Annotated in this window: 109 protein-coding genes and 4 pseudogenes; 48 read left to right on the top strand and 65 right to left on the bottom strand. The window is 64.0% G+C overall.

Annotated elements, in window-relative coordinates; translation table 11 throughout:
• Window positions 1–121 precede the first annotated feature (121 nt).
• The 4 genes from AC1DSF_RS24025 to AC1DSF_RS24010 are packed head-to-tail and all read right to left on the bottom strand — an operon-like array spanning window position 122 to window position 3,995.
• Window positions 122–739 (bottom strand): TorD/DmsD family molecular chaperone, encoded by a 618-nt coding sequence (locus tag AC1DSF_RS24025; RefSeq protein ID WP_478127925.1) that lies wholly within the window; start codon window positions 737–739, stop codon window positions 122–124.
• Window positions 736–2,814 carry a 4Fe-4S binding protein gene (locus tag AC1DSF_RS24020; RefSeq protein WP_478128030.1) on the bottom strand — a complete coding sequence of 693 codons (2,079 nt, stop codon included), beginning with the start codon at window positions 2,812–2,814 and terminating at the stop codon, window positions 736–738. The genes AC1DSF_RS24025 and AC1DSF_RS24020 overlap by 4 nt, the downstream gene beginning before the upstream one ends.
• Window positions 2,774–3,412 (bottom strand): DUF3306 domain-containing protein, encoded by a 639-nt coding sequence (locus tag AC1DSF_RS24015; protein ID WP_478127926.1) that lies wholly within the window; start codon window positions 3,410–3,412, stop codon window positions 2,774–2,776. Before AC1DSF_RS24015 ends, AC1DSF_RS24020 begins: the two co-directional genes overlap by 41 nt.
• Window positions 3,405–3,995 carry a DUF3305 domain-containing protein gene (locus AC1DSF_RS24010; protein WP_478127927.1) on the bottom strand — a complete coding sequence of 197 codons (591 nt, stop codon included), beginning with the start codon at window positions 3,993–3,995 and terminating at the stop codon, window positions 3,405–3,407. Before AC1DSF_RS24010 ends, AC1DSF_RS24015 begins: the two co-directional genes overlap by 8 nt.
• 217 nt (window positions 3,996–4,212) lie before the next feature.
• On the opposite strand from AC1DSF_RS24010, the gene AC1DSF_RS24005 reads away from it, so the two are divergent.
• Genes AC1DSF_RS24005 through AC1DSF_RS23995 form a run of 3 tightly spaced genes read left to right on the top strand, consistent with a single transcriptional unit; the run spans window position 4,213 to window position 9,907 of the window.
• Window positions 4,213–6,111, top strand: coding sequence for an NADH-ubiquinone oxidoreductase-F iron-sulfur binding region domain-containing protein (locus AC1DSF_RS24005; RefSeq protein WP_478127928.1), 1,899 nt, complete (start codon window positions 4,213–4,215; stop codon window positions 6,109–6,111).
• Window positions 6,108–8,993: a formate dehydrogenase subunit alpha gene (gene fdhF / locus AC1DSF_RS24000; RefSeq protein ID WP_478127929.1), complete on the top strand. Its 2,886-nt coding sequence runs from the start codon at window positions 6,108–6,110 to the stop codon at window positions 8,991–8,993. The genes AC1DSF_RS24005 and fdhF overlap by 4 nt, the downstream gene beginning before the upstream one ends.
• Window positions 8,990–9,907: a formate dehydrogenase accessory sulfurtransferase FdhD gene (locus AC1DSF_RS23995; protein WP_478127930.1), complete on the top strand. Its 918-nt coding sequence runs from the start codon at window positions 8,990–8,992 to the stop codon at window positions 9,905–9,907. Before fdhF ends, AC1DSF_RS23995 begins: the two co-directional genes overlap by 4 nt.
• Window positions 9,908–10,129: 222 nt before the next feature.
• Here AC1DSF_RS23995 and AC1DSF_RS23990 read toward each other — a convergent pair whose 3' ends face one another.
• Window positions 10,130–10,993, bottom strand: coding sequence for a LysR substrate-binding domain-containing protein (locus tag AC1DSF_RS23990; protein ID WP_478127931.1), 864 nt, complete (start codon window positions 10,991–10,993; stop codon window positions 10,130–10,132).
• Window positions 10,994–11,165: 172 nt separating this feature from the next.
• Between AC1DSF_RS23990 and phnD the strand changes: the two genes are divergently transcribed.
• From phnD to phnY, 6 genes are read left to right on the top strand one after another with little or no spacing between them, the layout of a single operon-like run.
• Window positions 11,166–12,047: a phosphonate ABC transporter substrate-binding protein gene (gene phnD, locus AC1DSF_RS23985; RefSeq protein ID WP_478127932.1), complete on the top strand. Its 882-nt coding sequence runs from the start codon at window positions 11,166–11,168 to the stop codon at window positions 12,045–12,047.
• The gene (gene phnC / locus AC1DSF_RS23980; RefSeq protein WP_478127933.1) at window positions 12,044–12,859 is read left to right on the top strand and encodes a phosphonate ABC transporter ATP-binding protein; all 816 of its coding nucleotides are present in this window, start codon (window positions 12,044–12,046) and stop codon (window positions 12,857–12,859) included. The genes phnD and phnC overlap by 4 nt, the downstream gene beginning before the upstream one ends.
• Before the next feature lie 2 nt (window positions 12,860–12,861).
• Window positions 12,862–13,677 (top strand): phosphonate ABC transporter, permease protein PhnE, encoded by an 816-nt coding sequence (gene phnE, locus AC1DSF_RS23975; RefSeq protein ID WP_478127934.1) that lies wholly within the window; start codon window positions 12,862–12,864, stop codon window positions 13,675–13,677.
• A complete protein-coding gene (phnA, locus tag AC1DSF_RS23970) occupies window positions 13,677–14,915 on the top strand; it encodes a phosphonoacetate hydrolase (protein WP_478183546.1) in 1,239 nt (412 codons plus the stop codon). Before phnE ends, phnA begins: the two co-directional genes overlap by 1 nt.
• 8 nt (window positions 14,916–14,923) lie before the next feature.
• Entirely contained in the window at window positions 14,924–16,021 is a 1,098-nt protein-coding gene (psrA, locus tag AC1DSF_RS23965) for an iron-containing alcohol dehydrogenase PsrA (protein WP_478183545.1), read from the top strand.
• Window positions 16,018–17,463 carry a phosphonoacetaldehyde dehydrogenase gene (gene phnY / locus AC1DSF_RS23960; protein WP_478183544.1) on the top strand — a complete coding sequence of 482 codons (1,446 nt, stop codon included), beginning with the start codon at window positions 16,018–16,020 and terminating at the stop codon, window positions 17,461–17,463. Before psrA ends, phnY begins: the two co-directional genes overlap by 4 nt.
• A gap of 5 nt (window positions 17,464–17,468) precedes the next feature.
• On the opposite strand, the gene AC1DSF_RS23955 is transcribed toward phnY, so the two are convergent.
• The 13 genes from AC1DSF_RS23955 to dctP all read right to left on the bottom strand — a co-directional run bounded on the left by AC1DSF_RS23955 (window position 17,469) and on the right by dctP (window position 30,319).
• On the bottom strand, window positions 17,469–18,923 hold the full coding sequence (locus AC1DSF_RS23955) for an amidase (RefSeq protein WP_478183543.1): 1,455 nt from the start codon (window positions 18,921–18,923) through the stop codon (window positions 17,469–17,471).
• The gene (locus tag AC1DSF_RS23950; protein ID WP_478183542.1) at window positions 18,887–20,308 is read right to left on the bottom strand and encodes an enolase C-terminal domain-like protein; all 1,422 of its coding nucleotides are present in this window, start codon (window positions 20,306–20,308) and stop codon (window positions 18,887–18,889) included. The genes AC1DSF_RS23955 and AC1DSF_RS23950 overlap by 37 nt, the downstream gene beginning before the upstream one ends.
• Before the next feature lie 59 nt (window positions 20,309–20,367).
• Window positions 20,368–21,237 (bottom strand): ABC transporter ATP-binding protein, encoded by an 870-nt coding sequence (locus tag AC1DSF_RS23945; RefSeq protein WP_478127940.1) that lies wholly within the window; start codon window positions 21,235–21,237, stop codon window positions 20,368–20,370.
• A 5-nt stretch (window positions 21,238–21,242) separates the two neighbouring features.
• On the bottom strand, window positions 21,243–22,280 hold the full coding sequence (locus AC1DSF_RS23940) for an ABC transporter substrate-binding protein (RefSeq protein WP_478183541.1): 1,038 nt from the start codon (window positions 22,278–22,280) through the stop codon (window positions 21,243–21,245).
• A gap of 51 nt (window positions 22,281–22,331) precedes the next feature.
• Window positions 22,332–23,102: an ABC transporter permease gene (locus AC1DSF_RS23935; protein WP_478127942.1), complete on the bottom strand. Its 771-nt coding sequence runs from the start codon at window positions 23,100–23,102 to the stop codon at window positions 22,332–22,334.
• Window positions 23,103–23,124: 22 nt separating this feature from the next.
• Window positions 23,125–24,183, bottom strand: a complete 1,059-nt coding sequence (locus tag AC1DSF_RS23930) for a dihydrodipicolinate synthase family protein (protein ID WP_478183540.1) — start codon at window positions 24,181–24,183, stop codon at window positions 23,125–23,127.
• Between the two features lie 4 nt (window positions 24,184–24,187).
• A complete protein-coding gene (locus AC1DSF_RS23925; RefSeq protein WP_478183539.1) occupies window positions 24,188–25,057 on the bottom strand; it encodes a GNAT family N-acetyltransferase in 870 nt (289 codons plus the stop codon).
• The gene (locus tag AC1DSF_RS23920; RefSeq protein ID WP_478127945.1) at window positions 25,044–26,123 is read right to left on the bottom strand and encodes an NAD-dependent epimerase/dehydratase family protein; all 1,080 of its coding nucleotides are present in this window, start codon (window positions 26,121–26,123) and stop codon (window positions 25,044–25,046) included. The genes AC1DSF_RS23925 and AC1DSF_RS23920 overlap by 14 nt, the downstream gene beginning before the upstream one ends.
• 128 nt (window positions 26,124–26,251) lie before the next feature.
• Window positions 26,252–26,902: a TetR/AcrR family transcriptional regulator gene (locus AC1DSF_RS23915; RefSeq protein WP_478144994.1), complete on the bottom strand. Its 651-nt coding sequence runs from the start codon at window positions 26,900–26,902 to the stop codon at window positions 26,252–26,254.
• Window positions 26,903–26,999: 97 nt separating this feature from the next.
• Entirely contained in the window at window positions 27,000–27,443 is a 444-nt protein-coding gene (gene aroQ, locus AC1DSF_RS23910) for a type II 3-dehydroquinate dehydratase (RefSeq protein ID WP_478183538.1), read from the bottom strand.
• 36 nt (window positions 27,444–27,479) lie between these two features.
• Window positions 27,480–28,778, bottom strand: coding sequence for a TRAP transporter large permease (locus AC1DSF_RS23905; protein ID WP_478127948.1), 1,299 nt, complete (start codon window positions 28,776–28,778; stop codon window positions 27,480–27,482).
• Window positions 28,775–29,287, bottom strand: coding sequence for a TRAP transporter small permease (locus tag AC1DSF_RS23900; RefSeq protein ID WP_478144992.1), 513 nt, complete (start codon window positions 29,285–29,287; stop codon window positions 28,775–28,777). Before AC1DSF_RS23900 ends, AC1DSF_RS23905 begins: the two co-directional genes overlap by 4 nt.
• Window positions 29,288–29,332: 45 nt before the next feature.
• The gene (gene dctP / locus AC1DSF_RS23895) at window positions 29,333–30,319 is read right to left on the bottom strand and encodes a TRAP transporter substrate-binding protein DctP (RefSeq protein WP_478183537.1); all 987 of its coding nucleotides are present in this window, start codon (window positions 30,317–30,319) and stop codon (window positions 29,333–29,335) included.
• 204 nt (window positions 30,320–30,523) lie between these two features.
• Between dctP and AC1DSF_RS23890 the strand changes: the two genes are divergently transcribed.
• From AC1DSF_RS23890 to dctA, 8 genes are all read left to right on the top strand, one after another.
• Window positions 30,524–31,207, top strand: coding sequence for a GntR family transcriptional regulator (locus tag AC1DSF_RS23890; RefSeq protein WP_478127951.1), 684 nt, complete (start codon window positions 30,524–30,526; stop codon window positions 31,205–31,207).
• A gap of 22 nt (window positions 31,208–31,229) precedes the next feature.
• The gene (locus tag AC1DSF_RS23885; RefSeq protein ID WP_478183536.1) at window positions 31,230–32,252 is read left to right on the top strand and encodes a Gfo/Idh/MocA family protein; all 1,023 of its coding nucleotides are present in this window, start codon (window positions 31,230–31,232) and stop codon (window positions 32,250–32,252) included.
• A 14-nt stretch (window positions 32,253–32,266) separates the two neighbouring features.
• Window positions 32,267–32,962, top strand: coding sequence for a hypothetical protein (locus AC1DSF_RS23880; RefSeq protein WP_478183535.1), 696 nt, complete (start codon window positions 32,267–32,269; stop codon window positions 32,960–32,962).
• A gap of 104 nt (window positions 32,963–33,066) precedes the next feature.
• Complete coding sequence (locus tag AC1DSF_RS23875) at window positions 33,067–33,927, top strand: HTD2 family dehydratase (RefSeq protein WP_478183534.1); 861 nt, start codon at window positions 33,067–33,069, stop codon at window positions 33,925–33,927.
• A gap of 33 nt (window positions 33,928–33,960) precedes the next feature.
• A complete protein-coding gene (locus AC1DSF_RS23870; RefSeq protein ID WP_478183533.1) occupies window positions 33,961–35,151 on the top strand; it encodes a CaiB/BaiF CoA transferase family protein in 1,191 nt (396 codons plus the stop codon).
• Between the two features lie 10 nt (window positions 35,152–35,161).
• Entirely contained in the window at window positions 35,162–35,992 is an 831-nt protein-coding gene (locus AC1DSF_RS23865; protein ID WP_478183532.1) for an HpcH/HpaI aldolase/citrate lyase family protein, read from the top strand.
• A gap of 42 nt (window positions 35,993–36,034) precedes the next feature.
• Complete coding sequence (locus tag AC1DSF_RS23860; protein ID WP_478127957.1) at window positions 36,035–37,381, top strand: class-II fumarase/aspartase family protein; 1,347 nt, start codon at window positions 36,035–36,037, stop codon at window positions 37,379–37,381.
• Window positions 37,382–37,460: 79 nt separating this feature from the next.
• Window positions 37,461–38,795, top strand: a complete 1,335-nt coding sequence (gene dctA / locus AC1DSF_RS23855; RefSeq protein ID WP_478127958.1) for a C4-dicarboxylate transporter DctA — start codon at window positions 37,461–37,463, stop codon at window positions 38,793–38,795.
• 38 nt (window positions 38,796–38,833) lie between these two features.
• On the opposite strand, the gene AC1DSF_RS23850 is transcribed toward dctA, so the two are convergent.
• Window positions 38,834–39,763: a LysR family transcriptional regulator gene (locus AC1DSF_RS23850; protein WP_478127959.1), complete on the bottom strand. Its 930-nt coding sequence runs from the start codon at window positions 39,761–39,763 to the stop codon at window positions 38,834–38,836.
• Window positions 39,764–39,884: 121 nt separating this feature from the next.
• Here AC1DSF_RS23850 and AC1DSF_RS23845 point away from each other — a divergent pair, with 121 nt between their 5' ends.
• Together AC1DSF_RS23845 and AC1DSF_RS23840 are read left to right on the top strand one after the other, a co-directional pair.
• Entirely contained in the window at window positions 39,885–40,856 is a 972-nt protein-coding gene (locus AC1DSF_RS23845) for a Bug family tripartite tricarboxylate transporter substrate binding protein (RefSeq protein WP_478127960.1), read from the top strand.
• 1 nt (window position 40,857) lies between these two features.
• Window positions 40,858–42,882, top strand: coding sequence for a 4-oxalomesaconate tautomerase (locus tag AC1DSF_RS23840; protein ID WP_478183531.1), 2,025 nt, complete (start codon window positions 40,858–40,860; stop codon window positions 42,880–42,882).
• Window positions 42,883–42,954: 72 nt separating this feature from the next.
• On the opposite strand, the gene AC1DSF_RS23835 is transcribed toward AC1DSF_RS23840, so the two are convergent.
• The 7 genes from AC1DSF_RS23835 to AC1DSF_RS23805 all read right to left on the bottom strand — a co-directional run bounded on the left by AC1DSF_RS23835 (window position 42,955) and on the right by AC1DSF_RS23805 (window position 49,509).
• Window positions 42,955–43,806 (bottom strand): SDR family NAD(P)-dependent oxidoreductase, encoded by an 852-nt coding sequence (locus AC1DSF_RS23835; protein WP_478144984.1) that lies wholly within the window; start codon window positions 43,804–43,806, stop codon window positions 42,955–42,957.
• Window positions 43,807–43,867: 61 nt separating this feature from the next.
• Window positions 43,868–44,392 carry a carboxymuconolactone decarboxylase family protein gene (locus tag AC1DSF_RS23830; protein ID WP_478183530.1) on the bottom strand — a complete coding sequence of 175 codons (525 nt, stop codon included), beginning with the start codon at window positions 44,390–44,392 and terminating at the stop codon, window positions 43,868–43,870.
• Window positions 44,393–44,501: 109 nt separating this feature from the next.
• Entirely contained in the window at window positions 44,502–45,503 is a 1,002-nt protein-coding gene (locus AC1DSF_RS23825; RefSeq protein ID WP_478183529.1) for a Bug family tripartite tricarboxylate transporter substrate binding protein, read from the bottom strand.
• Between the two features lie 110 nt (window positions 45,504–45,613).
• On the bottom strand, window positions 45,614–46,177 hold the full coding sequence (locus tag AC1DSF_RS23820) for a carboxymuconolactone decarboxylase family protein (protein WP_478144981.1): 564 nt from the start codon (window positions 46,175–46,177) through the stop codon (window positions 45,614–45,616).
• Between the two features lie 21 nt (window positions 46,178–46,198).
• Window positions 46,199–47,071: an SDR family NAD(P)-dependent oxidoreductase gene (locus AC1DSF_RS23815; protein WP_478183528.1), complete on the bottom strand. Its 873-nt coding sequence runs from the start codon at window positions 47,069–47,071 to the stop codon at window positions 46,199–46,201.
• A gap of 193 nt (window positions 47,072–47,264) precedes the next feature.
• Entirely contained in the window at window positions 47,265–48,323 is a 1,059-nt protein-coding gene (locus tag AC1DSF_RS23810; protein ID WP_478127967.1) for a LacI family DNA-binding transcriptional regulator, read from the bottom strand.
• 82 nt (window positions 48,324–48,405) lie between these two features.
• Window positions 48,406–49,509 (bottom strand): LacI family DNA-binding transcriptional regulator, encoded by a 1,104-nt coding sequence (locus AC1DSF_RS23805; RefSeq protein ID WP_478183527.1) that lies wholly within the window; start codon window positions 49,507–49,509, stop codon window positions 48,406–48,408.
• Between the two features lie 114 nt (window positions 49,510–49,623).
• Between AC1DSF_RS23805 and AC1DSF_RS23800 the strand changes: the two genes are divergently transcribed.
• Genes AC1DSF_RS23800 through AC1DSF_RS23790 form a run of 3 tightly spaced genes read left to right on the top strand, consistent with a single transcriptional unit; the run spans window position 49,624 to window position 52,195 of the window.
• Entirely contained in the window at window positions 49,624–50,595 is a 972-nt protein-coding gene (locus tag AC1DSF_RS23800; protein WP_478144978.1) for a Bug family tripartite tricarboxylate transporter substrate binding protein, read from the top strand.
• Window positions 50,596–50,609: 14 nt separating this feature from the next.
• Window positions 50,610–51,410 (top strand): HpcH/HpaI aldolase family protein, encoded by an 801-nt coding sequence (locus AC1DSF_RS23795; RefSeq protein ID WP_478183526.1) that lies wholly within the window; start codon window positions 50,610–50,612, stop codon window positions 51,408–51,410.
• Entirely contained in the window at window positions 51,407–52,195 is a 789-nt protein-coding gene (locus AC1DSF_RS23790) for a TSUP family transporter (RefSeq protein WP_478127971.1), read from the top strand. The genes AC1DSF_RS23795 and AC1DSF_RS23790 overlap by 4 nt, the downstream gene beginning before the upstream one ends.
• A 3-nt stretch (window positions 52,196–52,198) precedes the next feature.
• Here AC1DSF_RS23790 and AC1DSF_RS23785 read toward each other — a convergent pair whose 3' ends face one another.
• The 8 genes from AC1DSF_RS23785 to AC1DSF_RS23750 are packed head-to-tail and all read right to left on the bottom strand — an operon-like array spanning window position 52,199 to window position 60,011.
• Entirely contained in the window at window positions 52,199–53,248 is a 1,050-nt protein-coding gene (locus AC1DSF_RS23785) for a tagatose 1,6-diphosphate aldolase (RefSeq protein ID WP_478183525.1), read from the bottom strand.
• Window positions 53,249–53,254: 6 nt separating this feature from the next.
• Window positions 53,255–54,178: a PfkB family carbohydrate kinase gene (locus AC1DSF_RS23780; protein ID WP_478183524.1), complete on the bottom strand. Its 924-nt coding sequence runs from the start codon at window positions 54,176–54,178 to the stop codon at window positions 53,255–53,257.
• Between the two features lie 50 nt (window positions 54,179–54,228).
• Window positions 54,229–55,293: an ABC transporter ATP-binding protein gene (locus AC1DSF_RS23775; protein WP_478144976.1), complete on the bottom strand. Its 1,065-nt coding sequence runs from the start codon at window positions 55,291–55,293 to the stop codon at window positions 54,229–54,231.
• Between the two features lie 4 nt (window positions 55,294–55,297).
• The gene (locus AC1DSF_RS23770; protein ID WP_478127975.1) at window positions 55,298–56,284 is read right to left on the bottom strand and encodes an alcohol dehydrogenase catalytic domain-containing protein; all 987 of its coding nucleotides are present in this window, start codon (window positions 56,282–56,284) and stop codon (window positions 55,298–55,300) included.
• A gap of 10 nt (window positions 56,285–56,294) precedes the next feature.
• On the bottom strand, window positions 56,295–57,107 hold the full coding sequence (locus AC1DSF_RS23765; protein WP_478127976.1) for a carbohydrate ABC transporter permease: 813 nt from the start codon (window positions 57,105–57,107) through the stop codon (window positions 56,295–56,297).
• Between the two features lie 13 nt (window positions 57,108–57,120).
• Window positions 57,121–57,990, bottom strand: a complete 870-nt coding sequence (locus AC1DSF_RS23760; RefSeq protein ID WP_478127977.1) for a carbohydrate ABC transporter permease — start codon at window positions 57,988–57,990, stop codon at window positions 57,121–57,123.
• Window positions 57,991–57,999: 9 nt separating this feature from the next.
• Entirely contained in the window at window positions 58,000–58,731 is a 732-nt protein-coding gene (locus AC1DSF_RS23755; protein WP_478183523.1) for an SDR family NAD(P)-dependent oxidoreductase, read from the bottom strand.
• Window positions 58,731–60,011: an ABC transporter substrate-binding protein gene (locus AC1DSF_RS23750; protein ID WP_478127979.1), complete on the bottom strand. Its 1,281-nt coding sequence runs from the start codon at window positions 60,009–60,011 to the stop codon at window positions 58,731–58,733. Before AC1DSF_RS23750 ends, AC1DSF_RS23755 begins: the two co-directional genes overlap by 1 nt.
• Window positions 60,012–60,174: 163 nt before the next feature.
• Between AC1DSF_RS23750 and AC1DSF_RS23745 the strand changes: the two genes are divergently transcribed.
• Entirely contained in the window at window positions 60,175–61,203 is a 1,029-nt protein-coding gene (locus tag AC1DSF_RS23745) for a LacI family DNA-binding transcriptional regulator (protein ID WP_478127980.1), read from the top strand.
• Here AC1DSF_RS23745 and AC1DSF_RS23740 read toward each other — a convergent pair.
• On the bottom strand, window positions 61,200–61,577 hold the full coding sequence (locus tag AC1DSF_RS23740) for a hypothetical protein (RefSeq protein WP_478127981.1): 378 nt from the start codon (window positions 61,575–61,577) through the stop codon (window positions 61,200–61,202). The genes AC1DSF_RS23745 and AC1DSF_RS23740 overlap by 4 nt on opposite strands.
• Window positions 61,578–61,805: 228 nt before the next feature.
• On the opposite strand from AC1DSF_RS23740, the gene AC1DSF_RS23735 reads away from it, so the two are divergent.
• A complete protein-coding gene (locus AC1DSF_RS23735) occupies window positions 61,806–62,897 on the top strand; it encodes a mandelate racemase/muconate lactonizing enzyme family protein (protein WP_478127982.1) in 1,092 nt (363 codons plus the stop codon).
• A 15-nt stretch (window positions 62,898–62,912) separates the two neighbouring features.
• On the opposite strand, the gene AC1DSF_RS23730 is transcribed toward AC1DSF_RS23735, so the two are convergent.
• Complete coding sequence (locus AC1DSF_RS23730) at window positions 62,913–64,445, bottom strand: tripartite tricarboxylate transporter permease (protein WP_478128031.1); 1,533 nt, start codon at window positions 64,443–64,445, stop codon at window positions 62,913–62,915.
• Window positions 64,446–64,447: 2 nt separating this feature from the next.
• On the bottom strand, window positions 64,448–64,867 hold the full coding sequence (locus tag AC1DSF_RS23725; RefSeq protein ID WP_478127983.1) for a tripartite tricarboxylate transporter TctB family protein: 420 nt from the start codon (window positions 64,865–64,867) through the stop codon (window positions 64,448–64,450).
• A 266-nt stretch (window positions 64,868–65,133) separates the two neighbouring features.
• Between AC1DSF_RS23725 and AC1DSF_RS23720 the strand changes: the two genes are divergently transcribed.
• Both AC1DSF_RS23720 and AC1DSF_RS23715 read left to right on the top strand, forming a co-directional pair.
• On the top strand, window positions 65,134–65,424 hold the full coding sequence (locus tag AC1DSF_RS23720; RefSeq protein WP_478127984.1) for a DUF1330 domain-containing protein: 291 nt from the start codon (window positions 65,134–65,136) through the stop codon (window positions 65,422–65,424).
• A 2-nt stretch (window positions 65,425–65,426) separates the two neighbouring features.
• Complete coding sequence (locus AC1DSF_RS23715; protein WP_478183522.1) at window positions 65,427–65,681, top strand: DUF1272 domain-containing protein; 255 nt, start codon at window positions 65,427–65,429, stop codon at window positions 65,679–65,681.
• Window positions 65,682–65,720: 39 nt separating this feature from the next.
• On the opposite strand, the gene AC1DSF_RS23710 is transcribed toward AC1DSF_RS23715, so the two are convergent.
• From AC1DSF_RS23710 to AC1DSF_RS23700, 3 genes are read right to left on the bottom strand one after another with little or no spacing between them, the layout of a single operon-like run.
• Entirely contained in the window at window positions 65,721–66,434 is a 714-nt protein-coding gene (locus tag AC1DSF_RS23710; RefSeq protein ID WP_478127986.1) for a TSUP family transporter, read from the bottom strand.
• Window positions 66,431–67,873, bottom strand: coding sequence for an amidohydrolase family protein (locus tag AC1DSF_RS23705; RefSeq protein ID WP_478183521.1), 1,443 nt, complete (start codon window positions 67,871–67,873; stop codon window positions 66,431–66,433). The genes AC1DSF_RS23710 and AC1DSF_RS23705 overlap by 4 nt, the downstream gene beginning before the upstream one ends.
• Window positions 67,870–69,228, bottom strand: a complete 1,359-nt coding sequence (locus AC1DSF_RS23700; protein ID WP_478127988.1) for a uracil-xanthine permease family protein — start codon at window positions 69,226–69,228, stop codon at window positions 67,870–67,872. Before AC1DSF_RS23700 ends, AC1DSF_RS23705 begins: the two co-directional genes overlap by 4 nt.
• Window positions 69,229–69,374: 146 nt before the next feature.
• On the opposite strand from AC1DSF_RS23700, the gene AC1DSF_RS23695 reads away from it, so the two are divergent.
• On the top strand, window positions 69,375–70,403 hold the full coding sequence (locus AC1DSF_RS23695) for a LacI family DNA-binding transcriptional regulator (protein ID WP_478127989.1): 1,029 nt from the start codon (window positions 69,375–69,377) through the stop codon (window positions 70,401–70,403).
• A gap of 30 nt (window positions 70,404–70,433) precedes the next feature.
• Here the strand turns inward: AC1DSF_RS23695 and AC1DSF_RS23690 are convergent, their stop codons facing one another.
• Window positions 70,434–71,147, bottom strand: a complete 714-nt coding sequence (locus AC1DSF_RS23690) for a sugar transferase (RefSeq protein ID WP_478127990.1) — start codon at window positions 71,145–71,147, stop codon at window positions 70,434–70,436.
• Window positions 71,148–71,172: 25 nt separating this feature from the next.
• Window positions 71,173–71,487, bottom strand: a complete 315-nt coding sequence (locus tag AC1DSF_RS23685; RefSeq protein ID WP_478127991.1) for a hypothetical protein — start codon at window positions 71,485–71,487, stop codon at window positions 71,173–71,175.
• Between the two features lie 317 nt (window positions 71,488–71,804).
• Between AC1DSF_RS23685 and AC1DSF_RS23680 the strand changes: the two genes are divergently transcribed.
• Window positions 71,805–72,920: an OmpA family protein gene (locus AC1DSF_RS23680; RefSeq protein ID WP_478127992.1), complete on the top strand. Its 1,116-nt coding sequence runs from the start codon at window positions 71,805–71,807 to the stop codon at window positions 72,918–72,920.
• Between the two features lie 49 nt (window positions 72,921–72,969).
• Here the strand turns inward: AC1DSF_RS23680 and AC1DSF_RS23675 are convergent, their stop codons facing one another.
• Both AC1DSF_RS23675 and AC1DSF_RS23670 read right to left on the bottom strand, forming a co-directional pair.
• A complete protein-coding gene (locus AC1DSF_RS23675; protein ID WP_478127993.1) occupies window positions 72,970–73,989 on the bottom strand; it encodes a chemotaxis protein CheB in 1,020 nt (339 codons plus the stop codon).
• Window positions 73,990–74,109: 120 nt separating this feature from the next.
• Window positions 74,110–75,099 (bottom strand): helix-hairpin-helix domain-containing protein, encoded by a 990-nt coding sequence (locus AC1DSF_RS23670; protein WP_478127994.1) that lies wholly within the window; start codon window positions 75,097–75,099, stop codon window positions 74,110–74,112.
• Between the two features lie 155 nt (window positions 75,100–75,254).
• Between AC1DSF_RS23670 and AC1DSF_RS23665 the strand changes: the two genes are divergently transcribed.
• Together AC1DSF_RS23665 and AC1DSF_RS23660 are read left to right on the top strand one after the other, a co-directional pair.
• A complete protein-coding gene (locus AC1DSF_RS23665) occupies window positions 75,255–75,707 on the top strand; it encodes an SET domain-containing protein (RefSeq protein WP_478127995.1) in 453 nt (150 codons plus the stop codon).
• A 145-nt stretch (window positions 75,708–75,852) separates the two neighbouring features.
• Entirely contained in the window at window positions 75,853–76,212 is a 360-nt protein-coding gene (locus tag AC1DSF_RS23660) for a hypothetical protein (RefSeq protein WP_478127996.1), read from the top strand.
• Window positions 76,213–76,228: 16 nt separating this feature from the next.
• Here AC1DSF_RS23660 and AC1DSF_RS23655 read toward each other — a convergent pair whose 3' ends face one another.
• Complete coding sequence (locus AC1DSF_RS23655) at window positions 76,229–77,302, bottom strand: tartrate dehydrogenase (protein WP_478127997.1); 1,074 nt, start codon at window positions 77,300–77,302, stop codon at window positions 76,229–76,231.
• Between the two features lie 102 nt (window positions 77,303–77,404).
• A complete protein-coding gene (locus AC1DSF_RS23650) occupies window positions 77,405–78,340 on the bottom strand; it encodes a LysR substrate-binding domain-containing protein (RefSeq protein ID WP_478127998.1) in 936 nt (311 codons plus the stop codon).
• Between the two features lie 157 nt (window positions 78,341–78,497).
• Here AC1DSF_RS23650 and AC1DSF_RS23645 point away from each other — a divergent pair, with 157 nt between their 5' ends.
• The 10 genes and pseudogenes from AC1DSF_RS23645 to trhA all read left to right on the top strand — a co-directional run.
• Window positions 78,498–79,499 (top strand): Bug family tripartite tricarboxylate transporter substrate binding protein, encoded by a 1,002-nt coding sequence (locus AC1DSF_RS23645; RefSeq protein WP_478127999.1) that lies wholly within the window; start codon window positions 78,498–78,500, stop codon window positions 79,497–79,499.
• A gap of 347 nt (window positions 79,500–79,846) precedes the next feature.
• Window positions 79,847–81,034 carry a ShlB/FhaC/HecB family hemolysin secretion/activation protein gene (locus AC1DSF_RS23640; protein WP_478128000.1) on the top strand — a complete coding sequence of 396 codons (1,188 nt, stop codon included), beginning with the start codon at window positions 79,847–79,849 and terminating at the stop codon, window positions 81,032–81,034.
• Window positions 81,035–81,096: 62 nt separating this feature from the next.
• Window positions 81,097–82,656 carry a hypothetical protein gene (locus tag AC1DSF_RS23635; protein WP_478128001.1) on the top strand — a complete coding sequence of 520 codons (1,560 nt, stop codon included), beginning with the start codon at window positions 81,097–81,099 and terminating at the stop codon, window positions 82,654–82,656.
• Between the two features lie 553 nt (window positions 82,657–83,209).
• Window positions 83,210–83,404, top strand: a complete 195-nt coding sequence (locus AC1DSF_RS23630; protein WP_478183520.1) for a hypothetical protein — start codon at window positions 83,210–83,212, stop codon at window positions 83,402–83,404.
• Window positions 83,401–83,787: a hypothetical protein gene (locus AC1DSF_RS23625; protein ID WP_478183519.1), complete on the top strand. Its 387-nt coding sequence runs from the start codon at window positions 83,401–83,403 to the stop codon at window positions 83,785–83,787. The genes AC1DSF_RS23630 and AC1DSF_RS23625 overlap by 4 nt, the downstream gene beginning before the upstream one ends.
• 91 nt (window positions 83,788–83,878) lie before the next feature.
• Window positions 83,879–84,355, top strand: coding sequence for a hypothetical protein (locus AC1DSF_RS23620; protein WP_478128003.1), 477 nt, complete (start codon window positions 83,879–83,881; stop codon window positions 84,353–84,355).
• Window positions 84,356–84,474: 119 nt separating this feature from the next.
• Window positions 84,475–85,050 carry a class I SAM-dependent methyltransferase gene (locus AC1DSF_RS23615; protein ID WP_478128004.1) on the top strand — a complete coding sequence of 192 codons (576 nt, stop codon included), beginning with the start codon at window positions 84,475–84,477 and terminating at the stop codon, window positions 85,048–85,050.
• A gap of 144 nt (window positions 85,051–85,194) precedes the next feature.
• Window positions 85,195–85,776 carry a hypothetical protein gene (locus AC1DSF_RS23610; RefSeq protein WP_478144960.1) on the top strand — a complete coding sequence of 194 codons (582 nt, stop codon included), beginning with the start codon at window positions 85,195–85,197 and terminating at the stop codon, window positions 85,774–85,776.
• A gap of 60 nt (window positions 85,777–85,836) precedes the next feature.
• Window positions 85,837–86,919 (top strand): RDD family protein, encoded by a 1,083-nt coding sequence (locus AC1DSF_RS23605; protein WP_478144959.1) that lies wholly within the window; start codon window positions 85,837–85,839, stop codon window positions 86,917–86,919.
• 83 nt (window positions 86,920–87,002) lie between these two features.
• Window positions 87,003–87,407 (top strand): annotated as a pseudogene (gene trhA / locus AC1DSF_RS23600) (PAQR family membrane homeostasis protein TrhA); the annotation flags it as partial.
• A 40-nt stretch (window positions 87,408–87,447) separates the two neighbouring features.
• On the opposite strand, the gene AC1DSF_RS23595 reads toward trhA, so the two are convergent.
• The gene (locus AC1DSF_RS23595) at window positions 87,448–87,612 is read right to left on the bottom strand and encodes a hemolysin III family protein (RefSeq protein WP_478128007.1); all 165 of its coding nucleotides are present in this window, start codon (window positions 87,610–87,612) and stop codon (window positions 87,448–87,450) included.
• Between the two features lie 36 nt (window positions 87,613–87,648).
• Window positions 87,649–88,543 (bottom strand): annotated as a pseudogene (locus AC1DSF_RS23590) (IS3 family transposase).
• Between the two features lie 17 nt (window positions 88,544–88,560).
• Here AC1DSF_RS23590 and AC1DSF_RS23585 point away from each other — a divergent pair.
• On the top strand, window positions 88,561–89,100 hold the full coding sequence (locus tag AC1DSF_RS23585; RefSeq protein ID WP_478183518.1) for a hypothetical protein: 540 nt from the start codon (window positions 88,561–88,563) through the stop codon (window positions 89,098–89,100).
• Between the two features lie 4 nt (window positions 89,101–89,104).
• Here the strand turns inward: AC1DSF_RS23585 and AC1DSF_RS23580 are convergent, their stop codons facing one another.
• A complete protein-coding gene (locus AC1DSF_RS23580) occupies window positions 89,105–90,595 on the bottom strand; it encodes a hydroxysqualene dehydroxylase (protein WP_478128009.1) in 1,491 nt (496 codons plus the stop codon).
• 234 nt (window positions 90,596–90,829) lie between these two features.
• Here AC1DSF_RS23580 and AC1DSF_RS23575 point away from each other — a divergent pair, with 234 nt between their 5' ends.
• Window positions 90,830–91,738: an NAD(P)/FAD-dependent oxidoreductase gene (locus AC1DSF_RS23575; protein ID WP_478128010.1), complete on the top strand. Its 909-nt coding sequence runs from the start codon at window positions 90,830–90,832 to the stop codon at window positions 91,736–91,738.
• A gap of 28 nt (window positions 91,739–91,766) precedes the next feature.
• Here AC1DSF_RS23575 and AC1DSF_RS23570 read toward each other — a convergent pair whose 3' ends face one another.
• From AC1DSF_RS23570 to AC1DSF_RS23560, 3 genes are read right to left on the bottom strand one after another with little or no spacing between them, the layout of a single operon-like run.
• The gene (locus AC1DSF_RS23570) at window positions 91,767–92,579 is read right to left on the bottom strand and encodes an ABC transporter permease (RefSeq protein ID WP_478128011.1); all 813 of its coding nucleotides are present in this window, start codon (window positions 92,577–92,579) and stop codon (window positions 91,767–91,769) included.
• Window positions 92,576–93,412, bottom strand: coding sequence for an ABC transporter permease (locus AC1DSF_RS23565; protein WP_478128012.1), 837 nt, complete (start codon window positions 93,410–93,412; stop codon window positions 92,576–92,578). The genes AC1DSF_RS23570 and AC1DSF_RS23565 overlap by 4 nt, the downstream gene beginning before the upstream one ends.
• Before the next feature lie 5 nt (window positions 93,413–93,417).
• Window positions 93,418–94,275, bottom strand: a complete 858-nt coding sequence (locus AC1DSF_RS23560) for an ABC transporter ATP-binding protein (protein ID WP_478128013.1) — start codon at window positions 94,273–94,275, stop codon at window positions 93,418–93,420.
• Between the two features lie 137 nt (window positions 94,276–94,412).
• On the opposite strand from AC1DSF_RS23560, the gene AC1DSF_RS23555 reads away from it, so the two are divergent.
• On the top strand, window positions 94,413–95,288 hold the full coding sequence (locus tag AC1DSF_RS23555) for an alpha/beta hydrolase (RefSeq protein ID WP_478128014.1): 876 nt from the start codon (window positions 94,413–94,415) through the stop codon (window positions 95,286–95,288).
• Window positions 95,289–95,336: 48 nt separating this feature from the next.
• Here AC1DSF_RS23555 and AC1DSF_RS23550 read toward each other — a convergent pair whose 3' ends face one another.
• The 5 genes from AC1DSF_RS23550 to AC1DSF_RS23530 all read right to left on the bottom strand — a co-directional run bounded on the left by AC1DSF_RS23550 (window position 95,337) and on the right by AC1DSF_RS23530 (window position 100,352).
• Window positions 95,337–95,930: a DJ-1/PfpI family protein gene (locus tag AC1DSF_RS23550; protein ID WP_478128015.1), complete on the bottom strand. Its 594-nt coding sequence runs from the start codon at window positions 95,928–95,930 to the stop codon at window positions 95,337–95,339.
• 28 nt (window positions 95,931–95,958) lie between these two features.
• A complete protein-coding gene (locus AC1DSF_RS23545) occupies window positions 95,959–96,912 on the bottom strand; it encodes a substrate-binding domain-containing protein (RefSeq protein WP_478128016.1) in 954 nt (317 codons plus the stop codon).
• 100 nt (window positions 96,913–97,012) lie between these two features.
• On the bottom strand, window positions 97,013–98,008 hold the full coding sequence (locus tag AC1DSF_RS23540; RefSeq protein ID WP_478128017.1) for an ABC transporter permease: 996 nt from the start codon (window positions 98,006–98,008) through the stop codon (window positions 97,013–97,015).
• A complete protein-coding gene (locus AC1DSF_RS23535) occupies window positions 98,005–99,636 on the bottom strand; it encodes a sugar ABC transporter ATP-binding protein (RefSeq protein WP_478128018.1) in 1,632 nt (543 codons plus the stop codon). The genes AC1DSF_RS23540 and AC1DSF_RS23535 overlap by 4 nt, the downstream gene beginning before the upstream one ends.
• An 11-nt stretch (window positions 99,637–99,647) precedes the next feature.
• Window positions 99,648–100,352 (bottom strand): GntR family transcriptional regulator, encoded by a 705-nt coding sequence (locus AC1DSF_RS23530; RefSeq protein ID WP_478128019.1) that lies wholly within the window; start codon window positions 100,350–100,352, stop codon window positions 99,648–99,650.
• Between the two features lie 129 nt (window positions 100,353–100,481).
• Between AC1DSF_RS23530 and AC1DSF_RS23525 the strand changes: the two genes are divergently transcribed.
• Both AC1DSF_RS23525 and AC1DSF_RS23520 read left to right on the top strand, forming a co-directional pair.
• Window positions 100,482–101,705, top strand: coding sequence for an iron-containing alcohol dehydrogenase (locus AC1DSF_RS23525; protein ID WP_478128020.1), 1,224 nt, complete (start codon window positions 100,482–100,484; stop codon window positions 101,703–101,705).
• Window positions 101,706–101,750: 45 nt separating this feature from the next.
• Window positions 101,751–103,223, top strand: coding sequence for an NAD-dependent succinate-semialdehyde dehydrogenase (locus AC1DSF_RS23520; protein WP_478128021.1), 1,473 nt, complete (start codon window positions 101,751–101,753; stop codon window positions 103,221–103,223).
• A 27-nt stretch (window positions 103,224–103,250) separates the two neighbouring features.
• Here AC1DSF_RS23520 and AC1DSF_RS23515 read toward each other — a convergent pair whose 3' ends face one another.
• Window positions 103,251–103,541: a hypothetical protein gene (locus tag AC1DSF_RS23515; protein WP_478128022.1), complete on the bottom strand. Its 291-nt coding sequence runs from the start codon at window positions 103,539–103,541 to the stop codon at window positions 103,251–103,253.
• Between the two features lie 397 nt (window positions 103,542–103,938).
• On the opposite strand from AC1DSF_RS23515, the gene AC1DSF_RS23510 reads away from it, so the two are divergent.
• Window positions 103,939–105,825 (top strand): hypothetical protein, encoded by a 1,887-nt coding sequence (locus AC1DSF_RS23510; protein ID WP_478183517.1) that lies wholly within the window; start codon window positions 103,939–103,941, stop codon window positions 105,823–105,825.
• 10 nt (window positions 105,826–105,835) lie between these two features.
• On the opposite strand, the gene AC1DSF_RS23505 is transcribed toward AC1DSF_RS23510, so the two are convergent.
• Window positions 105,836–106,744, bottom strand: coding sequence for an FkbM family methyltransferase (locus AC1DSF_RS23505; protein ID WP_478183516.1), 909 nt, complete (start codon window positions 106,742–106,744; stop codon window positions 105,836–105,838).
• Between the two features lie 186 nt (window positions 106,745–106,930).
• Between AC1DSF_RS23505 and AC1DSF_RS23500 the strand changes: the two genes are divergently transcribed.
• A complete protein-coding gene (locus AC1DSF_RS23500; protein ID WP_478183515.1) occupies window positions 106,931–107,281 on the top strand; it encodes a VOC family protein in 351 nt (116 codons plus the stop codon).
• Between the two features lie 234 nt (window positions 107,282–107,515).
• On the opposite strand, the gene imm45 is transcribed toward AC1DSF_RS23500, so the two are convergent.
• The 5 genes and pseudogenes from imm45 to AC1DSF_RS23475 all read right to left on the bottom strand — a co-directional run bounded on the left by imm45 (window position 107,516) and on the right by AC1DSF_RS23475 (window position 109,367).
• On the bottom strand, window positions 107,516–107,764 hold the full coding sequence (imm45, locus tag AC1DSF_RS23495; RefSeq protein WP_478183555.1) for an Imm45 family immunity protein: 249 nt from the start codon (window positions 107,762–107,764) through the stop codon (window positions 107,516–107,518).
• Between the two features lie 14 nt (window positions 107,765–107,778).
• Window positions 107,779–108,051 (bottom strand): colicin immunity domain-containing protein, encoded by a 273-nt coding sequence (locus AC1DSF_RS23490; protein WP_478183514.1) that lies wholly within the window; start codon window positions 108,049–108,051, stop codon window positions 107,779–107,781.
• A gap of 66 nt (window positions 108,052–108,117) precedes the next feature.
• A pseudogene (locus tag AC1DSF_RS23485) lies at window positions 108,118–108,318 on the bottom strand (hypothetical protein); the annotation flags it as partial.
• Window positions 108,319–108,421: 103 nt separating this feature from the next.
• Window positions 108,422–108,838: a hypothetical protein gene (locus AC1DSF_RS23480; RefSeq protein ID WP_478183513.1), complete on the bottom strand. Its 417-nt coding sequence runs from the start codon at window positions 108,836–108,838 to the stop codon at window positions 108,422–108,424.
• Between the two features lie 127 nt (window positions 108,839–108,965).
• Window positions 108,966–109,367: a hypothetical protein gene (locus tag AC1DSF_RS23475; protein WP_478183512.1), complete on the bottom strand. Its 402-nt coding sequence runs from the start codon at window positions 109,365–109,367 to the stop codon at window positions 108,966–108,968.
• A 152-nt stretch (window positions 109,368–109,519) separates the two neighbouring features.
• Between AC1DSF_RS23475 and AC1DSF_RS23470 the strand changes: the two are divergent.
• Window positions 109,520–109,669, top strand: a pseudogene (locus AC1DSF_RS23470) (DNA/RNA non-specific endonuclease); the annotation flags it as partial.
• Here the strand turns inward: AC1DSF_RS23470 and AC1DSF_RS23465 are convergent.
• The coding region (locus tag AC1DSF_RS23465) for a DUF637 domain-containing protein (protein WP_478183511.1) at window positions 109,626–111,497 on the bottom strand (1,872 nt) is incomplete at its 5' end. The pseudogene AC1DSF_RS23470 and the gene AC1DSF_RS23465 overlap by 44 nt on opposite strands.

Here is a 111,497-nt window from a genome sequence, read left to right as displayed (position 1 = left end):
ACTCCAGGAATGGCTAGAGTTAACGAGACGTCGAATCCGCTACTTGTCCTGAAATGCTAGTCCAGGCCGCATCCGTGGGCAACCGCGTATTCCGCTAGCTCCGGTTCAGCACGACCTTGTTTCAGGCCAGCATGTCAAAAGCCTGCGTCTCCACTTCCGCGAACGCGCGCGTGAAGGCAGCGAGCGCCGCGTAGAACCGCGCCTTCGGATGCTGAGACACCGTCTCGCACAAGGCCGGCAGCCACGGCTGGATGTGCTTTGCGAACACGGCCTGCTGCTGGGTCAGGTTCGCGACCTCGACGTCGTCCCCGGCGATCAGGTAGCGCATCACTTCGAACAGGCAGGCGATATGGTCTTCAGTTTCGGAGATGGTCTCGGCACGCGTGAGGCCCAGCCGATCAAGATCGTTGCGCAGCTGCACGAGTGGCTTGTCGTTGAGGAAGCCACTCAGGTAGTGCGAGCCGAAAAGGTCGATCTCGGGCTTGCCGAGGCCGCCGAAGAGCGCGTCGTATTCGTCGTGCGCGGCGGCGGCGCTGGTGTCGCTCGCGATGCCCACGAGTCGGCGCCACGGTTCTTCGAGAAAGGCACCCGCGACAGGCGCTTCCGTTGGTGCAACCCGGAAGGCATCGAGCAGCTCGGCGTCCGGTGGCGCATACCAGAGCCGCGCCAGCAGGCCGTAGAGCTCGGCGCGTGCGATCTCCTCGTCCAGTGCCGAGGACGTGGGAAGCTGGTGGCTCATAAAGGCGCGATCTTCACTTCGTCGGTGGCGCTGTAGATGTCGATGACCCGACAGTCGCTGCACATCTTGAGGCGCTCGATCGCTTCGCCCTGGAACATCGCGTGGCCAGCCAGTCTGCCGAGCATGGCCTCGATCGCCTTTTGCGTGCCGAAGGGCTTGCCGCAGCGGATGCAAGCCCAAGGCTTTGCCTCGTTCAGAAGGACCGACTGCTTGCGCTCGGGCGAAGCCAGCAAGCGTGGCACGAGCGAGATCGCGTCCTCGGGACAGGTCGTCGCGCACAGGCCGCACTGAACGCAGTTCTTCTCGATGAAGCGCAGCTGTGGCGCACTCTGGCTGTCCTGCAATGCGCCGGCAGGACAGGCGCTGACGCAGGCGAGGCAAAGGGTGCACTTTTCCTTGTCGACCGCGACGGCGCCAAGCGGAGAGCCCGCGGGCAGCGCGACCGCCAACGATGCTTCGGCCTGCGCTGCCAAGGCGGGCGCTGCGTTCATCAGGTGATCGAGCGCCATCTCGAGCCGGTTGCGCTTGTCGGCTCCTGCCGTGAAACGGGCCGCGATGGCGGGCACGCGCTGCGCCGTCGTGCTCAAACCCGCAAGCGCGGCATCCAGCACGGCCGTCGAGTTCGTCTCGACCACGTGAAAATGCGTGCCGGAGTAGCCCAGGCCCCGCAACAGCGCCTGTGCGATTTCCATCTGCTTCTTGAGCGCCGTCACGTACTGTGGCGCTTCTTCGCCGGTGCTCAGCGCAATCACCTGAGAGGCGCCAAAAGCGATGGCACCGAGCCAAAGGTCGACGCCCGTGCTCGCCACATGGAAGAGGCCAACCGGAATCACCCGCGCCGGCAGGCCCTGCGCCTTGCCAAGTTGCGCCTGCCTTCCGAGCTGTTCGACCAGCGCCTGGCCGCCCTCCTGGCTGTGCAGCAGCAGTGCCGCATCGCGGCCGCCCGACGCGCCATAGGTCGCCAGCAGCGTGCGCAGCTTGAGCCCTTGGTCGGACGCACGTGGATAGGTGTACCCCAGCGCACCCGTGGGGCACACGGTGGTGCAGGCGCCGCACCCGATGCACAGGTTCGGGTTGACCACGATGCGCTGCCGGTCCTTCTCGCTGCTGATGGCATGGGCCGAGCACACTTCGACGCAGGCGTTGCAGCCGACCACCTCGTTGCGGCTGTGCGCGCAAAGACTCTGCCGGTAATCGAAGAACTTCGGCTTTTCGAACTCCCCGACCATCTCGCGCAGGCGCAGCAGCGTCTGCAGGCCTTCGGCATGCGCGACTCCGCCTGGCAGGTGAAAGTAGCCCTGCGGCGGCGCGTGCCAGTCGATGCGCGGCTCAGTGCCGAGATCGAGCACCAGGTCGAAGGCCGCGTCGAGCACCTGCGGCTCGCGACTGAAATCGATCGCACCAGCGACGGTGCAGGCGCGCTCGCAATCCCGGTGCGATGTGCACTTGGCGTTGTCGACCTGGTAGTCCAGCCCGATCGCCTGTTCCGGGCAGGCGGCAACGCAGGCGTTGCAGCGGGTGCACAGGTCGAGGTCGATCGCGTTGTCGCGCGTCCAGCGAAGCGTGAACGCGCCGAGCCAGCCCGTGAGCGAGTCGATATGCCCTGCGATCACGGGCCAACGGCGTTCCTGCGCGCCGCCAAGTACGCCGGGACCCTGCGCCAGGAGAGTCACTTCGAGCGTGTCGCCGACCAGCGTTGCAGCGCGCTCGGCCGCATCGAGTGCGCCGATGATCAGCAGCCGCCCTTGGCTCGTGTAGCCCACGGTCGCGACGGGCTCGGGCTCAGGCAGCGCGGCCGCTGCCAGCAGCGCCGCGATCTTGGGCATTGCATGTTTCGCGTCGCGGCTCCAGCCGCCGGTTTCGCGAATGTTGACGAAGCGGATCGGCGAGACAGCGTCGGGCGTGCTCGTGGCGAGTTCGCCGAACAGCCGCTTTTCCTGGGTGCAGGCGACCACCACGTCGTCGCCGGACTGGATCGCGCGCTGGAAGGACGCTGCTTCGCGGCGGCACAGCGCCGAGTGCAAGGGAAGCGTTTCAGCCAGCGCCGTTCCGAGGGTTTTGGCCTCGAGTGGCATCGTCTGGTTGCAGTCGCAGATCAGCGTGGTCGTCATCGCTCTCTTGGCTGGCCGGCTGCGCTTCGGCAACCGGCGGGCTTGGAATTTCACCGGAATCCTGAGACTGTGCCACGTCCTCCTCCTCCGTGGTCCTAGGGGGTTCCGCGGGGGGCGGCTCGCGCACTTCGTCGAAAAGCTTCAGGAAGCTGGCGCTCGCCATTTGGCGCAGGACGCTGTCGGGCAGCGGCGTGGGCTTCGAATAGTCGTCGACGTAGGTGTCGAGGCCGTCCATTGTGTTGAAGTGGGGATCGGAGAAAAGCTTTTTGAAGGCCGCATTCCTGACCTCGGGCGCGACCTCTTTGGCCACGAAGGGCCTGTAGTCCGATTCGACACCCAGCCCCTGCACATCCACGAGGGTGAGCGCCGGTGTCGCCGGAGGTTTTTCTCCTTCGGCTTCGGGCCCGGAGGCTGGGGCGGAAGCGGCCGGCGCACTCGCAGCCGCTGTCGCCGGAACAGGCGCCAGCGCGGGCACCGGCACGGGTGCTTCTTCCGGTGCTGTCTTTCCGACCCGCATCTCCTGCTTGCGCCGCGACCATCGCCCCATGAAGCCTTCAGACATCGCCAGCCCCCCGTCCGCGCCTCTTTTCAGTGGTCACGCTCGCGGCATTGCCGAAGCGGTCCACCAGCGGCCGGAAGCTCTCGGGCCGCCGACGGCGCTTGGGCTCGATCACGTAGTGCGCGTCGACGAACGCGCGCAGCCAGTCGATCACCTCCGGCGGCGCCGGCACCTGCTCGACCGTTTCCTGCGCGTCCAGCCAGCGACCGGCTTCGTAGTAGCTCAAGGTCACGACGACCGGGCGGGGGATTGGCTCAGGGCCGAGCGTCGCCTCCTCGTCCATGCGCCAGAGAACGAACCAACACGGGGCCGGCGCGGTGGCGTTCAGATGGTAGCCCTCGGCTTCGTCCCGAAACAGTTCGACCTTGAAGCCGGGGTGCAGCCAATGCTGCTCGCCACTTTCGCAGTGCAGCATGCGCGGCTCGGTGCCGAAACCCGGCTCGTCGGGCATCACGCGCTCGAGGCGCCAGCGCCACTGCTGCCAGCGGCTAGAGGGGCCATGCAGGCGCTCGCGGCGCATGACGACGGCCACGTCGAGCGTTGGGCGACCGGCGCCATCGGGCGCTGGAGTTCCGGACGAGGGCATGAAGTGAACAATAGCCGATGCCGATGGTTGCCGTCATTCATTCCTTGAATCGGCCTATTGCGCAATCGTATTTGACCCAGCGGGCGCGCTCGACGACAGTCCGCACCACGCAAAAAGGGCATCGCATGCCCAGGCATCGACAGCGAACGTATCACTGTCAGCCTGGGCTTGAGCCATCGATAACAATCAAGCCGATACAGCAGGAACGACCCACCCTATGAATCACCCAGGTCAGCGCAACGAGGTCAAGGCGGTGGCAATCGCGTCGGCCGAAGATCTTCGCCAGCGCATTCGCAGCAAGAGCAAGCTCAAAGGCCGTCAGCCCGATGAGGTTTCGATTGCCGAAGTCCGCGCCCTCATCGGCGAGCGCCCCGCGGAAGGCCATCGGCGCGACTTGCTGATCGAGAACCTGCACAAGATCAACGACGCTTGGCGGGGCCTGCAAGAGCGGCACATGGTGGCCCTGGCCAAGGAGATGAACATCCCGATGGCCGAGGTCTACGAAGTGGCAACCTTCTATCACCACTTCGATGTCATTCGAGCCGGCGACCAGGCCGCGACATTGACCGTGCGTGTGTGCGACAGCCTGGCGTGCGAGCTGGGCGGTGCGCAGGACTTGCTGGCAAGGCTGCCTTCAATCCTTGGCAGCGAAGTGCGTGTGATTGCCGCGCCTTGCATCGGTCGGTGCGAGCAGGCGCCCGCCGTCGCGGTGCATCAGACGGCTGTGCCACTGGCGACTGTGGAAAAGGTCGCGCAGGCTGTCGAGGTGGAACGCAAGAGGTCCGCCGCAGACATGCCCGCACGCCCTGGACACTCTTCTCCGATGCCTTTCGACATCGCGTCCTTCGCTGAAAAGAGCGTTTCGCCTCCAGTCGCCCAAGTCGAAGCGACACCCCCGGCGACCGGCTACGCAAGCTACCGTGCGAACGGCGGCTATGCGCTCGCGGCAGCAGTCGCCAGCGGAACGAAGGCGCACGAGTCCATCATCAAGGCCATGGAAGATTCGGGCCTGCGCGGCCTCGGCGGCGCGGGCTTTCCGGCGGGCCGCAAATGGCGCATCGTCCGCGACCAGCCGGCACCGCGACTGATGGCAGTGAACATCGACGAAGGCGAGCCGGGCACCTTCAAGGACCGAACCTATCTCGAGCGCGACCCCCACCGCTTTCTCGAAGGCCTGGTGGTTGCGGCGCAGGTGGTGGGCACCGACGTTTGCTACGTGTACCTGCGCGACGAATACCACGACTGCCGCGCGCTGCTGCAGTCCGAGCTGGACAAGCTCTATGCGGACCCGCCCTGCGCGCTGCCGCGGATCGAGCTTCGGCGCGGCGCTGGCGCCTACATCTGCGGCGAGGAGTCCGCGATGATCGAAAGCATCGAAGGCAAGCGCGGAGAGCCTCGCATGCGGCCTCCTTACATCGCGCAGGTCGGCCTTTTCGGTCGGCCGACGCTGGAGCACAACTTCGAAACGCTCTACTGGGTGCGCGACATCGTGGAGAAGGGGCCGCAGTGGTTTTCGGGCTTCGGCCGCAACGGACGCAAGGGACTGCGATCGTTCAGCGTGAGCGGCCGTGTCGCGGAGCCCGGCGTCAAGCTGGCTCCCGCAGGCATCACGGTGCGCGAGCTGATCGACGAATACTGCGGCGGCATGTTGCCCGGCCATGAGTTCTATGCGTACCTGCCGGGCGGTGCTTCGGGCGGCATCCTGCCGGCCTCGATGGGCGACGTGCCGCTTGACTTCGACACCCTGCAGCCGCACGGCTGCTTCATCGGTTCGGCCGCGGTCATGGTCCTCGGCCACCAGGACAAGGCGCGTGACGCGGCACTGAACGTCATGCGCTTCTTCGAGCATGAAAGCTGCGGCCAATGCACGCCGTGCCGCGTCGGTACAGGCAAGGCCGCGGCCCTGATGCAGGCGCCCGTCTGGGACAACGTCACGCTCGAAGATCTGAGCCAGGTCATGGGCGATGCATCCATCTGCGGCCTGGGCCAGGCGGCGCCGAATCCGATCCGCTGCGTGCAGAAATACTTCCCGCAGGAAGTCGGCGAAAAGGGCACGCCGCCCTTCGTTCCGCCACTGAAGAACCCCGCGGCAACCGAACAAGGGAAAGCAGCATGAACGCCCCGGCACGCATCGCGGAATTGACGCCGCAAACCGTGGAGTTCCGACTCGACGGCCAGACCATCCAGGCCTTCGAAGGCGAAACGATCCTCGCCGCAGGCGCCCGGCACGGCATCGACATCCCGCGCCTCTGCTTCAAGGACGGCTACCGGCCTGACGGCAATTGCCGGGCTTGTGTGGTCGAGGTCAAGGGCGAGCGCACGCTCGCGCCGAGCTGCTGTCGCAACGTCACGGCCGGCATGGAAGTGCAATCGACCAGCGAACGCGCACTCAAGAGCCAGAAGATGGTCGTGGAGATGCTGCTGTCCGACATGCCCGACCAAGGCTACAAGTGGGTCGGCGACGATGAATCGCAGCAGCACGGCGAACTCAGCGCCTGGGCCAGCAAGCTGGGAATCCAGGTGCGCCCCGAACTCAGGGCCCTGAGGCGGGAGCAGCCGGCGTCGGACGTCAGCCATCCCGCGATGGCGGTGAACCTGGACGCCTGCATCCAGTGCAATCGCTGCGTGCGTGCATGCCGCGAAGAGCAGGTCAACGACGTGATCGGCTATGCCATGCGCGGCGAAGCGAGCAAGATCGTGTTCGACCTGGACGACCCGATGGGGGCGAGCACGTGCGTGGCTTGCGGGGAATGCGTTCAAGCCTGCCCGACCGGCGCGCTGATGCCCAAGTCGCACATCGGGCCGCAGGCGGTGGACCGCAAGGTCGATTCGGTCTGCCCATTCTGCGGCGTTGGCTGCCTCATCACCTACAACGTCAAGGACGAGAAGATCGTCAGCGTCGATGGCCGCGACGGCCCGGCCAACCACAGCCGCCTGTGCGTCAAGGGTCGCTTCGGCTATGACTACGTCGACCACCCGCAGCGCCTCACCAAGCCGCTGATTCGCAAGCCCGGCTTCCCCAAGGACGAAACGGACGCACCGCGGCCCGGCCACTGGAGCGAAGCCTTTCGGGAAGCAAGCTGGGAAGAAGCGCTCGCCTACACATCGGGCGAACTGGTGCGGCTGCGCGACACGCATGGCAAGAAGTCGCTGGCCGGTTTCGGCTCGGCCAAGGGCAGCAACGAAGAGGCATACCTTTTCCAGAAGCTGGTCCGCACCGGTTTCGGCAGCAACAATGTGGACCACTGCACGCGCCTATGCCATGCATCGAGCGTCGCGGCATTGCTGGAGGGCGTGGGCTCGGGCGCGGTGAGCAATCAGGTCAACGATATCGAGCACTCGGACATGGTGATCGTGATCGGGTCGAATCCGACGGCCAATCATCCGGTCGCCGCGACCTGGATGAAGAACGCGGCGAAACGGGGCACGAAGATCGTCCTCGCCGATCCACGCATCACCGACATCGGCAAGCACGCATGGCGCACGCTGCAGTTCAAGGCCGACACCGATGTCGCCATGCTGAACGCGCTGATCCACGTGATCATCGAAGAGGGCCTGACGGACGAGCAGTTCGTTCGCGAGCGCGCGAACAACTTCGAAGCGCTGCGCGAGAACGTCAAGGGATACAGCCCTGAGGCGATGGAGCCCATCTGCGGCATTCCTGCGCAGACTTTGCGCGAAGTGGCTCGCGAGTTTGCCAAGGCCAAGGGTGCCATGATCTTGTGGGGCATGGGCATCAGCCAGCACGTGCATGGCACCGACAACGCGCGCTGCCTGATCGCGCTGGTCACCGTTGCGGGGCAGATCGGCAAGCCGGGCTCCGGCTTGCACCCTTTGCGCGGACAGAACAACGTGCAGGGCGCCAGCGATGCCGGCCTGATCCCGATGATGTTCCCCAACTACCAGCGCGTCGACAACGCCGGCGCGCATGCGTGGTTCGAGGATTTCTGGGGCATGAAGCTCGACGAGAAGCCGGGCTACACCGTCGTCGAAATCATGCACAAGGCATTGGCGCCCGACAGCGATCCCCACAAGATCCGCGGCATGTACATCATGGGTGAGAACCCCGCGATGAGCGACCCCGACCTGAACCACGCGCGGCATGCATTGGCCTCGCTGGAGCACCTGGTGGTGCAGGACATCTTCATGACCGAAACCGCCTGGCTGGCCGACGTGGTGCTGCCCGCAACCGCCTGGCCCGAGAAGACCGGCACCGTGAGCAATACCGACCGCATGGTGCAGCTTGGCAAGCGCGCGCTGAACGCGCCGGGCGAAGCGAAGCCGGACCTGTGGATCATCCAGCAGATCGCGAAGCGCATGGGCCTCACATGGGACTACCCGGGCGAAGAGAGCGGCGTGGCTGCCGTGTATGAAGAAATGCGCCAAGCCATGCATGCGGCCATCAACGGCATCACGTGGGAGCGGCTGCAGCGCGAATCGAGCGTGACCTATCCGTGCCTTTCCGCGGAGGACCCGGGGTCGCCCACGGTGTTCATCGAGAACTTCCCGACAGCGGATGGCCGCGTGACGCTCGTGCCGGCGGACATCATTCCGGCCGATGAGCGTCCGGACGCCGAATATCCATTCGTTCTGATCACGGGCCGTCAGCTGGAGCACTGGCATACGGGCAGCATGACCCGCCGCGCGACAGTGCTCGATGCGCTGGAGCCGATGGCCACCGCGTCCATGAATGGCAGTGACCTGGCTGCCATGGACCTGGCACCGGGCGACGTCATCACCGTGCAGTCGCGCCGCGGCGAGGTGGCGATCCACATCCGCCGCGATGACGGCACGCCGCACGGCGCGGTCTTCATGCCCTTTGCCTACTACGAAGCGGCGGCCAACCTGATGACCAATGCGGCGCTGGACCCCTTCGGCAAGATTCCGGAGTTCAAGTATTGCGCGGTGCGCATCCAGCGCGGCGGCGAGCCGAAACCGGCGGCAGGCTACGGCACGGGATCGATCAACCCGAGGACGAACGAGCCCGTGCTCCCATGACCGATCAGCAATGCGCGTCGGCCGGCGAACTCGACGAACTCGAGGCCGAGGACGAAGCGCCCTCGGCCTTCGAAGCCGTCTCGCTTCCGAGGCAGGCAGACGCGCCTCGCATGAGCCAGGCGAGCGCCGCGCTGCTGCGCCGCATCGAGATCGTCGACCAGCACGGTGAGCATCGCCCGATTCATATTCCGGCCGAGCGGCCGTTGACGGTCTTCGTCGACAAGCGCGAACTCGTGACGTTGATGACCTTGGGCGCGTCGCCGGAGTTGCTGGTGCTCGGCTACCTGCTCAATCAGAACCTCATAGAGCGTGCGAGCCAAGTCGAGAGCATCCACGTCGACTGGGAGGTTGGCGCGGCGGCCGTCAAAACGCATGCGGGCGTCAAGGACCTCGGCAAGAAGACCGCGCGACGGGTCGTGACGACAGGGTGTGGGCAAGGCACCGTCTTCGGCGATGCAATGTCGCAGATCGATGCGGTGCGCTTGCCGACCGCGGAAACGGCACGCATCGCCCAGGGCACGTTGCTGCGCATCCTGGAGCTGATGCGATCGCGGAACAGCGTGCATCGGCAGGCGGGTTCGGTGCATGGCTGTGCGCTTTTTCATGGAAGCGACATGCTGGTCTTTGTCGAGGACGTGGGACGTCACAACGCGATCGACACCATCGCCGGGTGGATGGCCATCCACGGCATTTCCGGCGGTGACAAGACCTTCTACACGACCGGTCGCCTGACGAGCGAGATGGTCATGAAGTCGGCCCATATGGGTGTGCCGATCATCGTTTCGCGCAATGGCGTCACGGCCATGGGGCACGAACTGGCAGAAAAGCTGGGCATGACGCTTTTCGGGCGTGCGGCCAATCGCCACTTTCTTTGCTATGTCGGGTCTGAGAGGTTCGATGCCGAACGGATGTAGGCCGGCCGGGACCCTGGCCTTCTACTGAGGCAATACCGGAAGCCGCCGCGCGACGTCCAGGATCTGCTCGCGCTAGGCCGACCGTGAACCGCCGCGCGAAGTGGTTCGCGTGCAGAACGAGATCATTGCCGCGTTGTGCAACGCGCATTCCCATCGGTCGCTCGGGCTCGACAGGGTTGCGCTGCAGCGTCCAGAGATGGACGCGATGGGGAGCGCTGATGCTCAGGCGTCCTTGCCGATGACTTCGTAGAAGGCGCGGACCATCCGCGTATCACGCCGCTCGGCAAGGCACATCACGTGAGCGAACGTGCGCACCTGCGCATCGCTGATGCGCACTGCGTGCAGGCCAGGACCGGGCACGTACTCGACTTCCGACACGGCCGCGATGCCAAGGCCCTGCAGCACCGCCTCGCGGATGATCTCGCGGCTCGCTACCTCCATCACCACCTCGGTCTCCACGCGCGCCGTACGCAGCGCGGACTCGATGGCCTTGCGGGTCGTCGAACCCTGCTCGCGCAGGATGAGCCGCTCGCCTTGCAACTCCGCGGTACGAATGCTGCGCCGATGCGCAAAGCGGTGCTCGGCGTTGCAGAAGATCACCACCGGGTGCTCGGAATAGGGGGCCGATACGAAGCGCCGGTCCTTGAGTGCCTGTGCCAGCACGCCGACGTCCGCGGAATAGTTGAGCAGCCGGTCCATCACGTCCTGCGAATTGCCGGTGCTCACCGACACCTTCACGCCGGGGTATTGCTGATTGAACGCAACGAGCATTCGCGTCACATGCGACGGCCCTACGGCCGCCACGCGCAGGTGCCCGCTGCGCAGTTCGCCCGACTCGCGCAGCAACTGCACGGCCTCACTCTCGAGGCTGAAGATCTGGCGGGAGAGGTGCAGCAATCGCTCGCCCATCTCCGTGAGCCGCACGGGTCGACCCGTGCGATGGAACAGTTCAACTTTGTAGAGCGCCTCAAGCTGGCCGACCTGCGTCGTCACGGTCGGTTGGCTGACGTGCAGGCTCTGCGCCGCACCCGTGAAGCTGCCGGTGACGGCCACCGCGTGAAATGAGCGCAATTGTGTCAGCCGCATGAATCCAGCCTTGGTGTTATCCCGGCCGAACTATAGGTTCAGTCAATACATAGGTCAAAAAACTTGAATTGGCTGAATGTGGTGCAAGCGCCGAAAGTGCGGCCATGCGTCACGGATTCGTCATGTGGCGCTACAACAGTGACGGTTCCTCAGTTCCGCATCGGAGACCTCGATGAAATTCACGCGTCGTTCCCTTCTTGCCTGTGCACCTGCCGTGCTGGGCGCTCCCCTTGTCGGTTTGGGTTCAAGCCCCGCGCAAGCCGCCAACGTGCTCACGGTGGGCCTCATCCCTTCCGAAGACTCTCGCGCCATGATCGCAAACAGCCAGGCCATGATGGACATGCTGTCGAAGGCGCTGGGCATGCCGGTCAAGCCCTTCGTGGCCGCCGACTACAACGGCGTCATCGAAGCGCTGCGCTCCAAGCGGCTGGACGTCGCCTACCTGGGCCCGTTCTCGTACGTGATGGGCACGACCGTGGCGCCGATCGAGGCATTTGCGGTCGCCGAGACCAAGAAGGCCGGCCGGACTTCGTATCACTCCTTGATCGTGGCTCGCAAGGACAGCGGCATCAAGACGATCGCCGACCTCAAGGGCAAGACTTTCGCCTTCGTCGATCCGACCTCGACCTCGGGCCACCTGTTCCCGAAGGCGGGGCTGATGAAGGCGGGCTTCAATCCCGACAGCGACTTCGGTCGCGTCATCTTCTCGGGCTCGCACGATTCCAATGCCGTGGCCGTGCAGAACAAGAAGGTCGACGCGGTGGCGATCGCGGACCGCATCCTGGACGCCGCCATCGCGAAGGGGCTCGCCAACCGCGAAGACCTTGTGGTGGTGTGGACCTCCGATCCGATCCCCGAATCGCCGACCGTCTGGCGCAAGGACCTCGACCCCGAACTGAAGAAGCGCGTGCAGGCAGCCTTCCTCGAAGTGAAAGACATTCCGTGGTCGGACCAGGGAATGCTCAACGGCTTTCATCCCACCAACGACAAGGCTTACGACGTCATCCGCGAGACTGCCAGCATTCTCCACCTCGACCTGAAGGCAATGAAGTGATCGAGATTCGTGGCCTCACGAAGCGCTACGGCGCTTTCGATGCTCTCAAGAGCGTCGACCTCGACGTGAAACCGGGCGAATTCCTGGTGGTGCTCGGACCTTCGGGCGCGGGCAAGTCGACCCTGCTGCGCTGCATCAACCGGCTCGTCGAGCCAAGCAGCGGTGACGTTCGCATCGACGGCAAGCTCGTCAAGTCCGACGCCGCCAGTCTGCGCCGGCTTCGCTGCCAGGTGGCGATGATCTTCCAGCACTACAACGTGGTGCCTCGCCTCTCGGTGCAGAAGAACGTGCTGACGGGCCGGCTCGGCGCGGTGCCTTCGGTGCTGTCATGGCTCCAGATCTTTCCGCGCAAGGACGTGGAGATCGCGCTCGAATGCCTGCGCCGCGTGGAACTGGAGGACAAGGCGGAACTCCGCACGGACACGCTCTCCGGCGGCCAGAAACAGCGGGTGGGCATTGCGCGCGCGCTGGCGCAGCAGCCGAAGATCATCCTCGCCGACGAGCCCGTTGCCAGCCTCGATCCCAAGACGTCGCGAACGGTGCTCAACTACCTCAAGCAGGCCAGCCGCGAACTGGGCATCTCGGTGGTGTGCAACCTCCACCAGATCGACTATGCCAAGGAGTTTGGCGAGCGCATCCTGGGTGTTTCCGGCGGCCGCATCGTGTTCGAGGGCGGACCGGAACAGCTCACGGGGGATGTCCTGCACCGCATCTATCCGGGCCTTGACGAGAGCGAGTCACGCAACGCGGCGGCGCTCGCGGCGTCGGCACCTGAACCCGTACTGCGCCACCTGGCGCTGGAGGAGGCCTGATCATGCATGTCGGTTCCTACACCTTCCTCGTGTCGCGGCCTGGCGGCAGTCTCGGCTGGGCGCCTCGCATCACAACCGGCGTGGCCATGATGGCCGTGCTCTGGTGGGCGGCCCTGGGCGCGCAGGTCAGCTTCGGCGAACTGGCCAAGGGCTTGCCCTGGATCGGTGACTTCCTCTCGCGCATGCTGCCGCCCAACTGGGCGTTCGTCGAAAAGCTGATCACCCCCGCCATCGAAACGGTGCAGATTGCACTCTGGGGAACGCTGCTGGCCGTGATCCTGGCAGTGCCGGTGTGCTTCTTCGCGGCGCGCAATCTCACGCCGAACGCGGTGGTCTACCAGATCACGCGGCAGGTGTTCAACGTCACGCGCGGCGTCAACGAGATCATCCTGGCGCTCGTGTTCGTGGCCGCGGTCGGGCTGGGTCCGTTCCCGGGCGTGTTGGCCTTGGCCGTTCACGGCGCGGGCATGCTGGGCAAGTTCTTTGCCGAATCCATCGAGGAAATCGATCAGGGGCCCATCGAGGCACTGCGCTCGACGGGCGCAGGGCCGATCCAGACCATCGTCTTTGGCGTGCTGCCACAAGTCGTCACGGCCTGGATCGCAGTGATCCTCTACCGATTCGAAACCAACCTTCGCCAGGCGACCGTCCTGGGCATGGTCGGCGCGGGCGGCATCGGTTTCGAGCTCGTGGGCAGCATGAAGCTGTTTCAGTACCGGGACACGGCCACTTGCATCATCGTGATCATCGCCATGGTGATGGTCGCGGACTACGTCTCCACGCGTCTGCGCGCCTGGATCCAGAAAGGAACCCACTGATGAACTCGCAAGCGGAAGCAATTCAGGTCAACGGGCGGCATTACGCCAAGCCGAGCGCGCCGGTGGTGGTGGTCTGTGTCGATGGCTGCGAGCCCGACTACATCACCCAGGCCATCCAGGCTGGCTCTGCGCCTTACCTGCAGCGCATGCTGGCGCAGGGGAGTTCGCTGATCGGCGATTGCGTGGTGCCGAGCTTCACCAACCCGAACAACGTGTCGATCGTGACGGGCGTGCCTCCGTCGGTCCATGGCATCTGCGGCAATTACTTCTATGACGTCGAAGCGGACCGCGAAGTCATGATGAACGACCCCACCTACCTGCGCGCCCCCACGCTGCTGGCGGCCTTCGGCAAAGCGGGTGCACTGGTGGCGGCAGTGACGGCGAAGGACAAGCTGCGCACGTTGCTGGGCCACGGCCTGAAGGGCATCTGCTTTTCGGCGGAGAAGGCGGACCAGGCCACGATGGCCGACTGCGGCATCGACAAGGTGCTCGAGCTGGTGGGCAGGCCCGTTCCGTCGGTCTACAGCGCCGATCTCAGCGAGTTCGTCTTTGCGGCGGGCGTGCGGCTGCTGGAGACCCGGCGCCCGGACCTGATGTATCTGTCGACCACCGACTATGTGCAGCACAAGTGCGCCCCGGGCACGCCCGAAGCAAATGCCTTCTACGCCATGATGGACGGCTACCTCGCAAGGCTCGATGCCCTGGGCGCCATCATCGGCCTCACCGCCGACCATGGCATGAGCCCCAAGACGGACGCCGCGGGCAATCCTCGCGTGCTCTACCTCCAGCAGGAACTGGACGCGCAACTCGGCAGTGGCACCACTCGCGTGATCCTGCCCATCACGGACCCCTACGTCGTTCACCACGGCGCCCTGGGTTCGTTTGCGACGGTGTACGTCAACAGCAACGCGCGCGAAGGCGTGCAGGATCTCCTGGCCGCGCTCCCTGGCGTCGAACTGGTGGTGATGCGGGAAGAGGCGGTCAGCCGCTTCGAGCTGGCGGCGGACCGCATCGGCGACCTGGTCGTCATCGGCGATCACCTCACCGTGCTCGGCACGAGTGCCGCCAAGCACGACTTGAGCGGCCTGACGGTGCCCTTGCGTTCCCATGGCGGCATCTCCGAGCAGAAGGTTCCCTTGCTGTTCAACCGGCCCGTTCGGGGCGTGGCATCGCATCGTCGTCTTCGCAACTTCGATGTGTTCGATCTGGCCCTGAATCACACCACCGACTTGAGCTGAACCTTTCCATGTCCAACGAATACTTCAATCCCGTGCGCAGCGTGTACGGGGTAGGGGCCCTGTCGTCCCTGCCGAAGCTGCTGGAGGGCCGCAAGGCCGTCGTCGTGACCTTTCCGGAAGCGCGCCAGCTCGGGCTGGTAGCACGTCTTGAACAGCTGCTCGGAACGGCGCTCGCCGGCGTGATCGACAACGTGCAGCCCAACCCCGACGTCGCCGAGTTGCGCCCGCTCTATGACGCCTTCTGGCGCGACCCTGATAGTGCGGAAGTGCTGGTTGCCGTGGGCGGCGGCAGCGCGATCGACACCGCCAAAGCGCTCATGGTCGGCACGGCCAGTCATCGCTTCGACGAACTGGTCGCGGCGCTCGCGGCAGGCAAGAGCGTCACCCCCGCGCACGTGAAGACGCTGATTGCCGTGCCCACGACCGCCGGCACCGGCAGCGAAGTCACTCCATGGGCCACGGTGTGGGACCGCGGAGCCGGCAAGAAGTACTCGTTGCATCTGCCCGAGACCTGGCCCGACGTCGCGCTGATCGACCCTGCGCTGATGCTGTCCTTGCCGGCGCCGGTGACGTTGCAAAGCGGTCTGGACGCGCTCTCGCATGCACTGGAATCGATCTGGAACGTGAATGCGAATCCGCTTTCGGACACCTTTGCCGTGGCGGCCGTGCATGACGTCTTCGATGCCTTGCCGCGGCTGATGGAGAGGCTGGATGACGTCGAGCTGCGCGGACGCATGGCGCTCGCCGCGCTCAAGGCCGGCATGGCGTTCTCCAACACACGCACGGCTCTGGCGCATTCGATCTCCTACGAGATGACCTTGCGCTACGGCGTCCCGCACGGCATTGCCTGTTCATTCCCGCTGCCGATGGTGCTCGAGCGCGCCATCGGCCGCGATGCCGGACGCGATGCGGTACTCCAACGCGCCTTGGGCCCTCTCGACGATGCACCGCAACGTCTCGCGACATTCATCGAGCGGCTGGGCGTGAAGACCCGCTTTGCCGACTACGGTGTGACGGACGAACAGGCCGAGCAAATGGTCGCCTTCGCACTGAATGGTGCGCGAGGCAAGAATTTCATCGGCACAGCCATGGAGGAGACAGCATGAACGCCGTCCTGGAAAGCATCGAGTTTCGCGCCGAAGCCCTGCGCATCGGCGGTGAAAGGGTACGCACCAGCCGAGCGATCGACGTGCGCAACCCGTTCAACGGCGAACGCGTAGGCACTGCGCCGATGGCAAGCCTGGAGGACGTGCGCCGCGCGTTCGACATTGCGCATGCCTATGTGCCCACTCTCACGCGCTACGAGCGGTCCGCAATCCTCAATCGCGCCGCTTCGCTCTTGCGCGAACGAACCGAGCAGGCGTCCGATCTCATCACGGCCGAATCGGGCCTGTCGAAGAAGGACAGCATCTACGAGATCGGCCGTGTGGCCGACGTGCTGAACTTCGGCGCCAATGAGGCGTTGCGCGACGATGGGCAGGTGTTCTCGTGCGACCTCACGCCGCACGGCAAGAAGCGCAAGGTGATCACCACGCGCGAACCGCTGCTGGGCGTGATCACCGCCATCACACCTTTCAACCATCCGATGAACCAGGTCGCGCACAAGGTGGTGCCCGCCGTGGCCACCAACAACCGCATGGTGCTCAAGCCATCGGAGAAGGTGCCGCTGTCGGCCTACTACTTCGCCGACCTGCTCTACGAGGCGGGGCTGCCCCCCGAGATGCTGCAGGTGGTGACGGGCGATCCGCGGGAGATTGCCGACGAGCTTCTCACTCATCGGCACGTGGACCTTGTCACCTTCACCGGCGGCGTTCCCATCGGCAAATACATTGCCGCCAAGGCCGGCTACCGGCGCATGGTGCTCGAACTCGGCGGCAACGATCCCTTGATCGTCATGGACGACGCCGATCTGGACAGGGCGAGCGATCTCGCTGTGCAGGGCTCGTACAAGAATTCGGGTCAGCGCTGCACCGCCGTCAAGCGCATGCTGGTGCACGAGAAAGTCGCCGCCGCCTTCACCGACCTCGTCGTCGAGAAGTCGCGGGCCTGGAGGTACGGCGACCCCATGGATCGGGACAACGACATGGGAACCGTGATCGACGAGCCTGCAGCGCAGCGCTTCGAGCAACTCGTGAACGAGGCAGTGTCGCAAGGCGCTCGACTGCTCGTGGGCAACAAGCGCGAGGGCGCCCTCTATTCACCCACGGTGCTCGACCGGGTGCGGCCGGAGATGACATTGGTGCGGGAAGAGACCTTCGGGCCGGTGTCGCCCATCATCACCTTTGGCAGCATCGACGAAGCGATCGCGATCTCGAACGGCACCGCCTACGGACTTTCGTCCGGCATCTGCACGCATCGGTTCGAGGACGCCACTCGCTTCGCCAGGGAGCTGAAAGTGGGCACCGTCAACCTCTGGGAAGTGCCCGGCTACCGAATCGAGCTGACGCCCTTCGGCGGCATCAAGGACTCTGGCCTGGGCTACAAGGAAGGAGTGCAGGAGGCGATGAAGTCGTTCTGCAACGGCAAGACCTTCACGATGCCTTGGTGACGCACTCACACGTGTGCCATTGCCGGTCGCCGATGCGCCCAGGGCCGCGCCTCTTCGAGTTGCGCGGCCAGGCTGAACAGCAGACCCTCGTCGCCATAGCGCCCCGCGATCTGGCATCCAATCGGTATCTGGTCGTGCGTCCAGTACAGCGGGACTGAAGCCGCGGGCTGCCCCGTCACGTTGAACGGATAGGTGAAGGGAAGGTAGGCGACCATCCTTGCCATCCACGCGGCCACGTCGCCGGATGCGGTATCGAACCAGCCGATCGGCCGCGGCGTTTGCGCCAGTGTGGGTGTGAGCCAGACATCGAAGCGATCGTGAAAGCCGGCGATGCGCCGCGACTGCCGATGCAGCATCTGCAGGTTGAGCACGTAGTCGCTCGCGCTGAAGCGTCGACCTTCTTCGGCGAGTGCCGCGGTGAGGGGCTCGACAGATCCTGGCGACGGCATCGAGCCGCCGGTGGCTCGGGCGATGTTGGCCATCGTGTTGACGGCGAACACCATTCGGAAGCCGTTCTCGACGGCCTCGGCGTCGTAGTCGGGCGAGGCTTCCTCGACGTGATGGCCGAGCGATTCGCACAGCTTCGCCGCGTCCTGCACCGCTGCTACGCATTCGGCGTCGACGGGCACTCCCGTGGGAGCCCGTACTGCGAACGCGATGCGCAGCCTGCCCGGGGGTTGGCTGGCGCTGTCGAGAAAACGGCGAGGCGGCGGCGCCGCCGCGTACGGGTCGCCCGCCATTGGCCCGGCGAGCGCATCGAGCATGGCGGCGCTGTCGCGCACGCTGCGGCTCGCCACGTGCTGATGGGCCAACCCGTTGAGCCCTTCGCCGCCCTCCGGTCCGGCCGTGATGCGCGCGCGCGTGGGCTTCAGGCCGAACAGCCCGCAGCACGACGCCGGAATGCGGATCGAACCACCGCCATCGGTCGCGTGCGCGATCGGCACCATGCCGGCTGCCACCGCCGCGGCCGAACCGCCACTGGAGCCGCCGGGCGACAGGTCCAGCCGCCAGGGGTTGCGCGTCACACCATAGAGTTGCGATTCCGTCATCGGCGAAAGGCCGAACTCAGGCGAATTGGTCTTGCCGAGGATGACCATTCCCGCGCGTCGCATGCGCGCCACGATCTCGCTGTCGGCAGCCGCGATGTTCTGCGCATAGAGCCGCGAGCTCGCGCTGGTCGCCGTGCCCGCGACCGAGGCAACGAGTTCCTTGACGAGCATCGGCACGCCGCGGAAGGGGCCGTCCGGCAATCCCGCCGCGATGGCAGTGCGCGCCGCGTCGTACAGCGGCGTGACGATGGCGTTGAGCGCCGGATTGCGCGCGTCGATGCGCGCGAGTGCCGCATCGAGCAGGTCCTGGGCGCTGATGTCGCCCCGCCGCACGAGCGCGGCGAGCGAGAGTCCGTCGTGGGATTCGTAGTCGATCATGGCGGGGGCAGGTTCGCGGCTGGCGGCGGCCATTGCGCGCTCGGCATCGTTTCGGTGGCGGAAAGGTCCATGTCGGCGGCCGTTGCGAATCCGGTGCATGCGAGCGACCCGATCGACACCTGGCCCTCATGAATGCGCAGACGCACGCGGCCGTTCTCGGTGTGATAGAGGTCGGGGTGTACCCGTAGGAATGCCGCCGCCTCGGCGTGCGGGCGCCCCGCAAAGCCATCGAGAAAGTGATGCGCGTTGCGCTCCACATGCGCGATTCCGAGCAGGCTCACGAGCGCCAGGTCCTGCTGGAGCGACACGCCGGGCTGCGTGGTCAGGTCTTCAGCCGACATGAAGTAGCGTTCGCCGTTGGCTGCGTTCCAGGCGCGGCAGCGAGCGAGGTTGAGCACCGACTTGTAGAAGCCCTTGCAGGCCTTGGTCGATACGCCCTGATAGCCGAGCTCGCGCGCCCGCGGAAAGGCATCGAGGTCGCCGTCCGATTCGTCAATGAGGACTGGCTTGTAGCGCGCCAGCGGGGCCACTGGCGCCGACAGCGCGGCCTGCCGTGCGACGGGCTGCTCGATGAAGAGCGTCGCGGCGCACAGTCGTTCGAGCGCCGGCTCGCTCGCCATGGCCCGCCATAGCTCGGAGGCTGCCTCGGCATCGGGGTACTGCTCATTGCCGTCGAGCGTGACCTGCAGTTCGCCGGGCACCGTGTCGAGCACCGATGCGATGCGTCGAAGCCGATCGAGGTCGGCGTCGAGCTGGCCGGACACCTTGAGCTTGAAATAGCGATGGCGATGCCGCGCGACCACTTCTTGCAGCGTCTCGGGCAAGCCATCGTCGACGCGGCTGCCGGGGAGCTGGTCGGCCGCGACGATCGGATCGAGCAGGCCCACCGTGTGTCGCACATGCAGCGAAGTCGCCGGCTGCAGTTCGCGAAGGAACGACGGCAGCGCGAAGTCGCCAAGATCGGGCGCGACCGCTTGCGTTTCCATGCCCGGCAGGTTGACCTGCATTGCGCGCCAGAAACTCAGGCCTTCGATGCGGCAGAGCGCATCGAGCACCGCTCGGTCGAGCAGCGCGGGGCCGTAGCTGGTGACCAGAGCCGGCAGTGCTTGCGAAGCGCCAGCGTCGAGTAGCGGACGGTAGTGATGCGCGAACAGACCGAACGCCGTCGAAGGCCCGGCCGCAAGGTACGCGTCGCGCGCGAGTTCGAGTGCCCGGCGCAACTGGTGCTGGTTGTCGCTGTCCGACAGGCGCGGGTCCTTGTCGAACCACTTCGCAGACAGGGCCTCGGCGGCGTAGCCCACGCCCTCGCGGCCATCGGCGTGGCGCACGCGCACACGCACGATGGCCTGCCGGCCTTCGGTCACGGTGATGACGCCGAAGCGGAACGGCATGCGCAGCCGGTATGGCGATTCGAACATGTCGACCGCCACAACGCGGAGCCGGGGCGCGGCAGGGTGCATGGCGTTCACCGCGCGCGCTACCAGTGCGGGCCGGCGCGCGTATCGCCGCGTCCGGCGCTGCCCGACAGCTCCGTGTAGATCTCGAACGAGAGCCGTCCCATCTCGCTGGAAGCACGCGACTCGGCGGTGCGGGGACGCGCGATCGGTACGGCATGCACGTTGGCGACGCGCCCGGGACGCGGCGACATGACGACGACGCGATCCGCGAGGAACACCGCTTCGGGAATCGAATGCGTCACGAACACGATCGTCTTGCGCTTGCCGTGGTGCGCGGCTTGGTCCTCGCCCCAGATGCGCAGGAGTTCGAGGTTCATGTCGTCGCGCGTCATCGCATCCAGCGCGCCGAAGGGCTCGTCCATCAGCAGGATCGGCGGATCGAGGATCAGCGCACGGCATAGCGAGGCGCGTTGCTGCATGCCCCCGGAAAGCTCGCCCGGCCGCTTGGCAGCGAAGTCGCCCAGCCCCACGAGCTTGAGCAGCTGATGCGCCCGGTCGCGGTACTTGCCGGTATCGAGCCCCGAGAGTTCGGCGGGCAACAGCACGTTGTCGAGCACCGAGCGCCACTTGAGCAGCAGCGCAGCCTGAAACACCATGCCGACCTTCGGGATCGGCCGCTCGACGACGGTGCCGTCGACGCGGATCGCGCCGCTCGTGAGAGGCCGCAGCCCCGCAATCGCCCGCATCAGCGTCGATTTGCCGCAGCCGCTCGGCCCCACGAGTGCGACGAACTCACCCTCGTGGATGGTGAGCGAGATGTCGCGCAGGGCTTCCACCGGGCCGCTCTCCGCGGGGTAGACCATGCCCGCACGATCGACCTCGATGAGGGGCCGGGTTGCGGGCGCATGGGCGAGGTTCGCGGCGGCCATGCCTTCGGCTGCTTCGGCCATGTGCCTCACTTCACGGACAGCGGCATGGCCACCTTGGTGAAGTAATCGGTGGTGTAGACCGCCTTGCAGTCGACCTTCTTCGGCAGGCCCATGTAGGTGTTGACGATGTCGGTCGAGCCGCACATCTTCTTCTCGTCGATGAAGCCGATGCCCGAGTCCGCATAGGTTCGCGTGCGCATCAGCTCGAAGCCGAGAAGCATGTTCGCCTCGATGATGCCGGGGTCGATTTCAGGCACCCGCTTCTTGTAGATCTCGAGCGCTTCCTTGGGGTTCGCCATCACGTCGCGCCAGCCCATGTACGACGCTTCGAGAAAGGCCTTGAGCTGCTTGGGCTTGTCGGCCATCGTCTTCTCGCCCGCCATGATCGCCATCGCGTAGAGATCGAAGCCGTAGTCCGACCAGGCCAGGCGTGCGACCTTGCCCGGCCCGCCCATCGCCTTGTCGTAGAAGGGCAGACCGGTGGTGTAGTCGGCCACGCCATCCACGCGCTTTTCCGCGATCGCCGCCTGCTTGGCGGTCGGCTCGATATTCACCCAGCTGACCTTGCTCGGATCGATCTTGTTGAGCCGCGCGAAAGCCGGGAAGGCAAGGCGCTGGCTGTCGCCGGCCGGAGCGCCGAGGGTCTTGCCTTCCAGGTCGGCGGGCTTGAGCAGCGGCGTGTCGATGCGGCTGAAGAAGGTCATCGGCGTCTTGTCGAACACCATGCCGACGATCTTCACCTTGGCACCTCGCGACACCGCCGAGATGATCGGCACGGCGTCGGCCAGGCCGGCATCGGCGCGGCCGGTGTCGACCTTGGCGATCGAATCGCCCGAACCCTTGGACGCTTCGATCTTCACGTCGAGACCACGCTGCGCGTAGTAGCCCTTGTCGAGCGCCACCCAGTAGGCCGCGTGGTCGCCCACGGCGAACCAGTTGAGCGCGAAGGTGAACTTCTCGAGCGGCTGCGTCTGCGGCTGCGTCTGCGCAAAGGCGGGCGGTGCCAGCAGGGTGACGAGCGCCGCGCAGGCGGCGGCGAGGGGAGCGGCGATCCGGGAGGTCATGGTGGCTTCCTTTCGATGTCGTGACGATGATGAAAGACGGGCAGGCATGGATCAGGCGGGCTTGTCCTCGGCCCAGGGCGCGAGCAGGCGGGACAGCACTGCGACGAGGCCGTAGAGGAGCAGGCCGAGGATCGAGATCCACACCAGCGCGGCGAACGCGGCCGGCGTGTTCATGCTGCTCTGCGTGGTGATGATCACGTAGCCCAGCCCGCGCTGCGAAGCGACGAACTCGCCCACGATCGCGCCGACGACCGCCGAAGTCGCGGTCACCTTGAGAGCGCTCAGGATGTAGGGGTAGGCATTGGGGATGCGGATCTTGAGGAACACCTTCCACTTGGGCGCGCTGAAGACGCGGCCCAGGTCCACGAGGTCCTGGTCGATCTGCGTGAGGCCGACGGCCGTGTTGATGACCACCGGAAAGAAGCCGATGAGCGCGCCGATGAGCATGTTCGGCAAGATGCCGTAGCCGAGCCACATCAGGAACAGGGGCGCGATGGCCACCTTGGGCAGCGTGTTCACGAAGACCAGGAAGGGCGTGAGCGCGCGCGAGATGCCGGCCGACCATGCGATCGCCATTCCGAGCAGCACGCCGGAGAGGCCCGCCAGCAGGAAGGCACCGAGGATCTCGATCGCCGTGATCCACGTGTGGCTGAGCCAGGGGATGTCGCCGCTGGTCATCGCCTGGAGCACCGCGAGCGGGCTCGGCAGCAGGTATTCGCGAATGCCGAACACTGACACCGCCAATTGCCAGAGCACGATGAAGGCCGCGAACAGCCCGAAAGCGGGCAGGTAGTGCAGGAGGGTCTTGCCGAATCGGTTCATGTCAGGGGGACTCGTGCATCTTTCAGGCCAGCCATCGGTCCAGGTGGGCCGCGATGAACTCGTCGTCGGCCAGATCGGCGTGCATCGCCAGCACCCGGTCAATCTCCTCCCGCTGCCCGGGGCTCAGTCCCTCGTTCGGATCGAGGCACCAGATGCCCTCGAGCAGGCCTTGCCGGCGCAGCACCTCGTGGCAACCCGCGATGCACCCGTGGAAGTTGTGCGCGACATCGAAGAAGGCGCTGTTGCAGTCGGTGACGCGGCTGTCGAGCGCGAGCATTCGTGCATCGACGGGACGTCCCTGGTCGACGGCCGCTTGGCATTCGGCCAGCAGCTTCACGGCGCCGGAGGTCCACACGGACCAGTGTCCGAGCAGCCCGCCGCGGAAGCGCACCGTCACCGGCGCCCCGTCGCGCATCACGGTAAAAGGCGTCACGAGATCAAGCACGATGTGATCGTCGTTGCCCGTGTAGAGCGTGACGCGCGACTCGGCGCGGGCATCGACGACGCCTCGGACCACGTCGAGCGTGCGGTAGCGGTTGAAGGGCGCGACCTTGATGGCGACCACGTTCTCGATCGCCGCGAAGCGCGCCCAGAAGGCGGCGCTCAGGTCCATGCCGCCGACAGCCGGCTGCAGATAGAAGCCGATCAGCGGGATCTGCTCGGCGACGGCTTCGCAATGTTCGATCAGCGTGTCTTCGCTTTCGCCCTTGAGCGCCGCGAGACTCAGCAGGCCGGCCTGGTAGCCAAGGTCTCGCGCGAGCCGGGCTTCACGCGATGCCTGGGCGGTACGTCCGCAAACGCCGGCCACCATCGCGAGTTCGCGTCCGGGTTCGATCCAGGCGCGCGCGGATTCGGCAGCGAGCCGAAGCACCTCTTCGTAGAGGCCAACCTCACGGATGGCGAACTGCGTCGTATGCACGCCGACCGCGAGCCCGCCTACACCGGCGTCGAGGTAATAGCGCGTCAGCGCACGCTGGCGGCGCGCATCGAGCGCGCGCCGCGCGTCGAGTGCCAGCGGATGCGCCGGGATCGCCAGTCCGCGTTGGAGCAACTGGCGGATGTCGGGGGTGAATGGCTTCATGGATTTATCCGAACTCGGGGCCTGCGATCACGAACGATCGGTCATCGACACACGCGATGCCGTCCGGCAGCGCTGCAGCAAGCGCCATGCGCACGAAGGGGCGCTGGACGCGCAGGCCGCGTTCGCGCAGGTCATCGGCCAACATCGTCCAGCGTGAGGGGAGGTCGAGGAAAACGCGGCCATTGCAATGTGCGAAGGCAGCGCCGAGCAAGGCCGCGGCCTGGTCCATCGTCTGCGCGACCACGGGGCCGATCTGGAAGGCGCTGCGGCCGCGGCGGGCGATCACGAATCCAATTGCTCCGCGGGCGTCATCGAGCAGCATCCACGCGCGGGTGCCGTTGCGTTGCAGGAAGTTGCCAAGCACCGTACGGCGTTCCAAGCCCGAGGCGGCTGTATCGAGTGCGATGATGGTGTCGACGTCACCGGCATCGGCCGGGCGAACGCGCTCATCGTGGCGCGCACTGGGCAGGGCGACGACCTCGCCCTCCCATCGCGCAATGTCGAAGCCCGACTGGAAACCGAGCCGCCGGTAGACCGGCTCGCCCGCTGGCGTCGCGTCGAGCACCGGAGTGATGCCTTCGCGCTGCAAGTGGTCGATGCAAGCCCCGAGCAGGTGCGTGGCGAGACCGCCATGTCGCCATTCCTTTGCGACCAGCACCATCGAGATCCAGCCCAGCCGCCCATAGCCCAGAGCGGCGGCCGTCGCGACGAGCTGGCTGTCGGCCGTGCGCCATCCGAGTGCCTCGCCGTGCTGAACGAACAGCTGCCAGTCGTCCGCCGTCTGGTTCCAGCCGGACGCATCCGACAGGGCCATGCCCGCCAGAACGTCGGCCGAGTCGAGCCTGACTTGCGTCAGCGACTCAGAAGGTGCCATCCCGCACCTCGAACTTGGTCGGCTTGTTGAAGCTCTCGCGCTCGTTGCGCACCCAGTCGGCCACCCAATCGAGCATGGCGCCGAGCGGCACGAGCGGATAGCCGAACAGCCGACTGGCTTCGGTGGTGTCGGAAAGAAGCGCCGTCGGAGCCTCCTGCCCGGTGATGTGCACGTCGACGCCGAGCCTTGCCGCGAACTCGTTCGCGAGCCATCGCACGGAAATCGTCTCGGGGCCCGTGCAGTTGATGGGGGAGGGCGGCACCGTGCAGTGGCGCAGCAGGCGCAGCACCTGCGCATTGGCGTCGCCCTGCCAGATGACGTTCACATGGCCCATGCTGACGTCGACCGGCACGCGGCGATGCACCTTCGATGCAATGTCGAACAGCACGCCATAGCGCATGTCGATCGCGTAGTTGAGCCTGAAGATGCGCCCCGGCGTGCCGTGCCGGGTGCTGAAGTACTCGAACATGCGCTCGCGGCCCACGCAGGACTGGGCGTAGTCGCCCAGTGGTGCGGGCGCAGTGCGCTCGCTCGCACCCTGCTGTCCCAGCGGTGTCAGCGGATAGATGTTGCCGGTAGAGAAGCTCACGATGCGGGCTTCGCGGAAGGTGTCGGCCACCAGGGCCGGCACGTGCGTGTTCATGGCCCAGGTGAGTGACTGGTTGTCCTTGGACCCGAACTTGTGACCGGCAGCGAAGACGATGTTCGACACGCGCGGCAAGGCTTCGATGGCCGAACGGTCGAGCAGGTCGCAGGCGATCGTCTCGATGCCCCAGCCTTCGAGGCGACCGCGCACGGCCGGGTCGCTGAAGCGCGCGACGCCGATCACGCGCTTGTGCGGCGCGGCATTCTTCGCGAGGCGCGCGAGCGTGGGGCCCATCTTGCCGGCCACGCCGAGGATCATCAGGTCGCCCTCGACCTGCGCAAGGTCGTCGACCAGCGCCTGGCTCGGTCGCGCCAGGAACTCGTCGAGCGCGTCGACAGATTCGAAACGCTCTGGCAGGGCGGTGGGATCGAGCAGCGAAGCGGTGCTGCCGGACGGGCTTGGCAATGACGATGTCTGCATGGGATACGACCTCGGACTTCAAACGCGTTGCAGCTTAGGAGGCGCGCGAGGTCGTGTCAACCGTTTGGTTGAAATCTCAGGGAAGACGATGAGTCGACGAGTCGATCGCCTCGCGCCGGATGCGTTCGCTAGGCGCGCAGTCCGGCCATGGCGAAGGACACCACGTGGCGCCGGTATCCGTCCACGGCCTTTGCATCGCCGAGGTCGCGCGCGAAGATGGACGACAGCGTGAGCCGGTTCGAGAAGTAGAAGTACGACATGCCCGCGACGGAGATGTACAGCTCGACCGGGTCCACGCCGCGCCGGAACACCTTGGCGGCGATACCGCGCTTGAGCGTCTGGGCGATCAAGGCGATCAGCGGCGAGTTGGTCTCGCGAATGGCGCGCGAGTCGCGCACGTGCCGCGCGCCGTGGGCGTTCTCGTGGTTCAGCAGGCCGATGAAATCGGGATGCCGCGCCAGGTAGTCGAACGAAAAGCCGATCAGTGCCGCCATCGCCTCGGCCGGCTTCATATCGCCGAGATTCAGCTCGCGTTCGAGCGAACGGATCTCGGTGTAGACCACTTCCAGTGCCGTTCGATAGAGGTCTTCCTTGCTTCCGAAGTAGTAGTAGATGAGCTGCTTGTTGACGCCCGCGCGCGCCGCGATCTCATTGACACGGGCCCCTGCGAGCCCCTTGGCGGCGAACTCGCTGCGTGCCGCGACGAGGATGGCCGTGCGTGCCGCGCTCGAATCGGATTCGGCCTGGTCGGAGGTGGGAGCGGCGCGGCGAGGGGGCATCGGCTGTCAGGTCGGATCGAAGTGCGCGGATTATCCGCGCGCCGGCCAACAAGGAGCGCCATTGCGCCGCCGGTCCAAAAACCGGCTGACCTGTCGATCAGGTCGTCGCTCCGTCGAGCATCTCCAATATCGCCTTGATGGCAGCGCGATATCCACCGGGGCCGAGGCCGGCGATCACGGCCGTTGCCACTGCGGACATGTAGGAGTGGTGGTACATCTCTTCGCGGCGATGGATGTTGGACAGATGGACCTCGATGATTGGACCCGGAAACATCTTGAGCGCGTCCATGATGGCCATCGAAGTGAACGAATAGGCCGCCGGGTTGATGATGATTCCGCTGGCCGTGTCGATGGCTTCGTGAATCCAGTCGATCAACTGCGTCTCGCTGTTGGACTGCTGGAACACCACCGGGACCGCCCCGGCTTCGTCGCGGCACATGGCTTCGATCTCCGCGAGCGTGGTCTTGCCATAGATCGCGGGCTCGCGCTTGCCGAGACGGTTGAGATTCGGACCATTCAGGATGAAGAGCGGTTTCGTCATGGTGAGTACGCTTTCGACGCAGACAGGGAGACAGGCCTACCCCTTGTAGCCCATCAGGCGCGGGAGCCACAGTACCGTTTCGGGGACGAGCGTGAGGATCGCCAGCACGACGATGGCCATGCCGATGAAGGGCGCAGCCTCACGCACCACGACCATCAGCGGCTGCTTGGTCATGTTGGCCACGACAAATAACAGCAAGCCGAACGGCGGGGTCAGCAGGCCGAGCATGATGTTGACCACCACGACCACGCCGAAGTGCACAGGATCGATACCGAGTGCCTTCGCCGCCGGAATCAATATCGGCACGATGATGAGCAGGATGGTGGAACCCTCGAGCAGGCAGCCCAGCGCCAACAGGATCGCATTCACCAGCAGCAGATAGACGAGCGGCGTCAGGTGGAAGGCGCTGATGAACTGCTGCACCGACAGTGGAACTTGCTCGATCGTGACCACGTAGTTGAAGACCAAGGCCCCGGCAATCAGCATGCCGACCGAGGTAGTCGACCGGGCGCTCCCGAGCAACACGTTGTACAGCTGCCGCCATGTCATCGAGCGATAGATGATCGCGGATGCGAGTAGTGCGTAGGCAGCCGCGGCCGCGGCGCCTTCGGTCGGCGTCATGACGCCGCCGTAGATGCCGAACAGCAGCACCACGGGCAACATCAATGCAGGCAACGCGTCAAGGGTGATGCGCGGAATCTCGCGCATCGGCACAGGCGGCTCGACAGGGTAGTTGCGGCGCCTGGCAATGAAGGCGTTGGTGATCATGAAGACCAGGCCCAGCAGAAGCCCCGGGACGACCCCGCCCAGGAAGAGATAGCCGATGGATGTGTCCGACACCAGCGCATAGATCACCATCGGAATCGAAGGCGGAATGATCGGACCGATGACGGCCGCCGACGCGGTAATGGCACCCGCATAGGCGACCGGATAGCCATTGCGCGTCATCATGCCGATGATGACCTTGCCGATGCCCACGGCGTCGGCAATGGCCGAGCCGGACATCCCGGCGAAGATGATGTTGGCCACCACGTTGACGTGGCCGAGGCCACCTCGAAATCGTCCCACGAGCAGGAGGCAGAACTTGAGCAGCCTGTCCGTCAGGCTGCCGCTGTTCATGAGCTCGGCCGCGAGAATGAACAAGGGAACCGCCAGCAGCACATAGCTGTTGAAGAGCCCGTTGAGGATCTGCTCGGCAGCGGTGCCGAGATCGAGCCCCGCAAGGACGAGGTAGAAGATCGAGGCGCCGATCATCGAAAGCCCGATCGGCAGGCCGAGGATGGCCAGCATGACGAGGACGATGATGCACAGGGTGAAGTGGCTGGGCATGCTCATGCCGCGCTGTCCGACATGCTGCCGGCTTCAGGTGGCGCGCCCTTGATGGCCCGCCAGGCAAGCCGGATGTGCTTGAAGATGATGGCCAGCGAGAAGATCACGTAGACGGCGTAGAGGATGTCGAATCGCATGTGCAGGTAGGCGGTGTGCTCGCGCCTCATGAAGGTCACGTAGTTCCAGGTGGCAGGCAGCGATATGACGAAGAGCACGGCGATGGCGATGCTGGACACCGCCGTAAAGGCCCGCTGGGTACCCGGAGAGACCACCCCATAGACGATGTCGAAGCGGATCTCGTCCTGGTCAGAGAGAACGAAAGCCGCGCACCAGAGCACGGCCCACAACCAGCAGAGAACGGTCACCTCGTCGGTCCATCCCAACGGCTGGTTGAGGACATAGCGAAATCCGATCTGGAGCAGAAAAGACACGAACATGAGCGCCATCAGCGCCACGGCAACATCGTTGGCGCGCCTGCGCAGCCACGAACCCGTCGTGCGAAGTCGAGTAAGCATTGTTTGAGTTGATGCCGCACGCCGCGCAGTGCGGCGATGCGGACGTCAAAGGGCGTTGATGCGCTCGAGCGCGCCCTTGGGCCACTCGCTGCCGTACTTGTCGACGTATTTCTTTTGCGCGAAGGTACGGAAGGCGGCTAGGTCCGGGGTGTAGACCTTCTTGCCTTCCTTCTTGAAGTAGTCCTGTACTTCCTTTTCCTGGGCCACGAACTTGGCCGTGTAGTCGTCGATCGCCTTTTCCGCGGCCGCCTGGAATTTCGCCTGCTGCGCCGGCGTCATCGCGTCCCACAGCTTGGTCGTGATCACCATCACGTCATAGCCCAGCACGTGTCCGGTGAGCACGAATTGCGTGGTGACTTCGTCGAACTTCATGAGGCGGCTCGCCACCAGCGGGTTGTCCTGGCCGTCGATCGCGCCCGACTGCAGCGCCGTATAAACCTCGGCGTAGGCCACCGGCGTGGGATTGACGCCGATCGACTCGCCCAGAAACTGCCAGTACTCGCCCGGAGGCATGCGCAGCTTGATCCCTGCGAGATCGGCAGGCGTCTTGATTTCCTTGGTCGGCTTGAGGTTCACGTTGCGCGAACCGAAGTACACCGGCGTGATGACCTGGATGCCAAGCTGGTCGCGCGCCATCTTGATGAACTCGCGACCCACATCGCTCTTGAACGTCTTCTTCAAATGATCGACGTCGCGAAACAGGTACGCCGACGTCATGAGTGACCACGCCGGGATCTGCTTGCTGATGTCGGCCGGCGCGAGATTGCACATCTCGAGATTGCCGCGCTGCAGCGCGACCAGTTCCGCTCCCTGCTTGAACAGCGTGTTGCCCCAGTAGGGCTCGAAGTCGTAGCCGTCTTTGATGGCGGCGGCCAGATTTTTGTAGGCCTCCGTGCGCAGATCCTGCTCGGTGAAGGCGGAACTGAAGCGCAGCTTGGTGCGGTTTTGGGCGAATGCCGAGGGCAGGGCGCCCAGCGCCAACGCCGAGGCGCCGGCTGCGAGCGTCGCACGACGCGAAAAGGTCGAACTCATGAAGTCTCCGTTTATGTGCCCCGAGGGCGACCATTGAGCCGTTGCCGTTCTCGACTGCGATGCGTTCGCGGCGGAGCGGCATTGATATATTATGAAATCGTTGGAGGATTAGCAATGCGTCTGAGGATCAGGGTATTCTCTGATCCCAACGGCGCAGCTGCAACTGAAACCTGTGCTGAACTTCGATCCTTCCAGGAGCGACCCGTGTTGACCGACCTCTCCCTCGATTCCCCAGACAGTGCCACCGCCAGCGGGATTGCCTATCGCCGCATCCGCTCGGACATCGTGCTGGGCCGGTTGACGCCGGGGCGCCGTTTGCCGCTCGAGCGAATGAAAGAGGCTTACGGCGCCAGCGTCGGCACGCTGCGCGAGCTCTTCAACCGCCTTGCCACCGAAGGCTTGCTCGTGGCCGAAGGGGCGCGCGGTTTCCAGGTCAGTGCGGTCTCCTCAGCCGACCTTCGCGATGTGGCATCGATGCGGCTGCTTCTGGAGAGCCACGGAATCAAGGAATCGTTTCAGCGCGGCGACCTGGAGTGGGAAGGCCGCGTGGTCGCGGCCTATCACAAGCTCGCAACCATGGAAAAGAGAATGGCAGCCAACGAGCCTTCTCCTCCGGAAACCTGGCGCCAGTACGACTGGGCGTTTCACGGCTCGCTCATCTCCGCATGTGGCTCCGCCTTGCTGCTGCAGACCTATGCGTCGATCTGCGACAAGTATCTGCGCTATCAGATGATTGCCGCCGTCTTCCGCGGGGAAGAGGCGGCCGACGAGCACCAGATCCTGCTCGAAAGCGCGCTCGCCAGGGACTGGCAGCGCGCGCAACAGGCGCTGATCACTCATGTCGAGGATTGCGTCACGCAAATGGCATCGGTGCTGGACGCCGCCTGAAACAGATACTTGTGAGGACCGCATGACATCTTCTTCCGGTGGCCCGCTGCGCATGGGCATTCTGGGCGCCGCACGCATCGCACGTTTGTTTGTCGAAGCCGTGCGGCCCTCGGCAAAGGTCGTGGTCGCCGCCGTTGCGAGCCGCGACGTGGAGCGCGCTACTGCCTTCGCGCGCGAGTCCGGCATCGGCCGCGTCCATGCCAGCTATGACGCGCTATTTGCCGATGCAGACATCGACGCGGTGTACGTGCCGCTTCCCAACAACCTGCACGCGGAGTGGTCGATCCGGGCCGCCGATGCGGGCAAACACGTCCTGTGCGAGAAGCCGCTCGCTGCCAATGCGGCGCAGGCCCGGGCCATGTTCGCGGCCGCCGAGAAGAACGGCGTGTACCTTGTGGAGGCCTATCCGTATCGGGCTCAGCCGCAAACGCTCAAGGTTCGCGAACTTGTGGCGGCGGGCGCCATCGGCCGCATCCAGCTCATCGAGGCGTCGTTCGGATTTCCTTTGACGGACGCTGCCAACATCCGCATGGACCCGAATCTTGCGGGTGGCGCGCTGATGGACGCTGGTTCTTATCCGGTGAGCTTCGTGCGCACCGTGGCAGGTGCCGCGCCCTCGCGCGTGTCCGCGCTGTCGCGCTGGGGCACTACCGGTGTAGACGTGAGCACAATGGCAACGCTCGAGTATTCGGACGGTCTTCTCGCGCAGATCTCGTGCAGCTTCACCACTGCCCGGCATCGGCATGCGTTCATTGCCGGGGACGCGGGTTCGATCAGCACCACCTACTTCAACGATACCGGGCCCACGTTTCCACCGCTCGTGAATTTGCGCCGAGGCAGCGGATGGGATGCGGCGCACGAAGTGATCGAAACCCAGGCACTCCCCGGCTTCCTGGCAGAAGCGGAGTCGTTTCACGATCTCGTGCGCTTCGGCTGGAGCCAGTGGACCGGCGCCACGCCCGCCGAATCGATCGACATCGCGATGACGCTCGACGCAATTGCGGCCAGCAGTCGCGATGGCGTGCCGGTTGAAGTCGGCCAATAAGCGGAGCAGAACACATGTCGCTTCTGGGCAATGCAGCGCTGGCCATGTGGTGGGACATGGCGCCCGAGATCAAGTCCGAGTTCGAAGACTGGCACTCCCACGAACATTTTCCCGAGCGGCTCGGCGTGCCCGGCTTCCGGCGGGCATCGCGTTGGACGAGTGCCGACGGGGGCGAAGGCATCTTCGTCATGTATGAGCTCACGTCGTACGCGGTCCTTTCATCGACCGCCTACGTCAGTCATCTGAACACGCCATCGCCGTGGTCCTCGCGGATGATGCCGCACCACAGGAACATGGTGCGCAGCCAGTGCCACGTGCTCGAGTCATCGGGCGCCAGCGCCGCACGGCACGCGTTGACATTGCGTGTCTCGCCACTGGAGGGCCGCGCTGACGACCTGCGCACATTCTTTAGGACACTCTCTGCCGTTCTGGTCCAGAAGCCGGGAATCGTGGGCGCCCATCTATTGCGGCATCAGACGCCGCCCGTTGCCGAAACCACCGAGCAGCGCATTCGCAACTCCGCCGATCGCGTGGCTGACTGGGTGTTCGTGGCCGTTGGCTACGACGCGCTGGTCGTGGAGTCGCTGGTCCATGCCGATGTCGGTGTAGCGGCCTTGCGGGCGTCTGGTGCGGCCGAAGGCGCACTGAGCGGTCTCTACACGCTCTCGCATTCGGCAACGGTCGAGGACGTCGCCGGTTTATTGCGCTGATTGCATCAATAGGTCCAAACAATGCAATTCCGCTGATCTGACCTGCGCCGCACACTTGCTCCCCAGAACTGCTGCCGTTTGGCGCAGTCAACAAGGAGACAACAGTGGACGCACAGCGAGACCAGCTGCGATCGTGGATCGGACGCAAAGAGACGTTCGAAGACAGCATCTACCCCACGCCTGTCATTGCCTTGACAGCGACTCTCGACCATCTCTCGACGCCAGTCATTGCGGGTACTCCGCTTCCGCCACTTTGGCATTGGCTCTATTTCCTGCCGATGCATCGCCAGAGCGATATCGGCGCCGATGGCCATGCCAGGCGCGGCGGGTTCCTTCCGCCCGTTCCTCTGCCTCGGCGCATGTGGGCTGGCGGTCAGTTCGAGTTCCGCTCCCCGATTCGAGTGGGCGACCGCGTGGTGCGCACCTCGACGATCGATGACGTCACAACGAAGGAAGGCCGCACCGGCAAGCTCGTGTTCGTGAAAGTGCGTCACGAGGTACGTTGCAACGAGGCGCTCGAGCCGGCGCTCGTGGAATTCCACGACATCGTCTATCGCGAAGCACAGGCTCCGAACGATGTCGTGCCACCACCCCAGGCGGCACCGGCCGATGCCGCCTGGCGCCGCGAGATCGTGCCGGACGATGTGCTGCTGTTCCGCTACTCGGCGCTGACCTTCAATGGCCACCGAATTCACTACGACCGGCAGTATGTGACGCAGGTCGAGGGCTATCCGGGCCTGATCGTGCACGGTCCGCTGATCGCGACCCTGCTGATGGACCTTCTCCGCCGCGAGCTACCGGATGCCGACGTGGAGAGCTTTCGCTTCAAGGCCGTGCGTCCGACTTTCGACCTGAACGCTTTTCAAGTCAGCGGCCAGCCCCAGGCCGACGGCAAAACGATTCGTCTATGGGCCTCGGACCACGAAGGCTGGCTGACGATGAACGCCACCGCAGTGCTGCGCTAACCCTCCCGCCACGTCGTCAAGAGAGACAGACTCATGCAGCCACTCAAAGGCATCACCGTTGTCACACTGGAGCATGCGATTGCCGCTCCCTTCGCTACGCGCCAACTGGCGGACCTTGGCGCCCGCGTTATCAAGATCGAACGCCCCGGATCCGGCGACTTCGCCCGCGGCTACGACGAACGCGTTCGCGGCCTGGCGTCCCATTTTGTCTGGACCAATCGCTCCAAGGAAAGCCTCACGCTGGACGTGAAGCACCCTGATGCGGGAGAGGTGCTCGAACGGCTGATCATGGAAAAGGCCGATGTGGTTGTGCAGAACCTGGCGCCAGGTGCTGCAGCACGCCTCGGACTTGGCTACCGCAAGCTCTCCAGCGCCAAGCCAAGATTGATCGTGTGCGACATCTCCGGCTACGGCGACGACCCGCAAAACCCAGGCCCGTACCGCGACAAGAAAGCCTATGACCTGTTGATCCAGAGCGAGGCCGGTTTCGTCTCCGTCACCGGTACGCCTGAGGAGCCTTGCAAAGCCGGCCCCTCGATCGCAGACATCGCTGCGGGCATGTATGCCTACAGCAGCATCCTCGCGGCGTTGTTGCAGCGCGGCCAGACTGGCAAGGGCCAGCGCATTGACATCTCGATGCTGGAGTCGCTGGCGGAGTGGACCAGCTATCCGCTTTACTACGCCTTCGACGGTGCGGAGCCGCCGCCGCGCACCGGCGCGAGCCACGCGACGATCTATCCGTACGGCCCGTTCCCGGCCGGTGACGGCACCACCGTGATGCTGGGCCTGCAGAACGAGCGTGAATGGGTCAGCTTCTGCGACAAGGTGCTGGAGCAACCCGGACTCGCAAGTGACCCGCGCTTCACGGCGAATTTCAAGCGAGTGGCAGAGCGCGTGGCACTGCGCCAGATCATCGTGGACGCTTTCGAGCCGCTGAGCGGCAGGCAGGTGGTCGAGCGGCTCGAACTTGCACAGATTGCCAATGCGCAGGTCAACACCATGAAGGAAGTCTGGGCCCATCCGCAGCTCGAGGCACGGGGGCGCTGGACCCAGGTGGGCACTGCAATGGGACCGGTACCGGCCATGCTGCCACCCGGCACCTGGGACACAGGGCCCCGCATGGACCCGGTGCCTGCACTCGGCGAGCACACGGACGCAATCCTGGCCGAGCTCGGCTACAGCGCGTCCGAGATCGTCGGGCTGCACACATCCAAAGCCGTCTGAGGTCGCTGTGATGTCCGCCGAATTGCAACCTGCCGCTCGCACCTATCTCTTCGTGCCTGGGACCAGGCCGGAACGTTTCGACAAAGCGCTGGCCAGCGGCGCCGACACGATCGTGTTCGACCTCGAGGACGCTGTGGCCTTTGACGAGAAGGCCCAGGCGCGCGGCGTCATCGCGGCGTGGCTGCAAGCAGCAAAGCCGGCAGAGCGCTCGCGCATCGTGGTGCGCATCAACGACGCTGGCTCTCGCTGGTTCGCTGCCGACCTCGAGGCTCTGCGCGTCATCCCTGGAACCAGCGTGCTCCTTCCCAAGGCCGAGACCGCTGCGCAGATTGGTGAAATCCAGGCTGCGCTGCCCGGTTCCGCTGTCCTCGCCCTCATCGAAAGCGCGCGCGGCGTCTCCGAAGTGAACCGCATCGCGGCCGCCGGTACGCGGCGCCTCGTGTTCGGCACGCTTGATTTCGCCTTGGACCTTGACATTGACATCTCGACGGATAGCGCAGGGCTTTCCTATGCGGCGAGCCGCATTGCGGTGGCGTCGCGCTTGGCTGGCCTGCCTGCGCCGGTAGCAGGCGTCACCCCCCAGCTCGACGACGAGCGGCGGCTGCTGTCCGACCTTGCCGAGGCGCGACGGTTTGGCTTCGGTGCCAAGCTGTGCATTCACCCACGCCAGGTTCTGCCGGTCCACGCGGGGCTGCGTCCGAGCGCGGAGGCGCTGGACTGGGCCCGGCGGGTGCTGGTCGCCGATGCCGCATCTCCCGGCGTTGCGCGGCTTGACGGACGCATGGTCGACCGGCCCGTCGTCCTTCAAGCGCAACGCACGCTCGCGCTGGCCCGCGACTGACAGACCTGATCAACAACATCCACATCAGAAAGAGACAACAGCATGGCCTCCACCATCATCGATTCGCGCATCTTTGGCGACATGTTCAGCGACGCACGCATGCGCGACGTGTGGTCCGACGAGAACCGCACCGCGAAGTACCTCGACATCGAGCGGGCTCTCGCGAAGGTCCAGGGCGAGCTCGGCATCATTCCCAAGGAAGCAGCCGACGAGATCGTCCGCAATTGCAACCTGTCGCAGATCGACTGGCCCAAGCTGAAGGCCAAGACCGAGCAGATCGGCTATCCCATCATTGCCGTGGTCAACCAGATCAATGCGAACTGCCGGGACAAGCTCGGCGAGTATTGCCATTGGGGCGCCACCACACAGGACATCACCGACACGGCCGCCGTGCTGCAGATGCGCGAAGGGCTCGCACTCGTCGAAGCAGATCTTGATGAGATCGGGGAAGCACTTGCCGCGCTGGCGAAGAGGTACCGCGACACGCCTGTCATCGGCCGCTCCAATCTCCAGCAGGCGACGCCGATCACCTTCGGCTACAAGATGGCCAGCATCCTGGCCGGTGTCGATCGTCATCGTGAACGCCTACGGCAACTCAAGCCTCGCGTCCTGATGGGCGAATTCGGGGGTGCATCGGGAACCTTGTCCTCGCTGGAGAAGGGCGCCATGGAAACCCAGACTGCGCTGATGAAGGAGTTGGGCCTGGCGCAGCCCTTGATCTCGTGGCACACGGTGCGCGACACCATCGCGGAAGTGGGGGCCTTCCTCGGCCTGGTCGGCGGCTCGCTTGGCAAGATCGCCATGGACGTCAAGCTGATGATGCAGACCGAAGTGGCCGAAGTCTTCGAGCCGTTCGCGCCGGGCCGCGGCTCGTCGTCGACCATGCCGCAGAAGCGCAACCCCATCTCCTGCCTCTATATTCACGCCAACATTTCTGTTGCGCGCCAGCATGCGGCGGCGCTGATGGATGCAATGGTGGCGGACCACGAACGCTCGACCGGGCCATGGGAAATCGAGTGGGTGTCGCTTCCCGAGATCTTCTGCCTGATTTCAGGGGCATTGAAACAGACCAAGTTCGTCCTGAAGGGGCTTGAGGTCGACACGACTCGCATGCGCGCCAATATCGACATGACAAACGGTCTCGTGATGTCAGAAGCCGTGATGATGGGGCTTGGCCCGTACATCGGCCGTGAATATGCCCACGATCTGGTGTACGACTTGTGCCGCCAGGCACTCGCCGACAACCGTCCGCTGATCGAGATCCTGGTCGACCACCCGGAGATCCGCAAGCACGTCTCGCGTGCCCAACTCAATGCAATGTGTGACCCGGCCAACAACCTCGGCCAAGCCGGTGTCATGGTCGATCGCGTGCTCAGCGCGCGGCGCTGAGACCGTTCAGTCCGCCGCTTCAATCCAGCCGGCGCAGACCGGTATGCATTCGTGCGCCTTTCAAACCGGAGACAACGTCGTGAACACCCGAAAACTCTTGAAGCTTCTCTATGTGCAGGTCCTGATCGGCCTGATCCTCGGCATCACCGTAGGCCACTATTGGCCGGATTTCGGCGCCAGCCTCAAGCCGATCGGCGACGGTTTCGTCAAGCTGGTGAAGATGATGATTGCGCCGGTGGTGTTCTGCACGATCGTCACCGGCATCACCTCGCTGGGTGATTCAAAGGAAATCGGCAAGACGCTTCTGAAGGCCATGGGTCTGTTCTATGCCCTGACGATCCTCGCGTTGATCACCGGTCTCGTCACCGTCTTGGTCATGCAACCAGGCGCCGGCATGCACATCGATCCAAAGAACCTGGATGCCTCGGTGGCGACACGGTTCGCGAATGAAATTCACATCCATGGCTTTACCGACTTCGTGCTTCACATCATCCCCAATGCCTTCTTCGGTGCGTTCGCCGACGGCGAGGTATTGCCGGTGCTGTTGCTGGCCGTGTTGTGCGGCTTCGGCCTGACCCGCATCGGAACGGCAGCCAAGCCGGTGCTCGAAGGCATCGACGGCTTCTCGCACATGCTTTTCGCGGCGTTCGGCATCATCATGCGACTGGCACCGTTCGGCGCTTTTGGGGCGATGGCCTTCACCGTCGGCCGCTACGGCATCAAGTCGATCGGTTCGCTCGGGTTGCTGATCGGCACTTTCTATGTGGCCTGCATCTTCTTCGTCGTTGTGGTGCTGGGGGTACTGTCGCGTCTGCACGGTTTCAGACTGTGGCAGCTGATGCGCTACATCAAGGAAGAACTGCTGGTCGTGCTCGGCACCTCCTCGAGTGAACCGGTGCTCCCCCGTCTCCTGCTCAAGCTTGAACGGCTGGGTTGCAAGAAGGGCGTGGTCGGGCTGGTGCTGCCGACAGGCTATTCGTTCAATCTCGACGGAACGGCCATCTATCTCACGCTGGCGTCGATGTTCATCGCCCAAGCCTGCGATATCCATCTGTCATGGGGCCAGATCGCATCGATGCTGGGGATCATGCTGCTGACCTCCAAGGGCGCGGCAGGCGTGACCGGCAGCGGCTTCGTCGCGCTGGTGGCCACGCTCACCGTCATGCCCGAACTGCCGGTTGCCGGGGTGGCGCTGATCGTGGGCATCGATCGCTTCATGTCCGAGGCGCGCGCACTCACCAGCACCATCAGCAACGCCGTGTGCTGCGTCGTGGTTTCGATCTGGGAGAACGCCTGCGACAGGGAGGTGCTAAGGCGCGAATTGGCCGCCAACTACGGCGATACCGAGCACGAACTCGAAGGGGGCTCCGTGGACTTGCCAGTGCCGCTCGGGAACACCGGCGCTGCGCACTGACATCCGTCCGAGCCCTGGGCACGGCCCGTTCCTGATCGTCAACTCACCGCGCGGCGGCCTTCCGGCTTGCCGCGCTTTGCTTTCATCCCGGAGAAGAAGGCATAGAGTTGCTGCGCTGCCGGCGACAAAGTCCGGCCTTTGCGCCGGATGAGGCCGATCTTGCGGGTGATCACCGGGTCATGAAGCGGAATGCTCACCAGCAACGGGTGGTCCGCGTCCGGCATCGCGATCGAGGGCACCGCAGCCACGCCGAGTCCCGCTTCCACAAGGCCGAGCATCGTCGTGACGTGCTGAGTCTCGTAGATGCTCTGCGGACGGCCAGGCAGCCCGGAAAGGGCCTGATCCAGCAGCAGCCGGTTGCCCGACGCCTTGCTCACCGAGATGTAGTCGTATTGCGCCAGTTCGGTCCAGCTCACACGGCGCTTTCCGGCAAGCGGATGGTCGCGCCTGCAAGCGGCTACGAAACGCTCTTCCAGCAAGGGCTTGAACTCGATGTCCGGCTCCTCGCCGCCGACGAAGTTCAGCCCGAAGTCGGCCTCGCCCCGCGAAACGGCCGAGAGCACTTCGTTGGCGCTCGCATCGAAGACCCTCACCCGGATCTTGGGGTATCGCTCGTGGTAGCGCGAAATCACCTGCGACAGGAAGTAATAGACGGTCGAAGGCACGCAGGCGATCGTCACCTCGCCCATTCGGGTGGCCGCCACGCCGCGGATGCCCAGGAGCGTGTGGTCAAGGTCGTCCAGGAGTTGCTGGACTTTTCGATCGAAGTCGCGCCCCACTGAGGTCAGGCTCACGCGCCGGGTGGTGCGATCGAGCAGTCGCACGCCCAGCGCCTCCTCGAGCTTTTCGATGCGTCGACTGAAGGCCGGCTGCGATACATGCAGCGCCTCGGCAGCCTTGCGAAAGCTGTTGAGCTCGGCCACGGCCCGGAATGCTTGCAGGTCGTTGAGATTGAAGTTGATGGGCATGACGGAAAGCTCCTGAGCAACATCACTGATCCACAGTTTGCATCAATCGATCATCAACATGCAATTCACAGAAGCCTGCGAAGAGCGGACCATTCGATCCAGGTCCACCGGAGCAGACAAATTGAACACCCAGAAGATTCGCGGGATTGCCGCGGTTGCGTTGGCGGCATCCTTGGCTTGTGGCAGCGCGGCAGCGGCCTTTCCTGAAAAGTCGCTCACGCTCATCGTCCCGACTGCGCCAGGGGGCGCCAACGACGCCATGGCACGCGTCATCGGGCAAGCCATGTCCGCGATCCTCAAGCAGCCCGTCATCGTCGACAACAAAGCTGGCGCCAACGGTGCGATCGCCAGTGAATATGTGATGCGTGCGGCGCCTGACGGCTACACACTCATGCTGGGCTATATCGCCACGCATGCAATGAACCCGGCGCTGCAAAAGCTGCGCTACGACCCTTCCAAGGACTTCGAACCCGTCGGCATGGTCGGGTCGTCGGCCACGGTGATGGTGCTCAATCCAACTGTCAAGGCAGGCAATGCGAAGGAAGTCGTGGCGATGCTGAAGGCTGCGCCGGACAAGACCAGCTACGCATCCGCGGGCAATGGCACCGCGCCGCACTTTGCGGCCGAGATGTTCAAGCTTTCGACCGGCACCAGCATGCTGCACGTGCCCTACAAGGGATCCGCGCCGGCGATTACCGACACCATGGGTGGCCAGACGCAAATCATGTTTCCAAGCCTCTTTACGGCGATGCCCTATGTCAAGGCCGGCAAGTTGAGGGCTGTGGGCGTGGCAGGGCCCAGGCGCTCGGCGCTCATGCCCGACCTGCCAACCCTGCAGGAGCAGGGCATCGCGGACGTCGACGTCTCTCAGTGGTACGGCATCTTCGCGCCGGCCAAGACGCCGAAGGCGGTGATCGAGCAGCTCAACAAGGTGCTCAATGAAGCACTTGCCGACAAGAGCGTGGTCAAGCGCCTGGAGGACCACGGTGCCGAAGTCTCGACCATGACGACCGACCAGATGCGCACCTACGTCGCGCAGGAGCAGATCAAGTGGAAGAAGGTGGTTCAGGCCGCCAAGATCACCGCAGATTGAGATGAACAGGTCTATCCCTTGCGTGCTGATGCGCGCCGGTACTTCACGGGGTCCATTCTTCCTGCGCGAATGGCTGCCGGACGGCGACGAGGCCCGTGATCAGGCGCTGATCGGCGCCATCGGCGCGTCGGACCCGTTGCAGCTCGACGGCGTGGGCGGCGGCAGCACGCTCAACAGCAAGGTCGCCATCGTGTCGCGTTCGTCTCAGCCGGGCTGCGACATCGACTATTTGTTCGCGCAGGTAGGCGTCGGCCATCGTTCCATCGACACCCGGCCGAATTGCGGGAACATGCTATCTGGCGTCGCGCCTTTCGCGATCGAACAGGGGTTGATTCCTGCGACGAACGGCACCACCAGCGTTCGGGTCTACAACGTCAACACCAGATCGCGCATCGACGTGACGGTGCGAACGCCCGGCGGCCGCGTCACTTACGAAGGCGACGCGCGCATCGATGGGGTGGCCGGCACGTCGGCGCCGATCCTGCTCAACTTTCTCGACGCGTGGGGGGCGGTCACGGGGCAGGTCTTCCCGACCGGCCGGCGCATCGACACGATCGGCGGTATGGAGGTGACGTGCATCGATGCCGCCATGCCGCTGATGATCGTGCGCGCCGGCGATCTCGGTCTCACCGGGCGCGAGAAGCCTGCGGCGCTCGATGCGGACGCGACCCTGCTCGAGCGCCTGGAGACCCTTCGGCTGGAGGCCGGGCGCAGGATGGGTCTGGGCGACGTATCCAACAGCGTCATTCCAAAGCCGGTCCTGGTGAGCGCTGGCGAATTGAAAGACAGCATCACCTCGCGCTACTTCACTCCGCGCAAATGCCATTCATCACATGCCGTGACCGGAGCGATCGGAGTGGCGAGCGCGTTTGCGCTGCCGGGGACAGTCGCGAGCGGGCCAGCGCGCGAACCGGGGCTCCACAAGCTGGTCGTATTGCATCCTGCGGGACAGATCGACGTCGAAGTCGAGTTGAGGGGCAGCGGCGGTGCCGCGCGCGTGGAACGCGCGGCCCTGGTCCGCACGGCGCGAAAGATCATGCAAGGCGAACTGCATCTACCCGACTATGTGTTCTCCCGTCCTGAAGCACGAGACGCGGAGTCGTGCGACTTCCCGCACAAGGCTCTGACCATCATCGTGCCGACCCGCGCTGGTGGGGGCAACGACACCATGGCTCGCATCATCGCGGCCAAGCTGGCCCCGCTGCTCGGCCAGCAGGTGCTGGTTGACAACCGGGCCGGGGCGAATGGCGCCATCGCCAGCGAATACGTGGTGCGCTCTGCGCCCGACGGACATACGCTGATGTTTGGCTACGTCGGTACGCACGCGATGAACCCGGCCCTGCAAAGCTTGGGCTACGACCCGGTCAGCGATTTCGAGCCGGTCGGGCTGATCGGTTCTTCGCCGACCTTGATGGTCACTCATCCTGATCTGGATGCTGCCGACCTGCACGCGATCGTCGCCAGGCTCAAGGGCGCACCGCGCTGTTTCAGCTACGCATCCGCCGGCGAAGGGACGCCGCCGCACTTTGCCGCCGAACTGTTTCAGCTCAGCACCGGGACGAGCATGGACAGTGAAACATACGAGGGAGCGGCGCCTGCGATTGCTGACACAGTCATGGCTCGAACGCAGATCATGTTCCCCAGCTTGTTCACCGCATATCCGTTCATCCGTGCGGGCCAGCTGCGCGCGTTGGCAGTGGCAGGACCGAAGCGTCTGAAGGCGCTTCCTTCGGTGCCGACACTCGCAGAGATGGGCGTAGCGGGGGTCGATGTCGTGCAATGGTATGGACTGTTCGCGCCAGCCGGTACACCGGCCGCAGCCATCGATCGCCTCAACAAGGCGCTGAACGATGTGCTTGTCGATCCAGAGGTCGTCGAACGCTTCGAAAGCCACGGCGCGCGCCCCGAACCCGGGAGTGCCAACGCGCTTGCACAAAGGATGAAGGAGGATCTGGACCGTTGGCGCCGAGTCGTCGCTCAGGCAGAGATTGCACCGAAAGAGTCGCGCCCACTCGATCTTGATTGACGCGTGGGTCCCAGCGGCTTGGTGCCAGCGTGACGAAGGCCCTCATCGTCTGTGGCGCAGGCGTCGGGCGGCTTACGTGCGAGCCACGCCCACGCCCAGCCCGCCATCGACCATCAGCGCGTGCGCGTTGACGTAGCTCGATTCATGAGAGATCAGGAACAGACAGCTGTATGCCACTTCCCAGCCGGTGCCCTGGCGGCCGAAAGGCACGGCCGCCGCGCGGCTCGGCCGGCGCCGTGAGGCGTCGCGGCCCATGGGGGTATCCATGAGGCCCGGCAGCACTGCGTTGCAGCGGATGCCCTTGGGCTCGCCAGCTACCGCGATGGAGCGCGCGAGCGCCACCTGCGCTGCCTTCGATGACTCGTAGGCCGGATTGCGCCCGGTGTTGCGCACCGCTGCCAGCGAGGACATCAGGACGATGGACGAGCCCGGCGACATCACCTCCAGCGCCGCTTGACTGAACAGCATGTGACTGCGCACGTTGACCGCGTACTCCTCGTCCCATGTAGCAGCAGATTGGTTGGCGAGCGGCAGCGCGCGAGAGATGCCGACGTTGAGCACCATCCCGTCGAGTCCGCCCAGGCGCTCGGTGCAGCGCCGCACCAGCGGGGCGATCGCGGCGGCATCGCGCACATCGGCCACTTCGGCGAAGGCCCTGCCGCCTTCGCGTTCGACCAGTTCGCAGGTCCGGTCCACCGCGGGCTGCGACATGTCCACGCAGGCCACACTCGCGCCTTCGCGTGCGAACAGCAGCGAGATCGCACGGCCGTTGCCCACCGGCGGGTCTTCTTCGGGAATGTCGCGCTGGCCGGCGCCGATCACAAGCACGCGACGGCCCTGCAGCCGGCCGCGGCCGGGCGCCCGGCCCAGCGCTTCTTCGTGCATCTGAAGGGCGGGTGCGAGTTCCTGGGGAGCGAGGTTCATGGTTCTGGGAGCTGTTGTTGTCGGAAAGAGCAAAGGGTGGATGCCCGGCGGGCGGTGCGGTTCACTCGATCGTGCCGGGTGGTTCGATGTCGACCTCGAAGTTCTCGAGAAATCGGCTGACCAGCATGTAAAAGCCGATGACCAGCGTGAGCTCCGCGACGATGCCCGGCGAAAGCCGCTGGCACAGCGCCTCGAACATCGCGTCGGGCGCCTTCACATGCAGCAGCACCTGATCGGTGTAGGCAAGCACCATCTTCTCGGTCTCGTCCAGCGCGGCGGTGTTGGCATCTTTTTCGAGCGCTGCAATCTTGTCTTCTGCGAGTCCCACGCGGCGGGCGACTCGCTTGTGCTGGTGCACCTCGTAGGTCGCGCCACTCAGGATCCCCACGCGGAGGATCGCAATCTCGCGCAGCCTGGAGTCGAGCTTGTTGTCGCGCAGGATCGCACCGCCGAGAGCGAGGAAGCCCTCCGCAGCCTTGCCCGCGTGCGGGAGCATTCGGTAGAGGTTGAGCGGCGGGCGCGAAGTGATGAGGCGCGTGTACGACTCGGGAGCCTGCGCGAGGTCGAAGTAGGGAATGCGGGCCATGTGTCTCGTGAAGTGGTTGGAGGGAATGAAGGAATGCCCGGCCCCGCGTTGCGGGCGCCGGCCGGTCACACTGCTCGAGGCAGATCGCCCGCATGCGGCGTTTGCCGCCTCAACGGGTTTCTCCGACAGTGCTCGCGATCAATGATTTGTAGAGCGCCACTTCGTCGGTCAACATCTTCTGGATTGCGGGCAGGTCATCCATCATCGGTTCTGATCCGTTCGCGCGGAGCGATGCCGGGTACTCGTGACCATTCAACACGCGACGGACCGCTGCCTTGAGCTTCTCGGTGACGGGAGCGGGTGTTTCGCTGCGGACCAGAAAGATGTCCCAGCTGTAGTAGGAGAACTCGGGAAAGCCGCTTTCGGCCACCGTCGGTACGTCGGGATAGTTCGGATGCCGCGATGTGCCGGTCACTGCGAGCGGGCGGATCTTGCCAGCCTTGATGAGCTCCTGTGTTGCCGTGGCGTCGCCATAGGCGATGTCGACACGCCCGGCAGCAAGATCTGGCAGGGCGACCGGATATCCCTTGTACGGCACGTTCTGCAGCTTGATGCCGGCCATGTTGGCGAGCCGCTGCGACGTCAGGTAGTAGCCATCCGAGTAGGTGGCAATGGTGAGCGGATTGGGCCTGGTTTTCGCGACCTCGGCCAAGGCACGCATCGAGGTGATTTTCGAGTCGGGCGGCACGGTGAAGATGGCCGGCGCGCGCAGCATGCCTCCTATCGGCTTGAAGTCCTTGAACGGGTCGTAGGGCAATGTTTTGCCGAAGGCGACGGGGATGGTCATTCCTGAGGAACTCCCCACCAGCAAGGTATAGCCATCGGCCGGCGCCATTTTGACGCCCGAGAAAGCAATCACCCCGTTGGCGCCGGGACGGTTGTCCACCACCACCGGCTGGCCGATTTCCCTGGAAAGCGCATCGGCAAAATTGCGTGTGCTGGTATCCAAGCCGTTGCCGGCCGGAAACATCAAGATGATTTTGAGCGGTCGATCCGGAAATCCCGACTCTTGCGCCGCAGCGCCAGCACTCGTCAAGAGCGCAGCGCCTGCGGTCGCGGCCATTGCGAGAACCGCCATTTGTCGACGAGTTCCGATAAAGGTGATGTTCACTGGTCTTCTCTCCTTCGCTTTCAGGCCATAGGCCTAGACACTGTCTCCCTGAGTAAAAAAAAGGGCGGCTTGACTGTCGCGTTGTCTCCTGAGGCGAAAACCAGGCCCTCTCACATGCGCGCGAGGTACTCCTCGTAGCCCGGCTCGAGTTCAACGTCCATCGTCTGCAGGAAGCGACTCACGCAGACGTAGAAGCTCGCAGTCAGCACCAACTCCACGACGGCCGCATCGTCGAAGCCGCAAGCCTTGAGCTGCACTACCGTGGCCTCGGAGGCCGAGGGGCCACGAGTGACCTCCTCGGCGAGCTGAAGCACGGCGCGCTCGCAGGCATCGAAGAGGTCGGAGGCGCGCCAGTTCGCGAGCGCATCGATCTGCGCATCGCTCACGCCGGCGGCGATGGCCATCGGCAGATGGTGCGCCCATTCGTAGGCGGTGCCGGCGACCTGTGCGCCACGCAGAATCAGCAGTTCACGCACGGGGCGCGAAGTCTTGGCGTTCAGGCGCAGCGGCCAAGCGAAATCAAGCCAGGCACGAAACATCTCCGGCGCAGTGCCAAGCACGCGGTACAGATGGGGCATGTGGAAGTCGGGCCCGCGCGCCGCGCGTACCTGATCGAACAGGGCTTTCGCGGCGGGGTCTTCGGGATGATCGGGAAGCAGGGGAACGCGAGGCATGGCGTGTTCTTTCGAAATGGCTCAGGCGGCCTTTGCTTCGGGCTTCGGGTCGGGCTTGAGGCCCGGCGAGGGCGCGTTGCCCGCGGTGGTGCCAGCGTCCACCGGCAGGATCACGCCCGTCACCCAGCGAGCCTCGTCGCTCGCAAGGTAGGCCACGGCATGGCCTACATCCCACCCAGAGCCCTCTGTCTGCAGCAATGAGCGCTTGCGGCGCTGTTCGCGCACCTCGGGGGTCATGCGCCCTGCGACCATCGGCGTGTAGACCATGCCCGGCGCCACACAGTTGACGCGGATGCCCTCGACGCCGTGGTGTGCGGCCATGGCGCGGGTCATGTTGACCACCGCCCCCTTCGAGGTCGGATAGAGCAGGGCCGGTGTGCCGCCGATCAGCCCGGCAACCGAGGCGATGTTGACGATGGCGCCGCTGCCGACCTTGCGCATCTCGGGGATGGCGTACTTGGCCATGAGCATCATTGAAGTGACGTTGACGCGCAATGCGCGGTCCCACTCCTCGACGTCGAGGTCGACCGCGGTGCCGGCCGGCCCGCCGATGCCGACGTTGTTGACGAGGATGTCGAGGCGCCCCCAGGCCTCGACCGCGGTGGCCACCGCCTGGCGGCACTGCGCGGCGTCCGACACGTCGCATGCCGCGGCGAGGGCTATGCCACCGCCGGTCGAGATCATGCGTTCGGTCTCGCGGGCGGCCTCCAGCTGCATGTCGAGCAGCAGCACCCGAGCGCCACGGCGTGCGAGCAGGATGGCCGCGGCACGGCCATTGCCAATCTCGGCGGTGCGCGAGCCAGCGCCAGTCACGATGGCGACACGCCCTTCGAGGCTGCTGCTCGCCGCTTGGGAATGGGTCGTTGAGGAAGGAATGGATGAGATGGTGTTCACGGCGAGGGCACCCGGCCGATCAGTGGGCGCAATGGATGAATGACGTCCCGCAGCTTAGGACCGCATCTGAGTACAAGGAACAGTGTTTCTCCTAGGGTGAAACGTTTCATCAAGAGGTGTATGGCCGATATGATCGGCGCTCGCGCGCGCGACCGTGAGGCGAGTAGAACGAGTGGAGAGCGCGAAGGCGCGCTCAGTTCGGCATGCTTTTGCGGCGCTTCGATGGCTGGGCCGGGGCCGGCCCGCACGAGCCGCGCAGCACGAACTGCGTGGGCACGATCACGCGTCGCGGTGGCGCGTCTGTCATTTCGCGCATGCGCTCGAGCAGCATCCTTGCGCCGTCTTCCACAACGAGATCGAGGTTGATCGTCACGCTGCTGATAGGCGGGCGGTGGCTGCGCGCGAAGTCCGGGTCGCCCATGGTGACGAGCGAGATGTCCTGCGGAATGCGCAAGCCTTGCGCCGCGATGGCGTTCAGCACGTCAGCGAGCACGCTTGTGCCAAGCGTGACGAGGGCCGTCGGACGCACCCGGCCCTCGAGCAGCCGGGTGACCTCCTCGAAGGCCGGGCTGGTCGAGGTCGCAAGGCGCACCAGGTGCTCAGGCCGCGTCTCCAGGCCGTTCGCCTTGAGCCCTGCCTTGAAGCCCTCGATGCGCCGGCGCATCGGTCGGTTCTGCGTGCCAGCGACCAGCAGGCCGATGTCGCGGTGGCCAAGGCTCGCGAGGTGCCGCACTGCTTCCCTCATGCCGCGCCCATGGTCGAACAGCAGCTGGTCCTGCTCGACGTCCATGTCGCGGTCGAGGATCACCACGGGCATGCCCAGCTTCTCGACCGCCTCCAGAATCGCGGGATCGCGTTCATTGCCCGGCGCGATGAGCGCACCGTCCATGCGTCGGCTCTTGAACATCGAGAGGATCTCGAGCTCACGTTGCGGATCGTTCAGGCTGTTGGCCAACAGCACCATGTAGCCGGCCTTGCGCAGCTTGGCCTCGAAGCTGCCGTAGAGTCTGGCGTACAGCGGGTTGGAGACGTCGGTGAGCATGCACCCCACCGTGCTCGAACTGCGCGAGCGCAGCGTCTTCGCCGCATGGTTGACCTGATAGTCGAGCTCGCGCATTGCGCGCTCGACGCACTGGCGCACCTCGGGGCTGACGTTCTCGACGTTGTTGATCACCCGCGAGACGCTGCCGAGCGACACGCCCGCGAGCGTGGCCACATCCTTGATGCTCGCCTTGCCGGCCTTGGGGTTCATATCGTGTGAGCTCTTTCCCGAAGCGCGAGATTCTATGCAAGACGAAGCTGAGCGCGGTGCCGAGCGCCGCCTTGGGCGATCCTCAGCGAACGATGCGAGAACTGTCGCGCACGACAAGGCGGCAGGGCACGACGTGCAGTTGCCGCGGTATGGGCTCCCTTTGCGGGCCTTGCGCCATCAACTCGAGCACCAGGCGCGCGGCTTTCATGCCGATCTCGTAGGGCGCGGGACGCATGGTGGTGAGGGCGGGGTGCAGGTGCGCCGCAATGGGTGCATCGCCAAAGCCCGAAACGGCGCAATCGCCGGGCAATTGGAGGCCCAGCGAAGGCGCCTGCAGAATTGCGCCGGCAGCCATGCTGTCGTTCGCGAACACGATGGCTTGCGCGCGCGTTCGCCGAGGTTCCTGCTGAAGGCGGCGCATCACCTCCGCGCCCGCTTCGAATTCATCGGCTGCTTCGGTGGTCGTGACGATGTCGATCTTCAGGCCGGCGTCGCGCATCGCCGCCGCATATCCCATCGCGCGTTGCTGCGCGCGAAAGTCCTGTGACACGGGCCGCATCGCGAAACGGATGCGTTTGGCGCCTTGTTCGATGAAGTGCCGCGCGAGCTCCACCCCCACCTGATCATGCGGAAAGCCGACCTGATGAAACGGCCGCCCCGGCACGACGCCCCAGGTCTCGACGACCGGCGCACGCACTGCGCGCAGCAGCGCTTCGGTGTCGGGTGTGTGGTCGTCGCGCGTGACGATGAGCGCGCTTGGGTGCCAACCCGCGAAGGCGCGAACGGCACGTTCCTCGAGCTGCTGCGAGTAGTCCGTGTTGGCCAGCAGCAGTTGCAGGCCCGCGGTGTCGAAACCGTCGGTCATGCCGCGCACAAGGTCGGCAAAGGTCGTGCTCGCGGTGTTCTGCATCACCGCGCCTACCACGCGCGCCTGGCCCGAGGCGAGCCGGCCTGCCACCTGGCTGGGGACATAGCCCGTGGCCGCGATCACCTCGCGCAGCCGCTCCCGGACCGCCTGCGACACCTTGTCGGGCGCATTGAAATAGCGCGACACAGTGATCGACGACACGCCGGCCAGAGCCGCTACATCGTGGATCGTGTGCGTGACCAGCTTGCGCCGCGGCGCGCGCACGCGCGGCTCTTCCGAGGCGCGGGCGGGGAGGGGTTTCTTGAGGGTTCGAGGCATTGACGGGGAGCGCGGTGAACTATACATTCGAGCGAAATGTTATCGGTAACATCATCCGCGGCAAAAACGCTGCGGACTGAGCCATCGCTCTATTACTGGACGGAGACACAAGACATGAAAGTTCGCTTGGCCCTCGCAGCCTCGCTCGCATTCGCATCGGCGCTCTCGGCTCACGCCGAGGGCACCTTTCCCGACCATCCGCTGACGCTGCTCGTGCCGTACCCCGCAGGCGGCGTGGCCGACCAGATCGCGCGCCCGCTTGCGCAGGCGCTGTCGCAGCGGCTGGGCCAGCCCGTGGTCATCGACAACCGTGCAGGGGCCAACGGCAACATCGGCTCGGCCTGGGTGGCGCGCACTCAGCCGGCCGACGGCTACACCATGCTGCTGGGCTCCACCAGCACCCTCACGGTGAACCCCGCGCTCTACAAGTCGGTGGGTTACGACGTGCTCAAGGACCTGCAGCCCGTCACGCTCACGCACCAGATGCCCAATGTGCTGGTGGTCGGCGCGGCCACCCCTTACAAAAGCGTGGCCGATGTGATCGTGGCCGCGAAGAAGAAACCCGGCGACCTTGTCTTCGGCTCGGCCGGCAATGGCAACACCATGCATCTCACGGGCGTGGAGTTCCAGGACAAGGCCGGCGTGAAGCTCACGCACGTGCCCTACAAGGGCGGCCCGCCCGCGCTCAACGACGTGCTCGCGGGGCAGATCCCGATGATGTTCCACAACCTGCCGGCGGTGGTCTCGTACAAGAAGGCGGGCAGCGTGCGCGTGCTCGCGGTGGCCGACACCAAGCGCTCGCCCGTCATGCCCGACGTGCCCACCTTCGCGGAGGCCGGCGTCCCGGGTGTGGTGAATATCGTGTGGAACGGCATCCTCGTGCGCAGCGGCACGCCCGCGCCGGTGGTGGAGCGCCTGAACAAGGAGTTGCGCGCCATCCTGCAGTCGCCCGAATTCCGCAAGCCCCTGGAGGCACAGGGCTACGAGGTGCTGTCGTCCACGCCACAGGAGATGGGCGCGCTGATCGCCAAGGACACCCCCGCCATGGCCGCCGTGGTCAAGCAGGCCGACATCAAGATCGACTGAACCGAACGCTCCGCATGAACGACCCTCTTCACAACGCATTCCGCCACCGTCTCACTCAACCCGGCACGATGCTGGGTACATGGCTCATGTCGGGCATTGCCAGCACCGCCGAAGCGCTGGGCCGCGCCGGCTTCGACTGGCTGCTGGTCGACCAGGAGCACGTGCCCATCGACGAGCGCGACACGCTGCACATCCTGCAGGCAGTGGCCGGCACGACTGCTGCCGCCGTGGTGCGCCTTGCGGCCAACGACCCGGTGCTGTTCAAGCGCGCACTCGACCTCGGCGCGCAGACGGTGATGGTGCCCTTCGTGGAGAGCGCGGAAGAAGCGCGCCGCGCCGTGTCGTATGCGAAATACCCGCCCGAGGGCATTCGCGGCTATGCGGCCATGCATCGCGCAAGCGGCTATGGCACCGCGAAAAACTACAACGCGCGCGCCAACGACTCGGTGTTCACCGTGGTCCAGCTCGAAACCCCGCGCGCCGTGGCCGCGCTCGAGGACATTGCGGCCGTGAAGGGCGTCGATGCGCTGTTCCTCGGTCCCGGGGACCTGTCGGCGAACATGGGCCACATCGGCAACATCCTGCATCCCGAGGTGCAGGCCGTGATCGCCGACGTTGCTGCGCGCTGCCGCAAGATCGGCATGCCGTGCGGCATCGTGGGGCCGACGCCTGCGGTGGTGTCGAGCTTCGTGGCCATGGGCTATTCGTTCGTGGCCGTGGCCTCGGACATGGGCATGCTGATGCAGCAGGCCACGGCCTTCATCCAGGCCATTCAGCCCAGCCTGGCGCGCGGCTTCGACAGCAGCGTGTATTGATATCCAACGCAGAGGTCGTGCAGGCGCTGTATTCACAGGCGGGCCCGGTACTGGTCTTCATGGCTTGCGTGGCGCTGGCCACCTATACGCAGAACCTCACGGGCTTCGCCTTCAGCCTGGTCCTGCTGGGGCTGGTGTCGGTGTTTCATGTCGCCACCGTCAGCGATGCGGCCAACGCAGCCATGGTGCTGAGCCTGGTCAACGCGTGGACCTATTTTCGTGCTCGGCCCGGCGTGGTGCCCTGGCGCTTGATGCTGCCCGCTCTCAAGGGCAGCACCTTGGGCGTGATGGCGGGACTGGCGCTCCTCGCGTGGCTCAGCGGGAGCGCTGTGTCGTGGTTGCGCGGCTTGCTGGGGCTTTCGATTCTCGGTTGCGCGGCGCTGCTGATCTTGCAGGGCAAGCCGCTGGCACGGGTGTCGCGCCCGTGGAGCTTCGGGCTCATAGGCGCTCTCTCGGGCTTGCTGGGCGGCCTGTTCGCGAGCTCGGGGCCGCCCATCGTGTTCCACATGTACCGCCAGCCCCTGGACCGCGAACTGGTGCGCCGCGCTTTGCTATTGATGTTCGCTTTGAACTCGCTGGTGCGGCTGGTGATCGTGCTGGCGATGGGGCATTTCTCGCTGCGCTCCGCATTGTTGGCCGCCTGCGCGCTGCCCATGGTCTATGGCGCCACGCGGCTGCACCACAAGCTGCCGAACCGGTTGAAGCCTGAGACGCTGAAGTGGCTGGTAGGCGGCCTGCTGGCCGCCGCAGGTTCGACGCTGATCGCGACCGCGTGGGCGCAATAGTGCTCAGGCGTAGGCGGCGCAGAACTCGCCTTCGGTCTTCATGCTATCGAAGGCGCTGTAGTCGGCCTGCCAGGCGTTGCCCGCGCGCAGCGTGAGCGCTTCGAGTTCGGCGAGCGTGGCGCTGCCTTCCTTGCGCAGTTGCTCGGCGCAACGCTCCAGATCGGGGAAGTTCTGCAGCGCGGCCCACCAAACGGCACGGCCCGCCAGAAAGCCGTGCGCGCCGGCCGCATAGGCGTACTCCATCACACGCACGAACTGCGGCGAGGTCACGCCCGCGGACAGCATCACCCACGGAATGTTCGCGCCCTTGCAGATCGCGCCAATCTGGTCGAACCAGGCCTGCGCGGCGAGGTGCGCCGCGCCACCGTCGCGCGCTGGCAGCGTGGCGCCGGGGAGCGGGCTTTCAAGCTTGAACAGGTCGACGCCGTATTCGGGTTTGGCGAATTCGCGCACGCTTTCGATGACCAGCTCGGGCATCTTTTCGGGCGACTCGACGTAGTCGACCGTGTGGCGCTCGCTCTTGGGGAAGGGGTACACCAGCAGCTCCAGCACCAGCGGAATGTCCCACTGGCGGCACTCGTCGCCGATCTTTCGCACATAGTCTTTCTGGTGCGCGATGACGTCGGGCTCTGCGTCCGGCCGGTACCACGCGAGCACCTTCACGCCGTCGCCGCCGGCGCGCTTGATCTTCTCGACGCTCCAGTCGTTGATCGAGTGCGAGAGCCGGCCGCCGGGAGTGTCCCGGAAACGGTGGTCTTCGAGTGTCACGACCAGCCCGGTGTGTGCGGGCAGTTTCTGCAGCGCGGCCGGAAAGGCGTAGTTGGGGTCGAACAGCATGGCGCTGGCGTGCGCACCGAGTGCGTCGACCAGCGCGCGTTTGACATTCACCATGTCGCTGAACTTGACGTCCGCCGGCGCAACGCCCCGCTTGGCGCCGATGAGTTGCGCGATGGGCGGGCGCTGGTCGAGCGCGACCATGGTGAAGTGACCTTCGGGCGTGGCCATGCGGCGCATGCCCCATTTCTTGCCGAGGTGGAGGGCGGGCGTGGTCATGGTGAGTTACTCCTGGATGGATTCGACGAGGGACATCGCAGTGGCGAAGTCGGGCACGCCGGCGCGTCCGCCGGGCCGTGTGCACTTGATCGCCGCCACTGCGGCGGAAAACTGGAACGCGCGGCGCACGGGCCACTGCGCACCGAGGGCAAAGGCCAAGGCGCCGTGGAAGACGTCGCCGGCACCGGTGGTGTCGATGGCATTCACTTCGAATGCCGCCAGGGCGTGTTGCCCCGCGGCATCGGCCCAGCGGACGCCGCGTTCGCCGAGCGTCACGGCCGCGAGCTTGCAACCGCGCGAGAGTGCGAACGCCAGTTGTTCATCGACGTTGCCTGCATCGGTGGCGTAGCCCGCGAGGCCGGGTTCGGAGAAAACGGCGTAGTCGGTGTGGGGCAGCAGCAGGTCGAAGATGGCGGCATCGGCCACGTCACCGTCGAGCACGGTCGGCAGGGCGCGTTCGCGTGCGGCGCTGAACAATGCCAGTGCGCCTTCGGGCCAGCGCGGGTCGGCAAGAACAGCGTCGGTTCGGCCCAGCGCTTCGAGTGGCAGCCATGCCGGGTCGATGGGCAGATCCGCGCCGCGGAAGTTCACGATCATGCGTTCGCCGCGCTTGTCGACCACGATGCCCGACAGGGAGGAGCGTGCGCCTGCGAACAGCTTGAAGTGCGAGACGTCGACGCCGAGCGTTGCAAGTTGCGACTTCATCTCGTGGCCGGCGCTGTCTTCTCCTGCGCGGCCCCAGAACTGGACTTGCGCGCCCAACTTCGCGGCGGCGGCTGCTGCGTTGGCGGCCATGCCGCCGCCGCCTTCTCTCACATCATCGGCGCGTGTCTTGCCGCCGCCTTCGGGCAGGGCTTGTACTTGCCACGTGATGTCCAGCGCTGAAAGGCCCAGGCAGATCACGCGGGGGGCGGGGCGTTGCGGGTTCATTTCAGTTTTCCGGCGAACTTGCATGAGCTCTGCGCTGCATTTGATGTACCTCAACCATGCAGCACAGCGCCGTGTTGCGCATCGAACAGATGGCACTTTTCCATATCGAACGCCAGCGTGATCGTTTCCTTGGGCCGCACCTGCAACTCGGGTGCGACGCGGGCCACATGCCGCGTACCGGCGCGATCGAAATAGACCAACGTGTCCGAACCCAACGGCTCGACCACGCTGACCTGAACGCGCAGCCCTGGCGCGTCCGCAGGCAAGACTTGAATGTGCTCCGGCCGTACACCCAGCACCGCGGGCCCGGCAACGCCGGCACAACGCGGCGGCATCGAGAACACCGTGCCGTCGTCCATGCGCACGTGCGTGCCCTCGGCTTGCAGGTTGAAGAAGTTCATCGCCGGCGAACCAATGAAGCCTGCAACGAACTGGTTGGCCGGTGACTTGTAGACCTCTTCGGGCGTGCCGAACTGCTGGACGACGCCGGCTTTCAGCACCACGATGCGGTCGGCCATGGTCATCGCCTCGACCTGATCGTGCGTGACGAAGATCATGGTGGTCTTCAGCTGCTGCGACAGCGCCTTGATCTCGGTGCGCACCTCGGCGCGCAGTTTGGCATCGAGGTTGGACAACGGTTCGTCGAACAGGAAGACCTTCGGGTTGCGCACCATCGCGCGCCCCATGGCCACCCGCTGGCGCTGGCCGCCCGACAGGGCCTTGGGCTTTCGGTCGAGATAGGGCTCGATGCGCAGCATCGCTGCAGCGCGGTCGACACGGCGCGTGATTTCGTCCTTGGGCGTGTTGCGCATCTCCAAGCCGAAGCCCATGTTGTCGCGCACCGTCATGTGCGGATAGAGCGCGTAGTCCTGGAACACCATCGCGATGTCTCGCCGTGCTGGAGCCACGTCGTTCACGCGCGTGTCGCCAATGTAGAGGTCGCCCTCATCAATGGGCTCCAGCCCCGCGATGATGCGCAGCAAGGTCGACTTGCCGCAGCCCGAGGGGCCGACGAAGACTACAAATTCTTCGTCGCGGATCTCCAGGTCGAGCGAAGGGACCACGGTCACTTCGCCGAAGCGCTTGACCAGGCCTTTCAGACGGATGGACGCCATGCGTTTACTTTCCTGCGCGGTCAAAAGCCAGCAGCGGCTTGACGAGCTCGCCCGCCACGAACCGGCCGAACATCTCGGGCAGTTGGTCGATGCCGAACTGTGCGTCGACCAGCTTGCGATAGCGTTTCTTCTCGCCGCGCAGCAACTCGACGTTGAGAGCGAAATCGCTCTTGGGGAAATAGAAGGTGCGCACCATGTAGAAGTCCTTGCGGCGGATGGCCTTGTTCTCCTGCACCGGCCAAGGCTTGTCGCTCTCTCCGATGAGAATGAGCACGCCGCGCGGCAGCACGATCTCCATACCCAGGCTGCGGGCCGCATGCGCGCCGCTGCATTCCACGATGAGCTTGAAGCGCTTGCTGCTGTCGCCCACCGGATGGCGCCTGGCCCCGAATGATTCGGCCAGCTGCAGCCGCTCTTCCTTCAGATCCGACACATACACCTCGGTGTAGCCCATGTTCTGCAACGCGATGAGCGCTCCGATACCCACCGGACCCGCTCCCGTCACCAGCACCGGCCCCGTCGTCTCCGGCGGCACCAGCGGCTTCACGAACCGGATGCCGTGCGCGGCCGTGCCGATGGTGTCGAGCAGCAGGGGGGCGAGTTCGTCCTCGATGTCGTCGGGCACGCGCAGCAGGCACTGCTCGGGCACGCTCAGGTATTCGGCATAGCCGCCGGGGCGGTTCCAGCCTACAAGCACCGATTCGTTGAGGCACATCTGTGTATCGCCCGCACGACACGATTCGCAATGGCCGCAGTGCACCGGGATGTAGACCAGGCAGCGCTTGCCGTCGAGCGCATGGCCCGGCTGCTGCACCACTCCGAAGATCTCGTGCCCCGGCGTGATGGTCGCGCCGTTGAACCATAGCTTGGTGTCCGAGCCGCACAGCGCAGTGCGGCGCACGCGCAGCAGCACCTCGCCGGCGGCAGGCACCGGCATGGGCGCCTCGCCGATGGTGATGTTCCTGTCGCCATGAAAAATTGCAGCTTGCATGAGAGGTCTCCTAGCCTTTGACCGCGCCCATGGACAGGCCCGACACGAGCCTGCGCTGGACGATGAAAGCGAGAATCAGCGGCGGAAGCGCGATGAGGGAAGCAGCCGCCATCAGCGCGCCCCAGTTCGACGCGCCTTCGCCAATGAAATTGAAGGACGCCGCGATGAGTGTCTTGGTGTCACCGTTTGACAGCACGAGCGCGAACAGGAAGTAGTTCCACGAGAACACGAACGACAGGATCGACGACACGACCACGCCCGGCATCACGAGCGGCAGCGCGATGCGCCACAGAATGCGTGGCACGCTGCAACCGTCGACTTGCGCGCTCTCCAGCACACTGCGCGGAATGTTGTCGAAGAAGGGCAGCAGCACCCAGATCACGATGGGCATGGTGATGGCCGCGTGAGTGAGGATCAGCGCCCAATAGCTGCCGATCATCCCGGCCTCGCGGAACATCACGTACCAGGGCAGCAGAAAGAGGGTGCCCGGTGCCATGCGCGCCAGCAGTGTGACCGTGGCGGGCCACGTGATGCGCGTCCATGACACGGCGAACGCCGCCGGAACGCCCAGCAGCAGCCCGATCAGCGTCGAGCCAGCGGTGATGACCGTGCTGTTCCACGTGTAGTGAAGAAACGGCGTGGTGCCGAACAGCGTGCGGTAGTTCTCCAGCGTTGGTGTGAACAGCACCGTCGGCGGATAGGCCGTCACTTCGGCCGAGGGCTTGAAGGACGAGAGCACCATCCACGCGATCGGCAGCAAGATCAGGACCGCCACGAAGGCGATCTGCACGAGGCCCAGGCGCTGCACCAGCTTGCCGTTCATGGACTTGCCTCCTTCACCATGCCACGCGCTTGCGCGCCTGGGTGAGCACCATGACCGCGCCGAGCACGATGGCCGACAGCGTGATCATCAGCGCACTCGAATAGCCAATGTCGAACAGCTCGAAGCCCTTGCGGAAGCCATAGATGTTCAGCGTGTTCGACGCGTTGCCGGGGCCGCCCTGCGTAGTGATGTAGATGATGTCGAAAAAGCGCAGCAGGTCGACGCTGCGCAGAATGGCCGCCGTGACCAGCGTGGGCGCAAGCAGCGGCAGCGTGATGCGCCAGAAGGTATTCCAGCGCGAGGCGCCGTCGATCTGCGCGGCCTCATACACGTTGGGCGGCAGCGATTGCAGGCCGCCGAGCACGATGAGCGCCACGTAAGGTGTCCACTGCCAGGTGTCGATCATGGCCACGGTCGGAATGACCCACACCGGAGAGGCCAGCCAATCGGAACGCGGCAGCCCCACGGCCTGCAGCAGGTAGTTGGCCGCGCCGATGGACGGGTCGAGCACTACCAGCCACATCATGCCGACCACCACGGGGGGTAGCACGAAGGGCGAGATCATCAGGGTGCGCACAATGCCGGACAGTTTCCTGGAGCCGTGCAGCAGCAGCGCGATCCACGTGCCCAGCACGAGTTGCAGAACCAGCGACAGCAAGTAGAGGACGAGCGTGATCTTCAGCCCGTTCCAGAACTCGCCGTCGCCTGCCATCTCGACGAAGTTCAGGCCCCAGTTGAGCTTGGGCTTGGCTCCGAAGCTATACGAATGCAGGCTGAACCACACCGTGTAGGCGAAGGGGAACGCGATCATCGCGGTCGTGAAGATCACGGCCGGAAAGGAGAGAAACGCGAGTTGGCCGCGCGTGCCGATCGATTGGCTCATGCTGCGTCTTCAACCCGCGAGAAAGCCGCCGTCGACGGCCAGCACCGTGCCGGTGACGTAGTGCGCGGCGCGCGAAGCGAGGAACACCGCACTGCCCGCGATGTCGTCAGGCTGCGCCCATTGGCCCAGGGGGATGCGCGACCTGATGCGTTCGTAGTGCGCCTTGTCCTGGCGGCCGGCCGCGTTGATGGCGGTCTCTACATAGCCCGGCGCGATGGCGTTCACGCGCACGCCGCGCTCGGCCCAGGCGAGCGACAGCGACTTGGTGAGCATCACCACGCCGCCCTTGCTCGCGCAGTAGGCGGGAATGAACGGGAGTGCCACGAAGGCGTTCATCGACGCCACGTTGACGATGCTGCCCTTGCTCTTTTCGAGCAGCGGCAGGCTCGCGTTGCACAGGCGGAAGGTGCCTGTGAGGTTCACGTCCAGCACGCGCTGGAAGGTCTCGATCTCGAACTCCTTGAAGCGCGCGAGGATGCCGGCGCAGTTGACCAGCGTGTCGAGGCGGTCGAGTCCGCCGACGAACGCGGCGACGGCGTCGTTGTCGGTGACGTCGAGCGTGCGCAACGTGAGCCTGCCGCTCTGTTGCAGCGAGGTGGCTTCGAGTGCCTCGTCGTCGACGCCCGTGGCGATGACGCTGCAGCCCATGTCCATGAAGGCACGCGAGATGGCGGCGCCGATGTCCCCGGCACCACCGACTACCAGCACGCGGTGGCCCGCGGAGAAGTCGAAGACAGCCATCAGTCTTTGGCGATCAGCGCGTCGAGCTGTTTGTCGGCGTCGGCGCACGCTTGCGCGGGCGTCTTCTGTCCGAGTAGCAGTTCGGTCGCGGCTTGACCGATGAAGTCGCGCGAGGCCGGGTTCTGCACGATCGGATAGCCAACTTCGGAGGTGCCGGTGCGGCTCAGTTCATTCACCGCCGCGACCCATTCGGTGCGCACGGGTTGCTCGTCCATCCACGCCTTGTAGCCCGGCGACTTGGCCACGGCCGCGCGCGGCGGCGCGACGCCGTCGACCGCCAGCTTGGCCTGCACGGCCGGGCTGGTGGCCCACTGCACGAAGTACCAGGCGGCTTCCTTGTTCTTGCTGTGGGCCGACACCGACATCGTCCAGCCGATGACTGTCGGGTGCGAGCCRCCGGGGCCGGCGGGGAGCACGGCCACGGCCGTGTCTTTCAGGCGGGCGCCACCGTCCATCACATTGCGCAGCTCGTTCGACGACTCGAAAGCCATCGCCGCCTTGCCCTCCTTGTAGAGCGAGGAAATTTGATAGAAGCTGTAGTTGACGACGCCGGGCGGCCCGTAGTCCTTGAGCAGCTTGGAATAGAGCGCCAGCGATGCCTGGCCTTCCTTGCTGCATAGCTGCGACTTGTTGTCCTTCATGTAGGTGCCGCCCATGTTGTGCAGGAACACGCTATAGGTGAAGGGCAGGGCGGGCTTGAGGCCGCGCGAGACAAAGGGCGTCACGCCGGGTTCGCAGCTCTTGAGCTTGGCGGCCACGCCTTCGAGCTCGGGCAGGCTCTTGGGCAGCGACACGCCGCACTTCTGGAACAGGTCCTTGCGGTAGTACAGGACAGGGCCCTCGACGTTCATCGGGATGCCGGTGAGCTGCTTGTCGTAGGTCGCGTCCTTGAGCATGCCCGCGCTCAAGTCGGCGAAATCGTAATCTTTGGCGCTGGCGGTTTTGACGAACTCGTTCAGATCGGCATACCACCCGGCCTTGGCGAACTGCATCCCCTCGCGCGAGGGCAGTGACATGAACACGTCGACCTCGTCGCTGCGCGAGTTCATGACCGTGACCAGCCGTTGGCGCATCTGCTGCTCTTGATAGGAGTCGACCTTCAGCGTCATGCCGGTCTGCGCCTCGAAGTCGGCCTTGTGCTTCAGCAGGGCATTGGCCACCGGGTTGTTGTTGGCGAGGAAGGTGATGGTCGTGCCCTGGTGCTTCTTCCAATTGAAGTCCTGTGCATGAACGCCGAAGGCGCACGTGGCCGCGACAGCGAAAGCGATGGCTCGTCTCATGTCTTTGTCTCCTGTGATCGTCATGTAACCGTTTACAAAATTATCTTGGCAAGGACAGAGGCTGTCAACGCAGCGAACCGACTCAATGACGGCAATTCATAGGGGATTTCCCTTGAAGTTTGACCCGGTGGCGCTCGTACCGCTTGCTGTAAACTGTTTCACGATGAAGCCAAAAACAGTCGGTATTCGAGAAGTTGCCAAGCACGCGGGCGTCTCGACGGCTTCGATTTCTCGCGCGCTCAACAACCCCGAATCAGTGAGCCCGGACCTGCGAATGCGCATAGATGCGGCTGTTGAGGTTTTGGGCTACATCCCCGACGCGGCGGCGCGTGCGCTGTCGTCGCGCCGCACGCGCACCATCGGCGCCATCATCCCCACGGTGGACAACGCGATGTTCGCGCGGGGCATCGAGGCGCTGCAGATCTATTTGTCGCTGCAGGGCTATCTGCTGCTGCTTTCAACCAGCGGCTACGAGCCGGAGACCGAAGCGCGCCAAGCGCAGAACATGGTGAGCCGCGGCATCGACGGCCTGATCCTGCGCGGGGACACGCACACCGATGCGCTGCGCAGGCTGCTCGCCTCGCAACGCATTCCGTTCGTGAACGTGGGCGTGTACCACCCGGACAAGCCGTACGCGTCCGTAGGCGGCAACAACGAGGCCGCAGCCTATCGGGCTTGCAGGTATCTCATCGAGCTGGGGCACACCCGGGTCGGCATGGTCGCGGCGATTTCGTCGAACAACGACCGTGCGACGGCGCGCGTTGCGGGCGTACATCGCGCGCTCCAGGAAAGCGGGCTCACGCTTCGGCCCGAGTGGTACATCGAGGTGCCCTATCACCTGGACGATGCGCGCCAGGGCGCACGCTCGCTGCTATCTGCCGCAAAAAGTGACTGGCCCACCGCCGTTGTCTGCGGCAACGACGTGATCGCGTACGGAGTGCTGCTCGAGGCGGAGCGGCGCGGGCTCCATGTGCCCGACGATCTGTCGGTCATGGGCTTTGATGATCTCGAATGGAGCCGCCACCTTCGGCCCAGCCTGACGACCATGCATGTACCGACGGACGAGGTGTGGACGCGGGCGGGGGACTATCTGGTGAAGTCGTTGTCTGGGAAGCAGGTGGCGTTGCATCATGAAGTCGATGTGTCGCTCGTGGTGCGCGAATCCACCGGCAAGCCGCGCCTGATCCGCTAGTCCGGCGCTGTCCGGGCTTTGATCTGGCTTGGGCCCATTTCTGCCGGCGCCAGGCTGATCGCGTGGCGGTCCGTAGCTGGGTAGTGCCGCACGATCTGCTCTCGGTCGATCAGCTTCTTTCGATCCTCGGGATCGATGCTCGGTCGCGTGATCTCGTCCCCGAAGGCGGCGCGAATGGCGGCCATCGAGACCCATGAGGAAACGACCGTGACTTCGGTGCTGCCATCGCCGAGGTCTCGGAACAACGCCGACGATCGCTGGCATCCCTCGAAGGACTGCAACTCCGGAAGCTTCGTACGTTCAAGATGGGCTTGGCACTCCTCGTGCAGCGGGGTAAGGATCCAGAAGGTCCAGGTCCGAAGGATGGCAGTCATGGGGAAGACAGGTGCATGGGTGCGCTTGGAGAAATGAGTCGGGGCGGCCGATTGTGCTCCGACCAGCATGGAGGATGAAAGGGACAAAGTCGCAATCGGCGCGCCAACCGGCGGTTGGGTCCGTTTGGGTGGCTCGGATGCATTTGCGCTCATGCCTGCGGGGTGCAGTACGTCCACTATCCTGGGCCTACTATCCTGGCTTTGTTCGCCCGTCACCGGAGCATTGCAATGCGCAACATCGAAAGAATCACAAGTCATCTGTTCCAGGTTCCGCTTGACGAAGTCCTGACCGACGCGAAGCATGGGGCGCATACCCATTTCGAATTGATCACCGCGACCGTGAGGCTCGCCGACGGCAGGGAAGGCACGGGCTACACCTATACCGGTGGAAAGGGCGGCCATGCGATCAAGGCGATGATCGACCACGACCTGGCTCCAGCGCTGATCGGCATGGATGGCGAGGACGTCGAATCCATTCATGACTTCAGCGAGTGGCACGTTCATTACGTGGGAAGAGGCGGCATTGCTTCGTTCGCAATCTCGGCCATCGACATCGCGCTCTGGGATATCCGCGGAAAGACTCGGCAAATGCCGCTCTGGCAACTGGCAGGCGGCACCGGCAACACTTGCAAGGCCTACTGCGGCGGAATCGACCTGCTGTTCCCCTTGGACAAACTCCTGGCGAATGTGAGGGGCTATCTCGCGCGCGGCGCCAATGCCGTGAAGATCAAGATCGGACGGGAAGATCTTGAAGAGGACGTCGAGCGTGTCCGTGCGGTCCGGCAACTGATTGGCGACGACCTCGCGCTGATGGTCGACGCCAACTATTCGATGAGCGTGGACGAGGCCATCGTCGCTGCCCGGCGCCTCGCGCCTTTCAACATCCTCTGGTTCGAGGAACCGACGATTCCGGACGACTACCAAGGCTACGCGAGGATTGCCGCCGCGACAGGCGTGCCGTTGGCGATGGGCGAAAACCTGCACACCATTCACGAGTTCGACCATGCTTTCGAGCAGGCGGCTCTCTCTTTCATTCAGCCCGATGCTTCCAACTGCGGCGGCATCACCGGCTGGTTGAAGGTGGCCGAACGCTCACGCCGGCATGGCATTCCCGTGTGCTCCCACGGCATGCAGGAGCTGCACGTCAGCTTGCTTGCCGCGCAGCCGAACGCAGGCTGGCTGGAGATTCACAGCTTCCCGATCGACGAGTACACCGCCCGGCCCCTGGTGCTGAAGAACCACCTCGCGGTCGCGCCGCCAGAACCTGGCATTGGCGTCGCGTTCGATTGGGAGAAGCTGGAGCCGTTTCGCGTTCGTTAGCGCTCGCGCCGTGGCTTAGACCTCGGCCGTTTTCACAGGAGGCGCAGCGACCATCCGCCGTAGCGAGTTCTTCTTGCGAATCTGAAAGATGAACGAGACCACCTGCCAGGCGATGAAGAACGCGATGAGCGCCATCAAGGTGCCGCTGATCGGGCGCGTGAAGAAGGTGGTAAAGCTCCCGCGGCTCAGCAGCAGTGCGCGGCGGAAGTTCTCTTCGAGCATCGGCCCGAGGATGAAGCCCAGCATCAGCGGTGCGGCATCCAGCTGCAGTCGCATGAACATGTAGCCCATGAGCCCGAATGCCGCCGTGATGTAGATGTCCTCCAGGCTGTTGTTCACGCTGTAGGTGCCGATGCAGCAGAAGAACAGGATCGACGGGAACAGCACGCTGTAGGGAATCTTGAACACCGACAGCCAATAGCGCACCAGCGGCACGTTCAGCACCAGCAGGAAGACATTGCCGATCCACATGCTCGCCACCAGGCCCCAGAAGAGCTCCGGGTGACTCGCGATCATGTTGGGCCCCGGCTGGATGCCCTTGATGATGAAGGCGGCCAGCATCAGCGCCATCACGGCGTTCTCGGGAATGCCGATGCTCATCAGCGGAATGAAGCTCGTGCGCGCTGCCGCCTCGTCGGCCGCGGCCTGGCCGGCGACACCTTCGATGCAGCCGGTGCCGATCTCGTGCTTGTACTTGCTGACCTTCTTGTCGATGGCGTACGCCGCGAACTGCGCGATCGTGGGGCCGCCGCCGGGCAGGATGCCGAGGAACGAGCCCACGACGCTGCCGCGCAGGGCGCTGGGGATGATCCGCTTGAACTCGGCCCAGGTCGGGATCAGGTTGATCTTGCCGTTGAAGGGCGAGCGTTCTTCCTTCGAGTCGAGGTTCTTCGTGATTTCAGCAATGCCGAAGCAGCCCAGCGCGATGCTCACGATGCCCACGCCGTCGATCAGGAAGGGCAGGTCCAGCGTGAAGCGCGCGAGGCCGCTGTTCACGTCGGTGCCGATCGTGCCGAGCAGCACGCCGATCATGCACATCGCCAGGCCGTTGAGCAGGCTGCCAGTCGTGACGAAGCTCACGCAGACAAAGCCCACCATCATCATGGCGCAGTAGTCGGCCGGTCCGAAGAGGAAGGCCACTTCACCGAGCATCGGCGCGAGGAAGGCCAGCACCAGGATCGCCACCGAGCCGCCGATGAAGCTCGATACCCCCGCAGTGAAAAGCGCCAGTCCGGTCTTGCCCTTGAGCGTCATCTGGTAGCCGTCGATGCACGCGACGATGCTGCTCGCGTGGGGGATCTTCATCGTGATCGCGCTCACGCTGTCGCCGTATTGCGCACCGTAGTAGATGCCCGCCAGCATGATGAGCGCACCCGTAGTGGGGATCGAATAGGTCAGCGGCAGCAGCAGGCTGATGGTGGCCAGCGGCCCCAGGCCGGGCAGCAGGCCCACGAGCGTGCCGACCGTGCAGCCAATCGCGCAGAACATGAGGTTCTGCAGGGTCAGGGCGTGCGAGAAGCCGAACGCCAGGTTGTTGAGGACGTCCATCATCAGTAAAGCGGCAGGTTCAGGCCGAGAAGTTTTTGAAGGACCAGCGCCATTGCGACCAGGCCGGCGGAAATCTTGACGTTGCGCACCCAGGAGTAGGAAGAGCCGGCCAGGGTGGAGCAGAAGACCATGAAGATGATTCCGACGATCATGTTCACGTAGGTGGAGATCAGTGCCAGTCCGCACAGACTCGCGATGATGATGGCGATGTTCTTGAAGTTCAGGTTGAGGCGCACTCGCTCGACATAGAACGCTCGAACCACGGTGATCACGCCAATCACCAACAGCATCGCGCTCACTACCGCGGGAAAGAGTCCCGGCCCCGCGCGACTGAAGTCTCCAATCGGGTAACGCAGTGCCTGGAGTCCAAAGGCGAGTGAGATCGCCATGAGGAATAACCCTCGGACAAGATTTAGATTCATAGGGTCGTGATGAGTGCGAGTCGATGGGCGGACAGTCCCGCACTCGTGCAATGACTCTCCACATTCCCGAAAGAAAGTCGGGCGCCCTATGGTCTTGTCGGCCAACTGAGCGGAGTCTGACCAAGGCGTGAGGGAAATTACGTACCGGGCGCGAGGCTCAGCGACTCCTTATGATCAGATTCGCGAGAACCGGCCGGACAGTCCGAAGCTCGGTCCATTGCAATCACCAAAGCACACAATCACCAAAGCACAGAAGGAGAATTCGCATGCCGAAAGCCTATTGGGTCAGCGCGTACCGCGCAGTCAAGGACGCCGACAAACTGGCGGCCTATGCAAAGCTGGCGGGCCCCGCCATCACAGCCGGCGGCGGGCGCTTTCTAGCGCGCGGTGTTCCGGCGCAGGTCTACGAGCGCGGGTTGAAGGAGCGCACGGTGCTCATCGAGTTCGACAGCGTCGAGCAGGCCAGGGCGACGCATGACAGCGCCGACTACCAAGCCGCACTGGCTGCGCTCGGCGATGGGGCCGATCGGGATCTGCGGATCATCGAAGGGGTCTAGCCATGCTGCAGATGCGCCCCGGATGCGAGTGCTGCGACCGGGATCTGCCACCCGATTCGACCGCCGCGCGGATCTGCTCGTTCGAGTGCACGTTCTGCAGCGACTGTGCCGAACAGCGCCTTGGCGGACGTTGTCCGAATTGCGGCGGTGAATTGCTGCGGCGCCCGATGCGCCCAGCGGCCAAGCTCGTGAACTCTCCGGCTTCGACCACGCGAGTGTTCAAGCCCGAGGGTTGCGCAGCCACCGAGTCGACGTGAGCGTTATCGCGTCGACTCACGGGTACCGAGCGACGCGCGTCAGATCGCGTGCACGAGCAACACCACGCCGGACGTGATCGCGAAAACCTGAACGAACGCGCGCAAGAACCGGCCGTTGATGCGTTCGTGCACCACGCGGCTGAGTGCAGCGCCAATCAGCAGTGCCGGCAGCAGGCTCAACGCGGCCACAAGCTGCGTTGATTCGATGCGGCCCGTCGCCATCAATGTCGCCAGCGACACCAGCTCTCCCACCAGAAAGCACAAGGCGATGGTCGAACGCACGATGGGCGGCGCATGGTGCTGGTACACCAGCGCCAACGGCGGCCCCCCGATGCCGGTGGCGGTTTCGGTCACGCCGGTGACGAGTCCGGCTGCGACAAAGGCAGGCCGGCCCGGCGAGAACGCCGGCATCACGAGCGTGACGAGCGCAGCGGCGACGGTCGACAATCCGACGAACAATGCCAGGTGGTTGGCACTCAGCACGGCCAAGACCCACAGCCCACCCGCGGTTCCGAGGACGCGTCCCGCCGTGATCCAGCTCGCACCGCTCCGATCGATCGCGGAACGTTCGCGCCACGCGACATAGAAGTTCAACGGCAGCATCAGGACCAGCACGCATACCGGCAGCAACTCCGGCCGCAGGAGGCCGATCACGGGCGCGACGATGAGCGCGAAGCCCACGCCGCTCGCGCCTTGGACAAAGGCGGCGAACAGAACGGCGAGCGAAATGACGATCAGGTGCTCGACGGTCACTGCGCGGCCCCGATCATTGCAGCGGCGGTCGACTTGCGATGCTGCGCCGCGGTCGGATGCAGGCGCTGGATCGGTGCCCGTGCGATCGCCTCGCCGGCCGCGCGTGCGACCTGCCGCATCAGCGAGCGCGCATCCCAGTCGGTCGGCCAGCCCTTCCAGAGGCGCAGCTTTCCTGCGACGAAGACGGCATCGATCTGATCCCTGTTGCCCAATCGCACGAGGTCCCACGTCAAGTCGACCGAGGTGCACATCTCCGGCGTATCGACGTCGACAAGCAGGAAGTCCGCCTCCTTGCCGGGCGCGACCTCGCCGATCACGTGGTCCAGGCCGATGGCGCGCGCGCCATCGTGTGTCGCATGGTCGAGCCACGTCCAGCCGCCGCCGCATGACGCGTCGCCGATGGCAAGCCCGAAGGCGAGCTTTTGCGCTGCCTCGGCCGCGTCCATGAGGCGGAACGCATCGCTGCGGGTGGCATCCGTGCCGAGTCCGAAGCGGATCCCCATCGCTGCCATCAGGTTGGCCGGCGCGACCGCATTGCCTTTCCACTGGCTTGCGACCGGGTTGTAGCTCACGGCCGTGTCGGTCTGTCGAAGCAGGGCGAGTTCGCCCGGCGTCACCAACGTGCCGTGCGCGATGAGCACTTGCGGCCCGAGCGCGCCCAGGTGCGCCAGAAGCTCGAGCGGCCGCATGCCGCGTTGAACGACCGAACGTTCCACCGACGCGAGGTGCTCATTGACATGCGTCTGGAAGATCGTGCGTGCCTCCGCGCAAAGCGCCGAGACACCCACCAGCATCTCGTCGGAAGCCGCTTCGGGCACCGAGATCGCGAGCGATGGATGAATCAGCGCCGCGCCCGACCACTTCTGAAGGAAGCGTTCGGCGTGCGCCTTCAAGGCTCTGCGTTCGGCCGGTGTGCTCTCGTTGCCCCCGTCGTTACAGATCAGGCCGAGCACGCAACGAAGGCCCGCCTCCTGCGTGGCTGTCGCGAGCGCGCCGATGTCTCCCTTCGCGCGCGTCCCGGCATCGCAGACGGTGGTGAAGCCTCCGCGCAGCGACTCGAGCGCCGCCAGCTTCGACACGCCATGGACGAACTCGTCGTCCAGACTTGCTTCAAGTGGAACCCAGACGCGGCGAAAGATCTCCGAGGGTTCGCCGTAGGCCAGCGACTTGCCAAACGATTGCGTCAGATGGTGGTGCGCATCGATCATCCCGGGCATCAGTACCTTGCCCGGAAGTCGAAGGGGCGTCAGATGCGGATAGCGGGCGGCCAGCACTTCGGCAGGGCCGATGTCGCGGAACTTGCCGCTCTCGACGAGGACGGCGTGGTCCCGCACCGGTCCTTCGCGCAGCATGAGGTGATCGGGGGCCAGCAGCAGCGAGTCCGCCGCAAGGTGGGATGCAGCGTCGCCGGCATTCAGGGGATAGGTGGAATTCATCATTGGGCGGCCGGTGCCCCTTCCGGGGTCGGCGCTTCGTTGCTGTCGTCGCGGGGCGCCGCGGCGACGTGGTGAAAAAGGATGTTGAGCACGATGGCGGTGAGCGCGCCCATCGCCAGGCCGTTGCCCAGCACGAGTTGCAGCGTTGCCGGGAACTTGCTGTAGAGGCCGGGCACGAGGATCGGCAGCAGGCCCATGGTCAGCGCACCGGCCAGCACGAACATGTTGCTGCGCTCATGCAGGTCGACCTTGCGCAGGATGTCGATGCCGATCGTGCCGATGATCGCGAAGACCACCATCGCGGTGCCGCCCACGACCGCCTCTGGAATCGCACTGGCGAGCCGGCCTAGCGGCGCCGTGAGCGCGATGAGAACCAGGATGGCGCCAGCCGTGGCCGTCACGTAGCGCGAGCGCACGTTGGTGGCGCGCACGATGCCGATGTTCTCGCCGCTCGTGATGATCATCGAAGTGCCGAAGAGCCCACCTGCCAGCGAGATCAGCGCGTCGCCGCGGATGGTTCGCGGCACGACGTCGCGCGGCTCGATCTGCTTGCCGACGACCTCGGCGACCGCAATCGTCTGCCCCGTGGCCTCCACCATTGAAATGACGCTGAAGATCAGGAGCGGCAACGCTGCGACCAGGTCGAAATGCGGCATCCCGAAGGGCAGCAAGGTCGGGAGGCTCCACACCGGCCCGCTCGCCACGCCGCTGAAATCCGTCATTCCGCACACGGCGGCGAGGAGCGTGCCTGCCACGAGTCCCAACAGCACCGCCAGCTGTCCCAGCATGCCCTTGAACACGCGCGCAAAGAGCACCGTGAAGCCGACCGTGGCGAGCGCGAGGCCGATGTGCGCAGGGTCCGAGAACCCGGGTGTGCCCGGCTTGCCAGCGATGATCCCGCCGTAAACCTTGACGAGGTTGATCGACACGAGCATCAGCAAGGTGCCGATGACGATCTTCGGGAAATACTTGATGCAGCGCGAAAAGACCGGCAGCACGAGGAAGTAGAACAGCGCCGTGAGGATCACCGCACCGGAGGCCGTTTGCAGGTCGCGCTGCTGCGCGATGGTCAGGAACATCACGATGGGTGCGCCGCCGGGCACCATCACGAAGGGAAGCCGCGCACCGAACTTCCATGGCCCGAAGGATTGCAGCAATGTCCCGACGCCGCACAGAAGGAAGGTGGCGCTGATCAGGTTGATCGTCAATTCCGACGACAGGCCCAGCGCTTTGGCAATCAGAAAGACTGACGTGATGGGCACGGCGGCCATCACAAGCACATGCTGCAGGCCGAACAGAAGCATCTGCGACCAGGGCAGCACGGCGTCTACGGCAGGGGCGTCGGAAATACGGAACATGATCGATTCCTTGGGATCCGACCGTCCCCAAATCGATTTGGGAGACGGTGCAAAAAAATCCGCCAGTGGCGGGCTGAAGTACATTTCAGGAGGATTCCCAAAACGATTTGGGGAATTCAATCACTGTCTTTGAAAAAGGTCAATGGATGATTCCGAGCACTCTTCGCAAGGTCAACATCAAGGACGTTGCGCGCGAAGCGGGGGTGTCGCCGACCACCGTTTCTCATGCGCTCAATGGCCGCGGGCAGGTCGACGCCGACACGCGGGTGCGCGTCGAAAAGGCGGCCCTGAAGCTCGGCTATCGGCCCAACAGGCACGCGCAGCGCTTGCGAACAGGCGAGGCGCACATGATCGTGCTGCTGTCCTCCATGCCGTTCGCCGTCGCGGGCGGTCCTTCGCGCTTGGGGTTCATGATGGAAATCGCCGCAGTCGCAGCCGCTGCGGCCCTCCACCGCAACCTTGCACTCGTTCTGGCGCCGCCGATGGAAACCGGCAGGGTTCCGCTCGAGTTGCTGGAGGTCGATGGTGCGCTGGTCATCGAGCCGTCCGCCGGCGACGCCAACCTGGACTACCTTGCGCGCCGGGGCCTGCCGGTCGTGACTATCGGCAAGCCCTACGGAATGTCCGAGACTGCGCCGCACGTGGACATTCATTCGAAGGCGACGACTCGGCTTCTGCTCGAGCACCTGCATGCACAGGGCGCGCGACGCGTCGCGATGATCCTGGGCTCGGCGCAGCGCAATTCCTATGTTCAGGCGCGAGCCGCGTACGACGAGTTCATCACCGAGCACCCGCAGCCCTTGCTGTTCGGCATGGCAGATGAGGCCCAGGGTGAGGACGGGGGCTGGGAGATGGCGCGCTCGCTCCTGGCTGCACACGCGGAGATCGACGCTTTCTGTGTGCCAGTGGATGCATTCGCTGTTGGCGCGGTGAAGGCAATCCGCGCGGCCGGCCGGCGCATTCCCGACGATGTGATGGTGGTCACGCGATACGACGGCCTGCGTGCCCGCACCTGCGAGCCGCCTCTTACAGCGGTGGACCTGCATCTCGACGAAGTCGCGCATCAGGCGATCGACTTGCTGTTCGACCATCTCCGAGGCGAAACGGAGCGCCGTTCGGTCGCGGGGCCGACGGCGCAGTTGGTGCTTCGGCAGTCGTCATCCCGCAATCCATGACGCCCGGTCTGGTCGACCGCGCGCAGCCATTCAAGACGATCCGTCCCCACTCAGCACGACCCAGACTGTGCGCACAAGAATTTTTGCATCGAGCCTGAGCGACCACTCGGAGGCATAGCGGGCATCCAGCGCCACACGCTCGGAATAGGGCAGGCGATTGCGCCCGCTCACCTGCCAAAGGCCGGTGATGCCGGGTCGCATCTGGCAGTAGTGCGGCCAGCCGAGTCCGTACAGACTGCGCTGGCGCACCATGCAAGGCCGCGGGCCCACGAGGCTCATGTCGCCCTTGAGCACGTTGAAGAACTGCGGCAGTTCGTCCAGGCTCAGCCTTCTGATCACGCGTCCGACGCGCGTGACGCGAGGATCGTCGTCCAGCTTCTGGAACTCGTTCCAGCGCGCCCGCGCGGCAGGGTTCTGCTCCAGGTGAAGCGCGAGGACCTTGTTCGCTCCTCTCACCATCGTGCGGAACTTGTAGCAACGAAACGGGCGACCGTCCTGACCCAGCCGAACCTGCCCATAGTGCACCGGCCTTCCCATTCCGACGAGCACGACGGCTGCAACGAGCAGGTAGAGCGGACCGAGCATCACGAAGAAGGCCAAGGCCCCGACGATGTCCACCGAGCGCTTGACTGTGCGCTGAGCGGGCGTGAGGCAATACGGCTCCGGGAAGGCCTCTGAAGAAGCGCTGCTCGCGTGCACCCAGCTTGGCACGTCGCGTCGCGCGTAGGGATGGGCAGGGGGCATGAACGGCCTCTTGGGGAATGGCGGTTCAGCGGCCGGCAAGCGCCCAATACCAGAACAGCAATGCCGCCATGAGCAGAACCACATTGAAAAAAAGCGAAGGCCGTGCCTGCTGGCCACCCTTGTCGCCCTTGTGCCCCTTGTCATTGTGAGACTTCGGCGCGGCAGAGTCGTAACTAGCCGCTTCATGCGGCGGCGCCGCAGGCGAGGAGCCTTCGACGACGTTCGCGGCCGTGCGAATGCCGCTGAACTTGCCTGCGCAACCGCGACAGTAGCGCGCGCGGTCGGGATTGGCGGTGTGGCAGGACTCGCAGAACTTCGTCATGGCGGACAGCGAATGCACTCGAGTTGAATTCCATGGTCACCATTGCAAAGCGAAGTCCGGCGACGAGCGCCCGACTCGAAAAAAGCACACGCGGAGACTCTTGTTACTACGCCGGCCCGGCGGGTTTGTAAGACAGCGCCGGATGCTTTTGTCCCAGCGCACGTTGCCAAGCGGCAACTCAAGCGTGCTAAAAATCCACGCGGGCATTGAATACCGGCGGCCATAGGCACAGACTCCGTAGCGCGTATGCGAGTAGCAAGTGAGCGCTGCATCCATTCCTTCGCGTCACCTGCTCCGGCAAAGCTTCTCATCAACATCAACCCAGTGAGGCTTTCATGTTCGATCGACGCGCTTTCGCAATCAGCTGTGTACTTGCCATCCCGAGCGGGGCCTGCCTGGCGCAGACCAGCTTCGCGCCGGACCAGTACTTCGACAACCGCTGGTACATCACGCCATTCGGCACCTACGTGCATCCAGACGACAACTGGAATGCCAAGAACGGCTGGGGCGGAGGCGTCTCGATCGGCAAGCCGATCAACCCCTACTGGAACATCGAGGCGCGCATCCAGTACGAGGAGCTCGACAGCAAGTTCGGCACTGCGTTCGGCGTCTTCAACACCCGCGACAAGTACAAGAACCTCAGCGGCACGCTCGATGCGCAGTGGTTCTTCCTGGGCCGCCAGGGGATCAATCGCTGGCAGTCCAACAGCGTGCAGCCCTATGTCGTTGGCGGTATCGGCGCGCTCGACAACAAGGTCGACACCTTGTTCGCCAGCAGCAGCAGCCACACCAGCTTCACCGCTAATGCGGGGCTGGGCGTGGTCTGGCCGTTTTCGTCCTGGGGCCGCCTGATGGCCGATGCACGCTACCGCTATGTCGACAACGCCAGCAACGTCAGGCTGGCAAGCCGACAGCAGATGAACGACTGGATGTTCACCGTGGGCTTGCAGATCCCGTTCGGCCCGCCGCCTGTCGTGGCGCAGGCGCGGCCGCCGGCGCCGCCGCCCGCAGTGATGCCGCCGCCTCCACCGCCGCCTCCGCCTCCGGCCGCGCGCAACTTCGAACTCAAGGCCGATGGCACCTTCGCCTTTGCCAAGTCGGACTTGACTCCGGCCGGCCGCGCGCGCATCGACAGCACGCTGCATGAGCTCAGGTCCTCCGGCATCCGGCTGCGCTCGATCTCCATCGTCGGGCACACCGACCCGATCGGCAGCCTCGAGTTCAACCAGCGCCTGTCAGTGGCACGTGCCAACTCGGTGCGTGATTACCTGGTCGCCAACGGCGTGCCGGCCAACATCATCCAAACCGAAGGCCGGGGTCCGTCGGAGCTCAAGATCACTGAAGCCGAGTGCCGGGCGCAAGGCAAGGCGAGGAACCGCACCGCGCTCATCGCCTGCTTCGAGCCGAACCGGCGCGTGGATATCCGCGCCACGGGCGAACAGAACTCTTGACGAGTGCAGCGTCTGCGGGTCGCGCTTTCTGCTTTGTCAGCCCGGCCCGCTATTGCGCGTTGAAGTCCGCGGGACTGGGCGCCTTCATCGTCAGCTTGTGCAATGCGGCGATCATTTCCGACAGCTCGTCGGCCTCGTGCAGAAACGCTTGCGCGGAAGCAGAAGTGGATGCGTGCGCACCCTGYGCTTGGGCCAGACGGCGAAGGATGCTTTCCTTCTCCTGCAGCGCGCGCAGGCCGGTCCAAAGCGCTGCGTCGGTGACCATCTCCTGCGACGCCGCCAGTGTCCGCAAGCTGAAGGCGTGGCCGGTGTGACAGCGATAGCGCACCGGATGCTTGTCGTTGAGCTCGAACAACACACCGCCGCAATCCGGGCAACTGAAAGTGGACGCTTCGGCAATGGTTTTCAGGTTTTCCAATCTGTGCTCTCCCAGGCTGACTGCGTGTTCGCGCCGCAGGCCCTCGGGCGCTTCGTGCGTGGTCGCGGTGCTCATGTGCTGCTGTGCCAGATGAAGCAAAAGGTCGGGCATTGCCGAGAGCGGCAACACATGATCAGGCTGCAACGCTGCCATGGCGGCGCGGGGCATGCTGGGCTCGAAGGCGTCGGCCGGGTCCTGCACGATGGCGATGCCGCCGCAATCCTTGATGGCGCAAAGTCCCGCGCTGCCATCGTCGAGCATGCCAGTGAGCACCACTCCCACGGCGCGCGGACCGCACTCCAGAGCGGCAGAACGGAACAACGGATCAATGGCGGGCCGGGCGTGGTGTTCCTTGGGCCCACGGTTCAGTCGAATCAACCCATCCTGCAAGATCATGTGCTGGTCGGGCGGGGCGACATAGATTTTGCCGCCCACCGGTACTTCGCCGTCTCTCGGCTCGACCGCCCGATTCGGCCCACGGCTGTTCAGCAGATCCGGCAGATGGCTGCGATGTGCGCCGATGTGCCGGACGAAAAAAATCGGCGCGGGAAAGTCCTCGCGCAAGGCAGCGGCCAGCCCGAGCATGGCTTGCACGCCACCGGCCGAGGCCCCGACGCAGATGAACGATGGAAGGGGAGGCGGACTCGTCATGTCTTCGCAAAGATAGCCACGAGACCAACCTAGATGGAGATGGCGGCATGTCTTGTAAGACGGCAGCCCTTGCCCCTGAAACCAAATGCCGGCCTCCAGGAAAGCAGTCGCCGCGCCAGTTCAGTTGCGTTGGAGCGCGGGCGTCCTGCGATAGGGCTGCTTGACGACGTACGCGCCAAGAAATCCGCTGATGCGTTCCGCGGCAGCCGAGCCGATTCCTCGGATCGATCTGACATCGTCGCGCGAAGCGGCGCTGCGCAGTGCACCCAATGTCTGGATGCCGCGGGCGGCAAGGAAATCCACCGAAGCACCCAGCCACGGCCGCAATTCCCCGATGGGCGTGTCGGCAGTGGTGGGCGCGACGAGCTCCTTGGTCTCGATCAAGCCTCGACGCCAAAGCTCGATGTGCGAGACCGAACATGCGAACGGGCGGCCGGTCAGCAACAGCGCATCGTAGATTTCGCGCGCCTCGCGTTTGCCGTAGCTCTCGCAAAGCAAGTCCAGCGAGAGCTTGCGCAGGTCGCCGACCGTGGAGTGGCAATGGTCCAGCGCACGCTCGAGCGTCGACACCCTGAGCCCCAACGAAGAAACCGAAGCGGAATCCCTGAGGCCACGAAGCGCCGATGACCGTGCCTCGCTGGAAAGTGCAAGCACTGCCTTGCTTTGCTCAATGGCTCGTTGTCTTTGGTTCGGATTGGGGAGGAACTCCAATCCCACTTGTGCCAATGCGTTTCGCAGACGCGAGAGAGTGTTGGAGCCAATGGAGCCCTGGGCCATCAATTCCCATTCGCTGATGGCAGAGAGATCCTCGATGCAGTAGATGCTCCGCGACGTCAATACTTTGCGAACATCCGTTCGCAATGGAATCTCATCGATGGGTGTCTCGCGGCCGAGTCCGAGGGGGGCGTCCAGCGGCAGGGACGGCTTCGGGTGCCAGTTGAAGTGCGGGAAGTGAAACGGCGTTTCCGCGCTGATCACGCGTTCCCTGACGGCAATGGCATGGCTGCGCCTTGCCTCCAGTATCGCGGAGCGCAGGGCACCCAGGCAGGCCCGCAACTCTTCGTCAGGCAACTGCGCCAAGTCGTTGATCGTTCGGATTTGGCGGGTCATTGCCGCCTCCGCTCCGGATCGGAACGTCCTTTACGGAAAACTACGTATGGCATGGACCTTAGTTTGGCCGTAGGTCGCCGGTGTCCGCAATTGCACTTTGGTGCCAATGCGCGTGACCTCTACAATTCCCGACGATGGCAAAGCGACAAAATCGGATGAATAGCACCCCCTCCATCAGGGTCGGTCCCAGCGGTGTGCATGGACTGGGTGCTTTCGCCACGCGGTCGCTGCCGGCCTTCGCATTGCTGGGCCTCTATGAAGGCCGGCGCTACTCGCCCGAGGAAATCGCAGCCAAGGATTGGGACGACCAGCTCACCTATCTGTTTGCCTTGTCGAATCACGAAACGATCGACGGTGGCAAGGGCGGCAACGGCACCCGTCACCTGAATCACGCATGCGATCCCAACTGTGAAGCGGTCGAGGAATACGACGACGCCGGGCAATTGGTGCTGAAGTTCCAGACGCTCGTGCCGGTGGAGGCAGGGGACGAACTCTTCATCGACTACTGCCTGACGGCGGACGACGGTTCGCCGGCATCGAACTATCTCTGCCATTGCGGCTCGTCCAATTGCCGGGGCACGATGCTTGCGCCTGAAGACGCAGCTTGAGTTCTCTACACACCTTGCCACGTACGTGCGGATACGTGTGGGCCGGGATTTACGGCCGTCGGCGACAGATCGAGAATGGGACCGCTCTGCTCACAGGCCGCATGACGTATGCGACACGCGCGAGCGCTATCTTCAGGAGGCCAGCATGGGTTCCAAGTTCATTCTCGGGCTGTGCGCCGCATCGACTGCCATTTTGGCGGGATGGACGACGATGGCGGCGGCGCAGTCGGACAGCTATGACAGTCTTATCGCGCGCTGTAACGACGGCACGCTGCCGCGCCCGGAGCGGGACGCGTGCATCCGCGATGCCGGCCTCGCGCTGCAGCGTGCGCAACAGGGAAGCTCGGGCAACTCGCAGACCGAGGACCGGTCCACTGTCGTGACGCCTTACGGTTCGTCGCGCGAGGGCACCGATTCGAGCACCACCTACACATCGGACGACGGCCGCGCCGTCATCGTTCCGCCGGCGGGTTCGGCACCGCCCGCGGATGCGGTGACGCAGTAGACGAGGGCGCGGTATTTCATGTCTCCTGGCTCAAGAGGCTGCAAACCGCCTCCGTGACCTGAGCCGTCGTCGCTTTGCCGCCGAGATCCCTGGTGTGCAAGGAGGGCTGGGCAGTGACCTGTTCGATGACGGCCATCAATCGATCGGCTGCGTCTTGCTCGCCCAAGTGCTCCAAGAGCATCACCACGGACCAGAAGGTGCCGACCGGGTTTGCCAAGCCCTTTCCCATGATGTCAAACGCGGAGCCATGGATGGGTTCGAACATCGACGGGTAGCGGCGTTCAGGGTCGATATTGCCTGTCGGCGCGATCCCGAGACTTCCCGCCAAAGCGGCTGCGAGGTCGCTGAGGATGTCGGCATGCAAGTTCGTGGCGACGATGGTGTCGAGCGAAGCCGGCTTGTTCACCATGCGCGCAGTCATCGCATCGACGAGTTCCTTGTCCCACTTCACGGCTGGAAACTCGGCAGCCACCTCATTGGCAATCTCATCCCACATGACCATCGCGTGACGTTGTGCGTTGCTCTTGGTGACCACGGTGAGTTGCTTGCGTGGGCGGGACTGCGCCAGCCGGAACGCAAACCGCAGGATGCGCTCGACGCCCGCCCGCGTCATCATTGAAACGTCCGTGGCGACTTCGATGGGATGCCCCTGATGCGCCCGGCCGCCGACGCCGGAGTATTCGCCCTCCGAATTCTCGCGGACGATGACCCAATCGAGGTCTTCTGACTTGCATCGCTTCAGTGGCGCGTCGATGCCCGGGAGGATGCGGGTCGGTCGCACATTGGCGTACTGGTCAAAGCCCTGGCAGATCTTCAGGCGAAGGCCCCACAGCGTGATGTGGTCAGGAATGTCCGGATCGCCCGCCGAACCGAACAAGATGGCGTCCTTGTCGCGCAGGGAGTCCAGGCCGTCGTCCGGCATCATGGCTCCGTGCTCTCGGTAGTAGTCGCCGCCCCAGGCGAACGTTTCAAACTCGAAGGCGAACTTGTCGCTGCGGGCGGCCAGTTTCTCGAGCACCTTCTGGCCTGCCGGGACGACCTCCTTGCCGATCCCGTCTCCCGGAATGGTTGCAATCTTGTAGACCTTCATGTTCTTTGGACCTCGATGATGGGAGCATTGAACTGTAGGGACTCAGGCGCCGCGCAAGTGGCGTCAGGTTCAAACCGGTCTTAACCTGAAGTCAATGATCCCTCAGCGAAACGTTCGCCCGCTGGCCTGCCATTGAGCGAAGGAGTCGGCGATGAAGTCCACGAAGGCGCGCACTCTGGCAAAGGAGTGCTGATTCCTTGGGTACACCGCATAGATGTCGGCATCGGACGTGTCGTACTGAGGCAGGACGTGGACGAGCCGGCCGCTTTGCAGGTAACGGCCCACGTCCCATTCGGCGCGCATCACGATGCCATGGCCGTCGAGTGCCCAATTGACGGCAATCTCCCCGTCGTTGCTCGTCAGGTTTCCCCGCACCTTGATGACTTGCGCCTCTGGCCGGCGACCCTTGCTGGGGGTCAGGCGCCATACGCCGTAACCCTCGTCGCCCTGGCGAATGGTGATGCAGTTGTGCCGGAGAAGGTCGTTCGGCAACATTGGCATTCCGCGCCGCGCCAGGTAAGCAGGAGACGCGCAAAGCAGGCGTCTGTTCTCTGCGAGCTTTCGGGCGACGACGCGCGTATCCGGCGGCGCTCCAAAGCGGATGCAGACGTCGTATGCATCCTCCGTCAGGGCGGGCGGTCCGACGGAAAGTTGAAGTTGCACCTCGACCTCTGGATGGCGCTTCGTGAACCTTGAGATGAGAGGCGCCACATGACTGCGCCCGAAGCCCAGGGTCGCGTTGACACGCAACAGCCCCCTGGGCTGGGCCTTGCTCGCGCCCAGTGCCTGCTCCAGTTCGTCCACGCCAGCGAGGATGCGCTTCGAATGCTCCAGATAGATTTCACCTTCGGGCGTCAGGCCCATGCGGCGAGTGGATCGGTTGACCAGCGAGAACCCGAGCCGCGTTTCCATCGACGCCAGGTGCTTGCTGATGGCGGCTGTGGAGATTCCAAGTTCTCGCCCGGCGGCGCTCAGGCTGCCCGCCGATGCGAGAGTCGCAAAGAAAGACAGGTCCGACGGCTGAATGCGTTTTGACATTTCGCGATTCTCGCTGCCTTGAAGGGGCAGGTTAACTGCAGGTTAAAGCCGGTTTTCCTTTCATGTCGCTCCTGCCTGCGTCTCGCTGTCTAGAGTCAGACCTCCCGGGCCGGGCTCGCTGGAGGCCTGTCGAAATCCACCAAAGCAGGAGACACCCATGTTCAATCTCAGCCGGCAAGGCGCGCCATGCAGCAGGCGCCGCGCCTTTTTGTCGCTAGCTACTGCCACCCTTTGCCTGAGCGCTGGATTCGCTCAAGCGCAGACCTGGCCTTCGAAGACGATCAGCCTGATCGTGCCCTTCCCAGCGGGAGGTACCACCGACGTCCTCGCTCGTGCGTTGGCTGATCCGCTTGGCAAGGCGCTCGGGCAAGCCGTGATCGTGGAGAGCAAGCCGGGTGCAGGCGCGACCCTGGGCGCTGACTACGTAGCCAAGTCTCAGCCCAACGGCTACACATTGCTCGTGGGCGCGGTGCACCACACCATCGCGACCAGCGTCTACAAGAAGCTGCCATACGACTTCCAGAAGGATTTCGCGCCGCTCACCACCATCGCGATGGTGCCCAATGTCCTGGTCGTCAGCAGCGCATCGCCCGCCAAGGACGTCGCCGGACTGATTGCGTTGGCCAAGTCCGCCAAGGAACCTCTGCCCTATGGCTCGAACGGCAATGGCACCGCGCAGCACCTCATCGGAACGCAGTTTCAGAATGAGACCGGCATCAAGATGCTGCATGTACCTTACAAGGGGAGCGGACCCCTGACTGTCGACCTGCTGGGCGGGCAGGTGGCGATGTCGTTCGACACGGTGACGCCAGTGCTTCCGCACATCCAGGCCGGAAAGCTGCGGCCTCTTGCGGTCACTACGGCGAAGCGTTCGAGCGCCTTGCCTGACGTGCCGACGCTCGATGAAGCAGGATTGAAGGGCTTCAACATCGGCACCTGGTTCGGCGTGTTGGCGCCAGCTGGTACCCCCAAGGACGTTCAGGCGCGACTGGCGTCCGAGATGGTAAAGATCATTCACTCACCCGAGTTCAAGGCGCAGATGGCCAAGATTGGCGCGGAACCTGTGGGCAATTCCCAGCAGGAGATGGCCAGGCAAATTGCGGAAGAGACAGACAAGTTCGCGAAGCTGGTGAAGGACAGCAACATCACGATCGACTGACAGCAGAGTGCGTCTCTAGGCCCCGCCCTCGTGGCGGCATCCTCCTCACGGGCAATGGCTGACACGCGCTGTCGCCAGCGTCCGAGCGCAGCAACGCGCCGCGCCGATGTTCTCGGATCACAAGAGTTGGCTATCGCCCAGCAGGCCGGCACGTCACAGACCAGCTGTTCGACTCTCGTTCGGCGGATAGCGCTTCGCAGCGCGCGTAAGAGATTTCCATTGCACATTCAGACGAGTCTGATGGGCTGCTTTGTCGCAGCCATCCCTAGACTGATCGGCAAGAGGCGTCCGCTATTTCTGCGCGCCAAGAAGCTGATATCCGCGCCCTCCGACGCGGCAACAAAACAATGGCCTTTCTTTCCCGCCGGTGGGCGCGTCCCACGGTGGCTGCTCGCCGCGTTCCGAAACTCTCAGTTCCTGCACTCTCGCCCCTCCTCGTGACGGGGCTGGCCGCGTCGTTCGCGGTTCACGCACAGATCGCATCGACACCTCGTCCCGTCATCGAGGAGCAGCGCCAGCAAGAACGCGAGCGCGCGCTGCGCGAACAGCAGGAACGCGCGGTGGACGCACGCCTTCCTCGTCAAGCAGCTACGAAAACACAGCGGCTGCCAGACAACGAAACGCCGTGCTTCCGCATTGATCGCATGGTGCTCTCTGGCGAGAACTCCGACGACTTTCAATGGGCGCTCGCCGCCACCGCCGGCCCCCAGAGCGACGACTCCCCCGTGGGTCAGTGCCTCGGCACCGAGGGCGTCAACATCGTGCTCGCCCGCATCCAACAGGCGGTCATCGCACGTGGATATGTGACCACACGCGTGTTGGCTGGTTCGCAGGACCTCACCCAAGGCGAACTCACTCTCACGCTGATTCCTGGCCGCATCGCCGCCATCCGCTTCGATGGCGGGGGCGCGCCCACCAGCCTGCGCACGGCCGTCCCCGCGCGAATGGGCGATCTCCTCAACCTGCGTGATATCGAGCAAGGTCTGGAGAACCTCAAGCGCGTGCCCGCCGCGGAGGCCGACATCCAGATCGAGCCCTCGAGTGCCGCGAACGCGCAGCCCGGTGACAGCGATCTTGTGGTCAAGTATGCGCAAACCCGGCGTCCGCGCGCCTCCTTGAGCCTTGATGACAGCGGCACTGAGGGCACGGGCCGCTACCAGGCGGGCGCCACGGTTTCCGTCGACAACCCCTTCGGCTTGAATGACCTCTTCTACGTCAACGCCTCCCACAGCATCGACGGCCACTGGTTCACGAATCCCGACAAGGGCACCGCCGGCCAGATCGTTCACTACTCCGTTCCCTATGGCGACTGGCTATTCAGCGCCACGGCATCGCGGAACGACTACCGCCAGAAAGTGGCCGGAGCCTTTGAGAACTACATCTACCGCGGTGAAAGCAGCAACGCCGGCGTCAGCGTCTCCCGATTGCTGCATCGCGACCAGCACCGCAAGACCATCGCCAGCGTACGAGGCTTCCGTCGCTCCTCAAACAACTCTATTGACGACGCGTCGCGGCTGTGGTGGGAGGAAACCTGAACATCGAAAGCCCGCAAGACACGAGCCGTCAGGTGTCCAGGCAGAGCAGCTCAGGCGCGAACGTGAGCCTATGCATCCCGCCGATCTGCTACGGCGTCAGTACTGTGGGCGGAAGCGCGGCGAGCGCCAAGGCCAGCGGCGATTTTGCGAGTGTGTCCGTGCAGTCGGGCATCAAGGCCGGCGATGGTGGCTTTGCCGTCAACGTGAGGGGCAACACGGATCTGAAGGGCGGCGTCATCAGCAGCACGCAGGACGCGATCGACGCGGGAAAGAACAGCTTCAAGAGCGCCAGCATCACAACCAGCGACCTCGTGAACCACAGCACTTCGAACGGCAGCGGCTATGGGATGAGCGGACGCGTTGGCATGACAGCAGGAGACCAATCTGCGGCGAAGGATACGGGCACGAATGCCGCGCAGAGCGACTCTCGTCCTGGCGGAAGCGCCGGCATCGGCAGCGCCAGCAGCAGCGAGACGAGTGTCACGAAGGCAGGCATTGGCGGAGTCGCGGGCGATGAGAGCGTGAGGACCGGAGACTCCAGCAGCACCGGAGCGTTGGTGAAGGACCGGAACACCCAGACCATCCTGAACGACGTCCAGTCACAAGTGCAGATCACGCAAGAGTTCGGGCAGAAGGCCGCAAGCGCTTGGGGAGAGTATGCCAATGGCAAGCTCGTGGAAGCGCTAAATGGAAACGATCCGGAAGCTGCCGCATGCTGGGGTGACGGCGGTTACTGCAGGGTCGCCGGACATGCGGTGATTGGGGGCCTCGCAGGGGGCGCTGCTGGCGCAGCAGGTGCCGGCCTGGGCGCGGCGACGGTTCCCAACATCGGCGCGGCGGTCGGCAAGCTGGGACTGTCGGGCGCCGCGGCGGATGCTGTGACCGCAGGTCTCGCTGCCGCCGTCGGGTACGCGGCGGGTGGTTCCGGCGGTGCAGCGGGCGCATTCAACGAAGCTGCGAACAACTATCTTTCGAGCGGCCAAGTGCGCGAGATGATGGGTAAGCTGCGCGATTCGCCAACGCAGTCGGAGCGCGACAAGATCTTGAAGGAATACGCCGAGTTGAGTGCGAAGCAAAGCGACACGATCACAGCTTGTTCACCAGCCGAATGCGCGCGAATTGCTGGGGAAATCCAAGGCGGGAAGCAAGCATTGAATGATGCGAAATCGGCGCTACGCGGTTTGGCCGGAGAGTCTTCTTCGTATGGTTCGATTCTGGGAACTCAACGGAGCGACCAACAGTTCGTCTATGCCATTGGAAATGGCTGGGTCGATTCGAACGGGCAGACGCTTGATGTGTCAGCCCACATGAGGGCTCAAGGGAAGGAAATGGCCAACACTATCTCGTCGGCGGCCTCATACGCAAGTGCGGGATGCGCTGCCGCGATCATATGCGCACCCGCCGTGCCTGTGCTTGGCGGCGTAGCATGGGGTGCAAGCGCCGCATCGGATCTTATCTTTGACCCAAATCCTGGTGCTCTGTTGATCGACTCACGAATCGACAAGGCCCTCATAGGTATCGGGAATCATCTCAAAATTCCGACTTTTATAACCACCCCGATTGCGGAGGGTATTAAAAATTCAGGAGAGCTGGGTGACCTGAAAAATCAAATAAAGCCATGAGTCCACATAGAAAAGTGATCCACAAATACTCTGAGCTCGGAACGCTTGGTTTCCTAGGGTTTTTTTTCGAGCATCCATGGATTCGGTATCCCCTCTTCATTTTGGGCGGGCTGCTACTCGGTCTTGGATGGGTGTTGGGCATGCAGATCCAAGCGGAACGGACGCTCTCTAAGAGAAGCGATACGGCTCCATCAGATAGAGACCTGGGATAGTTGGAAATTCTTCACAGTATGAACAACGGCGTCGAAGACGTCGAATTATTTGACTTGTGTGCAACTGACGCCTATCAAAAGCTTTGCATTCGAATTTACCCTTCGATGGATTCGGACGTAGAAAACAATGACTTTACGCACGTTGTTTCACCGCCAAGAACCGAACAAAAAGGGCGGAATTGGTTTACGAAATGAGCTCTGATCTATCTTGATATATCGGCCAAAATGCGCGCGCAGGGGAAGGAAATGGCCAGTACCTTTTCGACTATTGCTGCATACGGTGCTGCCGGCTGTGCGGCATCCGATGCACACCTGCCGCCGCTGTAATTTCAGGCATAGGAATGGGCGCAGACATCGCGAGCACAGTGATGTTTAATAGAAACGCTCCTTCCTTCTTTGCAGGCCTAGGTGTGGATGAAGGTCTCAAAAGAATATATCAATATTTGCATATCTTTCAACTTATTGCCACGCCAATTGGCGAGGTAATTAAAAATTCCGATGAATGGGACGCATGGATTGGGGGAGCCTCGCCTTGAAGAGAATAATCTATCGTTATTCGATTCTGGGTATTCCTTGCGGTCTCCTTGGTCTAATTTTCGACAATGCATTGATGCGAAATTTCCTATTCATAGTTGGCGGCGTTCTCTGCGGCTTGGGGGCGGTTATTCTGACCGAGTTTGAAGCCCGTAGAACGATGGAAAAAAAGGGCATTGATCTAAATGCTGCTTTTGGAGAATCACCCCTCTCGACGCGTCACAAGAGTCGCGCTGAACGGGTGGTTTACGGATGCGCGGTGCTGGGCATCGGGGCAGGACTTTTTGCTATTCCACTTGAACCCGGGTGGATTCCCAAGCTTCTGCTCGTAGCTTCGGGTGCGTCGTGTTGCTTAATTTGGTTTCTTGACCGGGATGGCAAATAGATGGCCCTCACTCCGCCGATGTATGCGTAAGACGCGCGGAACTGCAATCCAATTGATCGTTGCAACACTTTTCCTCCTCGGAGGTTGCGCAATGCGCGACATCAACCCTCAAGCCGCTGCTGCAGAGGAGCGTGTTTTGCACGGGACCTTTCGGTCAGTCACGCCGGGCGCGGCCAAGCTCGTGCTGCGCAGTTCCGGGGCAGGTCACGCCGTCGTCTATTCGGTCGGCACGGCCAGCGAGGCATGTCAGGGCTTCGAGCAAGCGGGCAACGTGGCCTACAGCGGACGCGGCGTGGTCTTCCCATGGATCGCCCGCATGAACGAAAGAACGCGCAGCGCGTTGTTCAAGACACAGCCGTACATAGAGCGCGAGGTAGACCCGGGACGTATCGTCCAATCCAGGCAATCGGCAATTGGCAACAGGCCAACACACCAGCGACCCTGCCCATGGGTACGGGCAACTGTGGCCCGCTTGTCGCGAGATTTCTTCCAGTCGCCGGCCACGTCAATGTCGTTGACTTTGCTTGGCGAGACGGCCTCAGTTGCGCTCAGCTCGAAACGGATATGACCGACCGCTGCGCACCCATGCCGGTGCGGTCCGACGCCACGCAGAGTTGCCCGGCGTCAAAGAGCTTGGCTCCGTAACCCGGCCCCATGCCGAGCAGCACAACCCAAACGATTTTGAAAATGGAACCAATGGAAAAGCCTTGCCCGTCGATCTCTTCCGCCGCAGTCCTGGCGCCGCATTCGCCGCTGCAGGCCTACTACGGTGATGAAGCTGAGCACGCGCAGTTCCTGCGCGGCATCTTCGATGCCACCGCGCCTGACTACGATCGCATCGAGCGCTTGCTGGCGCTCGGCTCGGGACCATGGTATCGGCGTTCCGCATTGAAACGCGCCGGGATCGCAGCCGGAGACGAAGTGCTCGACGTCGGCATCGGAACCGGCTTGGTCGCACGCGAGGCATCGCTACTGATTGGCCCCGGTAGCCGACTGGTCGGAGTGGACCCCAGCCCCGGCATGTTGTGCGAAGTGACGCTGCCGGGCATCGAGCTCTTCGGCGGCCGGGCCGAGGCGTTGCCGCAATCCGATGCGAGCAGCGACTTCCTCAGCATGGGCTACGCGCTGCGCCACATTGCTGATGTGAATGCGGCCTTCGCCGAGTTCTTCCGCGTGCTTCGACCAGGTGGCCGGCTGCTGATCCTTGAGATCACCAAGCCCAAAGGGACCGTCGGCACGGCGCCGCCGGATTCGAGGACGTGAAGCGTCACGTCGAACTCGGAATCTTCTCCGAATACACCGCTGTCAAAAAGGCCTGAGCCCAGTTCGTAGGGGCCGAGGCACCCCGCAATTCCCCGGGGGTGCTCGCCTGCGCCTTCGTTTCATCACTCGTCAACTTCAAAAGCAATGAACCTGTCTCGCCTCCCATTTCTGGCCATCTCTGGGGCCATTCTTCTCTCTGGCTGCGCCACCCGCTTGGAGCAACCCATCAGTGGCTACACATGCTGCAACCTTCGCCCCAGCTACGGCTGGGTCTCTAGCAACAACGTGCTGGGGGGCCCGATTCTCCCGGCCGGCGAGTCGGCGAAGTTCGACAGTGCGAAGCGCGATCTGTATTTTTACGGCACGGTTGGCGGCGAATACATGGCATTGCGCGATGACGCAGCTCGTAGCAATGAAGGTACGCAGCGCTGGCTGCGCCAGATCGTGGTTCCCTCGGACCCCAAGCTGGAGCTCTCAACCTGGAGCCCTGAAGTGCAGAAGGCGGTGTACTCCGCCAAAGTCATGGTTGGCATGACGCGTCGTCAGGTGCTGATGGCCCTCAGCTACCCGTCGCGCGACGACACAAAGGACCTGGAAGCCAGCGCCTGGCGGTACTGGACGGCGCAGGAAGACGAGACGGTCAATGTGCACTTCGGCGCCGACGGCACGGTCAGCGGGTTTTCTGGCAAGCCCTCTGCGGTCCGCACGGTCGAGTTCAAGCGCTGATCCCAGTTGGTAGACCATCGTTCGCAACCTGGTCTCGAAAATCCATCTTTAAAGGGTGCCATGCATCAAGGAATACAGCCCGATGACGATGTACAACTGCCGCCTTCGTCGTCGGCAATCGGCTATGCAGCGGCTTCCTCTGGCAGGACGGTGGGGGAGAAGGTGAACCCGCCATGTCACGCATCGCCATTGGCGGGTGCATGGCGTCGCTACGGCGCACTCTATATCGACATCACGGTCGGCGGCGTGTTGATCCTGGCGTTGCTAGCACTTGTCGGTGGTATCGACCTCGTGGGTAGATCGCTTGCCGCAAGCGCAATCTTTGCGATGACTTTCCTCCCCCTAGTCTTGGGCCTGTGCGTCGTTGCTTATGGAGTATTCGGCAATACGCCGGGCAAGGCACTGTTGGGCCTGCAGGTGATCACAATCGCCGGCGCGCGCCCAACGCTTGGACAATTCGCGCAGCGTCAGGGCGCGTTGTTCCTACAGGGACTTTGGGCCGGTATACCTCTCGCCTCGTTCATCGGCCAGCTGTGGCAGTTCAAGCGCGTTTCTGCAGGTCGACCCGCCAGCTACGACGAGGGCAAGTTCAGTGTCGTTGCTCGTCCGCTTGGCTCAGTTCGCATTGGCGTCTTCTGCCTCATCGGCGTCGGCTTCGTAGTCGGCCATTCATACCTGCAGTCATTGGAATCTTGGACGAATCCAGTGACCAGTGTCAAGGCCAAGCTTCCGAGCGGATGGAACGTGCGTGAGGTCAAGCGCGACAACGGCGGACAGCTCTATATCTTCATCTCGACCAGCCACCAACTTCAAGGGATGCTTTGGCGTGATCACGAGCGCGATGAGATCGCAGCCGCGCACGCGCAGGGGGCGAAGGCAGAGGCACTTATCAGGCGCGGCCTGGCGCGCGACGCGAAAGCGACGGTCGCGGGTTTACCCACATTCGGCCTGACCGGCACCATGGAAATCGAAGGCAAGCGTCGTCCAGTTCTAATAGCGCTCATCCGCGATGGCGCGGATGTCTGGCAGTTCACAGTCATGGGTGATCCGGGTGGCAAGGTCGATGCCGCAGCCGCACAAGCGTTGGGCGAGTCGGTCTTCAAAACAATGCCCCGTACCGGCAATGAGCAAGCCGAACCATGACCATCTTGGCGAGTTGAGTTGTCCGCCAATCACTGCGTCGGGTGGCACGTGGCCCAACCAAATGAAGTGAGGTACTGCTCTCAATGAATCAATTCACTTTGCATGGAACGCGATCGGAATCGCGAGGTGTCCGGACGCGTCAAAGCAGTTCCACGGCGGAGCGCAATCAAACAGCGATGGAAGAGCTGATGAACGCTTTGAGTCATGGCGTCGGGTTCATGCTTGCCGTCGTGTCGTTGCCAGTCCTGGTGTACAGCGCGTCGCAAAGAGGCAGCGCCGCTCCGGTAGTCGGAGCGAGTCTTTTTGCGGGGACGATGATCGTCCTGTATTTGATATCCACTCTGTACCACGCTCTGCCCGCCGGGCGGACCAAGTCCGTCTTCAACAGGCTGGATCACGCGGCCATCTATCTTTTCATTGCCGGCAGCTACATGCCGTTCGTGCTCGGTGTATTGCGTGGCCCTTGGGGTTGGGCGTTGTTCGGGGCGGTTTGGTCCGCGGCAGCGCTGGGCGTAACGGCCAAACTATTCAATCGTCTTCGGCAAAGCGCACTTTTGAGTCGAACAGAAAAACAATGGCCCCAGCCGTGTAGGCAACGCCGCCGGCGACGAGCCAGACCAGGCCACTCGCAGACATACGCTGATACAACGGCACAGCTGCAACCACGGCCACCCAGCCCATCGCGACGTACAAGCCGGTCGACCAAAGCGGAAGTCCGGGGTTGCAAGATTAGTTGATCTCGGTGGTCGTTGAGATGATTCGAATTGCATCGGCAGCGCGCTGGCGATGCAATTCGGCGAACTTCGCTGGCGGCATTCGCTGGCAACTGCTGTGTGGCCTGACCTCGTTGTAGTCCTGTCGCCAGAGCGTGATGGCTGTCCTGGCCCGCGCCAACGTCTCGAACCACTGCCTCAGGCATTCGTCCCTGAACTTGCCGTTGAAGCTCTCGATGTAGCCGTTCTGCATGGGCCGACCGGGCTCGATCAGGATGTGGCGGATGCCGTGACTCTGCGCCCAGCCCATGAAGGCTCTGCTGGTGAACTCCGGGCCGTTGTCAGCGCGAACGGCCAGCGGATAGCCCCTGAAGACCGCCGCCTGGTCGAGCAGCCGCGTCACGTATAGACCCGAGATGCCCCAGTCTACGGAGATGCTCACGCACTCGTGGCTAAAGTCATCGGGCACCGTCAGGCACTTGATGCGCCGGCCGGTGCTCAGGCTATCGCTGATGAAGTCCATGCTCCATACCTCGTTGACCGTGCGGGCCAGTTGCAGCGGCACGCGCTCATTGACCGGCCGCTTGGCCTTCTTGCGCTTGCGCACAGCCAGGTTGGCGGCGCTGTAGAGCCGGTAGACCTTTTTGTGATTCACGCCGGGGAAAAGCGGACGCAGCATGTCGCGGATGCGCCGATAGCCGAAGCGCCGGCGCGCGTGCGCGATCTCGACGATCGAGTTCACGCAGCCGCCTGGCATCGGGCACATCCATGCCGCCGTACTTGGCGCGCCATTTGTAGAAGGTCGCGTCGCTGAAACCGCCCTTGCGGCACAGGTCCTTGGTCGGCAGGCCGGACTCGGCCTGCTTGATGAAACCGATGATTTGCTCTTCGGTGAATCTGCTCTTTCTCATGTCGGTCATTCTCCAAGTTGACGGATTTCACTGCCATTACGCTGGTACGGCTGGGCGGGGCAGGTCATGACAGCCTTCGGGAGGTTACGCCGGGCGCGGCCAAGCTTGTATTGCGCAGTTCCGGTGCAGGACACGCCGTCGTTTATTCGGTCAGCACCGCCAGCGAGCCGTGCCAAGGCCTCGAGACGGTAGGGAACGTGGCCTACAGCGGACGCGGTGTGGTCTTCCCCTGGATCGCCCGCGTGAACGAAAGAACGCGCAGCGCGTTGTTCAAGACGCAGCCCTATATCGAGCACGAACTGGACCCTCGCCAAGGCGTTCAAGTGAAGGCGATCGGCAATTGGCAGCAAGTGAGCACACCCCGCAACCTTGCGACCAGCACCGGCAGTTGCGGACCGCTGGTCACGAAATTTCAACCCGCCGCCGACCACGTCTACCTCGTCGACTTCGTCTGGCGAGACAACCTCAGTTGCACGCAAGTGATCACGGATGCAACCGACCCAAGCACGCTGCGGCCCGTGCAATTCGACCTTGTTCAATCTTGTCCGACGCCATGACACATCAACAACGAGTCGTTCGCTTTCCAGAAGAACTCCGTCGTCTCAGCAGTGCAGGAATGCCTTGCGTGTCCGGCAGGGGTTCCGCAAGGCGCAGCACGCGGCCGTGCGTGGCCGCCACTTCCTCAGCGGCGAGAGCGCCCGAGCGTGCGGCACTTTCCATCGAAAAGGGCAGGCCGGTGGCGATCCAGTCGCCAGCCAGCCACAGGCCCGGGATGCCCGATGGCGCCTCGGGCCGCATCGCCTCGACGCCCGGAGCGGCGCAGGGCACCGCGAGCGGGATGCGATGGATTCGTGCATGCCGCAGGCCTGCCGCTGCCGCTTGCGGGAAGAACTCGGCGAGCTCCCGGCGGGTTTGCGCCACGATGTCGGCGTCGCTCGCGGCCCACGCATTCGCCTCGACGTGGATCGCGTTGCTCGCGACCCATGCGCATCCGTCGTGTGCGGAGCGGATATTGGACAAGTCGTAGAAGTCCATGTTCAGGTCCCCGGGTGCGCTCACCCGCGCCCAGAAGCGCTCGCTGCCCAGCTTGCGATCGAACCACAGCACCGTACTGATGTAGCGGCTCGGCTCCAGTCGCTCGGCGCTTTGCTTCAGGGCGCGCCATCTTGCGCCGGCATTGGCGCCGCGCACTGCAAGACTGGCAAGGCCGTGCGGGTCCAGTGCGAGCACGCCTGCGCGGCCTCGCAGTTGGCTTCCGTCCTGGAGCAAGAAGCCAGCGAAGCGCCCATCTTCGTTCAGCACAACTTCACGCACCGCTGCCGAAGTCCACACGCGACCGCCGGCCGCTTCGACGGCCTTGATGCATCCGGGCGCATAGAGTTCGCTGAGTGCGATGCGCGGGAAGCCGAAGCAATAGCCGCTGCGGCCTAGCAGCAGGCGAAACACCCGCATCATCGAAGCGGCGGAACAGCGTGCGAGCGGTACGTTCAACAAGGCCATCGTCGACGAAGTCCAGAACCAGTCGATGAAGCGTTGGCTGACGCCTCGCTCTTTCAGGTAGCCGAGCGCGTCCTGCCCGTCGAGCGCCAGTGTGGTGGTCTCGTTCAGCCGCATCGCTTCCCAGACCACGCGAGCGTTGGACAGCAGGTCAGCCAACGAAACACAGCGCAATGCATTGCGCAAGTTGGGCAAGCCATGCAGCGGGGGTGGCCAATTCGCCGCGTGCATCCTCAGTTGCCGGCCCGCGTCCAGCAAGGTGATCAAGGGATCGTGTTGCCAGAGCACTTGATCCGCGGTGCCCAGGCGCTCGAGAAGCGACACGAAGTTCCGGTGTTCGCTGGTGATCACGTGCGGGCCGATGTCGACCCAGTCGCCGGTGGCCGGATCGCGCCAGCTTGCGGCCCGGCCGCCGAGATGCGGCTGCGCCTCGACCACCACGACGCGCAGCCCGCAACCGGCCAGGGCCGCCGCGCACGAAAGTCCTGCGATGCCGCCGCCCGCGACGAGGACGTCACTGGATGAAACGCAGTGGCGATCGTGAACGGCAGGCATGCGAGCGGGAACGCAATTGGCATGCCGCTTGCCCTGTCCTTTGCCGTGAGTAGGCCGAGCTGTCGAAGGACAACGGAACCCGCCTTCGCCGTGATGACTCGTGCCGGTCCACGCCGTAAAACTCGCGGCAAATTTTGCCGAGGGGGCTGCACGTGGCCGTCTTTCCATCTGCAACAACCCCGATCAGGAGCTTTGAATGACGCATCGAGTTGGGCCGATCAGCAGGGGGCGGCGATGACCGATCCCGACATCGCCATCATCGGCGGCGGGCCGGCGGGACTGGCCGGCGCGATCTGCCTCGCACGCCTTCGGCGCTCTGTCTGTGTGGTCGATGCGGGGCGCAGCCGGCTCGCGACCATCCCGCGCACCCGCAACTATCCCGGCTTTCCGCAGGGCATCGCCGGCGCCGCGCTGCTCGACGCGCTGCGCCAGCAGGCGGCGAACTATTCGATCCGCAGTATCGGCGCGAGCGTGGAAACGCTCGAGAAAGTGGAGCGGGGCTTCCGCCTCGGATGGGAAGGCGGCTCACTCTCGGCATCGCTGGTGCTCCTGGCCACCGGCGCCAGCGACGTTCCCCCGCCCATGCCGTACCTCGCAGAGGCGGTGCGCGCCGGTCTGCTGCGCTATTGCCCCGTGTGCGACGGCTATGAGGTGATCGATCGGGCGGTTGGCGTCATTGCGCAGTCGACCGCGGGGCTGGAAGAAGCGGTCTATTTGCGGCATTTCACGCCTCACGTCACGCTCTTCATGCTCGAAGGTGGCACAGCGCTTGGCGAGGCGGGGAGGCACCGGCTGCGCCAGGCAGGCATTCGCCTGAGCGAAGACGCGATCTCCGGCATTCGGCCGCTGGAGGGAAGGATCGTCGTGATCCACGGCGATGGCGAGAGCGTCTGCGATTCCATCTATAGCGCGATGGGCCTGCGGGTTCATTCGGGCCTGGCCGGCAGTCTCGGCGCCGAGACCGACGAGAGCGGTTATCTGGTGACGGACCGCCATCACGCGACCACCGTGGCGGGGCTCTATGCGGCGGGCGACGTGGCCGTGGGGCTCAACCAGATCACGGTCGCGGCCGGCGGAGCGGCGATCGCAGGCGCCGCCATGCACCTGGCATTGCGTCGAAGCGAGAGGGCATCGCAGGCATAGGTCGCGTGCAGGCGGGGGCAGGGCACGACTAGCTGCCGGTCGAGGCGTAGCGCCGAAGTCCCACGCGCCAGGCGCCGAAGGCAAGCGCGAGGAAGACGAAGCCAGCGAGCGGCGACACGAGCCCGACCCACGCAGGCGCACCCAGCGGATCTGCCCTGCCCAATATGGCAAGCACGGGGTAGTAGGCGACGCAGGCCAAGGGCACCGCAAAGGTCAGCGCATATCGAAACCATTGAGCATAGACAGCCAGCGGAAACTGCGCCGCTTGCACGCCGCCGTAGGTGAGCACGTTCGCAATCTCCAGGCTCTCGACGGTCCAGAAGGACAGCGTGCCCTGCAGCACGAGGATGCCGAGAAAGAGCGCCACGCCGCCCGCCAGTGCGAAGAGGGCCGTCGCGACCGCTGCCGGCGACCACACGACGTCTGCCTGCACGGTCGCGAATGCCATCACCGCCAATCCTTGCATCAGCCGTCCCAGCCGGCTGATGCGCACGTCATGTGCCATAAGTTGCAGCGCCAATGGCCGAGGTCGCAGCAGGAGGCGGTCGAACGCGCCCGTGCGCAGGAATTCGGTCCCCAGCGTATCGAAGCCGCGTCCCAGCGCATCGCCGATGGCAAACATGCAATTCACCAGTCCGTAGAACATGGCGACCTCACCGAGGCGCCATCCCTGCAAGTCGCCGAAGCGATGAAAGAGTGCCCAGACCGCGATCATCTCGATGCCCGTGCCCAGGAACTGCCCGAACGTGAGCATCAATGCCGAGGCGGGATAGCGCGCCTGCCCACTCAAGGAGGCAGCCATGAGTCGGCCGAAAAGGGCCAGTGATCCCGGTCGCGTCATCCGCCTTGCACCTGCAGTTGGCGCATGGTCCTGACCATCGCCGCATGGCCGATCGCCACCAGCAGCAAGATCCAAGCGGCTTGCAAGCCGAGCCCCACGAGAGCCTGTGCTCCCGCGAGCTGGCCGAAATAGATCCGCGCCGGGATGTCCATGACGCCCGCCAGCGGCTGCAGCAGAAGCCACTGCTGCCACGCGTCGGGCAGCAAGACCAGCGGAAGCAGGTTGCCTGAGAAAACGATCACGGTCGGTGCAGCCAGCGCGTTGATGCCGCGCTCGTTCAGTGCCGAAGCCGCGGCGATGTTGAGCAACATCACGAACGACGTCGATAGCAGCAGCGCCAGCATGGCGGATGCGGCGAAAGCCAATCCGGCAACGATCCCTGCCGGTGCTTGCCATGCCCAATCGCCCAGGCCCGCGAGGGGCAGCACCAGGCCCGCGAAGGCCGCCATGAGCGCCATCCGCGGCAGAACGCGTGCCGCAATCCAGCCGGCCGAGCGCGCGAACCACAGCGCATAGGGATCGACCGGCCGCAGCCGATCGTAGGCGACCGAGCCCGTGCGCACCGCCTGTGCCACTTCCGGGTCTCCGAGCCACGGCAGCAGCGCGAGCAGCCCCTGGGCCAGCCAGGTATAGGTGATGGCCTGCGAGAGCGACATCGGCGCGCCGGCGGCGGATGCACCACCATAGAAGGCCGCCAGCACCATGACCTTGATGCCGCCCCACCAGCACTGGGTCGCGAAGCCTGCGTAAGCGGCGGCGCGGTACTGCAGCATCTGCAGGAACCGTGATGCAAAAGCGGCGACGTAGGGACGAAGAAGTTCGCGAGGCGCCATGCGGCTCAGGCCTCCGCCGCGCCGTGCATCGCATAGAAGCGCGCGATCACGGCCTCGATGGTCATGCCCTCGTCCTCGGCGTCGTCCGGCAGTCCTTCGTCCAGGCGGCGCGCCGCGATGACTTGTGAACGCAGCGCTTCGACAGGGCTGTCGGCCAGCACGCGGCCATGGCCGATCACGATCACCCGCTGCGCAAGCGCCTCGATGTCGTGCATGTCGTGCGTGGTCAGCAGCACCGTGGTCCCACGCGCGCGGTTGGCGCGAAGGACGAAGTCGCGCACCGCCAGTTTCGACGGCGCATCAAGCCCGATGGTGGGTTCGTCGAGAAAGAGGATGTCCGGCTCGTGCAGCAGCGCGGCCGCAATCTCGGCGCGCATGCGCTGCCCGAGCGAGAGCTGGCGCACGGGCTGGTCGAGCAGGCGCTCGAGATGCAATAGCGCGACGAGTTCATCGCGCGTGCGGGTGAAGCGCACCGGGTCCACGCGATAGATGTCGCGCAGCAGTGCGAAGCCATCGTTGACCGGAAGGTCCCACCAGAGCTGCGTGCGTTGCCCGAACACGACGCCGATGCGACTCACATGGCGCTCGCGATCGGCGAAGGGGTCGCGCCCGTCGACTTCGACGCGCCCACCATCGGGCCGCAGGATGCCCGCGAGAATCTTGATGGTGGTCGATTTGCCGGCGCCGTTCGGGCCGATGAAGCCGAGCAGTTCGCCGCGCTCGAGCTCGAAGGAAACGCCGCACAGCGCATCGACAGTGCGATATCGAGGCCGCACCAGCGCGCGCAGCGCACCAAGCACTCCCGGGTCGCGCTCATGGACCTTGTAGGTCTTGCGCAGGTGGTCGACAACGATCTGTGGCATGGCGCGGCGGACGCGAATGCTACACGATGAAGATCAGGGCGCGGTCTCCTGGAACGCCGGCGCGCGCGCGGCGAAATCCAATTCCTGGGCCATCATCAGCACCTCCTCCTTTTTAGTCGCTTCGGTTGAAATACCCCATGCCCCTCGAACTCCCTCATGGCTTTGCAAACCAGCAAGAAATCGACGAGTCGTACAACCCGCGGCTGCGCGCGGTCGACCTCAACGCCTCACTTCAGCACTATGCGGAGAGAAGCGAGCAGGCCCGCCAGCAGCTGAACTATCGAGCTCGTGTGCCCTATGGTCCGACGCTTGCCGAGACGCTGGACATCGTGCCGGCAGAGCGGCCGGGCGCACCGGTCTTTTTCTATATCCATAGCGGCTACTGGCGCTCGAACGCCGCACGTGACTTCATGCAGGTGGCGTTCGGCGCGCACGCGCGGGGCTTCACGACGGTGCTGGTCGACTACGCGCTGTGCCCACAGGTCACGCTCGACGAGATCGTGCGCCAGGTTCGGTCGGCCGCGGCGTGGGTCATCCGGAACATCGCCGAGCACGGCGGCGATCCGGGCCGCATCGTGATCGGAGGGCACTCCGCAGGGGCTCATCTGGGCGCGATGCTTTTGTGCACCGCATGGCGGGAGGACTACGGATTGCCGGACGATCCGTTCTCGGGTGCCGTGCTGGTGAGCGGTCTCTATGACATTGCGCCACTGCGCTTTAGTTATCTGCAGCCGTCGATCCAACTCGATGAGGCGAGCGTCTTGCGCAACTCGCCGGTGCTTCACATTCGCCGGTGCCGAACGCCGGTGCTGCTCAGCTGGGGTTCCCTGGAGCAGGCGGCCTTCGACCGGCAGTCGACTGCAATGCATGACGCCTGGCTCGCGGCTGGCAACGAGGGCGAACTCATGGTGCAGCCGAACGAGGATCACTTCACGGCGATCAGCGCTTTTGAGGATGGCAACAGCGGTCTATGCGCCGCTCTCGAGCGCATGGCCGTCTCCGCTGCCCGTTGAAGGCACGCTCGACGCCGGCGACATCGCGCCGGCGCCTAGCGCATCACGTCACTCGTGCCGGATTTCGGTGCCCAGCACCTTCAGGCATTCGCGGATGAAGGCGGCCAGCGCCGTCCATCCCTTGGCCGAGACCATCGTGCCGTCCACGTAGGCGTCGGTAGGCGACAGGTCGATAAAGGTGCCGCCGGCCAGCGTCACCTCGGGCTCGCAGGCGCCCAGGCCCGCGACCTTCTTGCCGCGCACCACGCCGTCGACCGCGATCAGGATCTGCACGCCATGGCAGATGGTGAAGATGGGCTTCTTCTTTTCGTGGAAGTGCCGCACCATCGCCTGCACGCGCTTGTCGGTACGGATGTACTCCGGGCCGCGGCCACCGGCGCAGTAGACGGCGTGGTACTGGTCGAGCTGGGTCTCCGCCTCGGAGAAGGTCTTGTTAATGGCCGCATAGTGGCCGAGCTTCTCGGTGTAGGTCTGATCGCCCTCGAAGTCGTGCAGCGATGTCTTGATCAAGTCGCCCGCCTTCTTGTCGGGGCAGACGACGTGAACTGTATGGCCCACCGCCTCCATGGCTTGCTGGAAGACGAAGATCTCGTATTCCTCGGTGAACTCGCCGGTAAGCATGAGGATTTTCTTGCCTGGCATGGTGTCGCGCTCCTTTGGTGAAATTGGCTTAGAAGGGTGAATCGGGGAAGTAATATTCCTTGGCGTTCTTCTGTGTGATCAGCGGTGCGTCCAGCTTGAGCGAGCCGCGTACGGGCGCCTGGCCGACGAGGTTGGCCACGGTCAAGTAGATGGCTGTCTTGATCATCGAGGGCGGGTAGGGCGTTTCCACCGGCGTCACGGCGTCGTTGTCGATCACCTTCTTGATGACGTCCTTCATGCCGTTGCCACCCAACGCGTACTTGATGTCCTTGCGCTTGGACTGCTTGATCGCCTCCAGCACGCCCAGGAGCATGTCGTCGTCGTTGGCCCACACCGCGTCGATCTGCGGATACTTGGCCAGGTAGTCCTGCATCAGCTTGAAGGCCTTGTCGCTGTTCCAGTCGGCGTACTGGATGTCGAGGACCTTCAGGTTCGTGCCCTTGATGCCGTCCTGGAAGCCCTTGATGCGCTCATCGTCGATCACCGTCGGGATGCCGCGCAGCACGACGAGGTTGCCCTTGCCGCCGAGCTTGTCCACCAGGAACTTGGCCGTGTTGCGTCCGACGGCAATGTTGTCGCCCGCCACGTACAGGTCCTGGATGGTTGGATCGCTGAGCCCGCGATCGACCACGGTGACGAAGGTCCCCTTGTCCTTGACTGCCTTGACCGGCAGCGTGAGCTCTTCGGATGTGTGCGGAAGGATCACCAGCGCCGAGAGCTTGCGTCCGGCGGAAAGGTCTTCAAGCGCGCTCACCTGTGCCGATGCCGACGGCGAGGTCTTGACCACGACTTCGATCTGGTCCTTGTAGGCACTGTTGATTTCCTTGGCTGCCGCCTGCGCGTGGTAGACCACGCCTGCGGTCCAGCCGTGATCGGCAGCCGGAATCGACACCGCGATCACCTTCTTGTCGGCGCCGTAGGCACCACCTGTCGCCAGCAGCGCTCCCAACGCCGCCACTGCTATCCATTTCGACTTGAGCATTTGTCACCTCCAACCTATGTAGATTGATGTATGGACCGGAATCATGTGCACCCGAGTGGTCCGGACACGGGGCAATTTCACAAACGAATTGTTTGGCGGATCACTTCTTCGAAAGGCGCTGGACCAACATCGCGATGATGATGATTGCGCCTTGCACGGCGCCCACCAAGTACTCGGAGACGAGGTCGGACAGCACCATCAGGTTGGCAATGAGCTCGAGCACGACAGCGCCGGCCAGCGTGCCCCAGATGCGCCCCTTGCCGCCGCGCAGCACGGTGCCGCCGATCACCACTGCGGTGATCACCTGGAGCTCCCACAGCAGCCCGGTGGTCGGCGTGGCAGCACCGAGGCGCGGCACATAGCAAATGGCCGCGATCGCCACGCACGCGCCTTGCACCATGTAGGCGATCGTGCGGGTCTTGATGACCGAGATGCCCGAGTAGCGCGCCACGTCCTCGTTGGCGCCGACTGCGGCGCAGCGGCGACCGTATTTCATGCGGTAGAGGATGAAGGCGCCCACGGCAGCGACAGCGAGCGACACGAGGATCGGGATCGGCACGCCGCCCACAGTGCCGAAGTAGACCGGGCGATATGCATTGCGCAGTGACGAGTCGATCGGGATCGTGCCGCCATCCGACATGTAGGTGATGAGCGAGCGGAAGATGCCCATCGTGCCGAGGGTGGCAATGAAGGGTTCGATCTTTCCCACAGTGACGATCAAGCCATTGAAGAGCCCGCAGAGCAGGCCCACCAGCAGCGCGACCGCCATGCCGGCCGGGATGGCCCAGACGCCCCATTCGGGTGCCATCCGGTTCATCAGCATGATCATTACGCCGGTGATGAACGCCGCCATCGAGCCGACCGAAAGATCGAGCCCGCCCGAAGAGATCACGAATGTCGCGCCCACGGCGATGATTGCAATGAAAGCGCTGCGTGCGATGACGTTGGCGAGATTGGTGGCGGAGAGAAAGTCGCTGTTGATCAGGTAGCCGATGGCGAGCAACGCAACCAGCGCGACGAACGGACCGGCCTCGGTCCAGTTGATGTGCAGTTCGCGCTCCTGCCGCAGCGGCACGTCCTGGGTGATGGCGTTCATGGGGCTTCCTCTTCGATGGAGCTCTGGGTTGCGATGCTGGGTGCTGGCTCGCCGTCGGTGGTGGCAAGCAATGCGATGTTGTGCTCGGTCATGCGCTCACCGCTCACCTCGCCGGCGATGCGGCCCTGGCGCATGACCAGGATGCGATCGCACACGCCGATGAGTTCCTGCATCTCGGAGGAGATCACGATGCAGGCCTTGCCGCGTGCGACCAATTCCTGGATGAAGGCATAGATCTGCGCCTTGTTGGCGATGTCGATGCCCCGTGTGGGCTCATCGATCACCACGATCGAGGGGTCTGTCAGCAGCACCTTCGCGAGCAGAAGCTTCTGCTGGTTGCCACCGGAGAGTTGCCCAGCGCGCGTGCTCTTGCTCTTGAGCCGGATGTCGTATGTGCGGATGGCTTCCTGGAGGGCGTCCGCTTCATGGCGCTTGCGCAGCCAGATGCGAGGGTGGAAGCGCGACAGTGCCGAAAGTGTGAGGTTGGGCGCGAGGCGCTCATTGAGCAGCAGTCCCTTTCCCTTGCGGTCTTCGGTCAGGTAGCCAATGCCGAGCTCGATGGCCTCGCGAGGCGATCGGATGTGAACGGATCGGCCATCGAGCTGGACCTGCGCCTTGGCAGGGCGCAATCCCAGCAGGCCTTCGAACAGTTCGGTTCGGCCCGCGCCGATCATTCCAGCAAAGCCGAGAACCTCACCGCGGTGCGCGACGAAAGACGCGTCGTGGACCACCCCCGGCACGGTCGCGTTTTGCACATGCAGGATCGGCTCGCCGGGCACCCCCGCCTTGGGCGGATAGAGCGCGGAGAGTTCGCGCCCCACCATGAGGCGGGCCATGTCGAGTTGACTCAGGCTGTGCCCGGGATGAGTCCCCACGGTTCGGCCGTCACGCAACACCGTGACCTTGTCTGCGAGGCGCTGAACCTCTTCAAGTCGGTGGCTGATATAGAGCACCGCGATGTTCTGCGACTTGAGCCTGAAGATGATGCGCAGCAGCCGTTCGACTTCTTCGCCGGTCAGCACCGCAGTGGGCTCGTCGAAGATAACCACCCGATGGTCGTCGAGCAGGGCGCGGGCGATTTGGACCAGTTGCCGATCAGCCAGTGGAACGTCACGCACCAGCGCGCGCGGAGAGGCATGGCAACCCAGTTCGGCGAGCTTCTGCGCGGCCAGCCGATACATGGTCCGATCGTCGACCATGCCGTTGCGCGTCAGTTCACGGCCGAGGAAGAGGTTCTCGGCCACCGTGAGGCCGTCCGCCAACAGGATCTCCTGATGCACGAGCACGATGCCCGCGTCCTGCGCCTGGTGCGGTCCGGTGAAGTGCACCGGCCGGCCGTCCAGGGAGATCTCTCCTTCGCTCGGCGGTACGTGACCAGAGAGGAGCTTCATCAGCGTGGACTTGCCCGCGCCGTTCTCGCCAATGATCGCGTGAATCTCGCCGGGGAAGATATCGAGCGTCACTCCGCTCAACACGGTCACGCCGGCGTACTGCTTGCCGAGTTCGTGCGTGCGCAGCAGCGGGGCGGCGGTTCTTTCAGTGGCCGGGGTATCGAATGCAGCTTCGGTTTCTGCAAGCGGCGCCCTGGCGACAGGCGACCAGGGGCGCTCGAGCATCTGTGCGGACATGGATCGCGCGCTCAATCGAAGGCCGGCAGCAAGCGGTCGCGCGAGCGCTCGATGTGCGCCCGCATGGCTGCCTTGGCGGCATCCGGGTCATGGGCGGCAAAGGCGTCGATCAGCGCCTGGTGTTCGTCCAGGGCGTCATCCGTGACGCGGCGGTGATACATCAGCCGAAAGATGTGGAAGTGAGCGTGCTGGTAGGTGAGGGTCTGGCGGATGAGTTCGTTGCCCGCGAATTGCATGATGCGGTCGTGAAACACCTCATCCTGGCGCGCGAACGCGGAGTAGCGCAGTCGCTCGTCCTTGCCGTCGACGCGGGCCATGCCACCCGCGGCCTCGCGCAGTTCTTCGATCTTTTGCGCGTCCATCGCTGCGGCCGCCTTGGCCGCGCCGTCGGGCTCAAGTAGCAGGCGGAGCTCGTACAGCTCGTCGAACCGACGGCGCGTGATCTGCGGCGCGGCACGGTAGCCCACCAGATGCTGCTTGACCACGAGCCCTTCGCCTTCGAGTCGGCCCAGCGCCTCGCGGATCGGCGTCTGCGAGACGTTCAGCTCCCTCACGAGGTTGTCGACCGTGATGCGTTCGCCCGGCGCGATCTTCAGCGCCATCAGCTGATTGAAGATGGCCCCGTACACGTCCCCGGACAAACTGGCCCGATGGAACCTGTTGCCTCTGTGCGGTGCTTGCGCGCCTTCCTCGTTTTCGCTGGCGGTAGTGCCCACTCTGTCTCCTGCATGAACTGATCGCAGCTTTCGCGGCAAGCGCCGGGATGACGCGATCCGAAAGATACGATATCCTATAGGATCGTATTTGAGGGTGCAAGTTTAAATTAACCCCGAAGGATAAAAACCATGACGCTTTTTGCCGCGCTGCGGCTGCCGCCGGAGATCTTGTTTGGCAAAGGGCAGCGCCATGCGCTCGCCGCCGTCGCGTGCAAGCACGGGCGCCGCGCGCTGGTTTGCACCGATGCGCGTTTCGCTGCAACGCCTGAATTCAAATCGATGATGGCGGCGCTCAAGGCAGCCGACATCGAGGTACGCCTGCTCGACAACGTGGAGCCCGACGTTCCCCTGGAAAGCGTTGGCGTCAACGCGGAGGCTGCGCGCGCCTTCTCCCCGGATATGGTCATCGGCATCGGCGGAGGCAGCTGCATGGACATGGCCAAATGCGTGTCCCTGCTCCTGACCCATGGCGGTCGTTTGCAGGACTACTACGGCGAGTTCAAGGTGCCGGGACCCGTGCTGCCGGTGATTGCAATGCCCACCACCTCCGGCACCGGCTCGGAAGTCACCCCGGTCGCCGTCGTGAGCGATCCGGACCGCACGCTCAAGGTCGGCATCTCGAGTCCCCATCTGATCGCGGTGGCCGCGATTTGCGATCCCGAACTGACGATGACCTGTCCGCCGCGCCTGACGGCCATCGCCGGGGCCGATGCGATGACGCATGCCATCGAATCGTTCACCGCCGCGCGCCGCGAACCCAGCGCCGATTTGCCGCAGCGCCACGTCTTCATCGGCAAGAACGCGTTGAGCGATCATTTCGCGTTGCTTGCCATTCGATTGCTCGGCCGAAGCCTCGAAAAGGCAGTTGCCAACGGCAGCGACGAGGACGCGCGCGCCGACGTGATGATGGGTGCACTCGCCGCGGGCTGCGCCTTTGGCACGGCCGGGACCGCGGCGGCCCACGCGGTGCAATACCCCGCCGGTGCGCTGACGGACACGGCGCACGGCCTGGGCGTCGCCACGCTCATGCCCTACGTGATGAGCTTCAACCGATCCGCCGCCGGTGCCGAACTGGCGCAGATCGGGCTAGCGCTGGGCCTGGAAGCCAAGGGCGACGAGCAGGCCCAGGCCGGCGCCGCGATCGACGAAGTCAGTCGCCTGTTCAAGGCCATCGGCATCACGACCACACTGGCGGAGCTGGGCCTTGCCGCCGACAAGGTCACATGGACTGCCGAGCAGGCCATGGGCATCGAGCGCTTGATCAAGAACAACCCGCGACCCTTCGATGCCGCAGCCATGCACCGTCTGGTGCAGGCCGCTTTCGACGGCGACCTGCAGGCCGCGGCCCGCTGAACTCCATCTCTTCTCATCATTGCTTTGACCATGAATGCTTCTTCTATGGAATCCCAATCCGCGCTTGCTCCATCGGTTCTGGCGGACGTGCGCCATGAGCTTTATGTCGACGGCCAATGGCGGGCCGCCACCGGTGGCCGTCGCATCGATGTCGTGGATCCGTCCACGGAGGCGCTGATCGCGACCGTCCCCGATGCCACCGTCGAGGACGCTGCCGCCGCAGTCGAAGCCGCAGCCAAGGCGGCGGCTGGGTGGCGCGCCACGCCGCCGCGCCGGCGCTCTGAGATCCTGCGTCGCTGCTTTGAATTGATGACTCAGAGAGCCGAGTCCCTCGCCGCGCTCATCTCGCTCGAAAACGGCAAGGCGCTGCGCGATGCGCGCGGCGAAGTGGCCTACGCCGCCGAGTTCTTCCGCTGGAACGCCGAAGAGGCCGTGCGTCTTTCGGGCGAATTCGGCATCGCGCCGTCGGGGACGAACCGCATCATCGTCGACTACGAACCCATCGGGATCTGCGTGCTCATCACCCCGTGGAACTTCCCGGCGGCCATGGCGACGCGCAAGATCGCGCCCGCACTGGCGGCCGGCTGCACGGTGATCCTCAAGCCGGCGAGCGAAACGCCGCTCACGGCCTATGCCCTGGCCGCGCTCTACGAGGAAGCCGGCGTTCCACCCGGTGTCGTGAACGTCCTGACCACATCCACGCCCGGTCCGCTGACGGCCGCGATGCTCGCCGACCGCCGTGTGCGCAAGTTGTCGTTCACCGGGTCTACAGGCGTGGGGCGGGCGCTGCTCGCCGAGGCTGCCAAGCACGTGGTGTCATGTTCGATGGAGCTTGGCGGCAATGCGCCGTTCATCGTGTTCGACGATGCAGACCTGGAGGCCGCGCTCGACGGCGCCATGGTCGCGAAGATGCGCAATGCGGGCGAGGCGTGTACTGCCGCCAACCGCATCTATGTGCAATCGGGCATCCACGATGCCTTCGCGCAGGGGCTCGCGCGCCGCATGGCCGCAGTGCGCGTCGGCTCCGGCATCGAGGCCGAAACTGAATGCGGGCCGATGATCACGCGCAAGGCAGTGCAGAAGATCGATCGGCTCGTGCAGGACGCGGTGCGCCGCGGCGCAAACGTCCTCTGTGGCGCTGAAGCACAGGATGGGCCGGGTTACTTCTACCGCCCGACGGTGCTGACGAACGTTCCGCGCGATGCCGAGATGGCGCACGAGGAAATCTTCGGGCCCGTCGCACCGATCAGCCGATTCGAGACCGAAGACGAAGCCATCACGCTCGCCAACGACACCGAATACGGCCTGGCTGCGTACGTCTACACGCGCGACCTCGCCCGTGGCATGCGGGTGTGCGGGCGCATCGAATCAGGAATGATCGCGCTCAACCGTGGCCTGGTCTCGGACCCGGCGGCCCCTTTCGGTGGCGTGAAGCAAAGTGGGCTGGGCCGGGAGGGCGGGCAGCGTCACGGGGTCGCGGAATACATGGAAGCGAAATACATCGCAACGAGTTTCTGAGAGACCTCTGAGCGGCCCTGGAGCCAGCTACCAGGGACGGCGCACCTGATCGCCCGGCCATACGACGCGAATCAAGCTCACGACCGCAACGATGGCCAGCGTCATGCCCGACATCCAGAGCCATCGCTCGTGGTCGGCGAGCAGTTGAGAGAACTTGGCGCTCAAGCTCGCCAGGCCGGCCACCAGCATGGCCAGCAGCGCTACGAGCATGCAGTCCAGCGTAAAGATGTCCCAGGCCAGATCGTCCGGGAATTTCAGCCACACGTGTTTGAAGAGCGGTTCGTTGCTGCGCAGTCCGTGGGTCCGAGTTGTTGCCATTTCTTTCCTCCTGGGAGTCCATGCAGTCTTCGTCTGTAGGACGACGACTGCAATTTGCGCTTCCTGGCTTGCGTTCACAAGGTCATCGCAGCTCTGCGTGTTTCTTGACATATGGCGCGACTTCTGCCAGCCGAGTAGGTCTTGACTGCCAAGCCGTGGGTCACCTACGTCACAGGACGATTCGAATGTAAATGCTGCACCGCAAAATGCATACAGAGGGAAAACAAATGCAATCAAGCTTGAGGCGTCGGAGGCATCCCACATACAAAGCAGGCTCTTCAACAGGAGCCCACTTTTGAAATCTTTTGAGAAGTTCGCACTTTTATTTGCCGCAAGCGCCGTCAGTGCCGGGATCGCCGGTTGCGGAGGCGGAGGATCCAGCGGCGGCGCGCCATCCATGGCAGCAGCGACCGGAACATCGGCCTCTGCCGAAGCCGCCAACTCACCCCGCACTTCTGCCTTGGCTTCCGCACCGATCGATGCGGACGTCGTTGACTCTTCCCTTGCCGTCAATCCCGATGCGTACAAGAGCATGGCCGCCGTGCTGAGCCAGGACGCGGGCATTGCGTACCGCTATGGACCCGATGCGGCGTCGTACGGGTCGGCAAACACAGGTCCCGATCTCGCCGAGCGCACGAGCACCAAGCTCTCCGCGCCTGCCCAGGATGTCGCGTTCTACTGGAACGTGGGAGGGCCGGTGACCGGCAATGCCGGTCTCTTTTCAACCAACCAGGCCAACATGCTCTTTGCGGCGGACGATCCGTCGCAGCGCGTTGGCGTGAGCCTGCTTCAGGTGTCTGGCTACATGTACAACGTGTTTGCCGGACTGCCGCAGTTGCCGTGGCAGATCTACCAGCAAGGCCAGGGCATCGATACGCCGAACGTGATGAACTACAAGGCGGCGGGCCTCACGAACGGCAACCCGGTCGCGATGGGGCGTTGTCAAGGCGGCGCGGGCTTCTGCGCCGAAGGCATCGTCGCATTCCAGAACGGCGTGCTCGGCACGGTGGGCAGCAACACCGCCAGCAACAACGCGACCGCGACTCTCGCGCCGAACAAGGTGCCCACAGGTGTTGCCGTGACCAACGGCAACGAGTTCGCGTTGGTCACGGTGTGGGACACCGAAGCCATGAAGGGCCAAGTCGCCGTCGTCGCGTTGGCTGGCCTGTGCGACGGTTGCGATGCCATGAACTCCTCCGGTCACACGAGCAACGGCTTTACGTTTTCGGCCTGGCACAACTGGTGGAACGAGTGGATGGGCGTCTACCCCGGCCTGCCCAACATGGGCAACACCGCCTTCATGAAGGTGCTGGGTTACGTGGACATCCCGGGCATGAACGCACCGACGGAGATCGCAGTCACAACCAACCTGCACCAGTTCGACAGCGTGCAGCCCGGCGGCCTCTTCATGGGCGCGGCGAACTCGCCGCTGACCAACAACTGGCAGAGCTTTACCGATGGCAGCAGCAACTACCGTCGCTATGCCAAGGGCGGGGTGGCAGTGGTGATTTCGAAGTCGGAGCAGAAGGCTGCCTTCATTGACTTGAAGCCACTCTTCAGCTACGTCAACAGCGTGTACTTCAGCTCCAATGTCGGCGTCACGAGCAACTATGGACAGGCAAGCGACCAGTGGCCGTACACCTTCGACAAGGAAGCTTCGCAGATGCCGACCGTGATCAAGACCGTCTCGATGGGTGATCGCCCGACGGCGGTGAGAACGACCATGTCGACCGGCAGCCCGCGCGCCTGGATCGCCACGCAGGACGGCACGCTGCACATCTACAGCCTGAACGGCTACGCACCTGGCGGCGCCGTCGCCACGCCATCGCCAGACGACATTGCCGAGGTCGGCACCGTCGGCGACATCGGCCGCAATCCGACCTCGCTTGCGATGTCGAAGAGCGATCCGAGCGGCACCACCAGCGATCCGATGAACCAGCAGGTCATCGTGGGCTCGCGCGGAGACAACAAGATCTCGTGGGTGCGCTTTGCTTCGGATGGCAACAGCGGCAGCGTCGTGCGCAGCATCCAGCACAACAAGCTGACCGACCTGATCGCGGTGGAAGATGCCGACAACTTCGCCAACATCAACAACGTGGTGACCGTGACGGACTACGGCGGCAAGGCAGTGCGCAACTACCGCTACGGACCGGTGATCTTCTCGGATGGCGGCGCCTGCCCGAGACCCAACGGATGTTCCATCAACGGATCGACGGCCGAGTACGAGGGCGCCATGACCGTACCGGGCAAGCCGTTCCAGATCTCGACATCCAACGTGCCGTGACGCTCCGGGGTCATACGAGCAGTAGGTCCGTCTGACCCTTGCTCGATGCCAGCTGTCCAGCCAGCGCGTCGAGCACCTCGAGCGAGAACGGACGAAACGCATCGTCGGTCTCGCTCAGGTCGCAGAACGATGCATAGCCGGCCAGCTGGAGTGCGTGCCTGAGCCGTTCCGTGCCGCCACTGCGCGACAGGCCGTCAGGCAAGAACTTCATCACGAACGGGGGCTTGTGCTGCAGTGTGCGGGTGCCGCCCGCCAGCACATAGCCTTCATATCCCTGCGTGTCCATCCAGAGCAGGGCTGAACCGAGATCCACACCTTCCGTGATGCGGTCGAGGCTCTGCGACGGCACCTCGATGCGCTCCTGGCTTGAGTCCGTGCCGTCCAGGCCATTGCTGCCGTCGCCGCCGTAGCGCGCCCGATGGTTGCCGTAGTTGATGGTCGAGAGTTCGAATACGAGGCTCTCGTCGTTCTTCTCCCCCAACGCAACGTTGTGCGTCGTGATCCGGTCCGACAGCCGATTGATCTCGACATTGGTCCTCAGCAGCGAATAGTTCAGGGGCTCCGGTTCGACCGCGATGGCCCTTTCGAACAGCCCGCGCTTGACCGCGGGGATGCAGACCGTGCCGATGTTGGCACCGATGTCGATCAGGCAAGTCAGATGGCGTCCGTTCAGCAATGAGGCCACCCGGCGCAGCATGGAAAAGTTGTAGGGCTCGCGATGCTTGAACAGCCACTGCCCGATGACCTGGTCGCCCGCTGCGACCACGAAGACTTCGGACGGGCAGGGCGCCAGCAGGAAGGCTTCGCGCGGCGCGGTGTCCCACAGCAGGCGCGCCACAAGTGGGCTGTGAAAGAACCGATGCGGGCCGACACTCCGAACAGATTTCAGAACGCTTTGATAGATCGCGGTTTTGAGCATGGCGCTTTCTCCGTTCGGCCGTGGGATCGCCGGGCTTAATGTGGCGAAGACGGGGCTCCCGGGTGTGAGAGACGGCGCAATGGTTGTGTCGGAGAGAAGAGCGAGCTGATTTCGTCGGTGAGCTTTCAAATAGGATCATCGGCGAATTCGCCGGAACCAGACCCCTATCCACGCGAAGGAAGCAAATTGCAAGTCAAACGAATCGTCGCCAATTTCGATGTGCTCGACATCAGCAGGGCTCGGGCGTTCTATCAAGACGTCCTCGGGCTGGAGATCTTGATGGACCATGGCTGGATTCAGACCTATGGGTCACAAGCCAAGATGACTGTTCAGGTGAGCTTCGCCTCGGAAGGGGGTTCTGGCACTCCTGTGCCTGACTTGTCAATCGAGGTGGACGATGTGGACGCTGCGCTCGAACGCATGAGGGCTGCTGGGTTTGCGATTGAGTACGGACCTGCTGACGAACCGTGGGGCGTGCGCCGGTTCTTTGTTCGGGATCCGTTTGGGAAGCTGGTTAATGTTCTCGCGCATGCTTGAGGCGAGGTCTTGCCGTTGACCCTCGGCGATCGACAGTTCCTTGGCCTTCTGCTCACCGTGCTGTTTGAAGGAAAACGACTTCCTGAGGTGCTTGCTGGACTCAGTGGGCGTGCTGGCGACCCAGCGCCCTGGATGGTCGCTTTTTTAATGCAATAGATCCTCAAGCGCCTCGATCTACAGCTCGACCGCCGCGAGTTCCTTGCGAACCTCCACGTCGTCAACGTTGCCGTCAGGCTAGACCCATTTGTTCCAGTTTTCGGTCAACCATGTTGTGGACACGAAATGTCCGTTTGCCGACGCCTCTGAAGGTAGAACCTGAAAGCAGTTGATCCCGGCCTTATGTCCCGTGATAGTTCTCAAGCACCTTTCGGAAGAACTCTCCGGCCCCTCGCAGATCATCACTACAACTTCAGCTTCAAACGGGTAAGCGGCCGGGAACTTCAACAACATGCCTCTGCTGATAGAGGGTTTCTCATACGCAATCAGTTGCCCGTTTTTTATTTGATGGACTGATTTTTCAGTAGTGCAGAGATTTTTCCGCGCAATTGCATTGCATTCAACTCATATGTCTCTTTCTCTTCGCCAGGATTGAACAGGTCCACCAAACAAAAAATGGTTGACAATCGCTCACTCAGCTGTTCATCGTCATTTTGAAGAATTTTTCCATCTCTTTCAATTTTCCAAAGTTCGGAGAAGGCATCGACAAAGGTGGCGGCCGGTACTCGTCCTTTAACGAAAGAATTAGCAAACTCAAGGATGGTGATGCTCATCTGAGTTATTGATTACTGAATTGAAATAGACTTTTTGAATCTTTGACAAAGCCGTATGTCCCCGTTGGAGCCGTCGACGTCACCGGGCTGCACGCGCATATAGACCTGGGGCGCGAGCACCTCCTGGGTGCTGCCATCGGGCAGGGTCACGGTCTGCTCGACGAGCCAGACGATGTCGCTCGTGAGTTGGGCCATCTGCGCGGCAGTCAACGCGATGCCGGGGGTCAATCCATACTGCTTGGCGAAGGTCACGCCCGCGTTCATGAGCCGTTTGAGCGGGGCCGGCAAGATCTATGCTTCATCGGCCTCCCCGCACAGCTTGGACTCGGGGTGTGACCGTATTTGCCGCGTGGACAACAAGACGCAAGACTCACTCTCTTTCGGCCCTCTTGTTGATTTCTTCCGCGAAGTCACTGATCGACACGTCGATCGCATCTTCAGTTTCCTGGTAGTCCTGCGGCTTGTCGTAGTCGTACTGAATGCTGAACTTTCCGTCAGGATGGAGAGTAAAGGAAAGGCCCCAGATTCTCTGTTTCGTTGTGTTGAGAAGGTTGTCCCGTAGGAAACGAACGGCTGCTGCCTTCAGCTTGCTTTCTGCCATTGAGGAAGATCCCCGTCCCGAAGTCTCGATGCAAGGACCTCTGGATAGCCACCACTCAGATGAAACCATTGTGGTCAATATCCCGTATTTGGCCCCGGCACCGTCCCATGCGCGTCCGTTTACGAACCGCAGAATATCTGAGCCAAGAACTTCGTAAGCCTGTTCTACAGATTCAATCATCATCATTGTTCGAAAAACCACTCAATTTGCCTGCCATCAATAGCTGCCGTGACCTTGAGATCGCTTGGCTTAGGGAAATAATGGTTTGGAAGGGCCAAAATAAGGCTGATAAATTCCTAAAAAATAGCGCTCGTCAGCTTTTCTTGTGGATTTTCTCAGTAAATTCGACGGGTGAGACGTTTATCTTATCATCGGTCTCCTCATATTCGCTTGGCTTGTTGTAGTCGAAATCCATGTTGAACTTCCCATTGGGGTAGAGGATAAACGTCAGGCCCCAGATGCGCTGGCCTGTCTTCTTCAGCAATGCGTCGCGAAGGAAAATGGCCGCGTCGAGTCCCTCCCAAATAGCATTTGGATTCGCTTCAAATCCTCCAGTTTCGTCGCTTTTTCCGGCTGAGTTCAACCATTGCGTCCCCTTAGCCATGTCTGCGTAAATTTGCATTCTGCACACCGCACTATCCCAAGTCCGCGTCCCTACGAAACTAGTCAGGTATCGTCCGATGGCCTCATAAGCCTCTTCCACTGTGGCTATCATTTTTTCGTCCTCATTGCGTGAATCTGTACGGAACCACTTTGCCGTCAATCGTCGCCAGGACGCGGAACTCGCTTGGTCGCACTCCCCCGCCCTCTGGATATCCAACATCGATTTTGGTGAACCAGGTGGAAGGCCAACTATCGCTGGACGCCATGGATCGCAACAAGTATCAGCAATGTGCGGTCGGTCAGTGTGGGGCCGCAAAAGACGATGGCGGCCACCTGATCGCTGCAAGCCTCGGTGGCGCGGGGGACAGAATCAATATCGTGCCGCAGGCCTCGACATTGAACCGCGGGGACTGGCGGGCCATGGAGAATGATCTGAGAAACGCCTTGACGGACGGAAAGGACGTATCAATAAACTGCCATTGGCGTCAGTTACGTACTTGTGACCATTGGTCAGTTCGTAGGTCGTCTTAGGGGCAAGCTGTCCGTTCAGTGCGGCATCCCAGGAGCCCTTAGGCCCTGGAGTCGCCTTGATGACGCTCTCTGCCTCTGCGAGTTTGTTGATCGCCTTAACCGCGTCGCCCGCTTCCGCGGCGATCTTTGCCTCCTTGATCAGCTTTGCGACCCCATCGCCCAGGGGACCCAAGGTGCCGACTGCGGCCAACGTGTAGTCGAAGGGCGTCTGCGCTTCGACAAAGCCCTTGATGTCGCCGATGACCGGAACGAAGTCGAGGATGATCCCGCCCAACTTCGCGGCCATCTGGGCGGCCTGTTCGCTCGTCGCTCCCTTGAACTGGGGCGACGACAACAGCTTGGCTGTGCCGCTGAAATCCGATCCACCCCAGTAGTAGTCCGGCAGCTTTCCAGAAACGATGAGGTCGTGTTGAGTCGCCGCGCCGTCAAGGGCTGCGGCAAGGAAGGTCTTGCATTGAGGTGAGCCCGCTTGGCATGCAGCCAGCAATGCCTTGTCCTGGCTGTTGCTGATCTCCAGGTACCTGGTCTGGAGTTCGCGCTCCTTTTCTGACGGACATCCGTTCTTCTGGCAGGCAGCGATCTCGTCCGCCAGTTGCTTCCACTGGTCGTGACTCAGAAAGTTGTTCGCCGCCGCATTGGCCCCTGCCTGACTCGCGAGGTTGATCTGGTCCGCATCCAAACCGGCAATCGCACCAGCGATGCCACTCACCATCGCCGCGAACTGGATCGTGTCGAATTGTCGACCGTAGCCTTCCGCTGCCAGTTCTCCGATCGCAGCGCCCAGGGCGCCCGCCGCACAGCTTCCGTCCGTTCGAGCCGCGCCCACGGCACAGCCGGCAATCGCGTGAGCGATCTTGTTGGTGAAGTCGTCGAGCGTCCCGTCCTTGGTCAGGTCGCCGATGGCATTTGCACCCTGCGCAGCTATGGTGTTCAGGAGCGCGGTCTTCAGGCCCTGTTTCAGGTTTTCCTCCAAGCTGCCGCCGTTGATCGCCGTGCTGATCACCGCCGTTGCTGCGCTGGCCGTGAGGTTTTGGCCGAGTTGCTTCATGAACTCCTGCGCGCTGCCGCTCGCCGTCGGCAAGCCCGTGGGGTTCAGGTTCAACCCACCGAGCACACCGCCCGTGGCAATGTCCGTCAGCAGGTTCTTCACATTCGAACTCGATCCAAGCTCGTCCAGTGCCTTGCCGATGTCACCCTGGTTGTTGATCAGCGCGACGCTGGCTTGACCGGCCAGAGCGCTCACGCCGGCCGTCACCGCGCCACCCACTACAGCGCCCGTAGTGCCGCCGCCAACGGCGCCGCCTGCCGCAGTCCCCGCGCCGTTGGCCGCTCCCCAGGTGAAGTAGCTGACCACCACCGTCACGATGGCAGCGCCTTCGGGCGTCAGCCCTTGCTGGCTGTAGTTCCAGTTCTTGTGCGCCTCCTCGACCTTCACCCAGTCGACCTTGCCGCTGAGGTTCGGATCGTTCTGAAGCTGCTCTATCCAACCCATGCCGGGCAGCTGGGCGAGCTGCTCGATGCTGTCCCGCGCGCCCACGCCGGCCTGCACATGGTTGGCGCTCACGGCCAGACTGCCCGCGTTGAACTGGTTGTAGTTCGTGGTCTGGTCGGTGGTCCCCTTGTCCTTGGCCTTCTGGTACATGAGGTCGCGGCCCTGACTGGTCTCCTGGGTGCCGTGTTCGGTGGCCTGCGTGCCCAGGACCAGGGTGTC

Source organism: Variovorax sp. 01N429, from assembly GCF_056399425.1.
This window is presented reverse-complemented; position numbering and strand designations above follow the sequence as displayed.

What these genes read in the sequence shown, in the direction of transcription:
- AC1DSF_RS23720 (WP_478127984.1), top strand. Translation starts at nt 65,134, where the DNA reads ATGCCGAAAGCCTATTGGGTCAGCGCGTACCGCGCAGTCAAGGACGCC.
- AC1DSF_RS23915 (WP_478144994.1), bottom strand. Translation starts at nt 26,902, where the DNA reads ATGCCCCCTCGCCGCGCCGCTCCCACCTCCGACCAGGCCGAATCCGAT.
- AC1DSF_RS23520 (WP_478128021.1), top strand. Translation starts at nt 101,751, where the DNA reads ATGGAATCCCAATCCGCGCTTGCTCCATCGGTTCTGGCGGACGTGCGC.
- AC1DSF_RS23730 (WP_478128031.1), bottom strand. Translation starts at nt 64,445, where the DNA reads ATGGACGTCCTCAACAACCTGGCGTTCGGCTTCTCGCACGCCCTGACC.
- AC1DSF_RS23605 (WP_478144959.1), top strand. Translation starts at nt 85,837, where the DNA reads ATGCATCAAGGAATACAGCCCGATGACGATGTACAACTGCCGCCTTCG.
- AC1DSF_RS23575 (WP_478128010.1), top strand. Translation starts at nt 90,830, where the DNA reads ATGACCGATCCCGACATCGCCATCATCGGCGGCGGGCCGGCGGGACTG.
- phnA (WP_478183546.1), top strand. Translation starts at nt 13,677, where the DNA reads ATGAACTCGCAAGCGGAAGCAATTCAGGTCAACGGGCGGCATTACGCC.
- AC1DSF_RS23560 (WP_478128013.1), bottom strand. Translation starts at nt 94,275, where the DNA reads ATGCCACAGATCGTTGTCGACCACCTGCGCAAGACCTACAAGGTCCAT.
- AC1DSF_RS23805 (WP_478183527.1), bottom strand. Translation starts at nt 49,509, where the DNA reads ATGCCTCGAACCCTCAAGAAACCCCTCCCCGCCCGCGCCTCGGAAGAG.
- AC1DSF_RS23775 (WP_478144976.1), bottom strand. Translation starts at nt 55,293, where the DNA reads ATGGCGTCCATCCGTCTGAAAGGCCTGGTCAAGCGCTTCGGCGAAGTG.
- AC1DSF_RS23735 (WP_478127982.1), top strand. Translation starts at nt 61,806, where the DNA reads ATGCGCAACATCGAAAGAATCACAAGTCATCTGTTCCAGGTTCCGCTT.
- AC1DSF_RS23900 (WP_478144992.1), bottom strand. Translation starts at nt 29,287, where the DNA reads ATGCTTACTCGACTTCGCACGACGGGTTCGTGGCTGCGCAGGCGCGCC.
- AC1DSF_RS23740 (WP_478127981.1), bottom strand. Translation starts at nt 61,577, where the DNA reads ATGACTGCCATCCTTCGGACCTGGACCTTCTGGATCCTTACCCCGCTG.
- phnD (WP_478127932.1), top strand. Translation starts at nt 11,166, where the DNA reads ATGAAATTCACGCGTCGTTCCCTTCTTGCCTGTGCACCTGCCGTGCTG.
- AC1DSF_RS23905 (WP_478127948.1), bottom strand. Translation starts at nt 28,778, where the DNA reads ATGAGCATGCCCAGCCACTTCACCCTGTGCATCATCGTCCTCGTCATG.
- AC1DSF_RS23480 (WP_478183513.1), bottom strand. Translation starts at nt 108,838, where the DNA reads ATGATGATGATTGAATCTGTAGAACAGGCTTACGAAGTTCTTGGCTCA.
- AC1DSF_RS23995 (WP_478127930.1), top strand. Translation starts at nt 8,990, where the DNA reads ATGACCGATCAGCAATGCGCGTCGGCCGGCGAACTCGACGAACTCGAG.
- AC1DSF_RS23680 (WP_478127992.1), top strand. Translation starts at nt 71,805, where the DNA reads ATGTTCGATCGACGCGCTTTCGCAATCAGCTGTGTACTTGCCATCCCG.
- AC1DSF_RS23925 (WP_478183539.1), bottom strand. Translation starts at nt 25,057, where the DNA reads ATGGCACCTTCTGAGTCGCTGACGCAAGTCAGGCTCGACTCGGCCGAC.
- AC1DSF_RS23780 (WP_478183524.1), bottom strand. Translation starts at nt 54,178, where the DNA reads ATGAACCCGCAACGCCCCGCCCCCCGCGTGATCTGCCTGGGCCTTTCA.
- AC1DSF_RS23640 (WP_478128000.1), top strand. Translation starts at nt 79,847, where the DNA reads ATGGCCTTTCTTTCCCGCCGGTGGGCGCGTCCCACGGTGGCTGCTCGC.
- AC1DSF_RS23950 (WP_478183542.1), bottom strand. Translation starts at nt 20,308, where the DNA reads ATGTTCGAATCGCCATACCGGCTGCGCATGCCGTTCCGCTTCGGCGTC.
- AC1DSF_RS24025 (WP_478127925.1), bottom strand. Translation starts at nt 739, where the DNA reads ATGAGCCACCAGCTTCCCACGTCCTCGGCACTGGACGAGGAGATCGCA.
- AC1DSF_RS23725 (WP_478127983.1), bottom strand. Translation starts at nt 64,867, where the DNA reads ATGAATCTAAATCTTGTCCGAGGGTTATTCCTCATGGCGATCTCACTC.
- AC1DSF_RS23870 (WP_478183533.1), top strand. Translation starts at nt 33,961, where the DNA reads ATGCAGCCACTCAAAGGCATCACCGTTGTCACACTGGAGCATGCGATT.
- AC1DSF_RS23820 (WP_478144981.1), bottom strand. Translation starts at nt 46,177, where the DNA reads ATGCCTCGCGTTCCCCTGCTTCCCGATCATCCCGAAGACCCCGCCGCG.
- dctP (WP_478183537.1), bottom strand. Translation starts at nt 30,319, where the DNA reads ATGAGTTCGACCTTTTCGCGTCGTGCGACGCTCGCAGCCGGCGCCTCG.
- AC1DSF_RS23880 (WP_478183535.1), top strand. Translation starts at nt 32,267, where the DNA reads ATGTCGCTTCTGGGCAATGCAGCGCTGGCCATGTGGTGGGACATGGCG.
- AC1DSF_RS23525 (WP_478128020.1), top strand. Translation starts at nt 100,482, where the DNA reads ATGACGCTTTTTGCCGCGCTGCGGCTGCCGCCGGAGATCTTGTTTGGC.
- AC1DSF_RS23930 (WP_478183540.1), bottom strand. Translation starts at nt 24,183, where the DNA reads ATGAAGCCATTCACCCCCGACATCCGCCAGTTGCTCCAACGCGGACTG.
- AC1DSF_RS23535 (WP_478128018.1), bottom strand. Translation starts at nt 99,636, where the DNA reads ATGTCCGCACAGATGCTCGAGCGCCCCTGGTCGCCTGTCGCCAGGGCG.
- AC1DSF_RS23770 (WP_478127975.1), bottom strand. Translation starts at nt 56,284, where the DNA reads ATGCAAGCTGCAATTTTTCATGGCGACAGGAACATCACCATCGGCGAG.
- AC1DSF_RS24005 (WP_478127928.1), top strand. Translation starts at nt 4,213, where the DNA reads ATGAATCACCCAGGTCAGCGCAACGAGGTCAAGGCGGTGGCAATCGCG.
- AC1DSF_RS23990 (WP_478127931.1), bottom strand. Translation starts at nt 10,993, where the DNA reads ATGCGGCTGACACAATTGCGCTCATTTCACGCGGTGGCCGTCACCGGC.
- AC1DSF_RS23800 (WP_478144978.1), top strand. Translation starts at nt 49,624, where the DNA reads ATGAAAGTTCGCTTGGCCCTCGCAGCCTCGCTCGCATTCGCATCGGCG.
- AC1DSF_RS23540 (WP_478128017.1), bottom strand. Translation starts at nt 98,008, where the DNA reads ATGAACGCCATCACCCAGGACGTGCCGCTGCGGCAGGAGCGCGAACTG.
- AC1DSF_RS23795 (WP_478183526.1), top strand. Translation starts at nt 50,610, where the DNA reads ATGAACGACCCTCTTCACAACGCATTCCGCCACCGTCTCACTCAACCC.
- phnY (WP_478183544.1), top strand. Translation starts at nt 16,018, where the DNA reads ATGAACGCCGTCCTGGAAAGCATCGAGTTTCGCGCCGAAGCCCTGCGC.
- phnE (WP_478127934.1), top strand. Translation starts at nt 12,862, where the DNA reads ATGCATGTCGGTTCCTACACCTTCCTCGTGTCGCGGCCTGGCGGCAGT.
- AC1DSF_RS23850 (WP_478127959.1), bottom strand. Translation starts at nt 39,763, where the DNA reads ATGCCCATCAACTTCAATCTCAACGACCTGCAAGCATTCCGGGCCGTG.
- AC1DSF_RS23785 (WP_478183525.1), bottom strand. Translation starts at nt 53,248, where the DNA reads ATGACCACGCCCGCCCTCCACCTCGGCAAGAAATGGGGCATGCGCCGC.
- AC1DSF_RS23840 (WP_478183531.1), top strand. Translation starts at nt 40,858, where the DNA reads ATGAACAGGTCTATCCCTTGCGTGCTGATGCGCGCCGGTACTTCACGG.
- AC1DSF_RS23570 (WP_478128011.1), bottom strand. Translation starts at nt 92,579, where the DNA reads ATGACGCGACCGGGATCACTGGCCCTTTTCGGCCGACTCATGGCTGCC.
- fdhF (WP_478127929.1), top strand. Translation starts at nt 6,108, where the DNA reads ATGAACGCCCCGGCACGCATCGCGGAATTGACGCCGCAAACCGTGGAG.
- AC1DSF_RS23885 (WP_478183536.1), top strand. Translation starts at nt 31,230, where the DNA reads ATGACATCTTCTTCCGGTGGCCCGCTGCGCATGGGCATTCTGGGCGCC.
- AC1DSF_RS23650 (WP_478127998.1), bottom strand. Translation starts at nt 78,340, where the DNA reads ATGTCAAAACGCATTCAGCCGTCGGACCTGTCTTTCTTTGCGACTCTC.
- AC1DSF_RS23945 (WP_478127940.1), bottom strand. Translation starts at nt 21,237, where the DNA reads ATGGCCGAAGCAGCCGAAGGCATGGCCGCCGCGAACCTCGCCCATGCG.
- AC1DSF_RS23610 (WP_478144960.1), top strand. Translation starts at nt 85,195, where the DNA reads ATGAACCTGTCTCGCCTCCCATTTCTGGCCATCTCTGGGGCCATTCTT.
- AC1DSF_RS23665 (WP_478127995.1), top strand. Translation starts at nt 75,255, where the DNA reads ATGAATAGCACCCCCTCCATCAGGGTCGGTCCCAGCGGTGTGCATGGA.
- AC1DSF_RS23655 (WP_478127997.1), bottom strand. Translation starts at nt 77,302, where the DNA reads ATGAAGGTCTACAAGATTGCAACCATTCCGGGAGACGGGATCGGCAAG.
- AC1DSF_RS23745 (WP_478127980.1), top strand. Translation starts at nt 60,175, where the DNA reads ATGAAGCCAAAAACAGTCGGTATTCGAGAAGTTGCCAAGCACGCGGGC.
- AC1DSF_RS23765 (WP_478127976.1), bottom strand. Translation starts at nt 57,107, where the DNA reads ATGAACGGCAAGCTGGTGCAGCGCCTGGGCCTCGTGCAGATCGCCTTC.
- AC1DSF_RS23545 (WP_478128016.1), bottom strand. Translation starts at nt 96,912, where the DNA reads ATGCTCAAGTCGAAATGGATAGCAGTGGCGGCGTTGGGAGCGCTGCTG.
- aroQ (WP_478183538.1), bottom strand. Translation starts at nt 27,443, where the DNA reads ATGACGAAACCGCTCTTCATCCTGAATGGTCCGAATCTCAACCGTCTC.
- AC1DSF_RS23620 (WP_478128003.1), top strand. Translation starts at nt 83,879, where the DNA reads ATGCGCGACATCAACCCTCAAGCCGCTGCTGCAGAGGAGCGTGTTTTG.
- AC1DSF_RS23810 (WP_478127967.1), bottom strand. Translation starts at nt 48,323, where the DNA reads ATGAACCCCAAGGCCGGCAAGGCGAGCATCAAGGATGTGGCCACGCTC.
- AC1DSF_RS23490 (WP_478183514.1), bottom strand. Translation starts at nt 108,051, where the DNA reads ATGAGCATCACCATCCTTGAGTTTGCTAATTCTTTCGTTAAAGGACGA.
- AC1DSF_RS23645 (WP_478127999.1), top strand. Translation starts at nt 78,498, where the DNA reads ATGTTCAATCTCAGCCGGCAAGGCGCGCCATGCAGCAGGCGCCGCGCC.
- AC1DSF_RS23550 (WP_478128015.1), bottom strand. Translation starts at nt 95,930, where the DNA reads ATGCCAGGCAAGAAAATCCTCATGCTTACCGGCGAGTTCACCGAGGAA.
- AC1DSF_RS23565 (WP_478128012.1), bottom strand. Translation starts at nt 93,412, where the DNA reads ATGGCGCCTCGCGAACTTCTTCGTCCCTACGTCGCCGCTTTTGCATCA.
- AC1DSF_RS23695 (WP_478127989.1), top strand. Translation starts at nt 69,375, where the DNA reads ATGATTCCGAGCACTCTTCGCAAGGTCAACATCAAGGACGTTGCGCGC.
- AC1DSF_RS23705 (WP_478183521.1), bottom strand. Translation starts at nt 67,873, where the DNA reads ATGATGAATTCCACCTATCCCCTGAATGCCGGCGACGCTGCATCCCAC.
- AC1DSF_RS23475 (WP_478183512.1), bottom strand. Translation starts at nt 109,367, where the DNA reads ATGATAGCCACAGTGGAAGAGGCTTATGAGGCCATCGGACGATACCTG.
- AC1DSF_RS23505 (WP_478183516.1), bottom strand. Translation starts at nt 106,744, where the DNA reads ATGCTCAAAACCGCGATCTATCAAAGCGTTCTGAAATCTGTTCGGAGT.
- AC1DSF_RS23690 (WP_478127990.1), bottom strand. Translation starts at nt 71,147, where the DNA reads ATGCCCCCTGCCCATCCCTACGCGCGACGCGACGTGCCAAGCTGGGTG.
- AC1DSF_RS23510 (WP_478183517.1), top strand. Translation starts at nt 103,939, where the DNA reads ATGGCAGCAGCGACCGGAACATCGGCCTCTGCCGAAGCCGCCAACTCA.
- AC1DSF_RS24020 (WP_478128030.1), bottom strand. Translation starts at nt 2,814, where the DNA reads ATGCCACTCGAGGCCAAAACCCTCGGAACGGCGCTGGCTGAAACGCTT.
- AC1DSF_RS23955 (WP_478183543.1), bottom strand. Translation starts at nt 18,923, where the DNA reads ATGGCCGCCGCCAGCCGCGAACCTGCCCCCGCCATGATCGACTACGAA.
- AC1DSF_RS23920 (WP_478127945.1), bottom strand. Translation starts at nt 26,123, where the DNA reads ATGCAGACATCGTCATTGCCAAGCCCGTCCGGCAGCACCGCTTCGCTG.
- AC1DSF_RS23630 (WP_478183520.1), top strand. Translation starts at nt 83,210, where the DNA reads ATGGGCGCAGACATCGCGAGCACAGTGATGTTTAATAGAAACGCTCCT.
- AC1DSF_RS23615 (WP_478128004.1), top strand. Translation starts at nt 84,475, where the DNA reads ATGGAACCAATGGAAAAGCCTTGCCCGTCGATCTCTTCCGCCGCAGTC.
- psrA (WP_478183545.1), top strand. Translation starts at nt 14,924, where the DNA reads ATGTCCAACGAATACTTCAATCCCGTGCGCAGCGTGTACGGGGTAGGG.
- AC1DSF_RS23515 (WP_478128022.1), bottom strand. Translation starts at nt 103,541, where the DNA reads ATGGCAACAACTCGGACCCACGGACTGCGCAGCAACGAACCGCTCTTC.
- AC1DSF_RS23715 (WP_478183522.1), top strand. Translation starts at nt 65,427, where the DNA reads ATGCTGCAGATGCGCCCCGGATGCGAGTGCTGCGACCGGGATCTGCCA.
- AC1DSF_RS23700 (WP_478127988.1), bottom strand. Translation starts at nt 69,228, where the DNA reads ATGTTCCGTATTTCCGACGCCCCTGCCGTAGACGCCGTGCTGCCCTGG.
- AC1DSF_RS23940 (WP_478183541.1), bottom strand. Translation starts at nt 22,280, where the DNA reads ATGACCTCCCGGATCGCCGCTCCCCTCGCCGCCGCCTGCGCGGCGCTC.
- AC1DSF_RS23860 (WP_478127957.1), top strand. Translation starts at nt 36,035, where the DNA reads ATGGCCTCCACCATCATCGATTCGCGCATCTTTGGCGACATGTTCAGC.
- AC1DSF_RS23835 (WP_478144984.1), bottom strand. Translation starts at nt 43,806, where the DNA reads ATGAACCTCGCTCCCCAGGAACTCGCACCCGCCCTTCAGATGCACGAA.
- AC1DSF_RS23830 (WP_478183530.1), bottom strand. Translation starts at nt 44,392, where the DNA reads ATGGCCCGCATTCCCTACTTCGACCTCGCGCAGGCTCCCGAGTCGTAC.
- AC1DSF_RS23555 (WP_478128014.1), top strand. Translation starts at nt 94,413, where the DNA reads ATGCCCCTCGAACTCCCTCATGGCTTTGCAAACCAGCAAGAAATCGAC.
- AC1DSF_RS23660 (WP_478127996.1), top strand. Translation starts at nt 75,853, where the DNA reads ATGGGTTCCAAGTTCATTCTCGGGCTGTGCGCCGCATCGACTGCCATT.
- AC1DSF_RS23935 (WP_478127942.1), bottom strand. Translation starts at nt 23,102, where the DNA reads ATGAACCGATTCGGCAAGACCCTCCTGCACTACCTGCCCGCTTTCGGG.
- AC1DSF_RS24015 (WP_478127926.1), bottom strand. Translation starts at nt 3,412, where the DNA reads ATGTCTGAAGGCTTCATGGGGCGATGGTCGCGGCGCAAGCAGGAGATG.
- AC1DSF_RS23760 (WP_478127977.1), bottom strand. Translation starts at nt 57,990, where the DNA reads ATGAGCCAATCGATCGGCACGCGCGGCCAACTCGCGTTTCTCTCCTTT.
- AC1DSF_RS23580 (WP_478128009.1), bottom strand. Translation starts at nt 90,595, where the DNA reads ATGCCTGCCGTTCACGATCGCCACTGCGTTTCATCCAGTGACGTCCTC.
- AC1DSF_RS23755 (WP_478183523.1), bottom strand. Translation starts at nt 58,731, where the DNA reads ATGGCTGTCTTCGACTTCTCCGCGGGCCACCGCGTGCTGGTAGTCGGT.
- AC1DSF_RS23865 (WP_478183532.1), top strand. Translation starts at nt 35,162, where the DNA reads ATGTCCGCCGAATTGCAACCTGCCGCTCGCACCTATCTCTTCGTGCCT.
- AC1DSF_RS23670 (WP_478127994.1), bottom strand. Translation starts at nt 75,099, where the DNA reads ATGACCCGCCAAATCCGAACGATCAACGACTTGGCGCAGTTGCCTGAC.
- AC1DSF_RS24010 (WP_478127927.1), bottom strand. Translation starts at nt 3,995, where the DNA reads ATGCCCTCGTCCGGAACTCCAGCGCCCGATGGCGCCGGTCGCCCAACG.